This is a genomic window from Aurantiacibacter zhengii, assembly GCF_003584125.1.
Taxonomy (GTDB): domain Bacteria; phylum Pseudomonadota; class Alphaproteobacteria; order Sphingomonadales; family Sphingomonadaceae; genus Alteraurantiacibacter; species Alteraurantiacibacter zhengii.
On the sequence record NZ_QXFL01000003.1, the window covers coordinates 164,808 to 274,426 of the forward strand.

The following is a 109,619-nucleotide window of genomic DNA, read 5'->3' on the forward strand; positions in this document are numbered from 1 at the left end:
GTGCAGGTGCAGCAGTCGGGCCGTCTTCGAGAGGCACCGTCAGAAAAGGTCGAGTAATCCCTCGCGGTAGGTAGGATAGGCAGGCTCCCAACCCAGCACCCGCCTCGCCTTGCCGTTCGCGACGCGGCGGTTCTCGGCATAGAAACCGCGCGCCATGGGCGACAGACCCGCTTCCTCGATCGACTGCAGCGGTGGCGGCTCGACGCCCAACAGGTCGCAGGCATATTCGACCAGCACGTTCTGGCTGCACGGCAAGTTGTCCGCGAGGTTGTAGGCGCCCGAGGGTGCTTCGCTGGTCAGGGCGGCCATGACGCCGCTGGCGATATCGTCCACGTGCACCCGGCTGAAGACCTGCCCCGGCAGGTCGATCCGATGGGCCTTGCCGTCCTGCACCCGGTCCAGGATCGAACGTCCCGGCCCGTAGATCCCCGGCAGGCGGAAAACGCGCGCGCCGAGTTTCAGCCACAAGGCATCTGCATCGCTGCGCGCCGTGCGCCTGCCCGAACCGGTGGGCGAAGCCTCATCGACCCATGCGCCGCCTGTATCGCCGTATACCCCGGTGGAGGACAGGTAGCCGTACCACGCGCGCGGAAAGTCCCGTCCGTAGGCGTCAAGCACCGGGTCGAGGCCGCTTTCCCTGTCCGGCGGGACGGAGGACAGCACGTGGCTCGCCTTCTCCAGTGCCGCGATCACCGATTCGCGGTCGGCAAACTCCACGTCGCCGTCCGAACCGGTCGCGTTGACAGTCCATCCCGCGGCCTTTGCAGAGGCAGCAATGCGTTTTGCAGTATAACCGAGGCCGAATATGAACAGATGCGTCATCTCGTGCGTTCTACCCTCTCGACGCGCCAAAGGAAGAAATTTAGGTCAGACCCATGGATATCGCCCGCACCCCCTCGACGCCAGACGGCAACCCCGAACTCGCGGATGCCGCGCCCACCCCGCAGGATCCGCCCACCATCCGGCGCGAGGATTACAAACCGTTCGCGTGGCTGGTGCCCGAGGTTTCCCTGCAATTCGAACTCGGACTGGAGGCCACCCGCGTGGTCTCCACCCTGACGGTGGCGCGCAATGCCAAGGCCGATCCATCACCGATGATACGCCTCAATGGCGACGGGCTGGAAGTGGTGTCGGTAAAGGTTGACGGTGAGCCTTCGAATAGCTGGACGATGGACGGCGATGATCTGCTGGTGACCCTGCCGGGCGATGCGCACGAGATTACCGTGGCAACCGAGATAGACCCCTCGGCCAACACCCAGCTGATGGGTCTCTATGCCTCCGACGGGATGCTGTGCACCCAGTGCGAGGCAGAGGGTTTCCGCCGCATAACCTTCTTCCCCGACCGGCCCGATGTGCTTTCCACCTACCGCGTTCGCATGACGGGCAGTGCGGAGACATTCCCGGTCCTGCTGTGCAACGGCAACCTGGAAGCGACCGGCACGAACGATGATGGGACCCACTGGGCCGAGTGGCACGATCCCTGGCCCAAGCCGAGCTATCTGTTCGCGCTGGTGGCGGGGCAGCTGGTCGCCAACACCGACAGCTTCACCACGATGAACGGGCGCGAGGTGACGCTGAACATCTACGTGCGCGAAGGCGACCTTGGACGTACCGGCCACGCGATGGAATCGCTCAAGCGTTCGATGAAGTGGGACGAGGAGACGTTCGGGCGCGAATACGATCTCGACCTGTTCAACATTGTCGCCGTTTCCGATTTCAACATGGGCGCGATGGAGAACAAGGGCCTCAACGTGTTCAACACGAAATACGTGCTGGCCGATGAGGATACCGCGACAGATGGCGATTTCGACGGCGTCGAAGGCGTAATCGCGCACGAATACTTCCACAACTGGTCGGGCAACCGCGTGACCTGCCGCGACTGGTTCCAGCTTTCGCTGAAGGAAGGCTTCACCGTGCTGCGCGACCAGTTGTTCAGCCAAGACATGGGCAGCGAACCGGTGAAGCGGATCGAAGATGTGAGGGTGCTGCGCGGGGCGCAGTTCCCCGAGGATTCCGGCCCGCTGGCGCACCCCATCCGGCCCGACAGCTACCGCGAGATCAGCAACTTCTATACCGCCACCGTCTACAACAAGGGCGCAGAGGTCATCCGCATGATGCGCACGATGGCCGGCGAGGAAGCTTTCCGCAAAGGCACGGACCTCTATTTCGAACGGCACGATGGCGAGGCCGCGACCTGCGAGGATTTCGTCAGGGCTATCGAGGATGGTGCTGGCATGGACCTCCAGCAGTTCCGTCTCTGGTACTCGCAGGCGGGCACGCCGAAGGTTTCCGTGCAGCTGGAACATGACGGCGACACGGCCACGCTGCACCTGTCGCAGCAGGTGCCGGCAACGCCCGGCCAGCCAGACAAGCAGCCGATGCCGATCCCTCTCAAGCTTGCCCTGTTCGACCGCGAAAGCGGACGGCACAGCGGCGAGGAACTGGTGGTGCTCGACAAGGCCGAAGACACCTTCACCTTCGGCGGTTTCGCCAGCAAGCCCGTCCTCTCGATCAATCGCGGCTTTTCCGCACCCGTCACGATCGAGCGCGACATTTCCGGCGAGGAACTGGTGTTCCTGGCCGCGCAGGACGACGATCCCTTCGCCCGCTACGAGGCGTTGCAGGACCTGGTCGTCAGCCATCTCAAGCAGGCCGTGGAAGGTGAACTTGACGACGCCGCCCGCACCGAGGCGCGCAACGCAATCGCCGGAGCTTTCCGCGCAGTGCTCGTGGACGAAAACCTCGATGACCTGATGCGGGGTGAACTGCTGGTTCTGCCAAGCGAGACCTATCTGGCAGAGACCATGCGGATTGCCGATCCGGGCCGTATCCACGAGGAACGCCAGGCGTTGCGTGCTGCTATCGGTATTGCGCTGGAGGATGAGCTGGCAGCAGAGTATCAGACTGCGGCATCGGTACCGTCCGACCTGAGCGCCGAGGCGCGGGGAGCCCGCAAGGTGAAGACGCAGGCTTTGCTCTACCTCGCAGCAGGCAATCCGGAACGTGGCCGCGAGCTGGCATGGGAGCAGTATCGCAATGCCCGAAACATGACCGACCGGCAGGGCGCGCTGATGGTATTGGCGGGCATGTCCGGTATCGAGCGGACCAATGCGCTGCTCGATTTCTACAACCGCTACAAGGGCAATGCACTGGTGGTGGACAAGTGGTTCGCCCTGCAGGCAAGCTCCATGCATCCCGATGTTCTGGAGCATGTGAAGGCCCTGGCCGACCACCCGCAGTTCACCTTGCGAAACCCCAATCGTGCGCGCTCCCTTTATATGGCCTTCGCTCACAATCCGCATGGCTTCCACGCCGAGGATGGTGAAGGTTACAGGCTGATCGCAGACGTGATTCTCGCGCTCGATCCGATCAATCCGCAGACCGCCGCGCGCTTCGTGCCGCAACTGGGCCGTTGGCGCCGGATCGAGCCGAAGCGTTCGGCGATGATGAAGGCCCAGCTGGAGCGCATTGCCGAGGCCCCCAAGCTGTCGCGCGATACATACGAGCAGGTTAGTCGCAGCCTTGGGTAATCCGGCCAAGGTCATCCGAGCGGACAATATTTCGCTTCCGCACGGCTTCCTCGATGCCGCGCAGAGCGATGCCCACGCGCACGAACTGGCGGTGGGCGATGCGCCGGTCGTCTTCGTCAAGCAGGTGCATTCACCCGATGCACTCACCGTGGATACGCCGTTCGCCGCGAACGATCGGCCCGAGGCAGACGCCATGGCGACGGCAACGCCGGGACTCGCGCTGGCCATCGTCACTGCGGATTGCGCGCCCATCCTGCTCGCCGACGAAACCGCCCATGTGATCGGCGCTGCCCATGCAGGCTGGCGCGGCGCGCAAAGCGGTGTGATCGAGGCTGTGGTCGCGCAAATGGAGGCACTGGGCGCCCAGCGCAGCCGGATCGCCGCGGCCATCGGGCCATGCATTGCGCAGGAGAGTTACGAAGTCGGCGCGGATATGCGTGCGAACTTCTCCGCAGCCGAACACCGTTTCTTCGAGGCGACTGGCCCCGGCAAGTGGCATTTCGACCTGGAGGGGCTGGTTTCGGCGCGTCTTGCGGAGGCGGGTATCGCATCGATCTGCGCCATGGAACTGGATACCTACGCCGCCGCGCGCCGCTTTCATTCCTACAGGCGCGCCACCCATCGCGGCGAACAGACGACCGGCAGGCAGGTTTCGCTGATCGCCCTTCCCTGCTAGGGCTGGCACCGCGCGAAACGGCAGCCGCGACACTAGCCCGAGACATTAGCCCAAAAGGCGGGTTGGCAGCGCGACTTTGCTCGTCTATCAGCCGCGCCAAGCCGCCGCCCGGCAACGGTTCGTCGTGCGGCTTTTTTGGACGAATCTTTCGGCCGACGGGGCTTTTTGCAAGCGACCGTCGGCAGCGACAGGCAAGGCAAGGGTATGGCATCCACCACTGGCAATGCTGAAACGACTCCGGGCGTATCCGGCGGAGTCGAGGGCGACGACGGCGTTCGTCGCCGCGACTTCATCAACATCGCTGCCGTTTCTGCGGCGGGCGTAGGCGGTCTCGCCGTGGTCTATCCGCTGGTCAGCCAGATGGCGCCTTCGGCAGACGTGCTGGCGGAGAGCACGACCGAGCTGGACATTTCCAGCCTGGAGGCGGGGCAGTCGGTCAAGGCGGTATTCCGCAAGCAGCCGGTTTTCGTGCGCCACCTGACCCAGGCCGAAATCGAGCAGGCCAACGCGGTCAACGTCAGCTCGCTGCGCGATCCGCAGACGCTGGAAGAGCGCACCCAAGCGGGCCACGGTAACATCCTGGTTGTGATGGGCGTGTGCACCCACTTGGGCTGTGTGCCGCTTGGCGCGCAGGAAGGCGAGAACAAGGGCGAGTTCGGCGGTTATTTCTGCCCGTGCCACGGTTCGCACTACGACACCGCCGCCCGCATTCGCAAAGGTCCGGCGCCGTCAAACCTGGCCGTGCCCGAGTATCAATTCACGTCCGACACGACCATCGTGATCGGCTGAAGCGAGAGAGAAGAACATGAGCTTTCCCTGGGCCAAGGAATACCAGCCGCAGAACGGACTGACGAAGTTTCTCGACGAGAAACTGCCGCTGCCGCGCTTCGTGTACAACGCGGTTGGCGCGGGTTATCCCGTGCCGCGCAACCTGTCGTACTTCTGGAATTTCGGTGTTCTCGCCGGGTTCTTCCTCGTGTTGCAGATCGTCACCGGCGTGGTGCTGGCGATGCATTATGCCGCCAACACACAGGTCGCCTTCGCTTCGGTCGAGCACATCATGCGCGACGTGAACTGGGGTTGGCTGATGCGTTACACGCATGCCAACGGCGCCAGCTTCTTCTTCGTCGTCGTCTACATCCACATCTTCCGCGGCCTGTTCTACGCATCGTACAAGCCGCCGCGCGAGATGATCTGGCTGCTCGGCGTCACCATCTTCCTGCTCATGATGGCCACCGCTTTCATGGGCTACGTGCTGCCGTGGGGCCAGATGAGCTTCTGGGGCGCGCAGGTCATTACCGGCCTGTTCGAGGCCATCCCGCTGATCGGCCCGCCGCTGAAGACCTGGCTGCTGGGCGGATTCGCGCCCGATAACGCCGCGCTGAACCGCTTCTTCTCGCTGCACTTCCTGCTGCCGTTCGTGATCCTGGGCTGCGTGATCCTGCACATCTGGGCGCTGCACATTCCGGGTTCCAGCAACCCTACCGGCGTCGAAGTGAAGGGCGAGAGCGACACGCTGCCGTTCCACCCCTACTACACGGCCAAGGACGGTTTCGGGCTGGGCGTGGCACTGATCGTATTCATGACCTTCGTGTTCTTCCTGCCGAACATGCTCGGTCACCCGGACAACTACATCGAGGCGAACCCGCTTTCGACCCCGGCCCACATCGTGCCCGAATGGTATTTCTACCCGTTCTACGCGATCCTGCGCGCCTTCACCTTCGACTTCATCCTCCCGGCGAAGCTGTGGGGCGTGCTCGCCATGTTCTCGTCCATCCTGGTGTGGTTCTTCCTGCCTTGGCTGGACAAGAGCCCGGTTCGCAGCGGCCACTATCGTCCGCTGTTCCGCAAGTTCTTCTGGTTCGGCCTGATCCCGGTCATGGCGGTGCTGTTCGTCTGCGGCGGCGCACCGGCGGAAGAGCCCTATGTGATGATCAGCCAGGTCGCGACTGCGTACTACTTCCTGCACTTCCTCGTGATCCTGCCGATCATTTCCTCGATCGAGCGACCCGATCCGCTGCCGTTCTCGATCACAGAGGCGGTGCTGGGGTCCGACAAGAAGGCCGTGCTGGGCGAAAACGCCGAGCCGGTGGCTGTCTGAAGAGCCGAGATTAAGGGAAAGACAAAACAATGATCCGCCTTGTTGGTATCCTTATCGGTCTCGGCTTCACCTTCGTGGTGCTGCTCGCCTTCGTCACCGGCGCATACACCGCCGCGACCGAAGACGTGGCCGAAACCGCCGAACACGTTTTCCATGAAGAGGCCCACGGCCCCGAAGCCGGCTATTCGTTCGATGGCCCGTTCGGCAAGTGGGACCTGACCCAGCTGCAGCGCGGCTACCAGGTCTACAAGGAAGTCTGCGCCGCCTGTCACTCCCTCAACTACGTCGCCATTCGCGATCTCGAGGACCTGGGCTACTCCGAAGCGCAGGTGAAGGCAGAGGCCGCAACGTTCCAGGTGCCGGGCGTCAATCCCGATACCGGTGAAGACGAAATGCGTCAGGCCCTGCCGACCGATTACTTCCCGTCGCCCTATCCCAACGCGGTGGCCGCTTCTGCTGCCAACGGCGGCAAGATTCCGCCCGACCTGTCGTTGATGGTGAAAGCGCGTCACGACGGCAGCAATTATCTCTACAACCTTCTGACGGGCTATCAGCAGCCCCCTGCCGAACTGGCCGAGGAATTCCCGGACTTCACGATTCCCGTCGGTGGTTATTACAATCCCTACTTCTCGTCGCTGGTGATCGGCATGCCGCCGCCCATCTCGGTCGACGGGCAGGTGACCTATGCCGATGGTACGGAAGCCACGATCTCGCAGATGTCGCAGGACGTGTCCGCCTTCCTCACCTGGACTGCCGAACCCAAGCTGATCGAACGCAAGTCGACCGGCTGGCCGGTGCTGGGCTTCCTGCTCTTCGCCACGATCCTTGCATGGCTCGCCAAGAAGCAGATCTGGGCCAGCGCAAAGCCCAGGAACGCTTCGCGCCGCGAAGACTGAGCGCACTTTTGACGGATACGGATCCGGGACTGTCGCGTGATGAGCTCAAGGGGCTCATCCGCACCGTCCCGGATTTTCCGTCTGCGGGCATCCAGTTCCGCGATATCACCACGCTGCTCGCTCACGCCGAGGGGCTGGCCGCTTCCATCGACATGCTGGCCCAGCGGGCCGAGGGTCTTGATGCGACGAAAGTCGCAGGGATCGAGGCGCGCGGATTCATATTCGGCACCGCACTCGCCCTGAGGCTGGGTGTCGGCTTCGTCCCCGTGCGCAAGGCGGGCAAGCTCCCGGTCGAGTGCATCGGCGAGGACTATGCTCTCGAATACGCCGAGGCTCGTGTCGAGCTGGACCCCTCGATCATCGAAGCTGGCGACCGGGTGCTGGTGGTGGACGACCTCCTCGCCACGGGCGGTACTGCATTGGCCGCTGTGCGACTGCTGCGCCGGGCGGGGGCGCAGGTCAGTCATGCCTTGTTCGTGATCGACCTACCCGAACTGGGCGGTGCGGATGCGCTGTCCGAACAGGGCGTCGAGACCCTCTCCCTCGTGGAGTTTGCCGGGCACTGATTGCCGTTATGCGCCAACTTGGCGTAGCGGACTATCGGCCCGGTGGGAAAAATAACGCGCCTCGCGCATTGTTGCTGAGAAGACGGGGTTTCAGGAAAGCAGGAGACGGATGGAAGAACAGGCGCTCGTGATCGCGCTCGTGGGCGTTCTGGGCATAGGTGCGCAGTGGGTTGCCTGGCGCACGGGCTGGCCGGCCATCGTGCTGATGCTGGCCGCTGGTTTCCTCGCCGGGCCCGTCCTGGGCATCATGGATCCCGAAAGCGCCTTCGGCGACCTGCTGGAGCCGATGATTTCCATTGGCGTCGCGCTGATCCTGTTCGAAGGCGGACTCAGCCTCGATTTCCGGGAATTCCGCAAATACGGCGGCGGCGTGTGGCGCCTGGTCATTTTCGGCGTGCCGCTGGGCTGGCTATTCGGTTCGCTAGCCGGATATTACGTGGCCGGGCTGGTCTGGCCCGTCGCCATCCTCTTCGCAGGCATCCTGGTTGTCACTGGACCGACCGTGGTTATCCCGCTGCTGCGGCAGAGCGCGGTCCAGCAGCGTCCTGCCGCACTGTTGAAGTGGGAAGCCATCGTCAACGATCCCTTCGGGGCACTGTGCGCCGTGATCGCCTACGAATATTTCCGCAGCACCGCGGCCAGCGGTGGCACGGCCTATGACGTGGTGCCTGAAATCGCCATCGCCGCAGGCATATCCGGCCTCATCGGTTTTGCCGCAGCGTGGGTGATCGCCTGGAGCTTCCCTCGCGGGCTGGTGCCCGAATTCCTGAAAGTGCCGGTGCTGCTCGTCGCCGTGGTCGGCACTTTTGTACTGTGCAACATGATCGAGCACGAAGCAGGCCTGCTGGCGGTCACCGTCATGGGCATTGCGCTTGCCAACATGCACGTCTCGTCGCTGCGCAGCATCCATCCCTTCAAGCAGAACATCGCGGTATTGCTGGTTTCGGGCATTTTCATCCTGCTGTCGGCTGGCCTCGACATAGACCAGTTAAGGCAGTTCGAATGGCAGTTCGGCCTGTTCCTCCTCGCCCTGCTGTTCGTTGTGCGCCCCGCCACCGTGCTGCTCAGCCTCGCATTTTCCAGCGTGCCGTGGAACGAGCGACTGTTCCTCGCCTGGATCGCGCCGCGCGGTATCGTGCTGGTGGCAATCTGCGGCCTGTTCGCCCTTCGCCTGGAGGATCTCGGCTATGCCGACGGCTCTATCCTCATCGGGCTCAGCTTTGCCGTGGTGGTCACCACCATCGTCGCGCACGGCTTTACCGTCGATCTCGTCGCCCGCCTGCTGAAGGTAAAGGGTGCCTCGCGCCCCGGCATGCTGATCGTGGGCTCCACGCCGTGGACCGTTGCCCTCGCCAAACAGATGCACGACATGGATACCCCGGTCATGCTCGTCGATTCCAGCTGGCAGCGCCTCAAGCCCGCGCGCGCGGCGGGCCTGCCGACCTATCACGGCGAAATCCTAAACGAGGCGACCGAGCACAACATCGATCTCACACCCTACCAGGCCCTGATCGCGGCCACCGATAACGAGGCGTACAACACCTTGGTTTGTTCGGAATTCGCCCCGGAAATCGGCACCGACAGGGTCTACCAGCTCGGCGAGACCCAGGACGATGACGATCATCGCGCGATCCCCGCCAGCCTGCGCGGCCGGGCGCTGTTCCGCACTGGCTTCGGGGTGGACGATGTCCAGCAACGGCAGAACGAGGGATGGGTGTTCCGCCGCACGAAGTTGTCGGAAAAATTCGACGTGGACGACGCGCGCGACACCCTGCCCGAGGCCACCAGCATGCTGTTGCTGATCGAGCCCGATGGCGAGATGCGCTTCTTCACCCACGCCGCAGAACCGGAACCGCAGCCGGGTGACACGATAATTTCCTATTCGCCGCCGCGCACAAAGACGCCTGAGGAGCAGGCTGCCAAGCGCGCTGGCAAAGGCGGCTCCAAGCCGCAACCCGCATGAGGATGCAGGACATGAAACACGTAAAGACTATCGCCGCCACCGCCGCTCTCGCGCTGACCCTGTCGGCTTGCGAACTGCGCCGCGACGGCGATGCCGAAGACCCAACCACGCCTGCAGGCGAGGAAAGCGCCACCCCGGGTGCAAGCGCCAGTCCTACGCCGACGCAGAGTGCCTCTCCCGTCGCGTCCATCATCCGCGATGCGACGGAACCGGAGCCGGACGATGTCGCCCTGCCCGTGCAGCCGGTGGAGATGACTCTATCTTTCCCGGAAGGGTCGGATATCTCGGAGGCGAACGAACGCCGGCTGGCCGGCCTGATGCAGCGCGGCGCGATCGAGCAGGACTGGCCCGTCATTCTCTCCGGGCACACCGACTCAGGCGGCAACGACCAGGCAAACCTGCGCGCCTCGCGCGCTCGGGCCGAAGAGGTTGCCGCCTGGCTGGTGGAGCGCGGGGTGGACGATGACCGGATCGAGGTAATCGCCTTTGGCGAACAGAACCCGATCGAACCCAACGCTCTGCCCGATGGCTCTCCCAACGAGGAAGGCCGCCGCGCCAACCGCCGCGTCGAAATCCGCATTGCCCCTCCCGGTGAAGAGGCCGAGGGCGAAAGCGAAGAAACCGCGGGCGGCGATCAGGACGCTTGACGAATCCCCCGCTCCGGTGGCAAGCGCCTGCGCCGGAGCCCGAGCGGGTATAGCATAGTGGTAATGCTCCAGCCTTCCAAGCTGGCTAGAGGGGTTCGATTCCCCTTACCCGCTCCAACTTCTCCCGCTTTCGCCGTCCACACCTAAACCGGCTTGTTGTCGATCAGCCGCGTGCCTCCGATCCGCGCGGCGACGAACAGGCGGGCGTTGTCCAGATCTGTCGAGGTTTCGCCATCCAGAAGCGCGATGGAGTCGGCATCGCGCAACTCGGCATAATCGACGCTCGCAAAGCCCGCGCCCAGTAGCTGGTCCTCCAGCATGGCGAGCGTTGGCGCAGCCTCCTGCCCGTCGCGGATGCGGGCGATTGCTTCGTCCATCGCGCGCGGGAGGGTTGCGGCAGCGGCGCGGTGTTCGGGCGAAAGGTAGGCGTTACGGCTGCTCATCGCGAGGCCATCGGGGTCGCGTACGATCGGCACTCCGTAGATCGCATCGACATGTGGCAGCGTCAGGTCCAGGTCGCGGGACATGCGGCGGATTACGGCGAGTTGCTGCCAGTCTTTCTCGCCGAACAGCGCCATGTCCGGGCGCACTTGGTTGAACAGCTTGCACACCACCGTTGCCACGCCATCGAAGTGCCCCGGCCGGTCCGCTCCGCACAGCCCGGTACTGACGCCTGACACGCTGATATTCGTGGCGTAGCCAGCGGGATACATCGCCTCCATGTCCGGCGCCCACAGCAGGGCCACGCCCTCGGCCTCGAGTTTGGCAGAGTCCTCGGCCATCTGGCGCGGGTAGGCGTCCAGGTCTTCATTCGGGCCGAATTGGCGGGGGTTCACGAAGATGGAGACCGCCACATGGTCGGCTCGCTTCGCCGCCTCGCGCACAAGTGTCAGGTGGCCTTCGTGCAGCGCGCCCATCGTGGGGACGAGCGCTATGGTGTCCCGTTTCAGTGCACTGCCGCGCAATTCATCCACAGCTTGGCGCAGGTTGGGCAGGGTGGTCACTGTTTGCATGGGCGCATGGCTCCGGTAGACTGTCTGGAAATGGCCTAGCGCCACTCATCCACTGGAGAAAGCCCGCTCGTGACTGCCCCGCACCGCGCCCCTCACCGGATTGTCTTCGCCAACGAAAAAGGCGGAACCGGCAAGTCGACCACCGCCGTGCACGTGGCCGTGGCGCTGGCCTATCAGGGGGCGAAGGTCGCCGCGCTCGACCTCGATGTGCGGCAGCGGACGTTTTACCGCTATTGCGAAAACCGCGCCGAAACCCAGCGCCGCCGCAATGTGCAGCTGGCCGGTCCGGTTTTCGACGTGTGCCACGGCGATAGCGTGGAGGAGCTGGAGGAAGAAGCCGCGCGCATAGGCAGGGGCATGGACTTCCTGCTGTTCGATACGCCGGGACGCGACGATCCCTTCGCCCGCCACGTGGCAGCCAGTGCCGATACGCTGGTGACGCCGATGAACGACAGTTTCGTGGACTTCGACCTCATCGGCCAGGTCGATGCAGAGAGCTTCAAGGTGCGCAAACTCAGCTTCTATGCCGAACTGATCTGGGAGGCGCGCATCAAGCGCAGCCGTGCAACGATAGAGCAGCAGAAGCGTGAGATGGACTGGGTGGTGGTGCGCAACCGCACCGGATACACCGACGCGCGCAACCAGCGGCGCATCGACGAGGCGCTGACAGAACTTTCCAAGCGCGTGGGCTTTCGCGCCGTGCAGGGCCTTTCCGAGCGCGTTATCTACCGCGAACTGTTTCCCTCCGGCCTGACGCTGCTCGACAAGGGGCACCTGGGAGAACTGGGCACCAGCCACCTCGTCGCCCGGCAGGAATTGCGCAACCTAATCGCGAACCTGAATCTGCGCGTGCCGCAGCGCGAGGATGCAGATGCCACGCCTGTGACTACACCCATGGTCGAGCCGGCCTGACGGGCGATGGGCAAGTTCATCGTCATCATCGGGGCGGTGATCCTGCTCTATTATTTCATATTCAAGCGCTGGCCGTGGCAGCCGAAAACGTCGGTTCGCGACCAGGCCATGGCCAATGCGCGCGAATTGCTCGGCGTGTCGCGGTTTGCCACTCGAAATGAAATAATTGCCGCGCACAAGCGGCTGGTCGCCGTGGTGCACCCCGACCGTGGCGGCTCCGGCGCCAAGGTGCACGAGGCGAACGCGGCGCGCGACTTGTTGCTGGACCAATTGCCCGACAACACGCATTAGCCTGGGGTCGTAATTGTCAGGTCCCGAAGGAGCACAGATGACCCATACGTTCGATACCACGGTGCTGCGTGAATACGATATTCGGGGCATTATCGGTGAGACCCTGGGCGCCGACGATGCCCGTGCCATCGGTCGCGGGTTCGGCACGCTGCTGCGCCGCGATCTGGGCGAGGGTGCCCCAGCTCCGATGGTGGCTGTGGGCTACGATGGCCGCGTCAGTTCGCCGATGCTGGAACACGCGCTGGTGGAAGGGCTGACCGCCAGCGGCTGCAACGTGCGCCGCATAGGCATGGGACCGACCCCGATGCTCTATTACGCGGAAGCGTCAGCCGAAGATGTACAGGGCGGCATTCAGATAACTGGCAGCCACAATCCCGCCAATTACAATGGCTTCAAGATGGTATTTCGCGGGCGCCCGTTCTTCGGTGCCGATATCGCCAAGCTTGGGGAACTTGGCGCCGCGGGCGACTGGCTGGACGGAACCGGTTCGGTCGAGACCGTCGATATCATGGAAGAGTATGTCGAGCGTCTCCTGGCTGCACTCGCGGGGGTGGATACCGCTGCGCTCGAAACGCTGAAAGTTGGCTGGGATGCCGGTAACGGGGCTGCCGGACCGGCGCTTGAGCTCCTCGCCAAGCGGCTTCCGGGTGAGCACCACCTGCTGTTCACTGAAGTCGACGGCAACTTTCCCAATCATCATCCTGATCCCACTGTTGAGGCCAACCTTGCCGACCTGCGTGCGCTTGTCGCCGAGAAGAACCTCGACTTCGGAGTGGCATTCGACGGCGATGGCGACCGGATCGGCGCGATCGACGGCGAAGGCCGGATCATCTGGGGGGATCAACTACTGATGATTTACGCCGAGGACCTCCTAGGAAGACTACCTAACGCCACGATTATCGCCGATGTTAAGGCCAGCAGGGCGCTGTTCGACCACGTTGAAAAGCACGGCGGCAAGCCGCTGATGTGGAAGACCGGGCACTCGCTGATTAAGTCCAAAATGAAGGAAGTTTCGTCGCCATTGGCAGGCGAAATGAGCGGCCACGTGTTTTTCGCCGACGATTACTACGGTTTCGACGACGCGCTTTACGCCGGTGTGCGCCTGATCGCCGCTGCGGCCCGGCTGGGCAAGTCGGTCACCCAGTTGCGCGGCGAAATGCCCGCCATGCTCAACACGCCAGAGCTGCGCTTCCAGGTGGACGAGAGCCGCAAGTTCGCCGCCATCGGCGAGATCGCAGACCGCATCGCTGCCAGCGACGCCGTGGCGGACACGACCGACGGCGTGCGCGTCACGACCGATGATGGCTGGTGGCTGCTGCGCGCATCCAACACGCAGGACGTGCTGGTCGCGCGCGCAGAGAGCGACACCGATGACGGCCTGGAACGTCTGCTGCGCCAGATCGACGAGCAGCTCTCGCTCAGCGGCCTGGAGCGCGGCGAAAGCGTGAGTCACTGACGAAGGAAAGGGGTCCGCTAATACAGACCCTCTTTCCTCGTTTGCGCATTGCGACGCGGCCGCCCGAGATCCATGCCCGAAAGCGCTATCCCGCCTGAGATTGCTGCAAGGTTCGCCGACGGCGCATGGCCGTGGACGGCCCTGGGCCTGGCGCCCACGACCGACCGGGAGGCGATCCGTGCTGCCTACGATGCGCAGCGCAAGGTACTTGATGCGAATAGCTCCATTTCCGCCTTTGCCGATCTTTCGGCGGCACGTGACAAGGCGCTGTTCTACGCTGCCGAAATGGAGCGTGAGATTGCGCGCAGCGGGGCCGCAGGTGTTGACGCGCCTGAGCCAGACCGGCAGCGGCCCGCCGAACCCGAACCCGAACCCGAACCCGAACCCGAACCCGAACCCGAACCCGAACCCGAACCCGAACCCGAACCCGGCCCGGTTCCGGAAACCACCGCGCCCGAATACCAGCCGGGGAATCGCTACGCCGATCCGACCGACTATCTCGACTCCCTCGACGCGCAGTTCGAGCCCGCACGGTCCGACACCTATTCACACCCGCCCGGTTACTGGCGCGATCCAGACACCGGCCCCATCGACCTCTCGGCACCGGATACCCAGACCCAGCCGGGCAGCATCGACGCTGCGCTACGACGCTACGGTCTCGACCGTTACGGAGTGTTCTGGCTGGGCGGTATCCTGCTGCTGCTGAGTTTTTGCACCGCCATCGACGGGAACGACGACACGCAGGGAGACACCCGGCAGGTCGAGACAGCGCCGACACGGGCAGAATCGCCTTCGACCGTAGCGGTGGCTACACCAGGGGGCGGCGAGGTGTCGCGTGCGAGGCTGCAAACCATGGTCGATGCACTGTTCGGCAACGGTCTGCGCTTCGCCGATGTCGCAAGCCAGGATCCGCGGCTTGCACGCGCGCTCGTCGAGCGGCTTGCCCGGAATCCTGACAGCCTCGATGCGCCGCGCAAGTTCCTGCGCACCGAATTGCTGCGGGTCCAGCCCACCGTTTCGCGTGAGCAGGCGCTGTCGATTGCCCAACTGCATCTCGCATGGCTGCAAACCGCGCAGGATGGGGGAGATGCGGCCTGCCGGGAGGTGACGCGGGCCAGCTTCGATCGCTCCGTTCCGGCCATGCGCGCCGACTGGGTGCGCTTCGAGAAGAGCGTGGCCGCCCAGATCCTGCAATCGGGCGGTTTCGCCGCCCCCGGCCAGCGGCCGGAAGCCCCCGACATTCCAGCTTGGGCCTTTGTCGATGCCGCCGGGCGCAGCGACCTTGGCGAGGACGAACTGCGCGAGGCCATGCGAAGCGACGCGCATCCGTCCCGCTGCAAAGCCGAGATCGCCTTGCTCGAGGCCATGCTGGAACGGCGCGACGAGGCACCGCAGGCGGCGCTCTCCTCGCTCTGACCTCGGTTACCGCGAGCAGCCTTGGGCCATCTGCCGGCTTGACGGAACCGGGCCGCCGCGCGAACGCTTTTCCCTGCAGTGACAGAGTCCACCATCCCCCCTGAAATCGCCGAATGGTTCGCCAGCCGCGACTGGCGCGTACGGCGGCACCAGGTAGACATGCTGGCGGCAGCAGACGCGGGCAAGCACGCGATGCTGGTGGCTGATACTGGCGCTGGCAAGACGCTGGCGGGCTTCCTGCCGACGCTCGCCGATTTCTGCCCCTCGCGCATCGGTGACGGCAAGGCGCCGGATGGTCTGCACACGCTCTACGTCTCGCCGCTGAAGGCGCTGGCTCACGACGTGCAGCGCAATCTCGTTACACCCGTCGAGGAAATGGGCCTCGACATGCGCATCGAGACGCGCAGCGGCGATACCCCGTCCGACCGCAAGAAGCGCCAGCGCATGCGTCCACCCAATGTGCTGCTGACCACACCCGAAAGCCTGTCGCTGCTGCTGAGCTATGAAGACAGCTTCAATCTGTTCGCCGGTCTGAAGCGGGTGGTGGTGGACGAAATTCACGCCTTTGCCACGCAAAAACGCGGCGATCTGCTGGCACTGGCTCTCAGCCGCCTGCAGGCGATTGCGCCGGACATGCAGCGCGCCGCGCTTTCCGCGACGGTGGCCGATCCGGAAGGATACCGGGCATGGATCGCGCCGTGGGGCGACATCGACAGCGTCGAACTGGTGCAGGGCGAGAAGGGGGCAGAGCCGCAGGTGGAAATCCTGCTTCCCGAAGAGGAGCGCGTGCCGTGGGGCGGCCATGCGGCAACATGGTCCATCCCCCAGCTTTACGAGCGCATCAAGGCCAACAACACGACGCTGGTGTTCACCAACACGCGGTTCCTGGCCGAATACATCTTCCAGAACCTGTGGGACGCGAACGAGGACAACCTCCCCATCGGCATCCACCACGGCAGCTTATCGAAAGAGGCGCGTCGCAAGGTGGAAGGGGCAATGGCGCGCGGCGAATTGCGCGCGCTGGTGTGCACGGCCAGCCTCGACCTTGGCGTGGACTGGGGCGATATCGACATGGTGGTGCAGATGGGCGCGCCGAAGGGCTCGTCACGACTGTTGCAGCGCATAGGCCGCGCCAATCACCGGCTCGACCAGCCCAGCCGCGCGCTGCTGGTGCCGGGCAACCGCTTCGAATTCCTCGAGGCGACGGCGGCCATGCAGGCAGTCGACGAAGGCCAGCGCGATGGAGAAGACTTCCGTCCCGGCGGGCTCGACGTGCTAGCCCAGCACGTGATGGCCTGCGCCTGCGCCGCGCCGTTCCGCGAGGACAACTTGCTTGCCGAAGTCCGTTCGTGCTGGCCCTATGCCATGATCGACGCGGAACAGTTCGGCCGCGTCCTCGAATTCGTCGCCACCGGCGGTTATGCCCTGAAAGCCTACGACAAGTTCAAGCGCATTACGCGCGACAGAGACGGCGTGTGGCGCCTTACCCATCCCGAGCAGGCAGCGCGTCACCGCATGAACGCCGGCATCATCGTCGATTCCGAAATGCTGGAAGTGCGCTTTCGCAACGGCCGCTCGCTGGGCAAGGTAGAGGAACGCTTCGCCGCCTCGCTGCGCCCCGGGGACACATTCCAGTTCGCGGGCGTGAACGTGGAAGTGGAGCAGCTGAAAGACATGGAGCTGATCGTGCGCGGCAGTTCCAAAGCGGCGATGATTCCCAGCTACGGCGGCCTGCGCCTGCCGCTCACCACCCACCTGGCGGACCGCGTTCGCGCGCTGGTGGTGGACCGGGCGGGCTGGGCGCGCTTTCCCGACGACGTGCGCGAATGGCTGGAAGTGCAGGACTGGCGCAGCCACCTGCCGGGGCCGGACAACCTGCTGGTGGAAGGCTTCCCCCACGCCAAGCGGCACTACACGGTCTACTACACCTTCACCGGCTGGAACGCGAACCAGTCGCTGGGCATGCTGATCACCGCGCGGATGGAGGCGATGGGGCTGATGCCCGGTGGCTTCGTGGCGAACGATTATTCGCTGGCAGTCTGGGGCCTGAAACCGGTGGAAGACCCGCGCCCGCTGCTGTCTCCCGATATCCTGACAGAGGAATTCATCGACTGGGTGCAGGACTCGCACCTGCTGCGCCGCGCCTTTCGCGAGGTGGCAGTGATCGGCGGCCTGGTGGAGCGCCAGCATCCCGGTAAACGCAAGAGCGGGCGACAGGTGACCTTCAGCACCGACCTGATCTACGACGTGCTGCGCAAGTACGAGCCCGACCACGTGCTGATCGAGGCGGCCTGGGCCGACGCACGCGCCCGTATGACCGATATCGGCCGCTTGGGCGACCTGCTCGACACCGCGGCCGAGAAGCTGGACCACGTGCAGCTGGATCGCGTAAGCCCGCTGGCCGTGCCGGTGATGGTGATGATCGGCCGCGAGAGCGTGCCGCAGGGCGCGCAGGACGACGAACTGCTGCTGGAAGCCGAGACGCTGGCAGGCGCGGCCATGCGGGTGGATGAATTGCCGGAGGGGCTGGCAGGCGATCTGGACGGCTGACGGTTCAGGCGGGCAGCCAGCGTAGCGGCGCGGGCAGGTCATCCGCCGAATAGTCGACCTGCAGCACGCGGCGATGGCCCGTTGACCGCGACGCTGCAGAAGCGTGCAGGATGGGCGTCGCATAGCTCCAGACATCGCCGGCCTCTGCCGGACACGCGGCGCTGCCGCATTTCGCGACGACATCGGTTATCCGGGACTCGGGGATCAATCCCAGGCGGTGAGAACCAGGCGCGATCAGCAGCGGGGCGTTGGTCTCGTCTACGTCATCGAGGTGCAGGCGCAGCGTTACCATGCGAGAAAGGAGCACAAACGGCGGTTCGACGTGGGGAATACCCTGCTTCACGGTCCAGTGGCGAAAGCCCTCTGCATCGGCGCGATGCCGCACGGCCACGGTACGATCTTGGTGCCAAGCCAGCGACCAGTTCGCGCTAGGCGTCTTGTCGAACAGCACTGCGCGCACCGGGCGGGCAGGCATACCGAGTGCGGTACGGGCGATGCTTCCGGCAGCCCCGTGGACGAGGAAAGGAGTGAGCGGCGCCAGGTCCGAAAAACGATACCCGGCGCGCACATCGCATGTCGTGCGGAGCGTTTCGAGAAGCGACGCAAGCTCTGCCACGATCGCGCCCGGGTGGTGCTGCGCGCCGATAGCATGCCAAGATTGGGTGTCGTGCACGAGGCCGGGATGGGGTAGCGGACGGTACGCGGCAAGGCCCTTGCTGCAGCCGGTCCGCGGAAGTCCGGTTACTTCGGCTGGCTGCTAGTCCGCACCGAATTCCCGATAGCGTTCGTTGCCAACGAAGGCGAACTTGTCGAGTTTGGCATCAGCCACGGCATTGATGACGTTCACGCTTGCCTCGTAACTCGCATTGGCTTCGGGCTCGAAGCGGATCACTGGCATTTCCGGCTGCGCGGCAGCGGCTGCAAGGCGAGTGTCCAGTTCGCCATGCGACACCGCTTCGCCGTTCCACAGGACGGCACCGTTCTGCTGCACGACCAGTGCCACCGCCTCGTAATCGGTCAGCGCGCGCGGGTCGGGCCCCGGCAGGTCCACGTCCAGCCGGTGCGCGGCGATGGGGATGGAGAGGATCAGCATGACCAAGAGTACAAGCAGGACATCGATGAGAGGCGTGATGTTCAGCTCGCTCATGGGCTGGGGCACCGTGCTGTAGCTGCGGTCCAGCATGCGGGAACGAATGGCCATGGTATTCTCCTCTTCCCAGTATGTGACAGCATAACATCACGTATCGCAAACTGGGTCAAGAGGCCATGGGGTTCGGTATGGGCAAAGGCGCAGGATTGCGGGCACAAAAAAGGGGCGGATCTCTCCGCCCCTTGTTCGTTTTCTCTTGCGGGAAGGATCTATTCCTTGCCGAAAGCCCGGTATTTCTCGTTGCCGACGAAGCCGAACTTCGTGACGCCGCTGGCCTTGATGATGTTCAGCACCTTGGCCGACAGATCGTAGCTGGCGTTCGCTTCCGGCTCGAACTGCAGTTCCGGCTCCACCGCGAAGGTGAGAGACTGCTGCAGGTTGCCGACCAGTTCGCCCTGGCTGATGGCTTCGGCGTTCCAGAGGATTTCGCCATCCGGGGTCAACACGATCTTATTCTTAATCGGGTCGACATCCGGCGTATCCGGGTTGTTGGTGGGCGAAGGCAGGTCGATATTGACCGCGTGCGTCGCCACCGGGATGGTGATGATAAACATGATGAGCAGCACGAGCAGGACGTCGATCAACGGCGTCATGTTCATGTCCATCATCGGTTCGCCATCATCGCTGCCGCCTGACATTGCCATGGTAGCTTACTCCTTAAATTGTTCGTCCTGTCGATCTGGCAACTGGATCAGTTCGGATCGACGGGATTGGAAATGAACCCGACGGTGGGATAGCCAGCCGCCTGGACGTTGAAGATCGTGCCCGCGACACAGCGCCACGGGGCATTCACGTCACCGCGGATGTGCACCTGCGGGATCAGTTCCGGGTTCTGCATGATCACATCGGGGCCGCCCGCGTTGGTCACGATCGTATCGAGACGCTCGAATGCACGGTCGTACAGCTCACCGGAATCGACCAGCGTGGTGTTGTTGAGGAAGATGCGGCATTCGCCATCACGCGTCGCGCCGGTGAAGGCGGTGTTCAGCGTGCTGGGGGTGCGGCCTTCGGGGTCGGTCGTCGTCACCGTGATCAGCAGGTTCTCGACCTTGTCGTCGGATTCGGAAGAGGCGAAGACCGGAATCTCGAGCTCCTCGACCGTCTGGATGGCAACCGGAACCGCGATCAGGAAGATGATCAGCAGCACCAGCATGACGTCCACCAGCGGTGTGGTGTTGATTTCCGACATCGGCGTATCGCCGGCGCCATCTCCCATCGCTATGGCCATGTCTCTAGTCCTATCTCAGGTTACTTAATTCGGGTGGCGGGCGCTCGCATGCGAAAGCGCCCGCCAGTTCTCTTGGCGACCGTGTGCCTTACGTCCGCGGAGCGTTCGGCGAGGTCGAGGTAGCCGTTGCGCCAGCCTTGGTGGTGGCGGGCTTGGCAGTGGCAGGCTTGGCAGTCGTCTTCGAAGCCGGAGCTGCGAGGGTCGGCTTGACCTGGCCGTTCGAGGTGATGTTGGCCTGCAGATCGGTCGAGAAGCCCGAAAGCATCGCGGCGATCTTGCGGTTGCGGCTCATCAGGTAGTTGTAGGCGAACACGGCAGGCACGGCCACGAGCAGACCGATGGCGGTCATGATCAGGGCTTCACCCACAGGGCCTGCAACCTTGTCGATCGAGGCGGAGCCTTCGATACCGATGTTGATCAGAGCGCGGTAGATACCGATCACGGTGCCGAGCAGGCCGACGAAGGGAGCCGTTGCACCCACCGTGGCGAGGAAGGGCAGGCCGCCATTCAGCTTCGCCATGATGGAGCTTTCCGAACGTGCCAGCGTGCCGTGCAGCCAGTCGTGCGATTCCAGGCTGTCGTGCATCTTGGCGCTTTCGTCGCCGGCACGGATGCCGTCGTCCACCATCTGGCGCCATGCGCTGTCCTTGTCGAACTTGGTTGCGCCTTCCTTCAGCGAACCGGCACGCCAGAAAGCGGCACGGTTGGAGCGGTATTCCTTCATCACCTTGTTCTGTTCGAAGATCTTGGTGAACAGGATGTAGAACGAGCCAACCGACTGAATGACCAGCACGGTGAGAATCGACCAGGCGACGGGGCCGCCCTGTTCCATGGCTTCCATGAAACCGAACTGGGTGTTCGGCGCTTCGCCTGCGGCGGCGGCAAGAATTTCGATAAGCATGCGATTTAAGTCCTCTTCCTAGAGAAAATCTGTTCGATCAGTTGATCTGGTAAACGATGTTGGTCGCCCAGCTGCCCGTCGTCGGGCGTCCGGCGTCGTCCAGAGCCGGGTTGAACCGGGCATAGCGCGTGATGTCATCACAGGCGGCCTGATCCAGCGTCGGATCGGCTGCACGGGTGACCCGGCACGAGGACACGCGTCCATCGGGCCCGACGGTCACGCTGACACCGACCGTACCCTCGATCTCGCGGCGAAGCGCGCGGGACGGGTAGTTTTCGATGATGCGACGCGTCCAGCGGGCCTGGCCGTCCGGCGAAGCCGGGCGTGCCTGCGAAGGCGGCGGCGGCGGTGCTGGCGGCGGTGCCGGCGGTGCAGCCGGTGCCGGCGGCGGAACCCGCAGTGCCGGGGGTGCCGGCGGCGGAATGTTCGGCTGCGTACGGATCTGCGGCGGCGCTGGCGATATGTTCATCGGCGGCGGCGGCGCGACAGGCGGCGGCGGTGCGACTTCCTGTTCCGGCGGCGGGGGCGGTGGCTCCTCCTCCGGCTCCGGTGGTTCCGGCTCCTCGATATCCACGGTGGTCACCCGCTCTGCAATTTCCTTCACCGCCGAAATGGCGAGCCCGGAAATGAGCAAATAGCCAACTGCCACGTGGATGAGGGCAACGATGACAATCGAAACAATTCGACTGCCGCTCATTTCTTGGTCAGCGTAAGCCATCCAGTCCCTTCACTCCGTTTTTCGTCCGGCCGAATCGAAACGACCCGACCCGTCTGAGACTACCCGGAACACGCCCGGACGATCCCGCATGAATAGTATGCCTACCGTTTGATACCTTGTGACATCGACCCGACACAACAGAAAATGTGCCAAAAACGTCACAGCAGGAAATTTTCTATCTTTTTCCCGGACAGACTTGGGCGGCTCTTAACGGGCCTGACGGGCTGGGGCAAACCCTTTGTTGATTAAGCGCCGATTCACCGTCGCTCGTCTGTCATGCGCAAAAGTGCGGACCCGCGCGTGCGCTTCACGCATTGTCGAGATGCAAGACGGCGCGCATAAGGCCGCGCGCAAGACCGGACTTGCCGGAAGGAAAAGCATGCCGATGCCATCACCTGTCACCCCCGCCAAGACGCTGCTTGCAGGCCTGCTGGCGGTTGCCACTCCCGCCTGTGTCTCCGCAGGCCCCACCATGTCGCAGGACGCTGCCCCGGTGGAACTGCCAGCGTCGCAGGCGCCCACCTATGCCGACCTGGTGACCATGGCGACCCAATCCGATACCGTCGCGGTGGTAGCGGTGGAGGATCAGATCGCCTTCCCGCCAGAGCGCGCGCCCAACGTGGAGCCGGGCAAGGTCCGTCTGTACATAGAGGCGCTGACACGAAGCCTGCTCATCGCGCCCCAGGGTGTTGGCAGCGAACTGGTTTTCGTGGTGGACCAACGACGCGATGCCGATGGCGATGCGCCCGACCTGGAAGAGCGTAGCTTCGTTATCTTCGGCGATCTTTCGCGCAGTCAGCCGGGCGCAATCCAGCTTCTATCGTCCGATTCCATGCTGCCGGCGGGGCCGCAGATAGAGGCGCGCGTGCGGCGCGTGCTGACCCAGCTTGCCGCCGCCGACGCCCCGCCCGCCATTACCGGTGTGCGCGACGTGATTTCCGTGCCGGGCAACCTGGCGGGGGAATCCGAAACCCAGATGTTCGTGGAGACAGAGGATGGTACGCCCGTTTCGCTATCGGTAATCCGCCGGCCCGGCATGGCGCCCGAATGGGGCGTCTCGCTGGGTGAACTGGTCGATTCCTCTGCCCGCTCGCCCGAACCCGAATCGCTGCTGTGGTTCCAGTTCGCCTGCTTCCTGCCCCGCGAGCTGCCTGGCGATTCGTTCCTCCAGAACGACCGCGCCTCGCAGAGACAGGCGCGCGAGGACTACGCCTTCATCCTTGCCCAGCTCGGACCCTGCGAGCGCCGCTTTACCTGACCCAAGCAGGTCTGCTCTGGCCAAGCGGCGCGAGCATGCCTAACGCCTCGTCCCGCAACTGACACGAGCAACGGGAAAACGATGGCGGACAATCTGCGAATTGCCCTGGCGGGCCTGGGAACCGTGGGCGCCGGTGTGCTGCGCCTGCTGGCCGAGAACGGCGACTTGATCGCCGCGCGTGCAGGCCGGGCGATAGAGGTGGTGGCGGTATCTGCCCGGGACAGGGGCAAGGATCGCGGTGTCGACCTGTCGTCCTACGCTTGGGAAGACGACATGACAGCCTTCGCCGGGCGCGACGACGTGGACGTCGTCGTGGAACTGGTGGGCGGGTCCGATGGTCCGGCCCTGGCCCTGGCACGCAAGGCGCTGGCTGGCGGTAAGGGACTGGTCACCGCGAACAAGGCGATGGTCGCGCACCACGGCCTGGAACTGGCGCGCCTTGCCGAAGCGAGCGAAGCGCCGCTGCGTTACGAAGCGGCGGTGGCGGGCGGGATCCCTGTCATCAAGGGCCTCTCCGAAGGTGCGGCGGCCAATCGTATCGAGCGGATCTACGGCATCCTCAACGGCACATCGAACTACATTCTGTCGAAAATGGAGACCACCGGCCGCGACTTTGGCGACGTGCTGTCCGACGCCCAGGCGCTGGGCTATGCCGAGGCCGATCCGACATTCGACATCGAAGGGGTGGATGCGGGGCACAAGCTCGCCATCCTTGCCAGCCTGGCGTTTGGCACGCAGCTGGATTTCGCCGCGGTCGACGCCAGCGGCATCAGCCGGATTCGCGCCGCCGACATCGCTCAGGCCCGTGCGCTGGGCTACGTCATCCGCCTGATCGGCCTTGCCGATTGCGACGAGCGTGACGGGACACGGCATCTCTTCCAGCGCGTCGCACCCTACCTGGTGCCCGTGCGCCATCCGCTGGCCGCGGTCGACGGGCCGACCAATGCGGTGGTGGCAGAGGGCAACCACGTTGGCCGCCTGCTGTTCCAGGGCGCGGGTGCTGGCGATGGCCCTACCGCAAGCGCCGTGGTGGCAGACCTGGTAGACATTGCGCGCGGCAATCGCATGGCGCCGTTTTCCCAGCCGGTCGATTCGCTGGTGGCCAGCACGCCAGCCGATCCGGGTGACCGACGCAACCGCGCCTATGTGCGCTTCACCGTGGCGGACCGTGCCGGAGTGCTGGCCGAAATCACCGCCGCCATGCGCGATGCGGGGGTTTCCATCGAGAGCATGATCCAGCACGGCCACCCGGAGGATGGCGGCGAGGAGCCTGTGCTGGTGGCGATCGTCACCCACGAAGGCCCGGAAAGCGGCGTAGCCCGCGCGCTGGAACTGCTCGAAGGCTCTCCCGCGTTGGTGGACGAGCCGCTGGTGATGCGCCTCGTCGGCTAGTCCGCGGGATCATTCTCCACTTCGCTCACCCGCGCGGCATCTTCCGCGCTCAGCGGCTCCGGGAATGCAGTGGTGTCCACCAAGGGCAACGGCGGAGGCGGCCGGCCCAGCTTGGGACAAAGACTGAGCGGCGGCGCGTGGACGCAAGGCGGCAGAGTGCTGACATCCGGGGGAATGAGCAGACCCCTGTCTCCATCGATCGGCGGCGGCAAGGGCGACATGTATCGCTCGGACTGCACCCGTTCCCGGCAAACCAGGATCGTGCCATCGTCCTGCACCGTATCTTCGCACGCCTTATCCTCCAGCAGAACACGTGGGGCATCCTCGTTCACCGGTTCGGCATCGACGGGTCTGTAGACCTGCTGCGCCTGCGCTTTGGAAGCGAGGCAGGCGGCCACCAGGGCAGCGATGCCACGCACCGTCACTCAGTCATCGTCCGACAGGTCTATCGGCACTCGCTCGCCCGTGGATGCCTCGGTCTCCCGTGTGCCCTCTGTCTCGACAGCGTAAACGGCGGCCGCGTCCTCTTCGCTCAACGGTTCGGGGAAGGCGGTCATGTCGATCAGCGGCGGATAGGGCGGGACGGAGCCCAGCCGCATGCAGCCCAGCGATTCGCCCTGCGTTACCCAGCACGGCGGTTCGGTAAGGCCGGGAATGACCCTTCGGTCGGACTGCACGGGGCGCGGCAGGGGCGAGAGATAGCGATCCGCTTCCTCCAGTTCGCGGCAAACGACGATAGCCCCATCCTCGCGCACTTCCTCCTCGCATGGCTTGGCTTCCACCAGCGGCACGGGCGCGTCGTTATTGGCCTCGCTGGCGAAATCGCTGGGACCGTAGACGTCCTGCGCCATCGCCGGTGCGGTGATGGCCAGAGGCGATAAAAAGAGCGCAAGCCGCCTCGACAATGTCATCCCCCCGACCTAAGCGCCCAAGCCAATCATGGTCCGACATTCAGATGGGAGCCTGAATTACCTATGAACTCCGATAATTCCGCCAAGAGCGTGCTCGACCGCGTCCTCGTCATGGAACTGGTGCGCGTCACCGAAGCTGCTGCCATCGCCGCATCGGACCTGATCGGTCGCGGTGACGAAAAGGCCGCTGATGCCGCCGCCGTGGAGGCCATGCGCAAGAGCTTTGATACTCTCTACATCGACGGCACCGTGGTGATCGGCGAGGGGGAGCGGGACGAGGCACCCATGCTCTATATCGGCGAGAAGGTGGGCGGCGCGCCCGGCAAGGGACCGAAGATCGACATTGCGCTTGATCCGCTGGAGGGCACCACCATAACCGCCAAAGCCGGGCCGAACGCGCTGGCCGTGCTGGCGGCTGCCGAGGAAGGCTGCCTGCTGAACGCGCCCGATGTCTACATGGACAAGATAGCCGTTGGTCCCGGTTACCCCGAGGACGTGATCGACCTGGCGAAAACGCCGACCCAGAACGTCGAGGCCGTCGCCAAGGCCAAGGGCGTCGAGCCCAAGGACCTCATCGTCTGCGTGCTCGACCGTCCGCGCCATGCGGAACTGATCGCCGAACTGCGCGGCATCGGCTGCGGCGTGGTGCTGATCGGCGACGGCGACGTGGCCGGCGTGATCGCCACGACGGACCAGGACACCACCATCGACATCTACATGGGTTCCGGCGGCGCGCCCGAAGGAGTGCTGGCCGCCGCTGCCCTGCGCTGCGTGGGCGGCCAGTTCAACGGCCGCCTGCTGTTCCGCAACGACGATGAGCGCAAGCGCGCCCGCAAGTGGGGGATCGAGGACCTCGACCGCATCTACAAGCTGCACGACCTTGCCAAGGGTGACTGCATCTTCGCGGCGACCGGCGTCACCAGCGGATCGCTGCTTGACGGCGTGAAGCGCATCAAGCGTCCCAATGGCGAGCGGATCATGACCACCGAGAGCGTGGTGATGCGCGCCAGCAGCGGTACCGTGCGCTGGGTGCGGGCCGAGCACCGTATCTAGGCCAGATCAGGGTCAGCCAATGGCAGGAATAAAAGTCAGGACATTTCGCGTTTCGCCCCTTGGCCTCTCGGTCATCGGCGGGGTGGTGCTGCTGGCGATTGTCGCCGTGCCTGTCCTGCTGCTGTTCGGCGCTGCCGAGTTCAGCGTGTGGGCGCTGGGCTGGATACCCGACCTGATCGGCGCTGCGGCGCTGGTGTCCCTCGCCCTTGTCCCGCTCGCGTTCATCCCGGCAACCCGCGCACTGGCGAGCGGCCTGTTCGGATTCGCCTCGCTCCTGTTCGGGATCAGCCTCTGGCTCTATGCGCTGGCCTCGACCTATATCGAGTGGGGAATGCTCGGCGTCATCCTGGGCGTGCTGCTGGCAGGCATCGGCGTGGTGTTCACCGGGATACTGGCCGCGCTGTTCTCTGCCAGCTGGGGCGTGCTGGGCAATATCGCCGTGCTCCTTGCGCTGAGCGTGGCGACGCGTTTCGCCGCCAGCTTCCTGCGCGCCGCCGCGGCGCGCGATCTGCTGCGCAAGAGGACGCAGGAAAACCCCTCGGAAGCGATCATCGACCAGCCCGGAGCCGACGATCGTCGTTGAGGCGGTTGCATGGGCTTTGTGCCCCGCCAAAAGCGGCCAGTCTGCTAACGACCCCATAGCGGTCATTCGAGTCCGGGCTATGATCGACAACATGGACAGAAGAACGCGGAATACTTTTGTCATTGCGTTCGGCCTAATCTTGTCGGCTTGCGTGCGCCCTTCTCCCAGCGGGGACAGAGAAGGCATAACGCAGACCGAGGCAGACAATATTTCTGACAGTTGCCATGCACCGAGAGAGTGGACGAGTGTCCAAGGGTCGGACGTCTATTTCCAACCACAGGTTGGACCTGACAGCGGTTCTGCAGACTACGATGCTGCTGCATGTGTTCTCCAAAGCCTCAAGAATGCCGGTGCGACGGAATTTTGGGGCTTTGGTAACGACAAAGTGCCTAGTGGCGAAGAGATGAACTAGAGGCCAATGTCCGCTTTCCACCCCATTCCAGAAGTTCGGCAATGTCCGTTTTCTATCTTGGCCTCCTAGGTAAGCGCGGGCTCGGTCGGCGCCCAGCCGACCGCAAGGGCGAACGCGCGCCCGCAGCGGGCGCGTAGCGTAGCGGAGCGCGTCTAGCGAGGACGCTCCGACGGAGGTCGGAGCGAAAAGCAAACACTCGCGCAAAACAACGGGCCTCCACGTTGCAATTCCATGACTCTCGGCTAGGGCGGACCCGTCCGTATCGCCTGAGGGATTCGCATCCATGAAAATCATGTCCGGCAATTCCAACCTGCCGCTCGCCCGTGCCATTGCCGGCTATCTCGAAGTCCCCCTCACCGACGCCAGCGTCCGCCGCTTCGCCGACGAGGAGGTGTTCATCGAGATTCACGAAAACGTGCGCGGGGAGGACGTGTTCATCGTCCAGTCCACCAGCTTCCCGGCGAACGACAACCTGATGGAATTGCTGATCGGGATCGACGCGCTGCGCCGCGCGTCTGCCAAGCGCATCACTGCCGTCGTGCCCTACTTCGGCTATGCCCGGCAGGACCGGAAGCCCGGCCCGCGCACGCCGATCTCGGCCAAGCTGGTCGCCAACCTGATTACCGAGGCAGGGGCAGACCGCGTGCTGGCGGTGGACCTGCACGCGGGGCAGATCCAGGGCTTCTTCGATATTCCCACCGACAACCTCTACGCCGCGCCCACCATGGCTGCCGATATCCAGGCGCGTTACGGCGACGGGGACCTGATGGTCGTGTCTCCCGATGTGGGCGGCGTGGTGCGCGCCCGCGCTCTGGCCAAGCGGCTGGACAACGCCCCGCTCGCCATCGTCGACAAACGGCGCGACCGCCCGGGCGAGAGCGAGGTGATGAACATCATCGGCGATGTGAAGGGCCGCGCCTGCATCTTGATCGACGATATAGTCGATTCGGGCGGCACCCTGTGCAACGCGGCGCAGGCGCTGCTGGATCAGGGCGCGAAATCGGTGACGGCCTATATCACCCACGGCGTGCTGTCGGGCGGCGCGGTGGCCCGCGTGAACAAGTCCGCGCTGAAGGAGCTGGTGATTTCCGATTCCATCCAGCCGACCGACGCCGCGAAGGATTCCGACCGCATCCGCATCCTGCCCATCGCCCCGCTGCTGGGCGAGGCGATCCGCCGCATCGCCGACGAAAGCAGCGTTTCCAGCCTGTTCGACTGACGTGAACCTCGACGCCGAAATCGCCCTTGCCCACCGCCTTGCCGATGCGGCGCGGGCCGAGATCGTGCCGCTGTTTCGTTCGGGCGTGGATAGCGAGGCAAAGGACGATGCCTCGCCCGTGACGATTGCCGACCGCAACGCCGAGGAGGCGATGCGCAAGCTTATCGAGGCGGAGTTTTCCGGCGACGGCATCCACGGCGAGGAATTCGGCGTGAAGGACGGTGTCACGGGCCGCCAGTGGGTGCTCGACCCCATCGACGGCACTACCGCCTTCCTGGCCGGTCGCCCGATCTTCGGCACGCTGATCGCGTTGCTGGTGGACGGCTTCCCGGTGCTGGGGATGCTCGACCAGCCAATTGCGGGCGAGCGCTGGCTGGGCATTGCCGGGCAAGCCACCACGTTCAACGGCAAGCGGGTCGAAACCCGGCGCTGCCGCGAGCTCTCGGCGGCCAGCATCGCCACCACCGGGCCGCACTATTTCAGCCAGACCGAGGGCGACATTTTCATGATGCTGGCGGCCAAGACCGATCACAAGCGCATGGTGATGGGCGGCGACTGCTACAATTACGCCTGCCTTGCCTCCGGTCACCTCGACATCGTGTGCGAGGCGGGGCTCAAACTGCACGATTACGCCGCACTGGTGCCTATTGTGGAAGGCGCAGGCGGGATGATGTGCGACTGGGCGGGGGAGCCTCTGCACGCTGGCAGCGACGGCAGCGTGCTGGCGTTGGGCGATCCCGCGCGGCTGGAAGACGTGCTGGAGGCGATGGGAGGCAACTGATGCGCCTGTTCGTTTACGGCGTACTCATAAAGAAGTTGGCAAAGGGCCGCGCAGCCGAATTGGTCGCCGCCCTCGACGACGGCTTGCCTGCCACCACGCGCGGCGCGCTCTACGCCGTCCAAGGCGAGGATGGCGGCTGGTATCCGATCCTCCTGCCCGATCCCGAAGGCGGCGAGGTACATGGCGTGGTGCACGAGGCGGGGGCGGTCGAATGGCAGGCGATGGACGCGTTCGAAGACGCCCACGATGGCCCGGACGCGGAGTATCGCCGCAAGACCATTCCCGTCATGCTTCCTAATGCCCTGGTGGTGGATGCCCAAGCCTATTGCTATGCGCGCGAAGTGCCAGCGGATGCGGTGCCCATTGAAGGCGGCAGCTTTGCGCGGTGGCTGGAGGATACGGGGCGCAGGCCGATCGGGTCGCGCTAAGTCCGACTTCGCTTGCAATTCGCCGCAGAATCGCTAAATGCGCGCCCTTCACTGACACGTGATTATCTTCCGGTCTGGCTGAAAGGGCTGCCAGGGCTGGTTGGACGTGTCTCTGCAAAGGAGATGAAAATGCCCAAGCTGAAGACCAAGAGCGGCGTGAAGAAGCGCTTCAAGCTCACCGCCACCGGCAAGGTCAAGCATGGTGTCGCCGGCAAGCGCCACCGCCTGATCAGCCACAATGCCAAGTATATCCGCCAGCAGCGCGGCACCAAGGTCCTGTCCAAGGCAGACTGGAGTGCTGTGAAGAAGTGGGCGCCCTACGGTCTCGATTGAGCCGGGTTTAAAGGAGAAAAGATATGCCTCGCATTAAACGTGGTGTGACCACCCGCCAGAAGCACAAGCGTATTCTCGATCAGGCCAAGGGTTACCGCGGCCGTCGCAAGAATACGATCCGCGTCGCCCGTCAGGCCGTCGAAAAGGCCGGCCAGTACGCCTATCGCGACCGCAAGGTTAAGAAGCGCAATTTCCGCGCCCTGTGGATCCAGCGCATCAACGCCGCCGTGCGTCCCGAAGGTTTGACCTACTCGCAGTTCATGCATGGCGTGAAGCTTGCCGGTATCGAGCTGGACCGGAAGGTCATGGCCGACCTGGCGATGAACGAAGCCGAAGCTTTCGGCCTGATCATCAAGCAGGCCAAGGACGCTCTGCCCGCTTGATCGCGGACAACGGCTTTCGAACAGCAAAAGGGCGCGGTTGGCAGATGCCATCCGCGCCCTTCGCTTTTGCAGGCAGGCGTGCTCCCGCCGGGATCGCTTGAGCAGAAGCCCGCCCGCTGCGCAGATGGTCAGCGTCAGAGCAGGTCTTCGACCGATACCCAGCCACTGGTGCCGAAATTGTCGGATACCTCGATCCACAGCCCTTCGCGGCGTCCCGACGGCGTCAACTGAGTCCCCTCGCGAAGGGAGCGTATTTCTGCGCCCTCGGAACTGGGGCTGTCGCGCATGATAGTGTCGGTCGCCACGGTCGCCGCCGGTTCGGCCGCAGCAGGTGCGGGCGCCGAGGGAGCGGCTGCCAGCGCGGCACGCTGGTCTACCAGCTGATTGAAGGCGATGATGAAAGCCTCGGTGAGTTTGCGGCCGTTGCCGCTATCGGAATAGCCAACGCTGTCGGCCAGTGCGCGGTTGGCAGCACCGCCGGAGCCGCGAAAGCTCAGGCTGGAACTGCGCACGGATCCCGTGCCCGCCGCCAGCGGCTGGCCGGTGGCCGGGCTGACCACGGTCAGCGCCGCGGCAACGGTCGTCCGCCTGCCGCCAAGGCCGCCGAGCATGCCCAGAGCGGCGCCGCCGAAGGGGACGCGCGAAAGAACGGCTCCAGCAGCGCCGGATCGTACCAGCGCCTCCCGGGCAACGCCGGTCGCCACGTTGATCCCCTGATCGACCTCCTCCTGCGTGCCGGCGATCGCGGTCAGAAGGAACTGGGCCGGTGTGCCGTCGGCTCCGCTGTGCGGCGTGAAGCAACCGGATTCGGCAGCGAGCCGCGACACCAGCATTCGCGGACTGCCAAGATCCCACTGGCTCCATCCTGCGTTCGGACTGTCGACCAGGGCGATGGTGCCCAGACTCTCCTCACACCGAACAAGCTGTACCTCTTCATCGTCCGCCAGAGCGGGTGCGGGTGCCAGCGCGATGGCGGCCAGGCCTGCGCATACGGCGGCATTTCTTAAAGTAGACATTGCGTATCCCCTGCTAGACTGTTCGCGGTCGAAACGCCGCGCAAGTGGAGGACAATCGCAATCGCAGCGGTGAACAAGTGGCGCAGCGAAACCTAACAGCGCTTGTCATCTAGGTTACGGCGCTTTTCATCGTACCGGCCCCAATTGTCGGGCAAGGTGCACGCATTCAGTGGGCACAATCTCCGATCGCACCGAAAAATCTCTCGCCTTTGTCAAGGCGATGATTGTTCGAGTCGGCTTTGTTTCCCATCAATTCGCAGGGATGGCAGCGACTTGCTTGCGAAGTGAAGGAAGTGCTAGGCAGCGCGCTGTTTTCGATGCGCGGGGACTTTTTGTGGGGAAGATAAATCTCAGCAGCAACGAAGCAGGGTGACGGAATAGAGGTGCGGGTCTTCAACCTTGACTCGCGCCTGCACGACTATTTCGGGTCGCTGTACTTCTTTACGGTCGATGTCCCCGAAAAGGATCAGGTGGCGGACTGCCATTATCCCGACTGGGCAAGTATCAATTTTCTTGCCAGCGGGGAGCAGCACCGAGCGGCGCTGTGGGGTGACCCCATGCAACCGCTGGCGCGATGTTCCGCACACGGACCGACGAGCCGGGCGGTGCGTCTTCGTCTTGGCAACTCGCGGTCGTGGAGCATCGGGCTGAAACCGGCAGGCTGGGCGCGTTATGTCGAAGGCCCGGCCAGTGCCGTTGCCAACCAGTTACACGATGGAGCGACCTTGCCCGCGCTGTCGCGATTTGCCCCCATTCAGCGACTGGTCGAGGGGGGTGTGGGTGATCCCGAAGTTACTGCGAGGTCGATAGAACAGTACCTGATCGATGCGCAGCCAGCGTCCAACCCGCATGAGGAAATGGTTACGGCCCTCTACCTGGCCCTGCGCGATCCGGAGATCGGTGACGTGGATACGCTGGCACAGAAGGTGGGAGCCAGCCGCCGTACTATCGAACGTCTGGCCTCGCGCTATTTCGGTTTTTCGCCAAAGCTCCTGTTGCGGCGCCAGCGGTTCCTGCGCAGCTTGGGCAAGTTTTCCCTAGACCCGGATCGTACATGGAGCGCTTCGCTGGACGATCACTATGTCGACCAGGCGCATTTCGTGCGCGATTTTCGCGCCTTCATGGGGATGACTCCCAGTAAATACGCGAGATTGCCTCACCCCTTGCCCAATGCGATCATCGCCCATCGTCTCGAAGAGCAGGGCGCGCACCAGCGCTGAGGCGGTCGATTGCCCTCATTTAGGGCTTGGGCACGGGCGGCATGGCGGCTAACAGGCGCGGCCTGTCCGCAAAAACAAATCGAAGTATCCATGTCCGACCACGAACAAATGGCCCACGAGGCAAATGCCCGCATTGCCGGGGCCGCAGACCTGAACGCGCTGGAGGCGATGCGCGTCGAATATCTCGGTAAGCAGGGCAGCATTTCCGGCCTGCTGAAAACGCTCGGCAAGATGAGCCCGGAGGAACGGCAGGAGAAGGCGCCCGCCATCCAGTCGATGCGCCAGACGGTTGCCGATGCATTGGCCGCGCGCAAGGAAGAGCTGGAAGCGGCCGAGCTCGAAGCGCGCCTTGCTACCGAAACGATCGACCTGACACTGCCCGCGCCGACCGCACCCAAGGGCAGCGTACACCCGGTAAGCCAGGTGATGGACGAACTGGCGGAGATTTTCGCCGACCTCGGCTTCGCCGTGGCCACCGGGCCGGAGATCGAGGACGACTGGTACAACTTCACCGCGCTCAACATGCCGGAAAGCCACCCGGCCCGCGCGATGCACGACACGTTCTATTTCCCCGATACCGCGCCCAAGGGCGGCAAGATGCTGCTGCGCACGCACACCAGCCCGGTGCAGGTGCGCACGATGATGGCTGAAGGCGCTCCGCTGCGCATCATTGCGCCCGGCCGCGTCTACCGTTCCGACAGCGATGCCACGCATACGCCGATGTTCCACCAGATCGAGGGCTTGGTGATCGACCGGGACATTCACCTCGGCCACCTGAAGTGGACGCTGGAAACTTTCCTCAAGGCCTTCTTCGAGACCGAAGACATCGTCCTGCGCCTGCGACCCAGTTACTTCCCCTTCACCGAGCCGAGCGTCGAAGTCGACGTCGGTTTCGCCATCGAGAATGGCAAGCGCATCCTCGGCGGCAGCGGTGACGAGCCGGGTCACGGCTGGATGGAACTGCTGGGCAGCGGCATGGTGAACCGGCGCGTGATCGAATTTGCCGGTCTCGACCCCGACGAATGGCAGGGCTTTGCCTGGGGCCTTGGCGTGGATCGTCTTGCCATGCTGAAATACGGGATGGATGACCTGCGCGCCTTCTTCGACGGGGATTCCCGCTGGCTGGCGCACTATGGCTTCAGCCCGTTCGACCAGCCGACCCTTTCCGCCGGTGTAGGAGCGAAAGCATGAAGTTCTCGCTCGAATGGCTGACCTATTTCCTCGAGACCGAGGCTACCGTCGCCGAAATCGCCGCCAAGCTGAATGCCATCGGCATCGAAGTGGAAGATATCGAGGATCCGGCCGACAAGCTGGAAGGCTTCCGCGTGGCAGAGGTGCTGACCGCGAAGCCGCATCCCGATGCCGATAAGCTTCAGGTGCTCACCGTATCCACGGGTGAGGGCGATCCGCTGACCGTGGTCTGCGGCGCGCCCAATGCCCGCGCCGGCATGAAGGGCGTGCTGGGCGTTGCCGGGGCCGTGGTTCCGGCCAACGGCATGAAGCTGCGCAAGTCGGAGATTCGCGGCGTCGAATCAAATGGCATGATGTGCTCCGTGCGAGAGCTGGAATTGGGCGACGCCCACGAAGGCATCATCGAATTGCCGGAAGATGCGCCGGTGGGCGAAGCTTTCGCCGATTACCACGGCGCATCGCCGGTGTTCGATGTTGCGATCACGCCCAACCGTCCCGATTGCATGGGCGTATACGGCATTGCCCGCGATCTTGCCGCGGCAGGCCTTGGTACGCTGAAGTCCATCGACGCAAATAGCGTTGCTGCGACCTTCCCCTGCCCGGTGGAAATCCGCACCGACGATCCCGAGGGTTGCCCGGCGTTCTACGGCCGCGTCATCAAGGGCGTGACCAACGGGGAAAGCCCCGAATGGATGCAGAAGCGCCTTATGGCGGCTGGCCAGCGCCCGATCAGCACACTGGTGGACATCACCAATTACATGATGCTGGCCTTCGGTCGCCCGGCTCACGTCTATGACCTTGCCAAGCTCTCCGGCTCGGTGGTCGCCCGCCGCGCCGAAGACGGCGAGCAGGTGCTGGCGCTGAACGAGAAGACCTACACTCTCGATTCCACCATGACCGTGATCGCCGACGATAACGGCGTGCACGATATTGGGGGCATCATGGGCGGCGAAGAGTCTTCGGTGCAGCCCGAGACGACCGACGTATTGCTGGAAATCGCCTATTTCGATCCCGAAGCCATCGGCGTGACGGGCCGCAAGCTGGGCCTCGCCACCGATGCCCGCACCCGGTTCGAGCGCGGGGTGGACCCGGCGTGGCTGGACGAGGGGCTGGAAACTCTCACCAGCCTGATCCAGCGTTTCTGCGGCGGCGAAGCGAGCAAGATCGTTCGCGCCGGAACTCCGCCGACGGAGCCGAAGGTAATCGCTTTCGATCCGGGCCTGACTGCGCGCCTTGGCGGGGTGGACGTGCCCGAGGCCGAGCAGAAGCGCATCCTCGAAGCGCTCGATTTCGGCGTGGGCGCGGACTGGAAAGTCACCTGTCCGCCGCGTCGTCACGACATCGAAAGCGCAGCCGATCTCGTCGAGGAAGTCGTGCGTATCTACGGCCTCGATAAGGTGGCCAGTGTGGCCCTGCCGCGAGCCGAAGGCGTTGCCCGACCCACCGCCACGCCGATGCAGGCGCTGGAACGCCGCCTGCGTCGCAGCGCTGCCTCGCGCGGTCTGAACGAAGCGGTGACCTGGTCTTTCCTGCCGACCCAGCAGGCGGAGCATTTCGCCGATGGCGATGCGCTGTGGGTGCTCGACAACCCCATCAGCGAGGACATGAAGGCCATGCGCCCCTCGCTCATCCCCGGCCTGCTGAGCGCGGCGAAGCGCAATGCCGATCGCGGCGCTGCCGGTGTACGCCTGTTCGAAGTGGGTCGCCGCTACCTGCGCGCGCAGGATGGATCGAGTGACGAGCATCCCACACTTTGCGTGCTGCTCGCTGGTGAGAAGACACCGCGTGGCTGGGCCAGCGGCAAGGCGGCGAAGTTCGACGCCTTCGATGGCAAGGCCGAGGCGGAAGCGCTGCTGGCCGAAGCCGGCGCACCGGTCGACAAGCTGATGGTGATGGGAGAGGCCGGTGGCCAGTTCCACCCCGGCCAGTCCGCCACACTCCGCCTTGGTCCCAAAAACGTGCTCGCCCGCTTTGGCGCGCTGCATCCCGCAACGCTCGATGCCTTCGATATCGATGGGCCAGTGGTTGCCGTCGAGATTTACCTCGACGCTATTCCTGCCAAGAAGGGCAAGGCCGGGTTCGAGAAGCCCGATTTCGCTCCGCCTGCCCTGCAGTCGGTGGAGCGCGACTTTGCCTTCCTCGTGCCGGAAGACCTGGCGTCGGCAGACCTGCTGCGCGCTGTAAGAGGCGCGGACAAGGCCAACATCGTGGACGCGCGCGTCTTCGATGTGTTCGCCGGACAGGGCGTGCCCGAGGAGAAGAAGTCCATCGCCATCGAAGTAACGCTGCAACCGGGTGAGAAGTCGTTCAAGGACGAAGAGCTGAAAGCGATCAGCGACAAGGTCGTGGCCGCTGCTGCCAGGCAGGGCGCGGAACTGCGCGGCTGATCCATGACCTCGAACCGTAGGACCTTCGCGATCATCTCGCACCCTGACGCGGGTAAGACCACGCTGACGGAAAAGCTGCTGCTGCAGGGCGGGGCGATCCATCAGGCGGGACTGGTGAAAGCGCGCGGCGCGGCGCGTCGTGCCCGGTCCGACTGGATGAAGATCGAGCAGCAGCGCGGTATCTCCGTCACCTCGTCCGTGATGACGTTCGAGAAGGAATATGACGGTGAGACCATCACCTTCAACCTTCTCGACACGCCGGGGCACGAGGATTTCTCCGAAGACACCTACCGCACCCTGACTGCTGTCGATTCCGCCATTATGGTGATCGACGCGGCCAAGGGTATCGAGCCGCAGACGCGCAAGCTGTTCGAAGTCTGCCGCCTGCGTTCGGTTCCGATCATCACCTTCGTCAACAAGGTGGACCGAGAAGGCCGCGACCCGTTCGAAACGATGGACGAAGTGGCCGACATGCTGGCGCTGGATGTCAGCCCGCAGATGTGGCCCATCGGCATGGGCGGCCTGTTCGAAGGCCTGCTGGATTTCCGCACACAGGAAGTCGCACGCGTGGAAGGCGGATCGAACGAGTACCTGGGCATGCGCGACCCGCTGGATCAGGCGGCAATCTCCGGCAACTTCGAGGAAGAGTACCAGCTGGCGCAGGCGGGGTATCCGGAATTCGACCTGGAAGCCTATCGCAACGGTGATCTGACGCCGGTCTATTTCGGATCGGCGCTGAAGAACCTCGGCGTCGAGGAACTGATCGATGCGATCGCCCGAATCGCGCCGCCGCCGCGCCCGCAACCCGCAGGCGAAGAGAAGATCGGTCCGGAACACGATGAGGTCTCCGGCTTCATCTTCAAGGTGCAGGCCAACATGGACCCCAACCACCGCGACCGCATCGCCTTCATGCGGCAGGTGTCGGGGACTTTCAAACGCGGCATGAAGCTGACCCCCAGCGGCCTGGGCAAGCCCATCGCCGTCCACTCGCCAATCCTGTTTTTTGCGCAGGACCGCGAGATTGCCGATACGGCGGAGCCGGGCGACATCATCGGCATTCCCAACCACGGCACCTTGCGTGTGGGCGATACGCTGAGCGAGAAGAACGAAATCCGCTTCACCGGCCTGCCCAACTTCGCGCCGGAAATCCTGCGCCGCGTGCAGTTGAAGGATCCGACCAAGACAAAGCAGTTGCGCAAGGCGCTGGATGACCTTTCAGAAGAAGGCGTGATCCAGGTCTTCTACCCCGAGATCGGCGGCAGCAGCATCGTGGGCGTCGTTGGCCAGTTGCAGCTCGACGTGCTGATTTCGCGGCTGGGTGCGGAATACAAGGTCGATGCCGCGCTCGAGGCTTCCCCTTTCGCCACGGCGCGATGGCTGAAGGGCACCGACGCGGCGCTGCGCGATTTCGAAAAGTTCAACCAGGGCAACCTTGCGCGCGACCGCGATGGCGACCTCGTCTTCATGGCCAAGAGCGCGTGGGACGTGGGCTACCAGGAAGAGAAGAATCCCGACCTCGCATTTTCTGCCACCAAGGAGCGGTGACACGGCGGCGCCTTGCGCGTAGTCTTTGCCCATGGCCGACTTTTTCGAAGCACTGAACGAGAAACATATCGCGATGATCGAGGCCCAGCCGGTCTTTTTCGTCGCCACCTCTGCACCAGGCGCACGCATCAATCTCTCGCCCAAGGGATACGACGCCTTTCGGGTGCTCTCGCCAACGCGTGTCGGCTATCTCGACCTTGCCGGTTCGGGAAACGAGACCAACGCGCACCTGCTGGCCGATGGCCGGATCACGCTGATGTTCTGCAATTTCCAGCAGCCAGCGCTCATCCTGCAGATCTACGGTGCGGGAAAACCGGTGTTGCCGTCGGACAGTGGCTGGGATGCCATCGCAAGGCATTTCACCCTGCTTCCCGGCACCCGTCAGATCTTCGATATCGAAATCGAAAGCGTGCAGACGTCCTGCGGATGGGGCGTGCCGTTCATGGAGTTCGAGCGCGAGCGGCAGACGCTGCTGAAAGCGCATACCGGTGTCGATCCGCAGAAATGGGCGACCAAACACTCAAACCGCCGCGAAAGCATCGATGGGCTGCCAACGCGCCCCACCGACCGTTACATCGCCGGGAACCTGCCGCAGGAGGGCTGATGCAGCTCACCTTCGCCAGCTACAATATTCACAAGGGCGTGGGACTGGACCGGCGCCGCGACCCGGATCGCATCCTGTCGGTGATCGAGGAACTGCAGGCGGATGTCATCGCGCTGCAGGAAGTCGACGAGCGATTCGGCACCCGGCGGGCGGTGCTCAATCGCCAGGAACTGGAAAGTGCGGGCTACCAAGTAGCCTCCCATTCGACAAAGCCCGCCAGCATGGGCTGGCACGGCAATGCGCTGCTCGTGCGCGACGGCCTGGAGGTGATTGAGGTCGAATCCGAGACATTGCCCCGGCTGGAACCGCGCGGCGCGGTGCGGGCGCAGTTGCGTGTCGATGGCCAGCAGATCTGCGTGACCTGCATGCATCTCGATCTGTCGGGCCTGCGACGCAAACGCCAGTTCGCCCATCTTTGCAACAACAGCCGCGCGCCCGGCCTGCCCGCCGTGATGCTGGGCGACTGCAATGAATGGATCAGGCCCATCGGCGGCGTGCGGGGACTGGCCGCGCACTGGGAAATGGTGGAGCCCGGCAGGAGCTTTCCCGCCCGCAGGCCGCTGCTGGCGTTGGACCGCCTGATGCATACGCCGCATTGGTCGCTGGATCACGCACAGGTCCACACGAGCCCGCTGGCCCGGCAGGCATCGGACCACCTTCCCATAAAGGTCGCGCTGACGCTTTGACGCGAAAGGCAGTGCCCAAAAAATAGGCGCGGTGCCTGTGTTTTGGGCTTCGGGCGGGGGCTGCAACCCTCATCGCCGCGCCAAGTTCCCGTAAATTATCACCTCCCTGCTTCTGGCACGGCTGTTGCATTGCAGCATCTGCGGCCGGGAGCGACCCGGCAAGTCATAGGGGTCAGGGATGAAATTCGTCATCGCCATCATCAAACCATTCAAGCTCGACGAGGTGCGCGAGGCACTCGCCGGTCTGGGCGTCGCCGGCATGACCGTGTCGGAAGTGAAGGGGTTCGGCCGCCAGAAGGGGCAAACCGAGATCTACCGCGGTGCCGAGTACTCGGTGAACATGCTTCCCAAGGTGAAGCTGGAAATCGCGGTTAGCGATGAGCTCATGCCGAAGGTCGTCGAGACCATCCAGGAAACCGCCAGCACGCAGAGCATCGGCGACGGCAAGATCTTCGTGCTCGAACTCGCTTCGACCATGCGGATCCGCACCGGCGAAACCGACGAAACCGCGTTGTGATCAGGGGGTCAGACAAAATGAAATCAGCAATTCTCAAGACCGGCGCCGTCGCTGCGACCGCGCTGCTTGCATCCAGCCCGGCCTTCGCGGCCCCGGCTGCCGATGCCGCCGCCACAGTGGCGGCTGACGCCGTAGGCGGGGGCACCGCCTATATCTTCAACACGCTGCTGTTCCTTATCGGCGGCTTCCTGGTGATGTGGATGGCGGCAGGCTTCGCCATGCTCGAGGCGGGCCTCGTGCGCGCCAAGAACACCTCGACCCAGTGTCTCAAGAACATCGGCCTCTACGCTATCGCCGGCCTGATGTTCTGGATCATCGGCTACAACATTGCCTATCCCGGCTTCGGCGAGGATAGCATGGGCCTGTTCGGCATGGCTGGCACCGTCTACGGCATGCAGGACGTTGGCTCCGCCGATCTCGATACCGGCTATTCGGTGGCATCCGACTGGTTCTTCCAGATGGTCTTCTGCGCCACCACCGCCTCTATCGTTTCGGGCACGCTGGCCGAACGCATCAAGATCGTGCCGTTCTTCATCTTCGTGACCATCCTTACCGCCGTGATCTATCCGGTCGTGGTGAGCTGGGAATGGGGTGGCGGCTACCTCGACAGCGTCTGGGGCTTCTCCGACTTCGCCGGTTCCACCCTGGTTCACTCCACCGGCGGCTGGGCTGCCCTGGTCGGCGCGCTGATCCTCGGCCCGCGCCTCGGTCGCTACGGCGCCAATGGCATGGTCAATGTGTTCCCAGGCACCAACATCCCGCTGGCAACGCTCGGCACCTTCATCCTCTGGCTCGGCTGGTTCGGCTTCAACGGCGCATCGCAGCTGGCGATGGGCACCGTGGGTGACGTATCCGACGTGTCGAAGATTTTCGTGAATACCAACATGGCGGCCTGCGGCGGCGTGGTGATCGCGATCATCCTGACACAGCTGCGTTACAAGAAGGCCGACGTGACCATGGCCATGAACGGTGCGCTGGCCGGCCTCGTGTCGATCACCGCAGAGCCGTTGGCTCCCACCGTCGGGCAGTCGATCCTGATCGGCATGATCGGGGGTGCCATCGTGGTCTTCACCGTGCCGCTGCTCGACAAGTTCAAGATCGACGACGTCGTCGGCGCTATCCCGGTTCACCTTGTTGCCGGTATCTGGGGCACGCTGATCGTGGCCTGGACGGGTGACGCAACCTTTGTCGGCCAGCTCGTGGGCGTGCTGCTCACCATGGTCTGGGTCAGTGTCGCTTCCGGTGTCATCTGGCTGGTTCTCAAGACCACCATCGGCCTGCGTCCCTCCGAAGAGATCGAACTTGCCGGTCTCGACATCCACGAAACCGGCGTGGAAGCCTATCCGGGTCTCGCCAACCAGGGCTGACCCTTCACCGAATTGGCGGGGGCGGGAACCACCTCTCTCCTCTCCCTCCCGACCCCGCCAACACTCGTTCCTCCTGCGAACGTACAACTCACAATGGGCCGGAGCTTCGCTGCTCCGGCCCTTTTTTTGTTGCGCGCGGGGGCGGGTGTCCGGTTACAAGGAGGTTACAACCCGCTCACGATAGCGAGCTCGGGATCTTACAGGGAATTCGCGCATGAAAATGATCGTCGCCATCATCAAGCCGTTCAAGCTGGAAGAAGTGCGCGAGGCGCTGGCGGACATTGGGGTGGCAGGCATGACGGTCTGCGAGGCTAAGGGCTTCGGTCGGCAGAAGGGCCAGACGGAAATCTATCGCGGTGCCGAGTATGCGGTGAACATGCTGCCCAAGGTGCGCCTGGAAATCGTGGCAAGCGACGATATCGCGCCCAAGATCGTGGAAACCATCCGCGAGGCCGCGAACACCGGATCGATCGGCGATGGGAAGATCTTCGTCCTCGAGGTGGGCGGCGTCACCCGCATCCGCACAGGGGAAACCGGCGAACTGGCTATCTGACCGGTCGATCGCGGCTGTTTGGCTCGGGCGTTCGCGACTTCCATCGCCGGCGAATCATCTCTGACGTTTCGCGGCTGTCATCGTGGCTCCAGCCCGGTTCGCGCCACAGGTATGCCAGCTTGTGACGCCAGGGCGCGCGCCACACGTCACGGGCGATGCCGATCCATTCATGGAACACGACGTAGAAGAGGTTGAAGCTGCCCAGCTGGCCGACAAGGCCGTAGCGGATGCGATCCTCGGTATCCTCCGGGGCGAATGTCCCGAACATCCGGTCCCATATGATGAAAACCCCGGCATAGTTACGATCTAGGTAGCGGGCGTTCACGGCATGGTGCACGCGGTGGTGCGAAGGCGTGTTCATTACCGCTTCGAACCAGCGCGGCATACGCTCCACCGCTTCCGTGTGTATCCAGAACTGGTAGATCAAGTTGATACCAGCGCAGGCCAGTATCATTCCCGGCTCGAACCCTGCCAGCGCCAGCGGCAGGCGGAAAACGAACGACGCGGCGACGAAACCCGTCCAGCTCTGCCGCAGGGCGGTCGAAAGGTTGTAGTGCTGGCTCGAATGATGGTTGACGTGGCTGGCCCAGAACCAGCGCACGCGGTGGGCGCTGCGGTGAAAGACGTAATAGGCCAGGTCGTCCAGCACGAAGCAAAGTGGCCAGGCCCACCACACCCAGCCGATGGAGAGCGGCGCGAAACCATGCACCCAAACCAGCAGCGCGGCGGTGAGTCCGCCTGTCAGCGCGCCGGCAATTGTGCTGCCGAGACCGACGGCGAGCGACGTTCCAGTGTCGCGCCATTCATAGGCCTGGTGCGAACCGCGCAGCCGCGACCACAGTAACTCGCCCAGTATCAGCGCAACGAAAACGGGAATCGCATAGGCAACAGGATCGAACGGCATCAGCCGCTATTATCACTGCTGTCAGTATTGGCCCAGACCCGCGCGTCGCCCTCTGGTTCGATTTTCACAGCGGGCAGTGCGCGGATCGCTAGCACGCCGCCCTCGGCCGAGATCGGGGAGCCAGGTGCGAGCAGGCGAAAAACGAACTGGTTGCCGTGAGGCACGAGCACCGCCACGCGGCCCTGCCGGTCGCGCGCGATGGCCGCGCGCCCTTGCCTGTCGAGCTCTATCGCCACTGGCTCGAAACCGCCGGGCGCAAGGCTGAACAGCTCTCGCGCCTCGTCGTGCGATTCGATTCGGGCCGCCCGCCGGAATCCCAGTGCCCATGTCACCGCGACAATGGCCACAACGGCCACCAGCGATCCAAGCAGCTGCGGCAGCGCACCCGGCATGGCGTCAGTCGCGCGCCTTTGCGGACAGCATTTCGAGCATCGGCACGATGGCGGTGATGTCGTACCCGGCGGCAAGCGCAGCTTCGGTTAGCGCGGACGGATCTTCGCCCCGGTGCGCCTGGGCCAGCGCCCACAGAAAAGTCGAGCGGGTTCCGGACCGGCAGTACGCCAACACCTTGTCATCGGCCTGGTCCAGCGCTTCGACCATGGCATCCACCTGCGGTTGACTGAAGCCCGCATGGTCGATGGGAATGGCGACATAGGCCAGCCCGTTCGCGGTTGCCGTTTGTTCTATCTGCGCCCCGGACGGCTGGCCATCCTGCTCCGCATCGGGCCGGTTGTTCACGATCATGGTGAAACCCTGTTGCGCAGCATCCGCGACATCGTCCGCATCGATCTGCGGGCTGGCCCATACTGTGTCGCTGAGGCGCTTGAAATCCGACATGAAACCTCCCTGAGAGGCAGGGCGGCGAAGATGCGGTCCTGCGGGCAATCCGAATGGAACAAGCGACAGGCAAGGGCAAGCCCGGCCGCGTTGCAGGTCTGTCACAGACCCGTAATCTTAAAACATTCGCGTCTCGCCTGATTCTTCGTTATAAACGTCCGTCGGAGCGACTGGGCAGGTCCGTCGGTCCCGGTTGTTGACCATTTCGCTCGTGTCATCAGCTGCAACTTTGACAAGGGCGAGATTGAAGGTTTTGCGTATACATGGGTTATGATCGAGGGCGTCGCGGTCGGGGGCGCGACAAGCGGGACAACATCGGCGAAGAGGGGTTCGATCCCTTCATGGACGGACCTCCGCCCATGGAAAGCGGCGGTTGGCGCGATGGCGGTAACGATCGCTTCGGCGGCGGTGGTGGCGGCGGTGGCCGCTTCAACGACGATCGTGGCGGTGGCGGTTTCGGCGGTGGTAACCGCGGCGGCGGCTTCGGCGGCGGCGGTGCCGGTCGTGGTGGTCCGCGCGGCGGCGGCGGTGGTGGTGGCGGCATGCCCGCCCAGGTCGTCGGCACCGGTCAGGGCAAGGTCAAGTTCTTCAATACCCAGAAGGGTTTCGGCTTCATCCAGCGTGATGAAGGCGGCGAAGACGTGTTTGTCCACATCAGCCAGGTCGAACGTGCCGGTCTGGAAGGGCTGGCCGAAGGTCAGGAACTGCAGTTCAACCTCGTGGATCGCGGCGGAAAGATCTCTGCTGCCGACCTGCAGGTGGTTGGCGACGTCATCGAGGTGCAGTCGGCACCAAAGAGCCCGCAGCGTGAACTGACCGGCGAGAAAGCCGTAGGCACCGTCAAGTTCTTCAACACCATGAAGGGTTTCGGCTTCATCACGCGCGATGATGGCAAGGAAGATGCCTTCGTCCACATCAGCGCTGTCGAACGTTCGGGCCTCCAGGGCATCGCCGAGGGCGACCGATTCGAATTCGACCTCGAAGTCGATCGACGAGGCAAGTACTCGGCCGTCAACCTGGTGCCAGCGCAGGGCTAAGCCCGCGGGGATCCAGCCAAGGTAGTGGCGGCCGTGTATGTTTGACCGGCCGCCACCACCCTCCTAGATGAGAGCGTATTGGCGGTCCGGAGAGGCCGCTTTTTTTGATTTCACGCTTTCTCTAAGGACACATCCAAAATGTCTATCACTCCGTTGATGCCCGTTTATCCGCGGTGCGGGGTCCGGCCCGTCGAGGGCGACAATTGCCACCTCATCGACGAGGACGGCACCCGTTATCTCGATTTTGCCGCCGGTATCGCGGTGAACCTGCTCGGCCATTCGCACCCCGGCCTGATCGGCGCGATCCAGGAGCAGGCGGCCAAACTCATGCACGTCTCGAACCTCTACGGCAGCCCGCAGGGAGAGGAACTGGCGCAAAAGCTGGTCGACACCACCTTTGCCGACACCGTGTTCTTCACCAACTCCGGTGCCGAGGCGGTGGAATGCGCGATAAAGACCGCGCGCGCCTATCATCAGCATGCAGGCGACGAGAACAAGTTCGAGCTGATCACCTTCAACAACGCGTTTCACGGGCGCACGATGGCCACAATCAGCGCATCGAATCAGGAGAAGATGCACAAGGGTTTCAACCCGCTGCTGCCCGGCTTCAAATACGTCGATTTCAACGACCTCGAGGGCGCCAAGGCGGCCATCGGTCCGAACACGGCAGGCTTCCTGGTGGAACCGATCCAGGGCGAAGGCGGTATCCGGCCGGCAACGCCGGAGTTCCTGCAGGGACTTCGCCAGCTGTGCGATGAGCACGACCTGATGCTGGTGCTGGACGAAGTGCAATGCGGCGTAGCGCGCACCGGCACGTTCTATGCCTACGAACAGTACGGGATCGAGCCGGACATTGTTGCCTCGGCCAAGGGCATCGGCGGTGGTTTCCCGCTGGGCGCCTGCCTCGCTACTGAAAAGGCTGCCCGCGGCATGGTGATTGGTACCCACGGTTCCACCTACGGTGGCAATCCTCTGGCAATGGCTGCGGGAATGGCCGTGATGAATACCGTGGCGAACGACGAATTCCTTGGCCAGGTGCGCGCCAAGGGCGAGCGCCTGCGCGCCCGGCTGGAACAGTTCATCGGCAACTATCCCGACCTGTTCGAGAGCGTTCGTGGTGCGGGCTTGATGCTTGGCATCAAGATGAAGGTCGAGCCGAGACCGTTCATGGTCCACCTGCGCGACAATCACCAGTTGCTCACCGTGGCGGCGGGGGATTCGACGCTGCGCCTGTTGCCGCCATTGGTGATCGAGGACGCCGAGATGGACGAATTCATCGAGAAGCTGTCGGCAGGCGCTGCCGATTTCGAGGTCCCGACCGGATCATGACCGACCAGCCCCCGCTCGACGTTGCGCCGGTCGTGCGCAACTTCCTGGACCTGTCGGATGCCGGTGGTCACGCCATTGCGGCCATGATCAACGACGCCCAGGATCGCAAGCGCGCCCGTCGCGGCTGGCCCAAGGGTCGGCCTGACGCGGACCAGCCGCTGGCCGGCCACGTGCTGGCGATGGTGTTCGAGAAGGCTTCGACCCGCACCCGGATCAGCTTCGACATCGCCATGCGCCAGCTGGGCGGTACGGCGCTGATCCTCGATTCGGGGACGACGCAACTCGGGCGGGGGGAATCGATCGCGGATACAGCGCGCGTGCTCAGCCGCATGGCCGATGCCATCATGGTGCGCACCGACGATCACGCAAAGATCGAGGAGATGGCGCACTATGCGCATGTCCCGGTGATCAACGGCCTGACCGATCGCTCGCACCCGTGCCAGATCGTGGCGGACCTGCTGACGGTGATCGAACACCGCAAGGCGCTGCCAGGGCTGGAAGTCGCCTGGTTGGGGGACGGCAACAACGTGCTGCACTCCATCCTGGAGGCAGCGGCACTGATGAAGTTCAACGTGCGCGTGGCGACACCGGCGGGCTATGAGCCTGCCGCTGAGTTCGTTCACCATGCACGTTCGGCCGGGTCGTCAGTAACGCTGACTCAAGATGCCGCAGAGGCCGCGTCGGGTGCGGATGTGATCGTCACGGACACGTGGATATCCATGGGCCAGGCCCATGCGCAGGAAAAGCTGGCGGCGATGGAGCCTTACCGCGTCGATGCCAATCTCATGGCGCACGCGAAGCCCGATGCTATCTTCCTGCACTGCCTCCCGGCGCATGTCGGCGAGGAAGTGAGCGGAGACGTTTTCGAAGGGCCGCAGTCGGTCGTTTTCGACGAAGCCGAAAACCGCATACACGCGCAGAAGTCGATCCTCCTGTGGTGTTTCGGCAAGCTGGGATAGCTGCGCTTCACAATGGCCGCGCGCGCCCCATATGGTGCGCATGAGCGATACCCGAACCGAAACCTACTCCGACGAACTGCTTGGCTTCTCCATCCCGTCGCATGATTCGCGCGGTCGTGCGGTGCGTCTGGGCCCCGTGCTAGAAGACGTGCTGTCCGCGCACGACTATCCGCCCGCGCTGAAGCATTGCCTGGCCGAAGCGCTGGTTCTGGTGTCGCTAATGGGCAGTTTGCTGAAGGATGACGGCGACCAGCTCACCATGCAGGCGCAGGGCGAAGGCGGTATCGTCAGTCTGCTGGTATGCGATTACCGCGACGGAGAGATCCGCGGTTACGTCGAACATGACGAGGTGCAGATGCAGGCTGGAGGGGTAAACCCTTCGCTCGAGGCGCTGTTCGGCAAGGCGCACTTGGCGATCACTTTTGACATCGCGAAAACCGGGAAGCGCTACCAGGGCATCGTGCCGCTTGAGGGCAATTCGCTTTCCGCTGCGGTAGAAAGTTATTTCGCGCAGAGCGAGCAAATCCCGACGTCAATTCGTACCGCGGTAAAGTCCGGCTCTGGCCGTACCGTGGCGGCCGGGCTGCTGGTCCAGCACCTGCCCGAAGGTGAGGAAGGGCGCGAGCGGCTGCACGTGCGGCTGGACGACCCGGAGTGGGAGCATGTCGCGGTCCTCGCCGAAAGCCTGCGGCACGAGGAACTGGTCGAGCCAGGTCTGTCGCTGGAAGAGATCGTATGGCGCCTCTACCATGAAGAGGACAAGATACTGGTCTCCCCCGGCGCACGACTTGCGAAGGGATGTCGCTGCACGATGGCGCATTTCGAGGACGTCCTTTCACGTTTCCCGAGGGAAGAGCGGCGCGACATGGCGAACGAGGAAGGGATCATACTTGTCGATTGCGCATTCTGCTCGAAAGTCTTCCCGATTCAGGACTAACGGTTCGTCGCTCGCCCGGGGCAATTGGTCGTTCAGGCAAACCGTGCTATAGGGATGGACGAAGGAGCGAATTGAGCGTGTTTGGCATCAGATCCAGAGTGGGAATTGCAAGCGCGACGGCAGCAGCCATGCTCGCGCTGACCCCGGCGTCTGCGCGGGCGCCTGAACTGGCCATGCTCGAGACGCTCAATGATGGAGCGTGGACCCTGCGACTGCGCTCGGAGGGGACGAGCCAGCGCATCTGTGTGCGTACCGGTCGCGAACTCATCCAGATTCGCCACCGGCAACCCAATTGCGACCGGTTTGTCGTGCAGGATGAGGCGGATGTCGTAACCGTCCAGTACACGTGCAGGGGGAATGGATATGGGCGCACCACCATACGGCGGGAAGGGCCGGACGTGGTGCAGGTCCGAAGCCAGGGCATTTACGGCGGCGCGCCGTTTTCGATAGAGGGGGAAGCGCGGCATTCCGGTTCGTGCTGATCGTCCGGTTAGTGTTGATCGGATTGTCTGTCTTGCCTGGCGCGTCCCGAGTGCCTAGCCCCCACCCATGACAGAAACTGCAAAGATCGCCGTTGTCCTGCTGTCGGGCGGACTGGATTCCATGGTAACGGGCGCTCTCGCCCGAGAGCAGGGTTTTCGCCTGCATGCCTTGTCCATCGATTACGGCCAGCGCCATCGCCGTGAATTGCAGTCTGCGCGGGCGATCGCCGAAAAACTCGAGGTGGAAAGGCACGTCCAGTTGCCGCTCGACCTGCGGCAATTCGGCGCGTCGGCGCTTACCGCCGATATCGACGTTCCGAAGGACGGTGTGGGTGACGACATACCGGTTACATACGTTCCGGCACGCAATCTGCTGTTCCTCGCGCTTACCACGGCCTTCGCCGAAAGCGCGGGTGCCAGCGACATCTTCATCGGGGTGAACGCGCTGGACTACTCCGGTTATCCCGATTGCCGACCTGAATTCATTGCCAGCTTTGCCGAAACCGCGCGGCTGGGAACAAGGCAGGGAGTGGAAGGGCGCCCGTTCGACATCCATGCCCCCTTACAGCACATGACGAAAGCGGACATCGCGCGCCAATGTCACCGGCTTGGCCTCGACCCTGCCTGGAGCTGGTCGTGCTACGATCCAACTCCGGAAGGGCTTGCCTGCGGCCTCTGCGATAGCTGCCGCTTGCGGCTGAAAGGCTTCGCGGAAGCGGGGGTGGAAGACACAACCCGCTATGCAAGCAAGCCCTCCTGACAGCCTCAGCTGCGGGAGAAAACTCCGCAGGCTACCCGGCTGCCGGCGGCTCCTGCCGGATCGGTCATGTAGTCGTCCGCACCCTCGTGCACGACCAGGGCCGTGCCATCGGCATCGAAGATCTGCGAGATCACTGTGGCACTGTTTCCGCGCAAGATGGTGCTGGACGAGCCAATACCGGCAGTGGAAACCTCGACATTGGGAAGATCGCCCAGATGCGCGCCTTGCGGGTTCATCGTGCCGTGTTCGTTACCCATGGGATTGAGGTGCCCCCCGGCAGACGTAAAGTCGGCGGCGCTGCAATCGCCTGTCGTGTGCAGGTGAACCGCGTGCGTACCCTGCGAGACACCGTTGAGCGAAACCGACACGGTTACTTCACCGTCCTGCGCATAGAGCATCGCCGTGCCCACGCTATTGCCCGAACGATCGGAAATCGTGGCGCTTCCCACTTCGGTTGCCGGGTCTTCATAGGTTGTGGCGCAACCGCTTATGGCGAGGGCGACAAGAGCAGCGAGGGGAAGTTTAGCGCGATGCATGTGGTGAGCTCCTTTAACGGGTTTCATCCTTCACTACGCATGTTCGAGACATTAGGTCCTCATGACGCGGGCAGGATGCCGAGAGAAATCAGATTGGCGACAAGCTCGCCGAGAGTAGCGCGCGCTTCGACGTCTATCACCTCGCCGCCAGCCGGCACCGCCACACTCGCACCCCTCACCCATCCATCTCTGAAGCGGACCAGCTGCTTGGTAGACCTGTCGTAGACTGTCATGCCCTCAATGGGGGCGGCGAACAGCCAGTTGCCGCTCTGTCGGCAGGCTAGCCGCCCTGAATGTCCGGCCCAGTCTCCGCTCGGACCAATTCCGACGAGCCAGCATTCGCCTTCGCCGGGGTCGGAAGGCGGCGCGTCGGCCTCGCCTTCGACCGCCGCATGCAGCAGAGAGTCGATGAGGGCAAAAGCCTCGTTCACGGTGAATTCTTTCTGCGCCTGCGCGGTGAACAGGTTGGGCAGGCCAAGGCGCGGGGTGGTCGATGCAAAAGAGAAGATGTCGGTCATGATGGCCTCAGCTAATGGTGGTCAGGAACAGGGCTTCGGAGCGGTCGTGCGTGCCGATCTGGCGCACCCACAGGGAGGTGCCGGGGAATTCGGCGGCGAGTTGGCTGCGGTTGGCGGCGTCGAGGAGAAACGCAGGTTCTGCGGTTTCCCAGCTGGCGCTGGGTTTGTCCGGATCTCCCAGACCGACTTCGTACCGTTCGAACTGCTCGTTCAAGGGTACGTCGACCGCACCATCCCAGGTCCAGCTGCCGCGAGAGCGACGACGCCACGAAAGCGTCAGGCCCACGCCCTCGCGCGTTTCGACACGGGAATGGACCGGCATCAGCGGCTTGCGGCTACGGCCTGATGCAATGATCGGGGCAATCACGGGTTCGCTGTCGGCAAGCCCGATGGCAGCGATTGCCGGGCTATCGCCAATTTCGCCCGCCGCCATGGCGAGGGGCCTTTGATCGAGCAAGACGAAGTCCGCCCCCTGCGGCGTTCCTGCCATTGCGACAGGTTCGGTTCCCCCGCGACCGCGCAGTAGGCCGCCAATTCGCCAGTGTCCGCCGCCGAGGTCTTCGGCCTTGCAGAACTGAATGACCTCATTGCCGACCAGAGCCCGGTTGGCACCGTTGGCCACATTCTCCAGCGAGGCCGTGGCCAGCAGAAAGTCTGCCGAATCGAGCTTCACTTCGAGAGTGGCCAGCCGATCGACGAGACATGCCTGGCTGGGTGCAAGCGGCGAAGCCGTTACGCCGGTCACGCTGCGCCGCGTGCCGGTTCCGCCGATGGGGACGAGGCTGTCGTTGCGCTCTGCATAAAGCGTGGCCCCCGTCCAGCCGTCACTGGCGGAACTGGGAGCCGCGAAAATTTGTCGTTGGTCAGCCGAACCCTGGCCGTCCCACGGCAGTTCGAAAGCACGAAGCGTGGTGGGGGTAGCGACCTTGTCCCTCGGCGTTGCGGACACACCTGCATCGGTGGTCACATGCGCGCCGCGAAGGTAGGGCAGGCGCAACAATTCCAGTTCGAGGCCGTTCTCGCGCCATTCCCACGCCTCGATCCGCCAGGTCCCGCTTCGACCCGGCACCGAAACGATCTTTCCGGGCCCGATGGCAGGATCCAGTTGCGCGACGCGGTACGCGAGGCGCTCCTGCGACCAACCGGCGCGCTCTGCCGCGTCGTCGGCCAGCTTGCGCGCCTTTGCCGCGACAAGCGCTCCGGGAAATTCCAGTATCCTGTTGCGGCCTGCCTGCGCCTTGCCCCCGGCACGCTGCAGACCGGCCTGATAGTCGCGCTCCACGTCGTAATAGCGCAGGCCGGACGGGATTTCCGCCCCATCGGCGCGGGTCTGCCGGGCCCGGCCCGATGTGGCACCAAAGCCTTCGCGCGATAGGTCTACCGCGGCTTCGGGCAGCTGGATAACCGGCTGGGCCGAAGGGTGGCCATCGAAGAAAGCCAGCCGCGCTCCGCTGGCATCGCAGGCCAGCGGATAGAGCCAACCGACCGAATCGAGCACGGACTGGAGCGGCCCGCCGGTGTCCGAATAGCCCTGAAGGTCGGCAAGTGGACGGTCCACGCTGCTCTCGTCATCGGCAGGAGCCAGAATTGCCTGTAGCGACACCTCTCCGTCGTCCGCCACGATCTCAAACGTAAGGGCTGAAATGCGATTGCCGAAGTCGCCCAGTTGCAGGTCCTCGAACACGCAATAGGCGAGCCCCCGGAAAGCCGGGCATTGTGCGCCCCTGTCAGCGGCAATCAGCGGATCGGGCTGTTGGTCGCCATGCCCGGAATGGAAACGGAACGTGCCGCCCACTTTCAGGTCTCCCGCCGCACCGCGAAGCAGGTTGCCATCGGCCCAGATACGCCGGACCATGGTGATAGGCCTGCTCGCCAGGGCAACGGCAAACGAGGTGGAATAACTGTAGGTCGTGACCGAGGGACTGCCTTTGCCGCCGCCAGCTTCTTCGCTGCTTTCGACAAGGTCGGTTGCCCAGATGATCGAGCCGGGCGCGCGCATGGTGCCGAAATGGCGCGGAACCGCCGTGCCGTAGCTGGACGTAGTGACGCTGAGTTCCTGCAGGCGCGGGCCCTCGCGACCGGGCGAGCCGAACAGCGCGCCGTCGATCTGGCTGCCGAGCAGCGAGCCCAGCGCGCCGCCGAGCGGCCCGCCGATGGCGGTGCCGACGGCGGTAAGTACGAGAGTAGCCATGGGGTTTCCTTCAGTTCTCGATCAGGTTCCAGCGGGCCTGGACGGGCCAAGGCAACGGTGCAGGGCTTTCAACGACGCGGCCAAGGCCGGCATGGGCGTGCACGAGCAGGCCGGAGGGGCCGATGATCGCAAGGTGGTATTGCGCGGCAGATGGGCGCAGCAGGACGACGTCTCCGGGCGCTGGGTCGGCTCGGCTGGGTACGAGACCAACCTGGGGAAGCAATTCCAGGAAGCGGGCGCAGCTTGCATTGCGCATCGCGTAATGCGGCAGTGTCGGCGGAGTGCGACCGGCGCGGGCGAGTGCAGAAGCCACTAGGCCGATGCAGTCGAGCCCCGTTTGCGGATCGCGCCCGCGCAGCCGGAAAGGCGCGCCGACAAGTTCGCTGGCCGCGCGGGCCAGCGCCTGCGCCGCAGTCACGATGCGCTGGTGGGATAGCGGGTCAACAGGTCGTTGCCCGGCAGGAACGGCTCCCCCTGGAAATTGGCAGCATTGCCGAAGCGGCTGGCGCAGGTGCTCACCGTATGGTCGCACCCCTCCCGCAGGTACGCGCGCTGCCCGCTTTCCAGCAGGTTGGCAGCGATGGACTGGTCGAGGACCAGCGCGCCGCCCTGAACGTCGACCACGCGCATGGTGATGCCGGCATGGGCCCCGTCGATCCAGCGCACCTGTCCGTGGAGGAAAGCGGCTGCCGCGGCGCCAGCATCGAAGGTTATACTGTTGGCATCGGCATTCACGGCGGAGATCTTCGCGATGCGGGTGAATGACGCCGGGTTCAGCCTGCAGGCCGCATCGCAGAAGGCGGCGCGGCAGGTGGGGCTGGTGCGCGGTACGAAGTCCTGTTCCAGCGCGGCCTTGGCGGAGCGCAATTCAGCGGTGAAGCCGTGATCTTCGGCAGAGACATTGCCAAGCGTGCCCTGGAACAGGCTGGAATAGGAAAGGCTTTCCCAGTCGACCAGGCCAATCGTCACGCGGGCCTCGGCATAGCGGCCGTCCTCGAGATCTGACTCCGCGATTGCGTCATGAGCGAGGATGCCCTGCACCTCGACGCTGTCACGCTCCAGCCGCGCCGTGCGGCGAATGGCGGAAGGGAGCATGCCGGGTGCCGCAAGATGGGTGATTCCCTCGAACGTCAGGGGGCGATTGTGGCTGGTAAAGGCCAGCGTCACCCCGTCGCGGCGCATGATGCGCCAATATGTGGCAACGCCTTCCAGCTCGCTGGCGAAGAAGACCGCGCTCATATGTCCTCGCGCACTTCGATCAGCGGTACCGAGGGCGCTTCGCCCGCGGCAAAGGTCGAGCCGGAAATGTCCAGCCTGTCCTGCGCGAACCGCACGGGAACATCGAAGAGGAAGCCTGCCCGCACTTCGGCCCCTTCGGGTGGGGCATCGGTCAGCACCACGCGCCCGCCGGGTTGCAAAGTCCAGTCCGTCGTCTCGGCACCGTCCACGCTGACGCGGATTGTTTCGGCGCGGGGGCGGGTGATCGGGCGCACCTGCGGATCGTCGCCCGCACCATAGGATTTCGACAGGCGGAACGTCGCGGCAAGGCCATCGCCTATACCGATAAGCTGGTCAGTCGGCGTGGGGTTGCCAGTGAGGCCGTTGGAACTGAAGTCGAACGGGTCTGCCAGGCGGAAGCCGCGTGCTGGGCCGCGCCGGGCGCGGAAGAATTGCAGCAACACTCCCAACTCTGCTTCGGACCTGAGACCGGGCCCGACATCGTAATGCATGCGCGCATCGCCCCACTGGCTGTTGCGCCGCTCGAAACCGGATGCGGTGAGTGAAATCGAGGTGGAAAATTCGGGGCTGGCGGCCGTGTCGCGCCCTAGCGCCAGCGGATAGAGTACATCGTCGAAAGCTTGCAATTGGTCCTCCTGTGACTTGGGCAGGCGCACGTAACCGTCGCGCAGTACCTGGGGCATGGCCCACACGAACTGGCGCGCGACGCCGCGGGCGGCGGCTTCATCCACGCCGTCGTCGATCAGCTGCCAGAAACGCTCGGCATCGGCGGGGTCGAGCACGAAGCCGGAAAGGTAGTCCTGCAATTGGGTCGGGTAATTCAGGCGCTGCTGCACTTCGGCGTAGGCCTTCAGCCGCCGCGCTTCTGCACGGCCTGTCAGCCAGTCGTAGTCCTCGAGTTGAAGCCGGTCATAGGCGGGGTAGGCCCAATCGGTTGGCATGTTGGCGCGGCGCAACTCGGGCCATTTCGGATCGAGCACGGTGGGCGTGAACACCAGCAGGTAGACCTGCGCATCGCCGCCCGCAGCCCCTTGCACGGTATCGCGTAGCGTCCTTGTGGCCGAAGCCAGGCGCCCTCCCGCCCAGTCGAGGTGGGCGAGCTGCTCTGCGCTCAGCGGCACGGTCAGGTCCGGGATCTCGGGTGCATCGGGGAAGAACCGCCGCACGTTTTCGTCGTAGACACACAACTTGCCGTCGGGCGTCACCCACCACCACGGCTCGCCAATCTGGAAATGCACCGGCAAGCCTGCTGCCATGACTTGCTCGACCAGAGTCGCCGCAGTCCGGCGCAGGAAATACATGGCGCTTCCCGACAGCGGAGATAGCAGCGTCGAAGGCGGATCCCATCCGGTCAATGCCAGTTCGCCCTCGTAGGTGCGTTGGCCCCACTCGGGAGGGCAATGCGCGGCGAACAGTTCGAACGAGAGAGAGACGATAGGCTGGAAGCCAAATTCCACGCAGCGGGCGAAGAAATCCTCGTGCCAGGCAATGCACGGCTGGCAAAGTTCGCCGCCGGGCTCGGCCTGCAGGCCCCCCGGTTTGCGGGCGAGCCGGTAGTAGTGGCTCATGCCTACATAATGGACCAGCGCATCGCGGTAGCCCATCTGCATGATTGCGCGCATCATCCGCGCCGGAGTCAGGTTGTAGCTGTCGTCGTAGGCCGTACACATGCCCAGGCCATGCGGTGGCACGATCACATCGCCTATCGTCAGCATGGCGCGGTCGCCGTCGCAGTGTATCTGCGTCAGTTCGACCCAGCCGTTGGCGCGCGCCGGCAGCAGGCCCGTGGCCTCCGGGTCAAATGCGGGAGCGACCAGCGAGATGAACATCCGGTCGATCCCCGCAGGCTGCACTGCCGCTCCGTCAGCCTGCCAGCCTTCCCGCAATTCCGAGAATGGCAGCGTGACCGTTGCATCCTGTGCGGTGCCGACAGCATAGTTCCACAGCCGCACATACCAGCTGCGCGCGTTGCCCGAAGCGTCGCGGCCCTCGATTGTAAGGGTAGGGCCATGCACCGCATCCAGCGGCAGCACCCCTTCGCTGCGCCAGCGAAACGACAGCGTCGTGCGCGAATAATCCCGGTCGGTATCGTAGGACAGAAGCGGGTGGTCGAACCGGTCCTCGCTTTCCCAGATCAGCCCCACCAACCCATTGCCAAGTTGCAGTTCGAGGTCGACACGTAGCGAGTCCGGCCCGGTCGTGACGACCGAGGCCATGTCCCCGCGCGGGAAGTCGATGGTCCAGAAACGCGGATCGAAACGCTGGACATAATCGGTGTCCTGCCCGGTGCGTGTCCGGGCGAGCCAGTAGGCCATCTCGGGTCTCCCTCAACCTTCCCGCATCGCGCGGGCGACCGCGCTGGCAACCTGGCGGGATGAACGCTGCAACATCACCGGCGCGTCGGTGCCGCGCGGCGCAGAAAGGTTGATCGATACGCGCACATCTCTCGATCCACCGGGCTGCGAGAGCCCCGCTTCGACCCGGCCCGCGCTGGTAGGCACGAATAGTTCCGGCCCACGCTCGCCCACAAGGTAAGCGCTGCCGGGTGCCACAGGTCCGCCGGTGGCACGCCCCGGCAAACCGAAGACCGAACCGATCACGCCGTTGAGCAGCGAGCCGAGGCCGCTGGCTCCGCCTTCCCTGCCGTTGCCGAACAGATGCGCGATGCCCGACTGCACGGCCTGTGCGGCAATCTGGTTCAGCGCATCGAAGGCCACGTCCTTCAGTTCGTCGAAGCCCAGCTTGCCGCGCCGGATGGCGGACAGCAGCCCGCGCTCCAGCACGTTGCCTGCACGGGAAAAGCCATCGAGTAGCGAGGTGTCGAGGCTGGTGCGCATCGATTCCACATCGGCGCGAAAGCCGCTGGTGCTGGCGCGCACGTCGACCATCAGGGTTTCCACGGTGTCATCCATTGCTGTCTTGCTCCAGGAGACGGTCGAGGTCGGCGCGGCTCATGCCGTCCGCCTGGCCATCGGGGGTTTCGAAAATGCTGGCGAACTCGCGCGGCGTGGTTTGCCAGAACCAGTGCGGCGGCCAGCCGAAGAGGCGTGCGGCCACACCAGCAAGGCGGCGGGCATGGTCGCCAAAGCGCTTCCGCTCGTCCTGAGCCTGTCGAAGGGTCATGTCCGGCCTTGCAGGATTTGCTTTAGCAGTTCGCGTAAAGGTGCAGACGCGCCGGCGAGGCCCAGGGCCATCACCGCTTCGCCCACTGCCTCGCGCGGCACGCGCTCGCGCTCTGCGCAGCAATGCCAGAACAGACCGGCGATTTCCGCCAGCCGAAGCTGCCCTTCGCTGGCCCGTTCGACCAGGGCGAACAGCGGGCCGAGTTCCTCTTCTGCGGCAACAAGCGCGCTGAAAGTGGGGCGCAGCACACGCACCTGCCCAGCGACGACCAGCGCGGTCTCGCCGCGTTCGGGATTGGCTGGATCGATCATGCCGGGACCACGGCCCCCGAGCTTTCCAGCTGCAGCGTGTAATTGCGCTCGCCGTTGAAATCGCCGGCGTAATCGAGCCGCTGGACCAGGAAGCGACCGCGCAGCTTTGCACCGTCCTCGAAGGACAGTTCGAAATCCTCGATCGTACCGGCCAGGGCATGGGCGCGGATGGCCGCCTCTGCATCGCTGCCAAGGAATATGCCTGCCGCGCTGACCGAAACGGAGCGCGTGCCAGCGCCCGAGAGCAAGTCGCGCCAGCCGCCGGACTGCTTGTGAGTCACCACCACGGCATCCCCGTTGATGGACATTTGCGTGGTGCGAAGACCGGCGACGGTTTCGTAGGTGGGGGGCTGGGCGCCGTCTCCGATCTTGAGGAGGAAGGCGCTGCCTTTCTGTGCTGTCATGGATGGTTCTCCGGTATGGGGGTCAGGCTTCGAGGATGCGGAAGCGGTATTCGATCAGCACCGCGCGCGTGTTGCGCGGACGCTGTTCGGCGCGGGCGCGCAGGAAGGTGGTGCTGGCGATCGAGAGGCCTGGATACTGACACGGCAGGCTCTCGATCCGCTCCTCCACCTGCGCTGCAATGGCGGATGTTTCCGCCGCGCCATCGCCGCGCGTCTGCAATTCCAGCGCCACGCGAACCTCGCGCCCGCGCCGGGTCTTCGTGCTCCAGTCGGTGCTGGCGCTGGCGGCGATGCCCAGCCACGGCAGGCTTGCGCGCGAGGGCGCTTCCTCGGCCACATCGTTCAGCGTGGTGGAGAGCGCCGGGTCGCTGGCCAGCCAGTCCAGCAGGATCGTGCGAAACAGGCTTTCCATCTATCGGGGCTCCTGTGTGGTGTCGGGCCAGAGCAGGCGCGCATCGCGCCAGCGCCACGGATCGCGTCGCTTCTCTCGCAGGGTGTTTTCTGCGCGCGCCTCGGCAGCGATGTGGGCGCGATTGGCCAGTCGGCGGGCGAGGGCGGCAAAACCGCTCGTGGTTGCCTCGATCATGCCAGCCGCATCCGTCGCCAGGGTTGCCAGAGCGCAGCGACAGCGCGCGGAGGGGCGTGGTTCGCCTCGCCGGAATCGCGATCCCTGTACTGGTGCGCGGCCAGGCGGATAATGCCGTGGCGCAGGCCTTCGGGCAGGCTTGCCCAGTCCGGCGAAAGCCCGGCATCGAAGCGCACGATGATGCGGCTTTCGGCAATCGTTCGCGTCAGCCGAACGCGGCCGCATCCCTCTGCCGTGATGTCGATAAGGCATCCGTCCACCGGCAGCGCGCTGAGCGTTCCGTTGGCGGTCAGCCGTTCGACGCCGGTGATGGCAATGACCGGAGAGGCGGCGATGCCCTGCCAGTCATGGGTGGCGCGCAGCACTTCCTCGCATCCTGCTTCCAGCGGCATCAGCCCTGTAAAGGCCTCGCAAGTGTCGAGAGCCGCGCGCAGCAAGGCGGTGAGTGATGCATCGTCGCGATTGGTGGTTATCGCGAGCCAGTCTTTCAGCTCGGCAAGCGCCGCGTCCGCCAGAACGGGCGGCACGATCATAGCTCGCTTCATGTGTATTGATCCTTTTTGTGTTTCGATTGCGCCTCCGCGCAATCGTCCTCGCTAGATGCGCTTCCCCCGGATCAAGTCCGGGGTGCGCGCCCGCTGCGGGCGGCCGTTCGGCCTTGCGGCCTGCTAGTCGCAGACCGGGCAATTTCCGGCTTTGGCGGATCGTGCGGGACACGGGCGCGAAGCGGCCGCAAGCGCGAACGCGCGCCCGAGCCAATGCGAGGAAAGCCAAGGGGCGCGGAGGCGCCCCGCCCGGCGCTTGAGGGACTAAAGCAAGAATGCCCGCCCGCCGGAGGGGGAAGGGAGTATCTCAACGGCGAGCGGGCATGAAACGGGCGGCGGCATGTTCCTCGCCGCCCGCTGGTCGAAGCGTCAGATGGCGCGCGCTTACGCTTCGATTTTCAGCAGCTTGATGGCCGAGCTGTCCAGCACCTGCCCGCCGACGCGCTTCGTCGCGTAGAAGTGGACGAAGGGCTTGTTGGTGAACGGATCGCGCAGGATCTGCGTGGCGCTGCGTTCGGCGATGATATAGCCGGCCTTGAAGTTGCCGAAGGCGATGGGGAAGGTGCCGCCTGCCACGTCCGGCATGTCCTCGGCCTCGATCACCGGATAGCCCAACAGGCGATCCGGCTGGCCTTCCACTAGGCCCGGCTGCCACAGGAACGCGCCGTCGGTGGTCTTCAGCTTGCGCACGTGGGAGAGCGTGGCCGAGTTCATCACCCAGCTTGCGCCCTGGCGGTGCCCGGCTTTCATCGTGTGAACGAGGTCGATCAGGCGGCCTTCGGGGTTGGCGTCGAAGCCGTCCGCATCGCCCGAGCCGATGTACTGCACCGAGCCGAACGGACGCACCGCGTCACCCGCCATGCTGGTGGGCGAGGCGAGGAAGCCGCGCGGCTGGTCCACGCCCGAGCCATTGACGAAAGCAGCACCCTCGGCGCGAGCGAATTCCATCGCCACTTCGCTGGCGAGCCAGCCTTCAAGGTCGAACGCGGCATCGTCCAGCATGGACTGGCTGGCGGCGGGATTGGCGTAGAGCTCACCCGTGGGCGGCGCGATCTCGGCAAAGTTCGGCGCATCGGTTTCCGGACGCGGCGCGGTTTCTCCGACCCAGCCCGAGGCGGTGCCGCCGGTGGTGACGAGCTTGCGATAACCGGCAGAGCCGACCTGCACCACCTGCGCGATCTGGCGGATGGGGGAGATTTCCTTGAGCTCGCTGGCAATCATCGCGTCGATCTCACGCGGGACGGCATAGCCGCCATCCGCCGGGCTGGAGCCGGACATCGACTTCACTTCGGTTTCCCGGCCACGGCGCAGGTAGCCATCGACGAAGCCTTTCACTTCGGCGCTGGGTTCCTGTCCTGCGGCAGAGCCGATGGCGGGACGCACAGCAGCCTTTCCGATCTTGTCGATGCGGGCCTTCACTTCGTCGACATCAGAACGCAGCACCTTGATCGCCTCGTCCGCCTTGTCCTGGCGGGCGACGATGTCGAAGCTGTCGTTGAGAGTGTCGGTGTTGAGAGGGGTTTCGATCTGGATATCCATGTATTTCCTTTCGGTGGGGGGAGGGTTTGGCGGCGTCCGGGCGCGAAGCGACCGCAAGCGCGGATGCGCGCCTGCAGCCGCCCCGGAGCGGAGGGGAGAGGTTCAGGCGAGGAAAGCCTAAGGGCCCCGATGGGCCTGCCGGCGCTCGAGGCTAAACAAACAGATGCACTCGTGCATTGGGTTGCAGGGGGTGGGTGACGAGGCTGACTTCGAACAGGTCGATGTCCTCCAGCACGCGTCCGGCTGGCCCGCGGCGGTATCCACGGGCGCGGTAGCCGAAGCTGAGCCCGTTGGTGCGGCGAGCGAGCAGCTCCTGACTTGCCCGGCTGGCGGGATTGTCGATGCGGGCGATCACCCTGAGGCCGCGATCGTCTTCCTGCGCCAGTTCGACCGTGCCGATCGGCTGGTCCGAATTGTGCTGCCAGTACAGCGGCAAAGGCTCCTTCCGCGCAGCCAGCGTGCGGGCGAAAGCGCCTTTGACGATGGTGTCCCTCGCGCTGTCGGCAATGTCGAACAGGGCGGCGTACCCTGCGATACGCGTCACCGCAGCAGCTCCGGCACGCCGATGCGCACGGCAATGCCAATCAGCAGCAGCGCCATCAGGCCGCGCACGCACCACTCGATCACCGCCTTTGAAGCGCTGGCCTTCGCCGCGCGCCAGGCGCTCAGCAGGTCACGCAGTTCGTCGAGATCGTCGTGCGCGCCCTCGTCATCGAGGCCGAGCTTGTCGAGCACGCGTTCCGCGCCCAGTTCGCTCGACTCTTCCACGATGGCGCGCAGCGTCACCAGGTCCGCGCCGGTATCGATTGCCTGGGCTACCAGCCCGGCGAGCATGTCTTGTCGGTTCATGTGTTGTCTCCTGATGGAGCGAGGCCCAGCATCGCGCGCTTCTCGTCAGCGGTAAGGAAATCGGCGCCGCTCACCTGCGCCCACAGCTTCTCACGGTCTTCCGCAAGCGCAGGCACACGGTCGAGATCGACCGAGAGCGACAGGTCTGGGAACCACGGCGAGAGGCCTTGCGAGAGGCCATCGAGGATCTTGCCAGCAAGCGGCAGCAGGGTGAGCCGCCACAGCGCGCGGTTGGCCTCGCGGTAATTGGAATAGGTGTTGTCGCCCGGCAGGCCGAGCAGCATGGGCGGCACGCCAAACGCGAGCGCAATGTCGCGCGCGGCGGCCGCTTTCAGCTCGGCAAAGTCCATGTCGGCGGGCGAGAGCGAGAGGCTCTGCCACCTCAGCCCGCCCTCCAGCAGCATCGGTCGCCCGGCATTGCCGCCACCCTGGTAGGCGCTGGAAAGCTCTGCCTTCAGCCTGTCGAACTGGTCGGAGGTGAGGCCCGCGGTGTCGCTGCCGTTGTCATAGACCAGCGCGCCACTGGGCCGCGCCGCGTTTTCCAGCAGGGCAAGGTTCCAGCGCGCGGCCTCGTTGTGGATCGCCACCGCCTGCTCCGCCGCCGAGAGGCAGCCCGCGCCGTAATGATCGTCCGCCGGATGAAAGGCTTTCAGGTGGATGAGGCAGGGCCAGCCATCCTCGTCCTCTAGCGGAATGTCGCGAACCGCATCGCCCACGCGGTAGCGATAGGCGACGGGCCAGCCATCCTCGCCCTGCACGACCGAAACCCGCTCGGGCCGCAAGGCGAACAGCGAGGCGGGGCGATTGCCCGCGCCTTTGCCGATCTGCACGAAGGCATTGCCGTGAAGCAGCAGGTGCGCTGCGAGCGTTTCCATCAGCGATCCGCCATCCTGTGCGGCGCGCAGCATCGCGGCGATCTGCGGAGCAGTGTCGGAGAGGGGCGCATTGCCCACCCCCTCCGCCACGATCCGCACGGCCCGCTGGGCGACGGGATTGTCGAGGAAGGCATGGCGCACGGCGGAGCGGTATTCGAACGGCTGGCGGGCACCGCCGCGCTCGTGCGTCCACCCCCAGGCGGAATGAAACCCGCGCCCGATAGGCACGGCTGTTGCTCCGCCGCCGCCCTTGAAGGCGGCGCGGAGGCTGTGGATGAAAGACATGGGTTTTCCTTCGTCTTGCCGTCTTGCGGTCGGGCGGCCACAAGAGCGGGATGGGAATTTTCGAGTATTTCAAAGGCCGCAGGATTCGACTTGAGTCGCCCCTAAGTCCGGACGAAGTTGCGAAAAGGATAAACCGGGCAAGCGGCTCGCGCTTCAACCTCTTCAGCAGAGGGATTAAGGGCGGGGTCCTTAGACATCACATGAACCTGTTCGATCAGGGCACATGGCCTTTCAGCTATAATGCGAGCCCGGTTTTGGTCGGAAGGCTTATGGACAAGGATGGCGGGTGCGCGATCGACGCGAAATTCAGGGCCCCGGTCTGGGTCTATGGGTTCTATATCATGTGGTATTTGATCGTGACGCTGTTCGTTTTGATCGCCGTTGCGCTGGTTCTTGAAGGCAGAATGACCACAGAAGGGTGGATCATATTTCCTGCCATGGCCTTCTTCTCCATTGCTCCCGTAGGGTTGCATTATCTCTTCGTTAGAGGTGAGCAATCGCTGGAAGGCATTTTGCAGATGCTTACAGATGAGGGCTCGTTAATTCGGATCGAGTAACTTTATAGCGCCCGAACAGCAGGCTCACCCCTTCTTCCCAGCATCAGCTCGGTCATCGCCCACACCAGCGCGTCCGCCCTGTCCGGCGATCTCCCCGGTCCTTGGTAGCCGCCGCCGGCCATTACGCAGCACAGTTCGTCTTCCAGCAGCGGGAAGGTGCCGATGTGGTTCACGCGGCCTGCTTCGTAGAGCGCGGCGACGGGTTCGGCCCGCGCGCTCTTGCCGGTGCTGGCGTGGACCAGTTTCAGCGGCATCTGGCAGTCGGCGGCGCGCAGCACGCTTTCCACCATCGCGCCGCCCTGGTTGGCTTCGGCCACCACGCGGTCGGCCTTCCACACCATTGCGGCAGAGGCGACCGCGCGGGCCCAGCGTTCGGGGCTGGGGCGCTCCACGCTGGCATCGGCCAGCACCTTGGCCTGTCCGCTCTCGGTTAAAGCGCAAACCACTATCCCGCAGGCATCGCCGCGCGCGCTGGCGGGCGGGTCGACGCCGATCACGGTGCGCATGCGCTGCTCAAGGCACAAATCCTGGCGGCACCTCTCCAGCATGGAGCGGGACCACAATGCGCCCTCGACATCGGCCAGCAGTTCGCCGTTCAGCTCCTGGCGCCCCAGGGCGGTGGAGCCGTATTGCCGCTTCATCGCGCGGATGAAGTCGGCGGGCAGGTGCTCCGCATTGTGATAGGTGCTGCCGCGCGTCACCGCGACATCGGGGTCGGTCCCGTCGCCCACCAGCCTACGCATCAGCGGCACGGCGCGCGGGGTGGTGGTGGCGAGCACTTGCGGGCGCTCTCCCAACCGCAGACCCATCTGCAGATTATCCCAGCAAGTCATGGCGCGTTCCGAAGAATTATCCCATTTGGCGATTTCATCGCACCAGGCGTGGCTGTGCTGCGGCCCTCGCAATGATTCGGGTTCAAGCGCCGAATATAGCGTCGCCTGCGCGCCATTCGGCCAGGTCAGCCGCCGCAGGGACGGTTCGAAAACTGGCCCGTCGTCACCCGTGTGGCAAGCGAGCAGGCCGCTCTCGCCTTCCACCATCACGCTGCGCGCCTCTCCGATGGATCGGGCGACCAGTGCGATGCGGGCGAAGGGGTCCTCCTCCGCGATGTGGCGCACCCATTCCGCCCCGGCGCGCGTCTTGCCGAAACCGCGCCCGGCGCAGATCAGCCAGACGCGCCAATTGCTTTCTGGCGGCAGCTGTTCGCTGCGGGCCCAGAACGGCCAGTAAGCCTCCAGCGTTTCCTTCTCGTCTTCCGGCAAGTGCCGCAGCAGCCTGTGCCGGTCACTGTCTTCCATATTGAAGACGAAGCGGCCCCGCTCAATCGCGTCCATCGGGCAACGGCAGGGTCATGCCGTCCTCCGCCAGCAGCTTCTCCGCCGCCGCCTTGCGTTCTCGCATCAGGTCGATCTTGGCATTGAGGCGCGCCAGCACGTCGCCCCTGTTCTGCTTGCTGCGCCGGGCCTTTTCGCGCGCGGCACTTTCCTTGTGCGCGGCCAGCAGGCGCAGGGCGTTGGCCACGTCCATCTTGTAGCCCGGATCGGGATCGCGCAGGTAACCCAGCACTTCCATTTCCAGGTTGGTGTAGCCTTCATACAGCGCGGCTTCCCACTTCGCGGCAAAAGCAGTGTCGCTGGCGCGCTTGGAATAAACCGTGGAGAGGGGCACGTTCGCCTGCGATGCGGACAGGCGAATGTTGGACGTTTCGGCAAGCAGTTCGAGGAAGTGGCGCTGCCACTTGCCATCGTTGCTGTTCGTGGCGGGCACTTCATCCACCCGCACCACGCCTTCGTGCAGGGCGGTTTTCCATGCTTGCGCGAAGATGTGGTTGCGGTCTTTCTGCGTATAGACCGCCCGTTTGGAAACACCGCTGGCGGCGACTGCCGACGTGATGGTGCGCGTTTCGGCCAGCGTTTCCAGAAACGCCGGTATCCATTTCGGTCCGGGTATGGCGATATCGCTCACATGCCCCTCCGTTGGTTCTGCCTGTTGAATCCTGCGCGATGCCGGGCCCGGCCACGAAAAAGGGCGGCTCCCGTAACGGGACCGCCCTCGAAGTGCCTCAGCCCGGTGGTGCGGGCCGACTCGGTTTATCGCGATGTTCCGTTTCTCTAACCAAACAGCGTGACGATGTCAATGCAAAAGTGCCAAATAGGTTAGTTTGTTGGACTTGGTGGGAGGCTTGGCAAACCCTCCTGCCTGCCGTAGATGCCGCAAAACCTCTCGGGATCTTCCATGCTTCGCGGACTTTACAACTGGACGATGGCCAAGGCCGCGCATCCCCACGCGCAGTGGTGGCTGGCCTTTTTCGCCTTCATCGAATCGAGCTTTTTCCCCATCCCGCCGCACCCTCTGCTGGGGCTGATGTGCCTGGCAGAGCCGAAGAAGGCGATCCGTTTCGCGCTGATCTGCACCGGCTTTTCCGTGCTGGGCGGGCTGTTCGGTTACCTGATCGGTTACTTCCTTTACGACCTCGTTGGCGAATGGCTGATCGGGGTGCTGGGCCTGACGGACAGCTTTCCCAAGGCCGCCTGCTACATCCGCGAACAGGGCGCGGCAGCGGTATTCCTGGCGGCGGGCACGCCGATCCCGTTCAAGCTGATGACCATCACCGCCGGCTTCATCGAGATGAACCTCGTCACTTTCCTGCTGGCCGCGATCGCGGGCAGGGCGCTGATCTTCATGGTGGTGGGCGTACTGTTCCAGTTCTTCGGGGCACCGATCAAGGCGATTATCGACAAGTACCTGGGCATGGTGACCACCGCCTTTGTCATTCTGGTCGTGGGCGGCTTCGTGGCCATCACCCAACTGGGCGGCCACGATGATGAAAGCGATTCGAGCGATCCGTGCGCCCAGGTCACCTCGATGGAGGATCTCCAGCGCTAGGGAGGAGGCAAGTGCGATGCGCAACGTACTGTTCCTGTGCACGGCCAATTCGGCACGCTCAATTCTGGCCGAGGTGATCCTGCGCGACGCTGCGCCGGGACGCTTCGCCGCTTATTCCGCGGGTAGCACCCCGCGCGGGGTGCCCAACCCGCTGGCGCTGCAACTGCTGGCGGCGAAAGGGCATGTGATCGACGATCTCTCGTCCAAGAGTTGGGAGGTCTTCGCGCGCGGCGCGCCAACGATGCACGCCGTCATCACGGTATGCGACAATGCCAGAGGCGAAAGCTGTCCGATCTGGCCAATGAACGCCGCGTTCGGCAGGCCGGTGCAGGCGCATTGGGGCGTGCCAGACCCCGCCGGCGTGACGCCTGACGGCACGCATGTCGATGGCGACATGTCCAGCTTCGAAACAGCCTATGCGCGCCTGTCGGACAGGGTGGCCAGGATGCTCGCGCTGGATGAAGATGCCATGACGCCGCGCGAATGGGGCGACGCCCTGATTGCCATCGGGCGCGAAGCAGAGGGGGCGACGGGGCATGGCTGAATACACATTGCCGCGCCGCTTGACGGCAGAGGCGCTGGGCAGCTTCTTCCTGTTCGCAGGCGTGCTGGGATCAGGTGTGATGGCGGAAAACCTGGCGGACGGGAATGTCGCCATTGCCCTGCTCGGCAACACTCTTGCCACGGGCGCGATCCTCTTCGTGATCATAGCGATGCTCGGCCCGGTCTCGGGTGCGCATTTCAATCCGGCGGTTACGCTGGCCTTCGCGATTCGCCGGGAGATCGGCTGGAGAGAGGGCGCGGCTTATGTGCTGGTTCAACTTGCCGCAGGGGCGATGGGCGCCTGGGCGGTGCACCTGATGTTCGACCTGCCGATCATGCAGCTGAGCACCAAGGCACGTGAAGGGATAGGTCAGTGGACCGGCGAGGGCATCGCCACCTTTGGCCTCGTGTTCACGATTCTCGCGCTGGTGCGGGTGCGGCGGGATGCGATACCAATGGCGGTGGCTCTCTACATCGTGGCTGCTTACTGGTTCACCAGTTCAACCAGTTTTGCCAATCCGGCAATCACCGTGGTGCGAAGCCTCTCCAACACCTTCGCCGGGATCGCGCCAGGCGACGTGCCCGGCTTTATCGCTGCGCAAATTGCAGGCACGATCCTGGCAGTGGTGCTGGCGGGGTGGATGTTCGAAGGCGGGATCAGCCCTCGAACTTCGTCTCCAGAGTGATCTCGGTGTCGAGCAGGCGGGAGATCGGGCAGCCTTCCTTGGCTTCCTTGGCCAGTTCCTCGAACTTCGCCTGATCGAGGCCGGGCACCTTTGCTTTTGTCTTGAGCGCTGACTTCGTCACCTTGAAACCGGCGTCGTCCTTTTCCAGCGTCACCTCGGCATGGGTGACAACCGAGCCGTCGGTGTGCCCCGCATCGGCCAGCTTGAAGCTGAGCGCCATCGTGAAACAGCTGGCGTGGGCCGCCGCGATCAGTTCTTCGGGGTTGGTGCCGGGCGCATCCTCGAACCGCGTCTGGAAACCATAGGGCTGCGCAGCCAGCGCGCCCGAGCCGGTGGACACGTGGCCCTTGCCGCCTTTACCGAGGCCTTCGTAAGTTGCGCTGCCTGTGTTGGTAGTCTTCATAGGGAATCTCCTTCCCTATGAAGACGTGCAGGCTGCGGCGCTGTTCCGGACCTAGATGATCCCGACCATTTTGCCCGCGCGCTCGAACATGCCGAGGATCGTCTCGACTTCCTCGTCCGAATGCAGGGCGCACAGCGAACAGCGCAGCAGGGTCATGTTGGCGGGCGTGGCCGGCGGACGGGCAAGGTTTACATAGAGCCCCTCCGTCAGCAGCGCGCTCCACATGGCGGCGCCTTTTTCCAGGTCCGGCATGATGACGGCGACGATGGCGCTCTGCGGTTCGTCCGTGCCCAGCTTGAACCCCATCTCGGTAAGGCCCGAGTGAAGCCGCCGCGAATTCTTCCAGAGATGCTCGCGCTTGTCCTTGGCGGTCATCAGCTTGCGAATGGAGGCGGCGGCCGTTGCCACCACGCTGGGCGGCAGGCTGGCGGTAAAGACGTAGGGGCGGCACACCAGCCGCATGATCTCGAACTTGGGGTGGTTGGACACGCAGAAGCCGCCAACCGTGCCCACGCTCTTGGAGAAGGTGCCGATGATGAAATCGACATCGTCCATGACCCCTGCGTCTTCCACCACGCCGCGGCCATTTTCGCCGATGAAGCCCATGGAGTGCGCCTCGTCCACCAGCACCATTGCGCCGTTGTCCTTGGCGACCTTCACCATTTCGGCAAGCGGGGCGACGTCGCCCAGCATCGAATAGACGCCTTCCAGCACGACCAGTTTGCCCGCACCTTCGGGAATGCGCTTCAGGCGCTTTTCCATGGCGACGATATCGTTGTGCTTGAACGGCACGATCTCGGCATTGCCCATCGCGCAGCCATCCCAGATGGAGGCGTGGCTATCGATGTCGAGCACCACATAATCGCCCTTGCCCGCGATGGTCGAAATGATGCCGAGGTTCGCCTGGTAGCCGGTCGAGAACACCATGGCATGTTCCATGCCGTAGAACTCGCGCAGCGCGTCCTCGCATTCCCGGTGGCCCTGGTAGGTGCCGTTGAGCACGCGGCTGCCGGTGGTACCGCTGCCGAAATCGGCCAGCGCCCTCTGCCCGGCATCGATCACGTCCGGGTCGAACGTCATGCCCATGTAGTTGTAGGTGCCCAGCAGGATCGTGTCGCGCCCGTTGCATATGGCGCGGGTGGGGGAGAGGACTTTCTCCATCACCAGGCTGAACGGGTCTTCCACCCCGCTGGCGAGAAGGTTCTCGCGCAGCTTGATGGTATCGTCGAACTTGCTGAAAAGGTCGGACGTATTGCCGGCCAGCTCGGGCGGCTGGTCCGCCTGCATGATTCCTTCGCTCATGGGTGCCTCAGCTGCTGACCAGGTCGTGCACGGCATCGACGAGCTGGCCGTATTTCTCGATCTCGGCCTGCTGGTTCATCGAAATGATGACGTCGAACTCGTCCTCGATCTCGGCAACGAAATCCATCACTGTCAGGCTGTCGAATTCCAGGTCACCGGCAAAGGTGGTGTCTTCGGTAATGGCAACGCCCTTCTTGTTGAAGGGCTCGATGATCGAGCGGATACGGGTATCGACTTCGGCGCGGTCCATCTAGGAAATTTCCTCAAGGCTGATAAGGCTGCCCCCTATAGGGCAGCACGGCCCGCGCGGCAAAGCTTTCGCGCGGTTGCTTGTCAAGCAGCCCGGCTATGGGGCTGTAGAATCGGCCTGATACTTGCGCGCGTCCTAGCTGGCGACCGCTGTCGGTGCGTCTTCGACAAGGCCCTTCACCGCCGCCATGAAAGGGCCGATCGAAACCGGTTTGGCGAGGTAACCTTCCGCACCGGAATCACGAATACGCTGTTCGTCGCCCTTTCCGGCATAGGCGGTTACGGCCAGCACCGGCACATCGGCCAGGTCGGCATCGTGTTTCAGGATGGCGATGAGATCGAGGCCGGAGACGTCCTGCAACTGGATGTCCATCACCACCAGATTGGGCGTAAAGGCACGGGCAGCTTCGATAGCGAGGTTGCCGTCGGCAACAGGCTCGACAGAAAAACCACCTGCCTGAAGCACGTCGCAGAAAAGTTTCCGGTTTAGATCGTTGTCCTCGACAACGAGGATACGCTTCTTCATTTAGCCCCCGAATTCCTCCGACCCGATGGAGGGATATCCAAACGTCTATCTTTATAACGGACTGCTGACAATTATTAACACAGGTGAAGATTCCGTAAAGGATGCCTCTGCACTGGCCCTTGCCGCCCTTGGTTGGGTGCTGGCGGACGAACGCAGGGCGCACAGGTTCCTCGATCTGACGGGCCTTTCGCCCGATGGGCTTCGCGAATCGATTGGCGAGGTTTCGACGCATCGCGCCGTGCTCGATTTCCTCAGCCAGCACGAACCGGACCTGCTGGGCGCGGCGCAGGCGCTGGACGTGGCGCCGGAAACGCTTGTCGCTGCCCGAAAGGATCTCATTCGATGAAACGCCCTCTGGTTGTCACTGACTGTGACGAAGTGCTGCTGCACATGGTCCGCCATTTTCGCGACTGGCTGGATACGGAGCACGACATCGATTTTGCGCTGAACGGCGATCCCTTCGTGCAGTCCATGCGCCGCCGCGGCAGCGATGCGGAGGTCGCCAAGGAGGAGGTCTGGAGCCTGCTGGGCGGCTTCTTCGACACGCAGATGGACCGGCAGGAGCCGATCGAGGGCGCGATAGAAGCAATCCGCGACCTGCAGCGCGAAGCCGATGTGGTGGTGCTGACCAACCTGGTAGACGAACGCAACGCGGCGCGCCGCCGCCAGCTCGAAGCACTGGGCATCGCAGCGCCGGTCTTTACCAACCAGGGCCCCAAGGGCGATGCACTGTCGCGCATCGTCGAGGAGCACGGGGCGGAGCGGATCGTATTCATCGACGACATCGCCCAGCATCACAGGTCCGCGATGGAGGTGGCGCCGCAGGTTCATCGCCTGCACTTCTGCGGCGAGCCGTCGATCTCCCCGTACGTGCCCTGCGCACTCGAGGCGGGTCACGCCCATGCGCGGATAGACAATTGGGCAGAGGCTCTGCCATGGATCAGGGAAACCCTTCACGGAGAGAAAGCATGAGCATCGAGGCACGCCTGAAAGAACTCGGAATCGCCCTTCCCGAAGTATCGCCCCCGCTGGCAAGCTATGTGCCGGTGATGGTGCATGGCGACCTGGCTTTCGTGTCCGGTCAGCTGCCGTTCGTCGATGGCGAGGTGGTTACCGGAACACTGGGCAAGGATGTGGAGCTTGACCGCGCGATCGCCGCGGCGCGGGCCTGCGGCATGATGATCCTGGCGCAGCTGAAGGCAGAGATCGGCTCGCTCGACAGGGTGGAGCGGATCGTGAAGCTGGGCGGGTTCGTTGCCTGCACACCGGACTTCACCGACCAGCACAAGGTGATCAACGGCGCGTCCGACCTGATGGCCGAGGTGTTCGGCGACAAGGGTCGCCACGCCCGCGCGGCGGTGGGTGTGCCGAGCCTGCCCGTCGGCGCGGCGGTGGAAGTGGACGCGGTGATCGCCCTTGGATCGGCCTGAACCGGATCGGCCCGTTTCTGATCGGGCCACAAGTATAGCCGCGCTGCAATCGTGCGCCTACGCCCACCGCGGGCTGCACGATGCGGGCGTGCCGGAGAACTCGCTCGCTGCTTTCCGCGCCGCGATAGGAGCCGGGCTCGGCATCGAATGCGATGTGCGCAAGAGCAGCGACGGGCGCGCTGTGGTGTTCCACGATGCGGACCTGGAGCGGCTGACGGACCAGGCAGGAGCCATGGGGGTACGCCCGGTGGGAGAACTCACGGCCCTCGCGCTGACCGGCAGCGAAGAGAAGATTCCTACCCTGCGCGATACTCTCGACTTGATCGCGGGCCAGGTGCCGGTTCTGCTGGAACTGAAAAGCGACGATCGTCGTCCCATCGATGCGCTGTGCCGCGCGGTGCGCCGCGATTTGGATGGTTACCGGGGTGCGGTCGCGATCATGAGCTTCGATCCCCGGATCCCGCGCTGGTTTGCCGAGCGGGAGCCTGACGTGCCGGGCGGACTGGTGGTGACGGAGCAGAATTCCCGCACCCTGGCCGCCGCGATCAAACGCAGACTGGCCGTATCGCATTCGCGCGCCGATTTCCTCGCCCTCGACATTCGCGACCTGCCCAGCAGCCTTTCGCGCAGGCAGGTGCGTAAAGGGCAGCCGCTCTTCAGCTGGACCGTGCGCAGCGCGGCTCAGGTCGAAACGGCGCTGAAGGCGGGCGCCATCCCCATAGTCGAAGGGCCAGGGGTAGCGGCGTGGGAGGCGGGTGCCTAGATTGGCACCGATGGCCGAATCTTCCCTCACTGCCAGGATCGCTCCGGGCGTCGGCACGATCGACGCCGCCGAATGGGACGCGCTGGCAGGCCCTGACAATCCGTTTACCAGCCACGCCTTCCTCACCCTGCTGGAGGATTCGGGCAGCGTGGGTCCCGGCACCGGCTGGCAGGCTGCGCCGCTGCTGCTGGAAGACGGTGCCGGAAAGCTTCTGGGAGCGCTGCCGGGCTACCTGAAGGGGCATAGTCAGGGCGAATACGTGTTCGACTACGCATGGGCGGACGCCTGGCACCGCGCCGGCGGCGAGTATTACCCCAAGTACCAGATCAGCGTACCGTTCACCCCCGCCACCGGCCCGCGGCTGTTGCTGGCCGACGATGCTCATGCCCTGCCTTTGCTGCGTTCTGCCGAACAACTGGTGCGGCAGAACGGCTGGTCCAGCGCCCATGCCACCTTCATCGAGCCCGTTCAGCAGCAACTGTTTGCCAACGCTGGCTGGCTGCGGCGCGAGGATATCCAGTTCCACTGGTACAACCGCGATTACGCCAGTTTCGACGCATTTCTGGAAGATCTGACCAGTCGCAAGCGCAAGGACCTGCGCAAGGAACGGCGTGCCGCGAACGAGGGGCTGGAGATAAAGGTGCTGACCGGCGAAGATATCCGGCCCGAGCACTGGGATGCCTTCTGGCTTTTCTACCAGGACACCGGCGCGCGCAAATGGGGCACCCCCTACCTTACGCGCGAAGCTTTCGACCTGATGGGGGAGCGCATGGCCGACCGCCTGCTGCTGCTGCTAGCTTACGAGGATGGCCACCCGATCGCAGGCGCGCTCAACTTTATTGGCGGACAAGCGCTCTACGGGCGCTATTGGGGATGCCTTGCCGACAGGCGCTTCCTGCATTTCGAGCTATGCTATTACCGCGCCATCGATGCGGCGATCGACCTGGGCCTTGCCCGCGTGGAGGCGGGGGCGCAGGGTGGGCACAAGCTGGCCCGCGGTTATGAGCCGGTGGCGACGGTGTCGATGCACTACCTCGCCGATCCGGGCTTTCGCGATGCGGTGGAGGACTTTCTCTCCCGCGAACGCATGGGCGTAGGCATGGACAGGCTTCACCTGGCCGAACGCACGCCCTTCAAGAAGGGCTAAACCCTAGTCCGGACCGTGCCACGGTCCGGTTCGAGCGCTGTTCAGGCGGCGGCGGCTTCACCGCGCAGCCATTCGCGCGCACGGCGCTGCGCTTCGGCAATTTCCCGCGCCGTCATCTCGTCCGACACATCGGCCCGGCACCAGCTGGCAGCCTCATGCCCCTGCGAGGCGGCGAGGTTAAACCACTTGTGCGCTTCGATAAGGTCGCAGCCTACGCCGTGGCTGCCGGTCGAATAGGCGACGCCCAGGTCGTAAAAAGCATTGGTGTCGCCGTCCGATGCCGCTGCCAGGCAGCGTGCCACCAGCATGTCCGCGCCCGAAACGTCGGCCGGTTCGATCTTTGCAAATGTCTCGATCTTGGCAAGTTCCATGATCGTTGGTCCCCTGTTGCTGTCCCGGTCGGATTGCTTCCGGGTGAAGCGATGTTTTGATGAACGTGGTCAAGAAATGGTTAACGGGGCTGGAGATTTATGCATTTCGCGCGTGTCGGGGGGCTTCTCGCGATTGCTGCTTGTGCCGACTTTGCCCTCGCCCTATAGGCGCGCCTCACGACGGCTTCAGCAGCCGGGGGGATAGATCCCGATTTCAATCGGGGCGGTCGCCGGGTGCAGCAGGGGAAGCCTTCACCGATCGGTTTTCGGAGTGACTGAATGGCCACCGCCACCCATGACGATATCGACATTCTCGCGAAGGCGAAGCGCGCCCTGCCCGCTGACTATTCGCCGGGCGAGGATGAAGAGTACATGTCGGAAAAGCAGCTCAACTATTTCCGCGTCCTGTTGCTGGAATGGAAGCGCAGCATCGTGCAGGCATCGGAGGGGACACTGCAGAACTTGCAGGATGGCCCCATCCGCGAGCCCGACCTGAACGACCGCGCCTCCAGCGAAACCGACTGGGGTATCGAGCTGCGCACGCGCGACCGGCAGCGCAAACTCATCTCCAAGATCGATGCCGCCCTGCGCCGCATCGACGAGGGTGAATACGGCTGGTGCGACAAGACCGGCGAACCCATCGGCATCAACCGCCTTATCGCACGCCCCATCGCCACCATGACCGTGGAAGCCCAGCAGGCGCACGAGCGGCGCGAGAAGATCTCCCGCGACGACTGATTTTCAACTGGCCCGCAATGGGACAGGTTGGATCCGCAGCCGATAAATTAGCAAACGGTTAGTCATTTGCGCTGCATGCCGCTGGCGTCATTTCAACGGCCCGCCGCGTTTCGCCCTTTCGTGGCGCTTCGTGGCTGGGTGACGAGCGAGACGCAACACAGACGAAGAGCCCGCCGCCATGAGCAATGTGGATACCCGCCAGGTCGATCGCGACAGCCTGTTCCTGCTGGCACAGTTGCGCGTGGACGGGCGCGACGAAGTCTTTCGCGTGAAGGTCCGCAACCTGTCCGCCGGCGGGATGATGGCCGAAGGCGATGTGAAAGTGATCCGCGGTGCGCTAGTCGAGGTCGAGCTTCGCAATATCGGCTGGGTCGAAGGCACCGTGGCATGGAAGCAGGAAAGCCGCTTCGGCATCGCCTTCGTCGACGAGATTGACCCCAAGCAGGCCCGCGCAAATGTCAGCGGTTCCACGGTGAACCATGGCGCCGCGACCAGGCAGGTCTTCGGCGCTGACGGTAAGCGTATTCTCAAGCTCTAGGCTCTTGGGCCAAAGCCCAAAGCTGGGTTGAAGCCGCCTTCGCCCGGGCCTATCGCTGCGGGCATGAACGCCCGCCATCTCCTGATCCTCGCCGCCTTTGGACTGGGCCTCGCAGCTTGCGATTCGAGCAGCGATGGCGCGGTGGACGTCGCGCTGATCGGCACGCCGGAAAGCGTCCTCACCACCAGCCTGCGGCTGTCCGAACCGGCGCAGCACGTGCGCGCGGCCACGCAATCGGGTCTCGTCGCGCTCAATGCGCAGGGTGAGACCGTACCCGCCCTGGCCGAACGCTGGATCGTCACCGATGACGGGCGCAGCTTCATCTTCCGCCTGCGTGAAGGGACCTGGCCCGATGGCAGCGAACTCACTGCTGCGAGTGTTCGCGATGCACTGGTGGACGCGATAGACGGCCTGGAAGGCACGTCGCTGGCGCAGGATCTCGCCCCGGTAGACGAGGTGCGCGCCATGGCCGGCCGGGTGATCGAACTGCGCCTGTCGACGCCCGAACCCTACCTGCTGCAACTGCTCGCCCAGCCGGAACTGGCGCTGCGCCAGCCGGGCGCAGAAACCGGGCCGATGACGATGCAGCGCGACGGGGAGGAAATTACTCTCAACTTCAAGCCGCCGCTGGAGCGCGGGCTGCCAGAGGACGAGCAGTGGCAGGAGACCGTGCGCGAGATCCGTCTTCACGTTCTCGCTGCCGATGACGCGATCGCCCTGTTCGACAGCGGCGAGGCCGAGGCCGTGATCGGCGGGACCCTCGGCGATTTTCCTTTGGTCGAAACAGGGCCGCTGTCGTCGGGCACCTTGCGGCTCGATTCCACCTTCGGCCTGTTCGGTATCCAGGTGCGCGCAGAAAGCGGGCTGCTGTCGAACACCGGGGTGCGAGAGGGGCTGGCCATGGCCATCGACCGCCCGGCACTGATGGCGCGATACAATATCGGCGGCTGGGTAGCGACCACCCGGCCTGTCTCCCCCGGCCTGCCCGGAGATCCCGGCCTGTTGCGCGAGCGATGGGCGGATCAGCCCATCGAGGAACGCCGTGCAGAGGCCGCCTCGCGCATTTCCGCATGGCGGCGCCAGTTCGATGAGGGCGACCTTGCGCAGCCCGCCACAGTTACCATCGCTTTGGGAGAGGGGCCGGGCTGGGACCTGCTGTTTCGCGATCTGGCCGGGCAACTGGCCAATGTCGGCCTTCGCCTGGAACGTGCCGAGGATGCGCGCGGTGCCGATCTGCTGCTGATCGACCGGGTCGCTCGCTATCCCGCTCCGCGCTGGTTCCTCAACCAGTTCCATTGCAGCCTTAACCGCGGGCTGTGTGACGAGAATGTCGATGCCCTGGTAGAGGCTGCACTGGCCGAACTGGACCCGACCCTGCGCGCCCGTGCCATGGCGCAGGCAGAGGCGGAACTGACGCTGGCCAACGTCTACATACCCATAGGCGCACCGCTGCGCTGGTCACTGGTGCGCGGCAGCGTGGATGCCTTCCTGCCTAATCCCTACGCCTTCCATCCCTTGCCCGAACTGGCGCAGATACCCAGATAGAGGCGGAGGAGATAACGCTTCATGGCCGATACGCCGGAATCGAAACTGACAGTGATGGAGCCCGAGCCGGCGCGCGGCGAAGGGCGCGCACGGCGCATGAACACCGTTCGGGACCTGCCGCTGGGCAAGGATGCCGCCTCGATCCGACGCCGCATAGAGGCGATGGAAATGGTGCTGGAGCGCAGCTTTACCGTCCCTGGCATCAATCGCCCCGTGGGTCTCGATGCGATCATCGGTCTGGTGCCGGTGGTGGGTGACATCATCGCCATGGGCATGGGCGGCTGGATCGTGTGGGAAGCCCGCAATCTGGGCATGCCCAAATGGAAACTGGCGCGCATGGCGGGCAATGTCGCTTTCGACACCGCAGTAGGCGCGGTGCCGATGGTGGGCGACGTGTTCGACTTCATGTTCCGCTCCAACACCCGCAACCTCCGCATCGTGAAGAAGCATCTCGACAAGCATCACCCGCATACGAAAGTGATCGACCAGTAGTTTCTTTCGAGACCGGTTTGCCTTAGGCGAGAGACCATGGCCAAGCGCGACGTTACCTATTCATCCTACCTCGACCTGGACCGCATCCTGTCGGCGCAGCATCCGGCATCCGATGCGCATGACGAGTTCCTGTTCATCATCGTCCACCAGGCCAGCGAGCTGTGGCTGAAATTGTGCCTGCATGAATTGGAGGCCGCGCGCGAGCTGATCGTGGCGGATACGCTAGGCCCTGCCTTCAAGATGCTGGCCCGCGTGGCGCAGGCGCAGCGGCAGCTGATTTCCAGCTGGGACGTGCTTTCCACCATGACCCCGCATGACTATTCGCTGGTGAGGCCGCACCTGGGCAATTCCAGCGGCTTCCAGTCGGCGCAATACCGGCTGATGGAATTCATCCTGGGCGGTCGCAATCCGGACATGGTGACCATGCACGAGGCAACGCCAGAGGTGGCAGCAAAGCTGAAGGCCGAACTGGCGCGCCCCAGTCTTTACGGCGAGGTGCTGCGCTTGTTGCAGCGGCGGGCTTTCGATTTGCCGGACGAAATCTTCGACCGCGACCTGAAAGCGCCGCACGAACCACTGGGCGTGGTGACCGAAGCATGGGCGAGGGTCTATCGCGAACCGCAGAAATACTGGGATCTCTACGAACTGGCCGAAAAGCTGGTGGACCTAGAATACCATTTCCAGCGCTGGCGGTTCGGACACCTCAAGACGGTGGAGCGGGTGATCGGCTTCAAGCGCGGCACCGGCGGCACGGCGGGCGTCCCCTATCTGGAAAGCGTGCTGAAGCTGGGCTTCTTCCCCGAACTGCTGGCCGTGAGGACGGAGATTTGACCGACTGGCAAGCCGAAGCCGCGCGGTTGGACGCCGCCGATCCCCTGGCGGCGCACCGCAGCGATTTCATTATCGATGAAGACCTCGCCTACCTCGATGGCAATTCGCTGGGCGCCTTGCCAAGTGCTACGCCGGACCGAGTTGCCGAAGTCGTGCGCGATGAGTGGGGTGAGGGGCTGATTTCCAGCTGGAATACGGCGAACTGGATTGACCTGCCGCAACGCATTGGTGCAAAGATCGCTCCACTGGTTGGCGCGCAGCCGCACGAGGTGGTGGTGGCCGACAGCGTTTCGGTAAACCTGTTCAAGCTGATCAGCGCGGCGCTCGCGATGCAGCAGGGCCGCAAGGTCGTGCTGTCCGAGCCGGGCAATTTCCCCACCGATCTCTACATGATCGACGGGCTGGAGAAGCAGAGACTGGCCGAGCGGCGACTGGCCGACCGCGCCGATATCGAAAGCGCGCTGAATGATGATGTGGCGCTGCTGCTGCTCACCCACGTGCATTACAAGACCGGCGCAATGTTCGACATGGCGCGGCTGACGAAGGCCGCCCACGATGCTGGCGCGCTGGTGCTGTGGGACCTGTCGCACTCTGTCGGCGCGGTGCCGGTGGACCTGAATGGCGCGGGCGCGGATTTCGCGGTTGGCTGCGGCTACAAGTACCTGAACGGCGGCCCCGGCGCCCCGGCCTTCGCCTGGGTGGCGGAGCGGCATCATGCAGACTTGCAGCAACCGCTCAGCGGCTGGATGGGTCATGCAAAGCCGTTCAAATTTGCCGACGACTACACGCCTGCGCCAGGCGTAGACCAGCTACTGTGCGGCACGCCGCCGATCGTTTCGATGAGCGCGCTGGAAGTGGGCGTAGACCTGATGGCGGGCATCGGGATCGAGGCGCTGGTGGCAAAATCGCGCCAGCTATCCGAATTTACGCGCGCAGCGACGGCAGCGGTCGTGCCTGAACTGCCGTGCATTTCACCAGAAGACCCCGAGCGGCGCGGAAGCCAGCTCTCCTTCCGGCACGAGCACGCCTACGAACTGTGCCAGGCCCTGATCGCGCGCAGGGTGGTGGGCGATTTCCGCGCGCCCGATGTGCTGCGCCTCGGCTTTGCCCCTGCCTACGTGCGCTTCGCCGATTGCTGGAGAGCGGTGAGCGAGTTGCGGGACATTCTCGACAGCGGCGAATGGCGGAAGGCGAAATATGCGGAGCGGGGCCAAGTGACCTGAGTGCGGTCCATTGAATGAAAGCCGGCTATTGCGCCTACGAACCACCGGGGCATATTGCGAAAGCGTTACGGCGACCGGCAAAGGCAACAGGCTCATGAAGAAGAATTTTTTTTCAATCGCGGCTGGAGTTATAGCATCCAGCGTCCCTGTCTCCATGAACGCTGCCGAACCCCCCGTCGTCGAAATGTGGCGGCTCGATTGTGGCACTATCGAGATCGGGAACTTGGACGATTACTCGGACAGTTTCCTGTATCCGGGCCGCAGCATGGAATTCACCGACAGTTGTTACCTGATCCGCAATGGCGAACGGTTTATTCTCTGGGACACAGGCCTGCCAAAGGCGCTGGAGGGCACAAAGGAAGAAAGCGGTACCGACCGTATGAGCCTTAATCGAAGTGTCATCGGGCAACTTGCCGAACTGGGAATAACGCCCGACCAGATCGATTTCGTCGGGATCAGCCATTATCACTACGACCATACCGGGCAGGCAGCCGACTTTGGTAGCTCGACACTGTTGATTGACCGGCGAGATTGGGATGTCGTCAACGCGCGGCAGGATCTGTCGGCCAGTTTCACACCGTGGATTTCCGGGGGCAGCACTGTGCAGACGGTCACGTATGATCACGACGTATTCGGCGACGGGTCGGTCATCATGCTCAAGACACCCGGCCACACCCCAGGGCACCGGTCACTGCTGGTCCGGTTGGCAGATCGCGGGCCAATTTTGCTTTCTGGTGATGCGGTCCACTTTCGTGAAAACTGGAGCCGCAGGGGAGTGCCTGGTTTCAACACAAGTCGAGCAGAGTCGTTGGCATCGATGGACAGGATCAGGGATGTCGCAGACCAGCTCGGCGCGACTTTGGTCATTCAGCACGAACCTGAAGACATTGCGAAACTGGCGCTATTCCCGGAAGCGTCGCATTAGCTGGGAAGTCTGAAGCAGAAGGTCTCGCGAAACACCTCTTTCGGCGTTCCACGTTCGCGCCCTATTCCTCCAGCTCGATGTCCCAGTAGAGCCAGTCGCGCCAGGTTTCGTGCAGGTAGTTGGGCGGGAAGGCCTTGCCGTGCTGCTGCAATTGCCAGCTGGTCGGGCGGATCGGCCTCACGAGGTGCATCCCGGCTTGCTTTGGCGTGCGTCCGCCCTTCTTCATGTTGCACGGCGCGCAGGCGGTGGCGATGTTCTCCCACGTCGTCTTGCCACCTTGTCGGCGCGGGATCACGTGATCGTAGGTCAGGTGCTGCTGGCTGCCACAGTACTGGCAGCTGAACTTGTCGCGCAGGAACAGGTTGAAGCGGGTGAAGGCGGGAAACTCGCTGGTCTTCACGTACTGCCGCAGGGCGATCACGCTGGGCACTTTCATGTCCAGCGATTGGGAGTGGACCGCCCGGTCATAGCTGGCGACGATGTCCACCCTCTCGAGGAAAACCGCCTTGATCGCGGTCTGCCAAGGCCAGAGGCTGAGGGGGTAATAGGAGAGCGGCGTGTAGTCGGCATTGAGCACGAGCGCCGGGCAGCTTTCCAGCGTCCGGGTCGGGTCATCCGCCGCGCTCCGGAATTTCGCGGCCCGTTCGATCAGTTCGGCTTTGAACACGTTGGTGTCCTCCCTGATGCGTTTGAAAATGCACTTGCACGCCGATGCGTCAACCCTGTTACAGACAGTCTATCCACAGTGATATTCACAAGGGCGCGGCTAATGTCCTATGCGAGACGCGCATGATCGTTACCCGTTTCGCCCCCAGCCCCAACGGCCCGCTGCACCTTGGCCATGCCTACTCGGCAGTGGTGGCGCACGATCTGGCGCGCGAGGCGGGCGGGCGATTCCTGCTGCGGATCGAGGATATCGATGGTGCCCGTTCCCGCCCCGAACTGGTGGATGACTTTCGCCGCGATCTCGAATGGCTGGGTCTGGAATGGGAAGAGGTGGCCGCCCAGTCGGCGCGGCTGGGCAGTTACGAGGTGGCCGCCCGGCGGCTGATGGCCGATGGGCTGCTCTACCGCTGCACCTGCACCCGCGCGGAAATCCAGGCGCTGGAGCCGCGCATGGGCCCCGAAGGTCTGGTCTATCCCGGCACCTGCAAGCACAAGCATGTCGACCTGTCGCGCCCGTCCGCCCTGCGGCTGGACATGGACGCTGCCCTGGCGCGTACTGGGGAGCTGTTCTGGGAGGACGAGACCGCCGGCTGCATCGCCGCCGACCCGCGCGAACTGGGCGACGTGGTGCTGGTGCGCAAGGATGCACCCGCCGGCTACCACCTTGCCGCCACGCTGGACGATGCCGCCGACGGGGTGACGCTGGTAACGCGCGGGGCGGACCTGTTTTTCGCCAGCCACATCCACCGCGTGCTGCAGGAACTGCTCGGCCTGCCGGTACCGATGTGGCACCACCATGCGCTGATGCTGGAGGGCGACGGACGCAAGCTCGCCAAAAGCCGCCAGTCCGGTGAACGCGGGTCGGGCTGGGGGCTGACGGCAATGCGGGAAGCGGGCGAAGATGGCCGCGCGCTTGCGGAGCGGCTGCGCATAGGCCAAATGCCGTGTGGCATTACCCTTTCACGCTTCCCACATGGTAGTTCATGAATACATTCCTCATTATCCTCCTCGCCATTTTCGCCATCATGGCCGTTGTCTCGCTGGTGCGCGGCATCGTCGCCTTTTTGCAGACGACGAAAGTCGACCTCGAGAGCGGCGGCGAGAACTCCAAGGAACTGATGGAACGGCAGAACGCCGCCATGTTCTCGCGTATCAAGTATCAGGCGCTGGCGATCGTCGTCGTAGCCGTGTTGCTGATGGTGAACAGTTAGGGTGGTCAAGCTCAACAAGATCTACACGCGCACCGGTGACGACGGCACGACCGGCCTCGTCGATGGATCGCGCCTGCCAAAGCACGCTGCGCGATTGCAGGCGGTTGGCGATGTGGACGAGGCGAATGCCGCGCTCGGCTTTGCCGCCGTTGTCGCCGATGGCGAGCTGAAGGCCGACCTGTTCCGCTTCCAGAATGCCCTGTTCGATCTGGGTGCAGACCTTGCAACCCCTCTCGGAGAGATCGGCGGCGACGATTTCGAGCCGTCCGAAATGGTGCTGCGCATCGTCGGCTCGCAGGTCGAGCATGTCGAGAGCCGTATCGACGCGTTGAACGAGTCGCTGGAGCCGCTCACCAGCTTCGTGCTGCCCGGTGGCAGCGAGCTTTCCGCGCGGCTGCACCATGCCCGCACCGTTGCCCGCCGGGCCGAACGCAGCATGACGGCCCTTGCCGAGGCCGAGCCGGTAAACCCTGCCGCGCTTTCCTATATCAATCGCCTGTCCGACTGGCTGTTCGTCGCTGCCCGCGTTGCCAACGATGGCGGCAAGGAAGATGTGAAGTGGGTGCCGGGCGCCAACCGCTAGTCCGGTCTTCCGATCCGGAACCTGTCCCCTTTGCCGCCCGTTGATGGGGCAAAGGAGATTTCCATGACCGACAAGAACGCCGAATCCAAGGAACAGCGCATGGCTGGCCTCGCGCCGGAAATGCACAACGACGAGCAGGACGATCACCGCATGCAGGCGCAGGAAGTGTCCGAAGAAGCGCGCCGCACCACCGTGACCACGCAAATGCCGACAGAGAGCGAGCGCGGGCCCAACGGCACCGGCATTTTCGGCAATTCGACGCAGGACACCGTCGATCGCATGCGCGACATGGAAAGTTCCGGCCGGATCGACATGAACGCCTACGCGGGTGAGCCCAACCACGACGACAATGTCGACAAGCTCGGCAAGGATGCCAAGCCCGACGGTCTTCGTGGCGATGGCACCTAAACGGTAGAAATCGTCCCGTCGTTCAGCACCCACAGTGCCGCGATCAGGGTGGCAGCGCCGGCAGAGATCGACCACGCGAGCAACCGGATATTCGGCATTTTGGGCGAGTCGACGGCGTGCGATGACAGGCGGTTGAACGCCTTGCACGCGCGCCGCTCTGCACTCAGTGCGATCAGGATGGCGAGTGCGATGAACGCCGTGGCAATGGCCTTGGCCAGCCACGGCGGATCGAACTCACCGAAAAGGGCTCTGAAGCCCACGCCAATGGCAATCGCGGCGAAGGCAGTTCGCATCCATCCCGCAAAGGTACGCTCCAGCGCCATGATGGTGCGGTCCTCGGCCCAGTCGGTCCGGCTCTCCGCCCACTGGGTGGAAGAGTCTTCTTCTCGTTCGGGATCGCTCACGGCCATCGTGGCACGCTAATACGAAAGCGGGCGATTGCAACTGCCTAGCTGGAATCCGCCTCGCGCTTGAGCTCGTAAAGCAGGTCGAGCGCATCACGCGGGGACAGGGCATCGACATCGGTTTCGCGCAGCTTTTCGCGCAGGGTGTCGCACTTCTCCTCTTCCGCCGCCAGGCTGGCCGCGAACAGCGGCAGGTCGCCAAGCCCAGCCGCTAGGCCGCCGGTTTCCGCGCGCCCTTTTTCCAGTTTGTCGAGAACGCTGCGCGCCCGCTTCACTACGGGCGCAGGTACGCCTGCCAGTTTGGCAACGGCGAGGCCGTAGGACCGATCGGCAGCCCCCTCGGCAAGTTCGTGGAGAAGAACCAGGTCGCCCTTCCATTCCTTCGCCCGCACATGGTGGAGGGAGAGCGCCTCGCACGTCTCGGCCAGTCGCGCCAGTTCGTGATAGTGCGTGGCGAACAGGCAGCGGCTCTGGTTCGTCTCGTGGATCGCCTCAGCCACGGCCCAGGCCAGTGCAAGCCCGTCGTAAGTGCTGGTGCCCCGGCCCACCTCGTCCAGGATCACGAAGCTGCGCTGTCCGGCCTGCGAGAGGATTGCCGCCGTCTCCACCATCTCGACCATGAACGTGGAGCGCCCGCGGGCAAGGTTGTCTGACGCGCCGACGCGGCTGAACAACTGGTCGACCAGCCCGATCTGAGCGCTGCTGGCCGGTACGAACCCGCCAGCCTGCGCCATCAGCACGATCAGCGCATTCTGGCGCAGGAAGGTTGACTTGCCGCCCATGTTCGGGCCGCCGACAAGCCACAGCCGGTCCTGGTCGGAAAGCGAACAATCGTTGGCGACGAACCGCTCGCCATTGGCCGCCAGCGCCGCTTCCACCACCGGGTGGCGTCCAGCCTCGATCGCCAGCAGCGGTTCTTCCGAAATCGTCGGGCGGCACCACTCGCCATCGCTGGCGCGCTCGGCCTGGCCGGCCGCCACGTCAAGCCGCGCCAGCGCCGCGGCGGTCCGGGCAATAGCTTTGCGCCGGGCTGCGACGCGTTCGTTCAATTCCTCGAAATGCGCCTCTTCGGCGGCAAGCGCGCGCCCGCCCGCCTCCGCAATCCGGTTGGCCTCCTCGTGCAGGGTCAGCGAGTTGAAGCGCACGGCATTGGCCATCGTCTGGCGATGGGTAAAGCCGCTGTCGGGCGACATCAGCTTGTCGGCATGCTTGCTGGGCACCTCGATGAAATAGCCCAGCACCCCGTTGTGCCTGATCTTCAGCGAGGGCGTATCGGTTTCGGCGCGGTAGCGCGCCTCCATCGCCGCGATGGCGCGCCTGGCATTGCCCGATACTTCGCGCAGATCGTCAAGCGCGGCATCATACCCTTCCGCGATATAACCGCCCGATTGGCGCTCGGTCGGCGGAGAGGGCACCAGTGCGCGGGCAAGCAGATCGGTCAGTTCGCCGTGGCCGGCAAGATCGGGCAGCAGCGCATCCAGCAGGGCGGGGCGATCGGGCTTACCCTGCAGGACATCGTGGATACGGCGCGCTTCGGAAAGGCCGTCGCGAATCTGCCCAAGATCGCGCGGAGAGCCGCGCCCGGCGACAAGGCGGCCCAGGGCCCGGCCAATGTCCGGCAGGCTGCGCAGCATGGTTCGCAGATCCCCGCGCAGCAGGGGGTCGCGAAGCATGTAATCGACCAGCGCCAAGCGTGCCTCGATTGCGCCGCGGTCGGCGAGAGGCGCGGAAAGGTCTTCGGCCAGTTGGCGCGCTCCCGCGCCGGTTACGCAGCGATCGATGGCCGCGATCAGGCTGCCGGCCCGGCCGCCCTGCTGGCTGGCAAGGATTTCCAGCGAGGCACGCGTTGCCTCGTCCATCGCCATATGTTCGCCGCTGGTGCGCGCGGTGGGCGGCAGCAGCAGCGGCAGGGATCCGCGGCCTGCATGTTCGAGGTAGGCCACCAGTCCGCCGGCCGCTGCCAGCATCGCGCGGCTGAACTGGCCGAAGCCATCCAGCGTCGCGACGCCGTGAACCTTTTTCAACCGCGCTTCGCCGGGATCGCTGGCGAAGTCCGCGCGCGGACGCACCACGGCATCGAAGGGCGCCTCGCTCCAGTCTTCGGGTGCCACCACCTCGCTCGCGCCGATCCGCGCCAATACGCCGGGCAGGCGTTCGGGAGCACATTCTTCCAGTTGCATCGCGCCGGTCGAGATATCGCACGCGGCCACGCCGCAGGCCCCGCGCACCTCGCATACGGCGGCCAGCATGTTGGCCCGGCGCGGTTCCAGCAGCGCTTCTTCGGTCAGCGTGCCGGCAGTGACGAAACGCACGATATCGCGTTTCACCAGCGCCTTCGACGAGGGGGTGCCTTCACGCTTCGCACGTTCCTTCGCCTCGTCGGGCGTCTCGACCTGCTCGGCGATCGCCACCCGGCATCCGGCGCGGATCAGGCGGGCCAGATAGTTCTCCGCCGAATGGACCGGCACGCCGCACATCGGGACGGGGTTGCCGTCATGTTCGCCGCGCGTGGTCAGCGCGATGTCGAGCACGCCCGCCGCCGTCTTCGCATCGTCGAAGAACAGTTCGAAGAAGTCGCCCATGCGGTAGAACAGAAGGCTGTCTCCGGCCTCTGCCTTGAGGTCGAAATACTGCTGCATCATAGGGGTTGCGGTGCCGGCCATACGGCTACCCGGTTACAGGGCAGCGCGCCGATTCGGAAAGAGCGCCACCCTGGCTTTCCCCTATCGCGGAAGGCATTTGGCCTCTATGGCGGGCAGCATCACTTGGAGAAGCAGTTTGGCAGAAGAAAAGAATTCCAGTTTCACCGAACGTGAGGCGCTATTCTATCACGAGACGATCCGGCCCGGTAAGATCGAGATCATCGCTTCCAAGCCAATGACGTCGCAGCGCGACCTGAGCCTGGCCTATTCTCCCGGCGTGGCCGTTCCGGTCCAGGCGATTGCCGACGATCCGGCCAATGCCGCACGCTACACCGCCCGGTCCAATCTCGTCGCCGTAATTTCCAACGGCACGGCAATCCTTGGCATGGGGAACCTTGGCGCGCTGGCATCCAAGCCCGTGATGGAAGGCAAGGCGGTACTGTTCAAGCGGTTCGCGGACGTCGATTCCATCGATATCGAGCTCGACACGGAAGACCCCGAGAAGTTCATCGAGGCAGTGGCCCTGATGGAGCCGACCTTCGGCGGCATCAATCTGGAAGATATCAAGGCGCCAGAGTGCTTTATCATCGAGCAGGCGCTGCGCGAACGCATGAAGATCCCGATCATGCACGACGACCAGCACGGCACCGCCATCATCGCCGTGGCCGGCCTTATCAATGCCGCGCACCTGACGGGCCGCGAGCTTAAGGACTGCAAGGTCGTGGTGAACGGTGCGGGCGCCTCCGCCCTCGCTTGCACCGCGCTTATCAAGTCCGTTGGTGTGCCCCACGAGAACGTCATCGTCTGCGACCGCTCCGGCCCGATCTATCCGGGGCGCGCGGATGTGGACCAGTGGAAGAGCGCCCATGCCGTGCCCACCGATGCACGCACCCTGGAAGAGGCGCTGGTAGGCGCGGATATCTTCCTGGGACTGTCCGCCGCCGGTGCGCTGAAGCCCGAATGGGTGACGAAGATGGCCGACCAGCCGATCATCTTCGCCATGGCCAATCCCACCCCCGAAATCATGCCGGACGAGGCCAAGGCCGTGCGTCCCGATGCCATTATCGCGACGGGCCGCAGCGACTTTCCCAACCAGGTCAACAACGTGCTCGGCTTCCCCTTCATCTTCCGCGGTGCGTTGGATGTCCGCGCGACGGCCATCAACGAGGAAATGAAGGTTGCCGCTGCCCGTGCGATTGCAGAGCTCGCCCGCGAGCGCGTGCCCGAGGAAGTCGCAGCGGCCTATGGCATGAACCAGCAGTTCGGCCGCGAATACATCATTCCCGCCCCGTTCGATCCGCGCCTGATGGAGAGGGTTTCCTGCGCCGTCGCCAAGGCGGCGATGGATTCCGGCGTGGCGCAGGCACCGATCGAGGATTTCGACGAATATACCCTGCGTCTCCGCAGCCGTCTGAACCCCACCACCGCGGCGCTGACCCGCGTCTATGAAGACGCCAAGGCCAATCCGAAGCGCATGGTATTCGCCGAGGGCGAGGAAGACGTTTCGCTGCGCGCGGCGATCCAGTTCCGCGATTTCGGTTATGGCACACCTATCCTCGTTGGCAGGACGGAGCGCGTGCTGGAGAAGCTGCGCGAGCTCAAGGTGGACGACCCGGAAAGCTACGAGATCGCCAACTCGGCCAACTACGACGAGATCGAACCGATGGTGGACTATCTCTACCAGCGGCTACAGCGGCGCGGCTATACCGAGCGGGACGTGCGCCGCATGGTCAACCAGGAACGCAACGTGTTCGCCGCCCTGCTGGTGGCGCTCGGCAAGGGTGATGGCATGATCACCGGCCTGACCCGTCCGTTCAGCCAGTCTGCCCGCGATATCGGCAAGGTGCTGGATGCCAAGGAAGGTGCAACGCCTTTCGGCATCCACATGGTGCTGGGCAAGAACCACACCACGTTCCTCGCCGACACGACGATCAACGAACGACCGACCTCCGCGCAGCTCGCCCATATCGCAATAGAGACCGCTGCCGTCGCCCGCCGCATGGGGCACGAACCCCGCGTGGCCTTCCTTTCGTACTCCACGTTCGGCAACCCGTCGGGCCAGTGGCTGGGCAACATCCGCGAGGCCGTGGCGATACTGGACGCCGATGAAAACGTGAATTTCGAATACGAGGGCGAGATGGCCCCGGATGCGGCGCTCAATCCAAAGGTCATGGCGCTCTATCCGTTCAGCCGCCTGTCGGGCCCCGCCAACGTGCTGATCATGCCGGGCCTGCAGTCGGCGAACCTCTCTGCCAAGCTGCTGCGCGAACTTTCGGGCGATGCGGTTATCGGGCCGATGATGATCGGCTCCGAAAAGCCGGTTCAGATCGCGCCGATGACATCCATCGCGCCCGACGTGCTGACGCTGGCCGTGCTGGCGAGCGCAGGCATCGTGGGTTAGGAACAGATCGCCATTGCCGGCCTGCTAGTACAGGCTGGCGATGGCGATACACACGGCGGCGCCGACAGCCAGGTTCATCGGCACTCCGATCTTCACGAAATCCATGAAGCGGTAGTTCGCAGCGCCATAAACCAGCGTATTGGTCTGGTAGCCGATAGGCGTCGCGAAGCTTGCGCTGGCCCCGAACATGACAGCGACCACCAATGGACGCGGATCGATGCCGGCTGCCTGTGCAAGGCCGATGGCGATAGGCGTCATGATGACGGCCACGGCATTGTTCGTGACCGTTTCGGTCAACAGGCTGGTAACGGCGTAGACGAGAACCAGCAGGGCCAGCGGAGACCCTGTGGCCATCAGCGGTTGCAGCCAGTCTACCACCAGCTCTACCGTGCCGGCGTTCTCCAGCCCGGCCCCGAAGGCAAGCATGCCGAAAATCAGCACGAGGGTGCTGCCGTCGAGATGGGTCCATGCCTCGTCGGGCTCCAGGCAACGAGTTACCAGCACGGTCGCCACGCCCATGATCGCCATGGCCTCTATCGGAAAGCCGAACACGGCTGCCCCCACCACCACGGCCGCCAGCGTCGCCAGGGCCAGTGGCGCTTTCTCGCGGCGGAAGGCCCGGATCGAACTTTCGGTCACGTTGGTCAGCTGGACATTGGCCTGCAACTGCTGCGCCGCGTCGCCTGCGGCCGCGATCAGCAACCGGTCACCGGCGCGAACGCGCACATCGGCCAGCGTCGGCCCTGCCAGGTGGCGCGGGCGCGAAATGCCCAGAACGCGGATCTGCAGCCGGGACAGCATGGGAATTTCCGCGAGCCGCCGTCCTACCACAGGGTGCGAGCTGGAGACGACGGCTTCCACCACGCGCAGGTCCTTCGGTCGCCGGTCGCGCCGCGTCAGCACTCCGCCGCCCACGCCTGTAAGGCCGGTGTGGAAGTCGATGGCTTCGGCCAGCGAAGCGAGTTCCTCTGGCGAGGCGGACACCACGAACTGGTCGCCCGCCGCCAGGGTGCCGCTATCGAAATTGCGCCGCTCCAGCCCCGTACCGCTGACCTTGGCGAGGAATTTCAACCCACCGCGGCGGGCAAATCCCGAGTCCGACAATTGTCGCCCGACGAGACTGCTTTCCTCTGCCAGCGTGAGGTGCGAGAGGTAGAGATCGCTTTCGCGCCGCTCGTCCAGCGCGCGGGGTCCGCGGTCGGGCAGCAAGAGCGGCCCCAGGACGGCGATCACCGCCAGGCCCGCTGCCGCTCCGACCAGTCCGACCCCGGTGATCTCGAAAATGCCGAAGGGTTCCAGCCCGCGCTCCTGCGCGACGCCGTCGACCAGCAGGTTGGTGGAGGTGCCGATCAGCGTCAGCGTGCCGCCGAGGATGGCGAGATAGCTGACGGGGATCAGCAGGCGGGTGGCGGCAATGCCCAGAACCCGGCCCAGCCGCCGCATTATGGGGATCATCACGATCACCACCGGCGTGTTGTTCATGAAGGCGGATGCGAGCATGGTCCCGCCCACGATCTCACCCAGGGCCAGCCTTGGCTTTCGCAGGGTGCGGCGAATGACCCAGCCCGATACCGCTTCCAGCGCACCGGTACGCAAGAGTGCGCCCGACAGGATGAACATCGCGGCGATGGTTACCGGCGCCGGGTTGGCGAACACGTCGAGCATCTGGCCGCTGGGCAGGTATCCCAGCAGCATCATCGCGGCCGCCCCTGAAACAGCGACGACCACGGGGGGACGCCGTTCAAGGATGAACGCGGCGAACAGCGCGATGAGCAGGAACAGCCCGATCTGGGCCGAATAGGTTTCGATCATTCAGGTGACATTCCCGGCGGCCATCAGAACAATCCCCAAGAGGAGCCCAACCGCGCTAGCCGAATGATTCGCGCAGCGCATTTTCGTCGCTCCGCGCTTTTCTGTCCACCGGAATGGTGGTTATCACCTGAAGCAGGTCAGTCTGCTGTGCGCGGTTTCGATCCTACCAGCGCGTACCAGCTGATATAGACCTCGCAGGCGACGGTAAGCCAGAAGCTGTTCTGCAACCCGTAGAGGTCGGCCAGCCAGCCTTGCACCACCACCAGTGCCCCGCCCGCGATGGCGGTGATCAGCAGGCCGGAGGCTTCCTCGGTCAGCGGACCCAGCCCCTTGATCCCCATGGCGAAGATGGCGGGGAACATGATCGAGTGGCCCAGTCCGACGAGGATCAGGCACCACATTGCGACCGGTCCCTCCAGCGTCGCGGCGCCGACCATCACGACAAGCGCGAAAAGGGCGAATGCGGCCAGCGTCTTGTCGGCAGGGAAGGAGCGCATGATGAAGGCACCGGCAAAGCGCCCGACCATCATCCCGCCCCATAGCAGCACGAGGTAGTTCGCAGCCTGCGCAGGGGTGATACCGGCGATTTCGGGCAGGATGGCGAAGTTGATGAACAGGTTCGCAACGCCGATCTCGGCAATCAGGTAGATGAAGATCGCGGGCACACCCCAGACGAGATTGCGGTGTTTCCAGAGCGACAGCTTCTTGCGCTCCTCTCGCGCCACGCGGCTGGTCGCGCTGCCGAGTTTGGGCAGGTTGGAACGCCAGATCACGATCGCAATCAGCAGCAGCACCACCGCGACCATGATATAGGGCAGTTCTGTCGCACGCGCGTCGGCCAGCCGCTGCGCCGCGCTGATCTCGGTCCCTTCCAGCGAAGTGCCGCCAACCGTGCGGCTGAGGATCAGGTAACCGCCGAAATAGGGCGCGAGGAACGTGCCGAAGCTGTTGAAGGCCTGCACCAGCGTCAATCGCGATTCGCTGCTTTCCGCAGGTCCGATCACCGCCACATAGGGATTCGCCGCGACCTGCAGCAGCGTGATGCCGCTGGCGATCACGAACAGCGCGAACAGGGTGACGCCGTAGGAGGGGATCTGCGCCGCTGGCACCATGCCCAACGCGCCTGCCGCCATCACGACCAGTCCGATGATGATCGCCTTCTTGTATCCGGTCCGCTCGATCAGGAAGGCAGAGGGCATTCCCATCACCCCGTAGGCGATGAACCACACGCTCTCGATCAGGGTAGTCTGGGTGTAGTTCAGATCGAACACGCTGCGCAGGTGCGGCAGCAGCGTGTTGTTGATGACCGTTATGAAGCCCCACATGAAAAACAGCGAGGCGAGCAGCGCCAGCGCAGGCTTGTAGTTGAAGCTGCCTGCGGCAACCTGACCGCTTGCCGTTTGCTCTGGCGTACCCACCATTTTCGTTCCCTCCCGGATGCGGCGCTTGTCATCCGCTTATTTGTCGGAGTAATGCGGGGCAAGATCGCGTCGGTCAAGCATTCACGCGGAGGAAAACGATAATGACACGCAAGCTTCGCAGCCGGGCCTGGTTCGACAACCCGGACAATATCGACATGACGGCGCTCTACCTGGAACGCTATCTGAACTTCGGGCTGAGCCTGGCCGAACTGCAATCGGGCAAGCCGATCATCGGCATCGCGCAGACCGGAAGCGACCTTTCGCCCTGCAACCGTCACCACTTGGTGCTGGCCGAACGGATTCGCGAAGGCGTGCGCGAGGCGGGCGGCATCGTCTTGGAATTTCCCGTCCACCCCATTCAGGAAACCGGCAAGCGGCCCACCGCCGCGCTGGATCGCAACCTTGCCTATATCGCTTTGGTCGAACTGATCTACGGCTACCCGCTCGATGGCGTGGTGCTGACCACGGGCTGCGACAAGACCACGCCTGCGTGCCTTTCTGCCGCAGCGACGGTGAACATCCCGTCCATCGCGCTGTCCGTGGGCCCGATGCTGAACGGCTGGCACAAGGGTGAGCGCACCGGATCGGGCACCATCGTGTGGAAAGCGCGCGAATTGCTGGCAGCAGGCGAGATCGACGACGCAGGCTTCGTAAAGCTGGTGGCGAGCAGTGCGCCCTCCACTGGCTATTGCAACACGATGGGCACCGCGACGACGATGAACTCGCTGGCAGAGGCGCTGGGCATGATGCTGCCGGGCAGCGCGGCGATCCCCGCGCCCTATCGTGACCGGCAGGAAGTCGCCTACCTCACCGGCAAGCGCATCGTGGAAATGGTGGCAGAAGATCTGAAGCCGTCCGACATTATGACGCGCGACAGCTTCCTGAACGCCATCGCCGTCAATTCGGCCATTGGCGGCTCCACAAATGCGCCCATTCACCTCGCTGCGCTGGCCCGGCACCTGGGCGTAGAGCTGGAGCTGAAGGACTGGCAGACCCACGGCCACAAGGTGCCGCTGCTGGTCAACATGCAGCCTGCCGGGGAGTTTCTTGGAGAGGATTACTACCGTGCGGGCGGTGTTCCCGCAGTGGTCGCCCAGCTGATGGCACAGGGCCTGATCCGTGAGGACGCGGCCACCGTGAACGGCAAGACCATCGGCGAGAACTGCCGGGGCGCCGCGATCGAGGATAACAGGGTGATCCGCACCTTCGACAACCCCATTCGCAAGGATGCGGGCTTTGTCGTGCTGAGCGGCAACCTGTTCGACGCGGCAATCATGAAGACGAGCGTGATCGGCGACGAGTTTCGCCAGCGCTATCTCTCCGACCCCGACGACCCCGACGCTTTCGAAGGTCCGGTGATCGTGTTCGACGGTCCGGAAGACTATCACAGGCGCATCGACGATCCGTCGCTCGGTATCACCGATCGGCACATGCTGATCATGCGCGGCGCGGGGCCCATCGGCTATCCGGGCGCTGCCGAAGTGGTGAACATGCGGCCGCCCTCCTACCTGCTGACGGAGGGCGTGCATTCGCTTCCCTGCATCGGCGATGGCAGGCAGTCCGGCACCTCGGCCAGCCCGTCCATCCTGAACGCCTCGCCAGAGGCCGCGGCTAATGGCGGGCTGGCACTTGTGGAAACGGGAGACCGCCTGCGGATCGACCTGCGACGCGGCGAGGTGAACCTGCTGGTGGACGAGGGCGAACTGCAGCGCCGCCGCGATGCGCTGGAGGCGAGGGGTGGCTTTCCCTATCCCGCCGCGCAGACGCCGTGGCAGGAAATCCAGCGGAGCCTCGTCGGCCAGCTCGACAAGGGCGCGATCCTCGAAGGGTCGGAGAAATACCAGCGCATCGACCAGACCATGGGCCTGCCGCGCGACAACCACTAAGCGTCAAGGCGAAGATGCGTAGTCCGACAGCGCGTCCTGCGTATCGGCCTGCGCCAGTCGCAGCAGTTCGCGCATGGCCGATTCGGCAGCGGTCTGGTCGCTCGCCTCAATGGCTTCGAGGACGCTGGCGTGATCGGGCACCGGATCGCGCGGGAAACCGCCCGATCGCTGCTTGAACAGCGTGGTATAGGCGACGGCGGCCCCGATGCTGGCGCCCAGCGTATTCATCACTTCGTTGGCGCAGGCGTCGAGCATGACCTCGTGAAACTCGCGGTCTGCCAACCGCCCTTCCTCTGTATCAAGGCTTTTCTCCCGCATTTGTCCCAGCGCCTGGCGCATCGCCGTTAGCTGGTCGGGGGTTCGGCGAATGGCAGCCAGGCCCGCGATGGCCGGCTCCACGACAATTCGCATTTCGAACAAGTCCCTGACTAGGCAGGCGTCCGGACGTCCGGCGAAAGCCCAGCGCAGGACATCGGGATCGAGCAGGTTCCAGCGCGCCCGCTCAAGCACCCTGGTGCCGGTCTTGGGGCGGCTTTCGACAAGTCCCTTGGCCGCCAGCATCTTCACGGCTTCACGGTAGGTGCCGCGTGAAATGTCCAGCCGCTCGGCCGTCTCGATCTCGCCGGGCAGGGTCTCACCCACCCCGATTTCACCGGTAACGATGCGTTCGCCAAGGTGATCGACCACGGCGCCGCGTACCCTCCGGCCCGAACCGCGCGGCGCATCCGCAATGCCAAGGCCGCCACGGCGGGTCGCCCGCGTTGCATTGCCTGATCCATCCCGCGTCATGGCAAAGGGCTATCCCGCTTTACGCGCGGAAAATCAATGCAGCGGAAGGCTGCGCCGTTTGACAAGTCTATTTGTCGGAGTAATGCACTGCGAAGACAAAGGAGCGCGCGTGAAACGAATTCTGGGCAGCTTGCTTTTGATGGCCGGCGTTGCGGGCTGCACGACCGGTGCCTTAACGCCTGATGGTGATAGCTTCGTCTATCAGGGCAATCCCCTGATCCGCGACAGGCACACCGCCGACCCCGCCCCGCTGGTGGTGGGAGACACGCTGTACCTCTACGTCGGACACGACGAGGCGCGCGGCGACGAGATGTTCAACATCACCGAATGGCTCGCCTATTCGACGCGCGACATGCGCAAGTGGACGTTCCACGGCCCGATCATGCAGCCGACCGACTTCGCCTGGGCCTCGCGCGATGCCTGGGCCAGCCAGGTCCACGAGAAGGATGGCCGATACTGGTTCTATACCGCGGTCGAGCATGACGAGGCGCAAGGCAGCCACGGCAAGGCCATTGGCGTCGCCGTGGCCGACAACCCGCTCGGCCCGTTCGAGGATGCCCTGGGCCGTGCCCTGGTAAGGAATGAAGACACCGACGGACCCCACCACTGGGATGATATCGACCCCACCGTGTGGACCGAGGACGATGGCACCAGCTACCTGTTCTGGGGCAACGCCAATCTCTACACCGCACAGCTGAACGACGACATGGTCAGCTTTGCAGAGTCCATCCGCCAGATCGAGATGCCCGACTTCGTTGAAGGCCCGTGGATATTCCGCCGCGGCGACATCTACTACCTCGCCTATGCCTCCATGAACGAGGACCTGGGGCCCGACGAACGGATATCCTACGCCACCGCGCCCAGCATTCGGGGCCCGTGGACCTGGCGTGGAGAGATTACCGGAAGCGCGGCCAACAGCTTCACCATTCATCCCGGCATCGCCCGCTTCAACGGCGAGTGGTACCTGTTCTATCACGTCGGAACGCTCACCGTGGGTGACCAGCCGGGCGGGCTGGGCCGGCGCGCGGTGGCGGTAGAGCGGCTGCACTTCGGCGATGACGGCCTGATCCTCCCGGTCGAGCAGACCGAGGCAGGCCTGTTCTCGAACTGACACGCGAAGCCAGAAGAAAGTGAGTGAACAGATGGCTATGATCCTCATGCAGCGGCGTGCTCCGGATGGTGCGCGGCAGGTGCTCGCCACGATAGACGGCAAGACGCGCGTCGTATCGGGCATGGAAAGCACGCGAGAACTGGCGGAAAATGCGATTGCCAAGGGCTGCGGCTTGCGAGAGGCCGTCGAAGCGGCCGGATTCGGCGACACGGTGGATCCCGAGGATGAGCTTGCGCAGGGGCGGCTGCTTTCGCCGATTGACCATCCCGATCCCGCTCACCTTACGCTGGCCGGAACCGGCCTCACCCATCTGGGCAGCGCGGAGGGGAGGGACCGCATGCACAAGGCGGCTGCGACAGGCGATGCGACAGATTCCATGCGCATGTTCCTCGAAGGGCTGGAAGGCGGCAAGCCCGCAGCCGGTGCAATCGGGCAGCAGCCCGAATGGTTCTGGAAAGGCGATGGCCAGCACCTCGCCGCCCCGGATGCGCCCCTCGCCCGGCCTGCCTATGCCCGCGATGGCGGGGAGGAGCCGGAGATCGCCGGAATTTACATGATCGACCGCGAGGGTACTCCGCAACGCCTCGGGTATGCGCTGGCGAACGAATATTCCGATCACGTGACGGAAAAGCACAATTACCTTTGGCTTGCCCATTCGAAGCTGCGGCAGGCTTCGCTCGGGCCGGAACTGCTCGTGGGTGACCTGCCGGAGGATATCCGCGGCACCGCGAGAATCCGCCGCTCCGGCGAAGTGGCATGGGAGAAGCCGTTCCTGACTGGCGAAGCGAACATGGCGCACAGCATCGCCAACCTCGAGCACCATCATTTCAAATACGCGCTGTTCCGTCGTCCGGGCGACATCCATGTCCATTTCTTCGGAACCTCGACCGCCAGCTTCGCCGACGGTTTCGCAACGCAGGACGGAGACGTTTTCGAGATAGAGGCGCCGCCCTTTGCCTTGCCGCTGCGCAATGCGCTGTCTGGTGAAACGGAGACCGAGCGGAGGGTGGGGGTAAAGGCCCTGTGACCACCCGGCTGGCCATCGTCGGTCTGGGCAAGATCGCCCGCGACCAGCACCTGCCCGCAATCGGGCAGTGCGATGCTTTCGCGCTGGCGGCCACGGTCGATCCGGTTGGCACCGGCCTGGACGGGGCCGCGCATTTTCCCGATCTCTCCGCCCTTCTCGACAGCGATACATCGGTCGATGCCGTGGCTGTCTGCTCGCCGCCGCAATTGCGGTACGGGCTGGCAAAGCAGGCGCTCGAGGCGGGCAAGCACGTCCTGCTCGAAAAGCCGCCCTGTGCCACCCTTTCCGAAGCACGGACGCTGATCGACATCGCCGAAGATCGCGGTTGCACGCTGTTTGCGGCGTGGCATTCGCGCTTCGCTGCAGGTGTCGCTCCGGCGCGGAATTGGCTGCAGGGCAAGGCCATCACCTCGGTCTCTATCGACTGGCGCGAAGACGTGCGCGTCTGGCACCCGGGGCAGGCATGGATTTTCGAAGCCGGCGGTTTCGGCGTGTTCGATCCGGCGATCAACGCCCTGTCCATCGCCACCGCCATCCTGCCGCGCCCGCTGATGGTGCTGGGCGGCGAACTGGAAGTCCCCAGCAACCGCGCCGCACCCATCGCGGGGCACCTCGACATGCAAGACAGCGCGGGCGTGCCGGTCCGCATGGTCATGGATTTCCTGAAGGAAGGCCCGCAATCGTGGGATATCGTCGTCAACACCGATGCCGGAAAGCTCGTGCTATCCGAAGGTGGCCGGGTGCTCGAGACCCCTGCCGGTCGCCAAGAGGGTGAGGATCGCGAGTACGCCGGTATTTACGCCGCCTTTGCCGATGCCATCGCGGCCAGCCGCAGCGACACCGATCTGGCACCGCTGCGGCTGGTTGCCGACGCTTTCATGCGGGCGGGAAGCACGCCCGCTGCGGAATTCCACGAATAAACGAGGCGGCTAGTCCGCCCGGTCTGCCTCCAGGTTCTCGGGCGTTATCGCGACGCGGTAGATCATGTGGTGACGATAGGTCTCGCCCGGCTCGAGCCGGGCGCTGGGAAAGTTCGCCTGGTTCGGCGCGTCGGGAAAGGTCTGCGGCTCCAGCGCGATCCCGTCTCCCATGCGGTAGACCGTGTCGTTCTTGCCCACGAGAGTCCCGTCGAGGAAATTGCCCGAATAGAACTGGATTCCCGGCTCGGTGGTCAACACGTCCAGCACCCGGCCAGACGCGGGATGGACCAGCCGCGCGGCCAGTTCCGGCTGCGCTGTGCGTCCCTTGTCGAGCGCGAAGTTGTGATCGTAGCCGCGGCCGATAACGATTTGCGGATTGCTGCCATCGCGCAGGCCATCCTCCACCCGGCGGGGCTGGCGGAAATCGAAGACCGTCCCTGCGACCGGAGCAAGTTCACCGGTCGGGATGAGTGTCTCGTCCACCGGTGTGAAGCTTTCGGCGGGGATCATCAGCCAGTGATCCATCGCGCCTTGCGGCGCTCCCACCCCGGCGAGATTGAAGATCGCGTGATTGGTCATGTTGACGATGGTCGGCGCATCGCTCGTCGCCTCGAACAGGATGCCGAGATCGCCGCCGTCGTCTAGGGTGTAAGTCACGCGGGCGGTCAGGTTGCCGGGATAGCCCTGGTCGCCATCCGGGCTTTGCAGTTCCATCACCACGCGCGAGACGGGGCCGCTCTCGACCTCCACTATTCGCCATACCCGCTTGTCGAACCCGTCCGCGCCGCCATGCAGCGAATTGGCGCTGTCGTTCTGTGAAAGCTGGTAGGATTGCCCGTCCAGCGCAAAGCGGCCCCCCGCGATGCGGTTGGCATAGCGGCCCACGGTCACGCCAAAGTAGTTCGGGTGTGTCTCGTAATCCGCGGTCTCGTCATAGCCCAGCGTGATGTCCACGGGCCTGCCATCGCGGTCCGGCGCGGTGAACGATTGCAGGGTCGCGCCATAGGTCAGCACCCTGGCAGACACCCCCGCAGCATTGGACAGGGTCACTGCCTCCACCTTCGTCCCGTCGCGAAGCTCGCCAGCCTCGCTCCGCTCCGCATCCGCGGCCTGGCCCGGCACCGCCGCCGTCAATCCTACTATCATCGTCATCAGCCCGATTGCGCCTCTCTTCATCGTTTTTTCCTCCCGGATGTGTCCATCTCCTTTTGTCGGACAAATTACCGCTTGCCTAGCCCGTCAGGGCGGTGGCAGGGTCCGGGCAATGAAAAAAGATAGGTAGGGGGTGCCGGTGAAGGCAGCAATCTGTTCGCTTCTTGGGGTGCTCTCGCTCGGCATCATGGCTACGCCTGCCAGTGCGCAAACCGTTGTTTCCATTGAGCGAGAGGCGGAGATCGGCACGATCGAGCCGGAGGTCTACAGCCAGTTCCTGGAGCATCTGGGCGGGCAGGTCTATGGCGGCTTGTGGGTGGGCGAGGATAGCGACATCGCCAACACCCACGGCGTGCGCGACGACGTGTTTGCCGCGCTCCAGGCCTTGCAGGTTCCTGCCATTCGCTGGCCGGGCGGCTGCTACGCCGACCTTTACCACTGGCGCGACGGCGTGGGGGAGCGAACCCCGCGCGAGAACATGGCCTGGGGCGGCACCGAGGAGCCCAATACGTTCGGCACGCACGAGTTCTTCAACCTGGCCGAGCGGCTGGGAGCCAAGACCTATCTTAACGTCAACCTCGGCAGCGGCACGGTGGAGGAAGCGGCCGACTGGCTCGAATACATCACCGGCACGGGCGAGACCGCGCTGGCGCAGGAAAGGCGCGCCAACGGTCGCAGTGAGCCATGGACGATCGATTACCTGTCGATCGGCAACGAGACCTGGGGCTGCGGCGGACGGATGCGGCCGGATTATTACGCCGATCTCTACACGCATTGGGCAAGCTTCATGTTCGCCGACGAACAGAAGCCGGTGATGATCGTCGCCGGCCCGCATGACGGCAATATCGAATTCGCCGACGAAGTGCTGGATCACCCGATGATCGGCGACGTTTCCAGCGGCATCTCGCTGCACTTCTACACCCTGCCGACCAGCGACTGGTCAGCGAAGGGCGCAGCCATCGGCTTTCCCGAAAGCGAATGGGCTTCGGCCCTTGAACGCACGCTGCGGATGGACGGACTGATCGAGCAGACCCTGGGCGTCATCGACGCGCACGACCACCTGGGTGAAGACTACGGCCTTTACGTCGACGAATGGGGAATGTGGGTCGACGAGACCGAGGGCAAGTCCTCCCTATGGCAGCAGAACACAATGCGCGATGCGGTGGTCGCCGCGCTCAACCTCAACATCTTTCACAAGCATGCCGACCGGGTGCCGATGACCAACATCGCGCAGATGGTGAATGTCCTGCAGGCGATGATCCTTACAGAAGGCGAGGACATGGTGCTGACACCGACATACCACGTCTACGAGATGTTCACGCCGTTCCACGGAGCTACCTCGCTGCCCGTGGAACTGGACGGTCCGGACTACCGATACGGTGACATCGCCTTTCCTGCCCTGTCGGCTTCGGCTGCGCGCATGGCGGATGGAAGCCTGGCCGTGGCCTTGGTCAACGCCGATCCAAACAGCGATCACGCTGTAACCCTCGAACGTGCCGGTGCCCGCAGCGTCTCTGGCAGAGTGCTGACGGGGGACGCGATGGATGCCCACAACACGGTGGCACAGCCCGGCCGCGTCGCTCCGCAGCCAGCGGAGATCCGGGTCGATGGCGACCGCCTCACCGCAAGCCTGCCGGCGAGGTCGGTTTCAGTCTGGATCATCAAGTAAGAATTGCCCTCACGGAGAATATGTCATGAAAGACACGATCCTTGCCATGTCCTGTTTCTGTCTCGCGGGTTTTGCGCCGCTTCCCGCTGCGGCGCAGGATGGCACGATGTACCCGATGGAAGCTCCTGCGGAGCCCGAGGCCATACCGCTCGGGACCGGCGGCGTAGACGGCCAGCACGCGCAGGAAAGCTGGTTTCGCCAGTGGGGCGATCCGATGGCGCGCAACATCATCACCGCTACCCTCACACCCTTCCTGCCCGATCCTGCCATTGCCAACGGCGCAGCCGTGATCGTTGCGCCCGGCGGAGGGTTCCGCTGGCTCTCCATGGGTAACGAGGGGTGGGAAGTGGCCGAGGCCCTGAACGAGAGAGGTATTGCGGCTTTCGTGCTCAAATACCGCCTCTACCCCACCGCCACGACGCTCGAGGGTTTCGAGCAGGAAATGAATCGCAGTTTCGAAGCTGCCTCGGATGGCGACGCGCCCGATCCCCGGGCGGACCGGGATCTGTCCGACCAGCTCGCCGATGCCGAAGCGGCCTATCGGCTGATTGTCTCGCGCGCGGCAGAATGGAACATCGATACCGATCGCCTGGGCATGATGGGCTTCTCCGCCGGGGCGGGCCTGACGATGCACGCCACGCTTCATTCCGACACGATGGACCTCCATTTCATTGCGCCGATCTATGGCGGAATGGGAGCTGTGGAGGTGCCGGAGGATGCCCCGCCGATGTTCGTGGCGATTGCCGCGGACGATTTCCTCTATGGCGGCAAGGCCGACCTGATCACCTCGTGGTACGAAGCGGGCAAGCCGGTGGAATTTCACCTGTACCAGAACGGCGGCCACGGCTTTGGCCTGGGCAACCCCGACAGGACGAGCAATCGCTGGTTCGACGCGTTCCTGTACTGGCTCGAGGTGAACGGGTTCACTGGATAAAGGGCAAAAAAATGGCGGAGGATCGCACTACGATCCCCCGCCATTGGCAATCAATTCAATTGCGGGTCAGGCGCGATAGTCCCCATCGACGCGCACCAGATAGCCGGGATTCTCGCTCCGCAGGGCCGAAGGCAGCAGGCTTTCGGGCATGTCCTGATAGGAGACCGGGCGCAGGAAACGCTCGATAGCAAGGGTGCCGACAGAGGTGCTGCGACCGTCGGACGTGGCCGGGAACGGTCCGCCGTGCACCATGGCATGGGTGACATCGACGCCAGTCGGCCAGCTATTGGCGATGATGCGTCCGGCAAGCTGTTCGAGGACCGGCATGAGCATGGCGGCGTCTTCGTGATCCGCCTCGTTCATGTGCAGCGTGGTGGTCAGCTGCCCTTCCAGGCCAGAAAGGACCTGCTTCACCTGGGCCAGATCCTCGCACTGGATGACGATGGACGAGGGGCCGAAGACTTCTTCCTCGAAACCCTTGTCGGCCAGGAATGCGTCGGCAGAAACCGTAAAGACCTGCGCCTGGCCGCAAGTGCCCGGTGCCTCCTCGCCCATGCCGAGCAATTCTGCGCCGGTGCGCTGGGCAAGGCGTGATGCGCCTTCCGTATAGGCCTTGTGAATGCCGGTGGTCAGCATTGTCTGTCCGCCCACCGATTTCAGCTCTTCCTTAGCAGCCGCAAGGAAGCGGTCGAGAGCGTCGCCTTTCACGGCCAGGACGATACCGGGATTGGTACAGAACTGGCCTGCACCCAGGGAAAGCGAACCGACATAGGCCTTCGCGAGGTCTTCGGCAGCGTCAGCCAGCCGCGCGGGCATCAGGGTGACGGGATTGATACTGCTCATTTCGGCATAGACCGGGATCGGCACGTCGCGGGCGGCGGCGTGCTGCATCAGGGCGAGCCCGCCTCCGCGCGAGCCGGTGAAGCCGACCGCTGCGATGCGCGGATCGGTGACCAGCGCCTCGCCCAGCGAATTCTCGGTGCCGTTGAGAAGCGAGAAGGTGCCGGCAGGCAATCCCGCTTCGGCCACCGCTTCAGTGATCGCCTGCGCCACCAGCTCGCTGGTACCGGGATGGGCCGGATGGCCCTTCACGACAACGCAGCATCCTGCGGCAAAGGCGGACGCGGTGTCGCCGCCCGCAACCGAGAAGGCGAGCGGAAAGTTCGACGCCCCGAACACGGCGACCGGGCCGAGCGGGATCATACGCAGCCGCAGGTCGGGCTTGGGCGGGGTGCGGTCGGCATCGGCGTGATCGATGCGCAGCTGTTGCCAGCCGCCGTTCTCGACCTCTGCCGCGAACAGGCGCAACTGGCCAACCGTACGGCCGCGCTCCCCGTTCAGCCGCGCCTCCGGCAATCCGCTTTCCTTCATGGCGCGCTGCGTCAGCGTGTCGCCCAGCGCATCGATCTTGTCGGCGACCAGACGCAGAAATGCGGCGCGCTCGGCCAGGGGGCGGGATGAAAAATCGTTCTGCGCATCGGCAGCGGCGGCGCAGGCGTCGGACACGTCCTGCGCGCTGGCTGCGGCAAACGATTCGCCGAACGCCTCTCCGCTCTGGGCATCGCGGGCCTGGAAGGTACTGGTGCCCTTACGCCGCTCTCCTGCGATGAAATTTTCGCCAGTGATGGTCATTCGTTCTCTCCTGTGAATATCTGGGCTGCCCCTTTGTAAGGGCAATGCAAACGCCGCTTGCACGAAGCAGCTTTTCCGTCTTAGGTAGCGCTACCATAAATAACCGGTGTTGCAACCGGATGGCAGGGAGCGGAAATTTGGACAATGCACGCAACGGCACCAATATGGGGCTTATATCGGCGATTGTCGCGGTGGCGACGATCGGGGGGTTGCTGTTCGGTTACGACAGCGGCGCGGTAAACGGAACGCAGCAAGGGCTCATCACGGGCTTCGGCCTTGACGAGACGGCACTGGGCTTCACGGTCGGCTCACTTTTGATCGGCTGTTTCATCGGCGCATTCTTCGCCGGCACCCTGGCCGATGCCATGGGTCGCCGCAACGTGATGCGAATCGCAGCGGTGATGTTCCTTGTCGCCGCGCTGGCGCAGGGTCTTACGGCCGACCACACGATCTTCGTGATCGCCAGGATCATGGGCGGCATGGCGGTGGGCGCTGCCAGCGTGCTCTCGCCAGCCTACATCTCGGAAGTCGCTCCGGCGAATATCCGCGGCCGGATGACCACCGTGCAGCAGATCATGATCATCACCGGTCTGACCGCGGCGTTCCTGGTCAATTACGTCCTCGCCGCTGCGGCGGGCGAATCGACCAACGAATTCTGGCTGGGAATCGTCGCCTGGCGCTGGATGTATCTTGCCCAGGCCGTGCCGGCCGCGGTATTCCTGGTTGCGCTGTTCTTCATCCCCGAAAGCCCGCGCTACCTCGTCGCAAAAAAGCGCGACGAAGAGGCCAGCGGTGTCCTGACCAGCCTCTTTGGCGAGACGGTGGCCAAGGCAAAGTTGCAGGAAATCCGTGCCAGCTTCGTCGGCGACCACCGGCCCAGCCTGCGTGATGTTCTCGCGCCCGCGGGGACCAAGGGCTTCCTTGGAATGCGCAAGATCGTCTGGGTTGGCATCATGCTGGCCGTGTTCCAGCAGCTGGTGGGGATCAACGTGATCTTCTACTACGGTTCGACCCTGTGGCAGCTGGCCGGCTTTACCGAGCAGGATTCGCTGCTGATCAACGTAGTCTCGGGCGCTGTCTCGATCGCCGCCTGTTTCGTCACCATTGCCGTGATCGACAAGATCGGTCGCAAGCCGCTGCTTCTGATCGGTTCGGCCGGGATGGCGGTCACCCTGTTCGTGATGGTCTATGCCTTCAGCCAGGGCGGTCTCGATGCCGAAGGCAACCTGGTGCTGACCGAACAGCTGGGCATCCTCGCCGTTGTCGCGGCGAACCTCTACGTGATTTTCTTCAACGTCAGCTGGGGCCCGGTCATGTGGGTGATGCTGGGCGAGATGTTCCCCAACCAGATCCGCGGTTCGGCGCTGGCAGTGGCGGGCTTTTTCCAGTGGTTTGCAAACTACCTGATCGCGCAGACCTTCCCGGTGATGGCTGTCGGCATCGGCCTTGCGGCAAGCTACAGCTTCTATGCGGTATGCGCCGTCATCAGCTTCTTCCTGGTCCAGGCCTTCATTACGGAGACCAAGGGCAAGGAACTGGAGGAGATGGAGGGCTGAACGGCTTTGCTGTTCGGCTCACCATATCCTAGGCTAGAGCGATGATCGGTTCCGGTGCGAAACCTGTGCGCGTGGTCGTCCTTGGCGGCGGAACTGCCGGCTGGATGACTGCCGCCGGGCTCGCCCGGATGCTGGGCGAGCGCGTGACGGTCGACCTGGTGGAAAGCGAGGACATCGGCATCGTCGGAGTGGGCGAGGCGACGCTGCCGCATATCCGCGGCTTCGTCGAGAAGCTCGGCATCTCCGAGGCCGAGTTCATGCGCGCCACCCATGCCACCTACAAGCTGGGTATCGATTTTCGCGATTTCGGCAGGATCGGCGAAAGCTATATCCACCCCTTCGGCTCCTTCGGCGAGGAACTGGGAGGGGTGGGTTTCCACCATTACTGGCTGGAGCTGCAGCGGCGCGGACTGGCGGGGCCGCTGGGCGATTATTCGTTCTGCGTTGCGGCGGCGCTGGCCAACAAGTTCGCGCCGCCCGCCGACGACATGTCGCTGGCATCCTCCTATGGCTATGCCTACCAGTTCGATGCCACGCTGTTCGGCCCCTTCATGCGCGAGTTCGGACTTTCCATCGGCGTAACCCGGCACGAGGGCCTGGTAACCCAGGTCGAACGCGACGGCGAAAGCGGCAATGTCACCGCGCTGACGCTGGAGGACGGCCGCCAGCTCGAAGGCGATCTGTTCGTCGACTGCTCGGGCTTTCGCTCGCGGATACTGGGGCAGGAACTTGGCGAGGAGTGGGAGGACTGGACCCACTGGCTGCCGTGCGACCGGGCGGCCGCCATGCCGTGCAAGCACGCCACCGACGAAATCCGGCCCTACACTACCGCCACCGCCATGCCCGCAGGCTGGCGCTGGCAGATCCCGCTGCAGCATCGCATGGGCAACGGATACGTCTTTTCCAGCGCCTTCATCGACGAGGACGAGGCCTGCGAGACCATTCGGAAGGCCAGCGAGGGCGAGCCGCTGGCGGACCCCCGCATCCTGCGCTTCCGCCCCGGGCGGCGGCGCCAGAGCTGGAGCCACAACGTCATCGCCGTGGGCCTTGCCAGCGGGTTCCTCGAACCGCTCGAATCGACGTCGATCTATCTCGCCCAGATGGCGATCACCTACCTCATCGAACTATTTCCGGATGGTGCAATCGATCCTGCCGACCGTGACGAATTCAACCGGCTGGTCGACATGGAATACGACCGCGTCCGCGACTTCCTGATCCTGCACTATCACGCCACCACGCGCGACGATTCCGAGTTCTGGAACCACGTGCGCACCATGACCGTGCCCGACAGCCTAGCCGGAAAGATGGAGCTGTGGCGCCAGGCGGGGCGTATCGAGAAATATTCCGATGGCCTGTTCTACGATGCCAGCTGGATCGCGGTTTACCTGGGCCAGGGCCTGATGCCGGAGCGGCACGATCCACGCACCGGGCTGGTCGATCCCGAGCGCCTCAAATCGGCGACCGACCGCCTGCGCAGCGAAATTGCTTCGTCGGTCTCGCAGATGCCTGACCACGCCGAATACCTGCGCCGCAACAACGCCCGGCTGGCAGAACCGGCGTGAGCGAGCCGCGCCAGCCGCCGAGCAGGATCGTCGTCGCCGGGGGAGGGCAGGTCGGCGTGCTTGCGGCAATCGGCCTGCGCCGCGCCCTGCCGACGTGTGAAGTTGTCGTGATCGGTCTTGCACCCGGCCCTTCCGCTTTTGCGGACCGTGCCTCATCTTCCCTCCCGTTCACCAACAAGCTGCATGATCGGCTTGGCATCGAAGAGGCGCAGCTCGTCCTCGCTGCCGGGGGCAGTTACCGGCTGGCAACGCGCTACGCCGGATGGGGCGGAGAGGACCAGCATGGCCTCGTGCCCTATGGCGGCGCGGTCGATCCCGCCTTGCAGACGCGCTTTGCCCAGCAATGGGGCGGCGGACCGCAGAATATCACCGGGGATCGGCCGGCAGGCTCTATCGCAGAAGTGCTGGTGAACGCGGGCCGCTTTGCCCCGCCGCCGCCCGATGCCGACACGCCCATATCCGAAGTCGAATATGCGCTGCGCTGGAATCAGCCCGCCTACCACGGCGTGCTGGTCGAACATGCCCAGCGCGCCGGTGTGGCGCATGTCAGCGGTATGATCTCGGCGATCCAGCTGGACGCCAAAGGGGGTATCGCCAGCATCGCCATCGACGGCCACGGCAATATCGAGGCGGACCTGTTCATCGATTGCACCGGTCCGGGCGCCGTGCTCGCCTCGGCCTTGCCGGAATTCGACGTGATCGATTGGCAGGACGCCTCGCCGATCCGCCGCGTGCTGGTGGCTCCTCCCGGCCAGCCAATGCTCCATCTGGAGGACAGGATTTCCCTGCTTCCCGAAGGCTGGCTGTGCGAACTGGCCGGGCGCGACGGCCTGCAGACCATGCTGGCCGTGGGAGAGGCCGTCGGCGATGATGCCGCGCGCGCGGCCTTGCAGACAGAGCCCGCGGCGTCGCTGCCGGTGTCGCCCGGATGCGCGCGCAAGGCGTGGGTCGGCAATGTGATTGCGCTCGGCGATGCCGCAGCGCGCTGCGAACCGCTGGGGTTCCTGCCGCTCGATCTGGCGCACCGCCAGCTTGACCTGCTGCTGGAAATGCTGCCCGGCAAGGAGGTCGTTCCCAGCGAGAGGGCCGAGTACAACCGCCGCGCCGGCCTGATGTTCGATGCCGTGCGCGATCTGCTGGCGATGCACTATGCCGCGCCGCGCGCGCGCAAGGTCTTCCCGAACGCGCAAACTCCGGCCGCCGTGCAGGTCATGCTGGACCAGTTCGAAAGACGGGGACGCCTGCCTTTCCAGGAGGAAGCGGCGCTGCTGAAGCAGGAGCAGGCTTCGCTGCTGGCGGCACTGGGCTTCCCGCAGGGGCTATCGACCCGCGAACAGCACCTTGCCCAACAGGATATAACCGCTGCCCAGGCCGATTTCGCGGCAAAGTCGCAGGCAGCGCTCGCTTTCGCGCCGCCATACGGCCAGTGGCTCGCTTCGGTCCTTCGGACTAGCCAAGCGCAGAGCGGATAATCGACCTGATTCGCGCGAACAGGTCCGGCCCGGGCGGACCGAGCACGCCCTTGGCGTGGTCGGGCAGATGGGCCGCAGGATCGCCGCTTTCCTCGAACACGTAATAATCCAGCATCTGCCGCCAGACCTCGCGCTGCTCGGGCGGCAGGTGGCGATAGGCGAGGATCGCATGGAGCAGTGCATCGTAGGGACTGCCGTTTCCCTGTGATTGCCCGTCGTTCCACCAGTAATTGGCCAGGATGCTGACCGGCTCGAGCGACTCGACGCCGTGCCACCAGCAATAGGGAATATAGATGGCGTCGCCCGGCTCCAGCGTGGCCTGCTCGGCATGTGACCATGCCTCGGCAAAGCGCGGGTGGGCATCAAGGTCCGGCGCGGCGAGATCGACCATGCTGACGGGAGTACCGGCCGGCGTCAATTCAAGCGGGCCGGGATAGAGATTGGGTGTCTGGTCGGGCGGGAAAAGCGTGAAACGCCGCCTGCCAGCGACGCAGCACGCGATATTTTCCTTGTTATCGAAATGCGGCGCGACGCGGATGCGGTTGCCGATCCAGATACGCGGGTCGACAGCGGGCAGCAGGTCCAGCCGGTTTTCGCGGTGGAATCCCGGCAGGAGTTCGCTGATGGTTTCCGCCTGCACCGCCATCGCATGCGGCTCGGCCTCGTCGCTCTCTGTCAGCAGGTCGGCAAGAAAGGCGTCGAGCCTGCCCTGACCCTGCATGAAATTGAGGCCGGTCATTTGCGGATTATAGAAGAACCTGCCTTGCGCGGCGGGCGGCGCGGCGATCGCTTTCACTGGCCGCGTGACGCCGGAGGCAAGAATGTATCGGACGATCGCCTCGTCGCCCTGCCTTGCCGCGTGGACGGCGGGCCAATCTGCCACCAGCCCGCTTAGAACGACCGGCCTGCCTGCAGCCCTGATCGCCGCCAGCTCTTCACTATCGCGCGGCCGTGCGCGCTCCTCCATGGGCCGGGCCGGTTTCATGCCGATGCGCGTTCGCCGACGGGGATTGCGCTGCCCTGCTGTTGCAGGAAATCTTCCTGCGTCGGCATCTGGGATACGGCTTGGGCAATGACTTGCCGGATATGTTCGAGCCGCTTCTTCGTTTCTGCCTCGTCGAGCATCCCCGCCACGGGGTGATACCCTTTCGGCGTGATGCCCTGGCCTGCCATCACCGCAAGCCAGCTTGGTTCGGTGAAGAACTCGTCGTGCTCGCGAACCACGCGTCCCGAGCCTTCGAAGATCGCCATTTTTTCGGCCAGTCCGTCGGGCGGTGGCAGGTTGCGGCAATAGCGCCAGAACTCGCTGTCATCCCGCTCGGTAGACTTGTAATGCAGGACGAGAAAATCGCGGATATCGACATATTCGCGGCGCGTATCGCGGTTGAAGCGCAGCCTTTCCTGCTCCCCGAAAGCGGTGGTGGGGAAGAAGGCCATGAACCTTGCGATCGACGACTGCACGAGGTGGATTGCGGTCGATTCTAGCGGCTCGAGGAAGCCGCCGGCCAGTCCCAACGCGACCACGTTCTTTTCCCAGAACTGCGCGCGGTGGCCGGCAGTGAAGCGCAGGTGATTAGGCTCGGCAAGAGGTTCGCCGTCGAGATTGGCGAGCAGCAGGTCGGTCGCCTTGTCCTGCTCCATATGGGCCGAGGAATAGACGTGTCCGTTGCCGATGCGATGCTGCAAGGGGATGCGCCACTGCCATCCGGCAGGGCGGGCCGTGGACCGGGTAAGCGGCTGGCGATCGCCGCCCAGCGTGCAGGGCACTGCCACCGCGCGGTCGCAGGGCAGCCACTTGCTCCAGTCCTCGAACGGCACCTGCAGGGCCTGGCCCAGCAGCAGCGAGCGAAAGCCCGAACAGTCGATGAAAAGCTCGCCCTCGATCCGGCTGCCGTCTTCCAGCTCAACCGATTCGACGAAGCCGGTCTCGCCGTCCTGGTGGACCTGGATGACCTTGCCCTCGAGGCGAATCACGCCATGCGCCTCGGCACGGCGACGCAGGAAAGCGGCGTATAGTCTCGCGTCGAACTGGAATGCATAGGCAAGCTTGGACAACGGGGAACGCGGATTGTTCAGTTGCGGCCAGAAGAACTTGCCCGCACGGCCTGCGGCGGCACCGATCGAATAGGGATCGAGAGGCACCGTTTCTCCCGCCTCCTGCCCGCGCAGCCAGAAATGGTGGAATTCGATACCCAGCATGTCGAGGCCATAGGTGCCGAACGGGTGGACGTAGGAATGGCCGGGCCGCAGCCAGTCGACGAATTCGATACCCAGCTTGTAGGTGGCGTGGGTTTCCCGCACGAATTCGTTCTCGTCGATTTCCAGCAGCTTGTGGAAAGAGAGGATCTGCGGGATCGTGGCCTCTCCGACCCCGACCGTGCCGATGGCGTCGCTTTCCACCAGTTGGATGGAAAGGCCGGGAAATTCGCCGAGGATTTTGGCAATCGCGGCGGCGGCCATCCATCCCGCCGTGCCCCCGCCGACGATCACGATCTTGCGGATGGGTTCTCCGTTCAAGATTGGCCCCCGAAGGCAAATTGCGCAGCTGGTTGCTCCAGGTGCCATGCGCCCGCACGCCGGAGGAAATCCTCCTGGCTGGGAAGCTGCTGGGCGGTGCTGCGGTAGGTTTCGCGCATCTGTTTCATGGCCTCGGCCACCTTGCGCTCGTCCAGCGTGTCGGCGATCGGATCGTGGCTCTCAGGGGCGATGTTCTGGCCAAGCATTACCGCGATCCAGCTAGGCTGGGCGAACAGTTCCGCATTCTCCCGGAAGACCCGGCCATGAAGTCTCCACAGTTCCATCTTGCGCGTTAGCGAATCGGGCACGGCCATGTCGCGGACGTAGCGCCAGAAATCCGTGTCGCCGCGCTGCGTGGCCTTGTAGTGCAGGATAATGAAGTCGCGCACGTCCTCATATACGTCGCGCATGCCGCGGTTGTACTCGTCACGTTCAAGGGAGCTGATCGGCTTGTCGGGGAACAGCGCGAACAGCCTGGCGATGCCGTTCTGGATCATGTGAATGCTGGTGGATTCCAGCGGCTCGATGAAACCCGACGACAGGCCGAGCGAGACGACATTGTGGCTCCACGCCTTGCGCCGCATGCCGGT

117 protein-coding genes and 1 tRNA gene (2 of these 118 cut by a window edge) are annotated in these 109,619 nt (G+C 64.2%); 69 read left to right on the forward strand and 49 right to left on the reverse strand.

Annotated features, from left to right (window positions below; all coding sequences use genetic code 11):
• On the forward strand, positions 1-57 hold the final stretch of the coding sequence (locus tag D2V07_RS07920) for a DMT family transporter (RefSeq protein ID WP_119586442.1). Its footprint begins 900 nt before the window's first position; the window shows 57 of its 957 coding nt (coding positions 901-957); its start codon lies off the left edge, out of view; the stop codon is at positions 55-57.
• Here the strand turns inward: D2V07_RS07920 and D2V07_RS07925 are convergent.
• The gene (locus tag D2V07_RS07925) at positions 40-822 is read right to left on the reverse strand and encodes a Rossmann-fold NAD(P)-binding domain-containing protein (RefSeq protein WP_119586443.1); all 783 of its coding nucleotides are present in this window, start codon (positions 820-822) and stop codon (positions 40-42) included. The two genes, D2V07_RS07920 and D2V07_RS07925, sit on opposite strands and share 18 nt — an antisense overlap.
• A 53-nt stretch (positions 823-875) precedes the next feature.
• On the opposite strand from D2V07_RS07925, the gene pepN reads away from it, so the two are divergent.
• The 9 genes from pepN (at position 876) to D2V07_RS07970 (ending at position 10,496) form a co-directional block, all read left to right on the forward strand.
• Positions 876-3,530 carry an aminopeptidase N gene (gene pepN / locus D2V07_RS07930; RefSeq protein WP_119586444.1) on the forward strand — a complete coding sequence of 885 codons (2,655 nt, stop codon included), beginning with the start codon at positions 876-878 and terminating at the stop codon, positions 3,528-3,530.
• Positions 3,523-4,206: a peptidoglycan editing factor PgeF gene (gene pgeF, locus D2V07_RS07935; protein ID WP_119586445.1), complete on the forward strand. Its 684-nt coding sequence runs from the start codon at positions 3,523-3,525 to the stop codon at positions 4,204-4,206. The genes pepN and pgeF overlap by 8 nt, the downstream gene beginning before the upstream one ends.
• A gap of 204 nt (positions 4,207-4,410) precedes the next feature.
• Positions 4,411-4,995 (forward strand): ubiquinol-cytochrome c reductase iron-sulfur subunit, encoded by a 585-nt coding sequence (gene petA / locus D2V07_RS07940; protein ID WP_119586728.1) that lies wholly within the window; start codon positions 4,411-4,413, stop codon positions 4,993-4,995.
• Between the two features lie 16 nt (positions 4,996-5,011).
• Complete coding sequence (locus D2V07_RS07945; protein WP_119586446.1) at positions 5,012-6,307, forward strand: cytochrome b; 1,296 nt, start codon at positions 5,012-5,014, stop codon at positions 6,305-6,307.
• 29 nt (positions 6,308-6,336) lie between these two features.
• Complete coding sequence (locus tag D2V07_RS07950; protein ID WP_119586447.1) at positions 6,337-7,203, forward strand: cytochrome c1; 867 nt, start codon at positions 6,337-6,339, stop codon at positions 7,201-7,203.
• A gap of 29 nt (positions 7,204-7,232) precedes the next feature.
• Positions 7,233-7,769, forward strand: coding sequence for an adenine phosphoribosyltransferase (locus D2V07_RS07955; protein ID WP_119586729.1), 537 nt, complete (start codon positions 7,233-7,235; stop codon positions 7,767-7,769).
• A gap of 109 nt (positions 7,770-7,878) precedes the next feature.
• Positions 7,879-9,732 (forward strand): cation:proton antiporter, encoded by a 1,854-nt coding sequence (locus D2V07_RS07960; protein WP_119586448.1) that lies wholly within the window; start codon positions 7,879-7,881, stop codon positions 9,730-9,732.
• Between the two features lie 11 nt (positions 9,733-9,743).
• On the forward strand, positions 9,744-10,379 hold the full coding sequence (locus tag D2V07_RS07965) for an OmpA family protein (protein WP_158586783.1): 636 nt from the start codon (positions 9,744-9,746) through the stop codon (positions 10,377-10,379).
• Between the two features lie 43 nt (positions 10,380-10,422).
• Positions 10,423-10,496 (forward strand) — tRNA-Gly (locus D2V07_RS07970).
• Between the two features lie 26 nt (positions 10,497-10,522).
• Here D2V07_RS07970 and panC read toward each other — a convergent pair.
• Positions 10,523-11,392, reverse strand: a complete 870-nt coding sequence (gene panC, locus D2V07_RS07975) for a pantoate--beta-alanine ligase (protein ID WP_119586450.1) — start codon at positions 11,390-11,392, stop codon at positions 10,523-10,525.
• A 69-nt stretch (positions 11,393-11,461) separates the two neighbouring features.
• On the opposite strand from panC, the gene D2V07_RS07980 reads away from it, so the two are divergent.
• The 5 genes from D2V07_RS07980 (at position 11,462) to D2V07_RS08000 (ending at position 18,017) form a co-directional block, all read left to right on the forward strand.
• A complete protein-coding gene (locus D2V07_RS07980; RefSeq protein WP_119586451.1) occupies positions 11,462-12,304 on the forward strand; it encodes a division plane positioning ATPase MipZ in 843 nt (280 codons plus the stop codon).
• A gap of 6 nt (positions 12,305-12,310) precedes the next feature.
• The gene (locus D2V07_RS07985; protein ID WP_119586452.1) at positions 12,311-12,595 is read left to right on the forward strand and encodes a J domain-containing protein; all 285 of its coding nucleotides are present in this window, start codon (positions 12,311-12,313) and stop codon (positions 12,593-12,595) included.
• 37 nt (positions 12,596-12,632) lie between these two features.
• Entirely contained in the window at positions 12,633-14,051 is a 1,419-nt protein-coding gene (pgmG, locus tag D2V07_RS07990; protein WP_119586453.1) for a phosphoglucomutase/phosphomannomutase PgmG, read from the forward strand.
• A gap of 72 nt (positions 14,052-14,123) precedes the next feature.
• The gene (locus tag D2V07_RS07995; protein ID WP_119586454.1) at positions 14,124-15,467 is read left to right on the forward strand and encodes a hypothetical protein; all 1,344 of its coding nucleotides are present in this window, start codon (positions 14,124-14,126) and stop codon (positions 15,465-15,467) included.
• A gap of 78 nt (positions 15,468-15,545) precedes the next feature.
• Complete coding sequence (locus tag D2V07_RS08000) at positions 15,546-18,017, forward strand: ligase-associated DNA damage response DEXH box helicase (protein ID WP_119586455.1); 2,472 nt, start codon at positions 15,546-15,548, stop codon at positions 18,015-18,017.
• A 4-nt stretch (positions 18,018-18,021) separates the two neighbouring features.
• Here the strand turns inward: D2V07_RS08000 and D2V07_RS08005 are convergent, their stop codons facing one another.
• From D2V07_RS08005 to D2V07_RS08030, 6 genes are all read right to left on the reverse strand, one after another.
• A complete protein-coding gene (locus D2V07_RS08005) occupies positions 18,022-18,690 on the reverse strand; it encodes a phytanoyl-CoA dioxygenase family protein (RefSeq protein ID WP_233548304.1) in 669 nt (222 codons plus the stop codon).
• 84 nt (positions 18,691-18,774) lie between these two features.
• Entirely contained in the window at positions 18,775-19,218 is a 444-nt protein-coding gene (locus D2V07_RS08010) for an ExbD/TolR family protein (protein ID WP_233548305.1), read from the reverse strand.
• Between the two features lie 158 nt (positions 19,219-19,376).
• A complete protein-coding gene (locus tag D2V07_RS08015; RefSeq protein WP_119586456.1) occupies positions 19,377-19,811 on the reverse strand; it encodes an ExbD/TolR family protein in 435 nt (144 codons plus the stop codon).
• A gap of 47 nt (positions 19,812-19,858) precedes the next feature.
• A complete protein-coding gene (locus D2V07_RS08020) occupies positions 19,859-20,395 on the reverse strand; it encodes an ExbD/TolR family protein (RefSeq protein WP_199698752.1) in 537 nt (178 codons plus the stop codon).
• An 88-nt stretch (positions 20,396-20,483) separates the two neighbouring features.
• Complete coding sequence (locus D2V07_RS08025) at positions 20,484-21,296, reverse strand: MotA/TolQ/ExbB proton channel family protein (RefSeq protein ID WP_119586457.1); 813 nt, start codon at positions 21,294-21,296, stop codon at positions 20,484-20,486.
• A 37-nt stretch (positions 21,297-21,333) separates the two neighbouring features.
• The gene (locus tag D2V07_RS08030; protein WP_119586733.1) at positions 21,334-21,993 is read right to left on the reverse strand and encodes an energy transducer TonB; all 660 of its coding nucleotides are present in this window, start codon (positions 21,991-21,993) and stop codon (positions 21,334-21,336) included.
• A gap of 400 nt (positions 21,994-22,393) precedes the next feature.
• Between D2V07_RS08030 and D2V07_RS08035 the strand changes: the two genes are divergently transcribed.
• Positions 22,394-23,272, forward strand: coding sequence for a hypothetical protein (locus D2V07_RS08035; protein WP_147366919.1), 879 nt, complete (start codon positions 22,394-22,396; stop codon positions 23,270-23,272).
• Positions 23,273-23,353: 81 nt separating this feature from the next.
• Positions 23,354-24,664, forward strand: a complete 1,311-nt coding sequence (locus D2V07_RS08040) for a homoserine dehydrogenase (protein ID WP_119586459.1) — start codon at positions 23,354-23,356, stop codon at positions 24,662-24,664.
• Here D2V07_RS08040 and D2V07_RS08045 read toward each other — a convergent pair.
• The gene (locus D2V07_RS08045) at positions 24,661-25,083 is read right to left on the reverse strand and encodes a hypothetical protein (RefSeq protein WP_147366920.1); all 423 of its coding nucleotides are present in this window, start codon (positions 25,081-25,083) and stop codon (positions 24,661-24,663) included. The two genes, D2V07_RS08040 and D2V07_RS08045, sit on opposite strands and share 4 nt — an antisense overlap.
• A 6-nt stretch (positions 25,084-25,089) precedes the next feature.
• The gene (locus D2V07_RS08050; protein ID WP_119586461.1) at positions 25,090-25,515 is read right to left on the reverse strand and encodes a hypothetical protein; all 426 of its coding nucleotides are present in this window, start codon (positions 25,513-25,515) and stop codon (positions 25,090-25,092) included.
• Between the two features lie 123 nt (positions 25,516-25,638).
• Here D2V07_RS08050 and glpX point away from each other — a divergent pair, with 123 nt between their 5' ends.
• From glpX to rplT, 7 genes are all read left to right on the forward strand, one after another.
• Complete coding sequence (gene glpX, locus D2V07_RS08055; protein ID WP_119586462.1) at positions 25,639-26,628, forward strand: class II fructose-bisphosphatase; 990 nt, start codon at positions 25,639-25,641, stop codon at positions 26,626-26,628.
• 19 nt (positions 26,629-26,647) lie between these two features.
• On the forward strand, positions 26,648-27,211 hold the full coding sequence (locus tag D2V07_RS08060; protein WP_147366921.1) for a hypothetical protein: 564 nt from the start codon (positions 26,648-26,650) through the stop codon (positions 27,209-27,211).
• A gap of 695 nt (positions 27,212-27,906) precedes the next feature.
• Entirely contained in the window at positions 27,907-28,842 is a 936-nt protein-coding gene (locus tag D2V07_RS08065; protein ID WP_119586464.1) for a ribose-phosphate pyrophosphokinase, read from the forward strand.
• Position 28,843: 1 nt separating this feature from the next.
• Positions 28,844-29,623, forward strand: a complete 780-nt coding sequence (locus D2V07_RS08070; protein WP_119586465.1) for an inositol monophosphatase family protein — start codon at positions 28,844-28,846, stop codon at positions 29,621-29,623.
• Positions 29,623-30,051, forward strand: a complete 429-nt coding sequence (locus D2V07_RS08075; RefSeq protein WP_119586466.1) for a gamma-glutamylcyclotransferase family protein — start codon at positions 29,623-29,625, stop codon at positions 30,049-30,051. The genes D2V07_RS08070 and D2V07_RS08075 overlap by 1 nt, the downstream gene beginning before the upstream one ends.
• A 129-nt stretch (positions 30,052-30,180) precedes the next feature.
• A complete protein-coding gene (gene rpmI, locus D2V07_RS08080; RefSeq protein WP_119586734.1) occupies positions 30,181-30,384 on the forward strand; it encodes a 50S ribosomal protein L35 in 204 nt (67 codons plus the stop codon).
• 23 nt (positions 30,385-30,407) lie between these two features.
• Positions 30,408-30,767, forward strand: coding sequence for a 50S ribosomal protein L20 (gene rplT / locus D2V07_RS08085; RefSeq protein WP_119586467.1), 360 nt, complete (start codon positions 30,408-30,410; stop codon positions 30,765-30,767).
• 134 nt (positions 30,768-30,901) lie between these two features.
• On the opposite strand, the gene D2V07_RS08090 is transcribed toward rplT, so the two are convergent.
• A complete protein-coding gene (locus D2V07_RS08090; RefSeq protein WP_119586468.1) occupies positions 30,902-31,783 on the reverse strand; it encodes an SH3 domain-containing protein in 882 nt (293 codons plus the stop codon).
• A 383-nt stretch (positions 31,784-32,166) separates the two neighbouring features.
• Here D2V07_RS08090 and D2V07_RS08095 point away from each other — a divergent pair, with 383 nt between their 5' ends.
• The 9 genes from D2V07_RS08095 to D2V07_RS08135 all read left to right on the forward strand — a co-directional run bounded on the left by D2V07_RS08095 (position 32,167) and on the right by D2V07_RS08135 (position 41,853).
• Positions 32,167-33,003 carry a helix-turn-helix domain-containing protein gene (locus tag D2V07_RS08095; RefSeq protein WP_119586469.1) on the forward strand — a complete coding sequence of 279 codons (837 nt, stop codon included), beginning with the start codon at positions 32,167-32,169 and terminating at the stop codon, positions 33,001-33,003.
• 90 nt (positions 33,004-33,093) lie between these two features.
• Positions 33,094-34,194, forward strand: coding sequence for a phenylalanine--tRNA ligase subunit alpha (gene pheS / locus D2V07_RS08100; protein WP_119586470.1), 1,101 nt, complete (start codon positions 33,094-33,096; stop codon positions 34,192-34,194).
• A complete protein-coding gene (pheT, locus tag D2V07_RS08105) occupies positions 34,191-36,581 on the forward strand; it encodes a phenylalanine--tRNA ligase subunit beta (RefSeq protein ID WP_119586471.1) in 2,391 nt (796 codons plus the stop codon). Before pheS ends, pheT begins: the two co-directional genes overlap by 4 nt.
• Positions 36,582-36,584: 3 nt before the next feature.
• Positions 36,585-38,126, forward strand: coding sequence for a peptide chain release factor 3 (locus D2V07_RS08110; protein WP_119586472.1), 1,542 nt, complete (start codon positions 36,585-36,587; stop codon positions 38,124-38,126).
• Positions 38,127-38,157: 31 nt separating this feature from the next.
• Entirely contained in the window at positions 38,158-38,730 is a 573-nt protein-coding gene (locus tag D2V07_RS08115) for a pyridoxamine 5'-phosphate oxidase family protein (protein ID WP_119586473.1), read from the forward strand.
• Positions 38,730-39,416, forward strand: coding sequence for an endonuclease/exonuclease/phosphatase family protein (locus D2V07_RS08120; RefSeq protein WP_119586474.1), 687 nt, complete (start codon positions 38,730-38,732; stop codon positions 39,414-39,416). Before D2V07_RS08115 ends, D2V07_RS08120 begins: the two co-directional genes overlap by 1 nt.
• Before the next feature lie 178 nt (positions 39,417-39,594).
• Positions 39,595-39,933, forward strand: coding sequence for a P-II family nitrogen regulator (locus tag D2V07_RS08125; protein WP_119586475.1), 339 nt, complete (start codon positions 39,595-39,597; stop codon positions 39,931-39,933).
• A gap of 17 nt (positions 39,934-39,950) precedes the next feature.
• Positions 39,951-41,300 carry an ammonium transporter family protein gene (locus D2V07_RS08130; protein WP_119586476.1) on the forward strand — a complete coding sequence of 450 codons (1,350 nt, stop codon included), beginning with the start codon at positions 39,951-39,953 and terminating at the stop codon, positions 41,298-41,300.
• 214 nt (positions 41,301-41,514) lie between these two features.
• Entirely contained in the window at positions 41,515-41,853 is a 339-nt protein-coding gene (locus D2V07_RS08135; RefSeq protein WP_119586477.1) for a P-II family nitrogen regulator, read from the forward strand.
• Here the strand turns inward: D2V07_RS08135 and D2V07_RS08140 are convergent.
• The 3 genes from D2V07_RS08140 to D2V07_RS08150 are packed head-to-tail and all read right to left on the reverse strand — an operon-like array spanning position 41,846 to position 43,594.
• Positions 41,846-42,757, reverse strand: a complete 912-nt coding sequence (locus D2V07_RS08140) for a sterol desaturase family protein (protein WP_119586478.1) — start codon at positions 42,755-42,757, stop codon at positions 41,846-41,848. The genes D2V07_RS08135 and D2V07_RS08140 overlap by 8 nt on opposite strands.
• Complete coding sequence (locus tag D2V07_RS08145) at positions 42,757-43,149, reverse strand: hypothetical protein (RefSeq protein ID WP_119586479.1); 393 nt, start codon at positions 43,147-43,149, stop codon at positions 42,757-42,759. Before D2V07_RS08145 ends, D2V07_RS08140 begins: the two co-directional genes overlap by 1 nt.
• A gap of 4 nt (positions 43,150-43,153) precedes the next feature.
• Positions 43,154-43,594 (reverse strand): TIGR01244 family sulfur transferase, encoded by a 441-nt coding sequence (locus D2V07_RS08150; RefSeq protein ID WP_119586480.1) that lies wholly within the window; start codon positions 43,592-43,594, stop codon positions 43,154-43,156.
• Between the two features lie 263 nt (positions 43,595-43,857).
• On the opposite strand from D2V07_RS08150, the gene D2V07_RS19050 reads away from it, so the two are divergent.
• The 6 genes from D2V07_RS19050 to queC all read left to right on the forward strand — a co-directional run bounded on the left by D2V07_RS19050 (position 43,858) and on the right by queC (position 49,098).
• Entirely contained in the window at positions 43,858-44,631 is a 774-nt protein-coding gene (locus D2V07_RS19050; RefSeq protein WP_119586481.1) for a cold-shock protein, read from the forward strand.
• Between the two features lie 138 nt (positions 44,632-44,769).
• Positions 44,770-45,960, forward strand: a complete 1,191-nt coding sequence (locus D2V07_RS08160) for an aspartate aminotransferase family protein (RefSeq protein ID WP_119586482.1) — start codon at positions 44,770-44,772, stop codon at positions 45,958-45,960.
• On the forward strand, positions 45,957-46,919 hold the full coding sequence (argF, locus tag D2V07_RS08165) for an ornithine carbamoyltransferase (RefSeq protein WP_119586483.1): 963 nt from the start codon (positions 45,957-45,959) through the stop codon (positions 46,917-46,919). The genes D2V07_RS08160 and argF overlap by 4 nt, the downstream gene beginning before the upstream one ends.
• 40 nt (positions 46,920-46,959) lie before the next feature.
• Positions 46,960-47,856 (forward strand): Hsp33 family molecular chaperone HslO, encoded by an 897-nt coding sequence (gene hslO, locus D2V07_RS08170; RefSeq protein WP_119586735.1) that lies wholly within the window; start codon positions 46,960-46,962, stop codon positions 47,854-47,856.
• A gap of 98 nt (positions 47,857-47,954) precedes the next feature.
• Positions 47,955-48,338, forward strand: a complete 384-nt coding sequence (locus D2V07_RS08175; protein ID WP_233548306.1) for a hypothetical protein — start codon at positions 47,955-47,957, stop codon at positions 48,336-48,338.
• A 67-nt stretch (positions 48,339-48,405) separates the two neighbouring features.
• Positions 48,406-49,098 carry a 7-cyano-7-deazaguanine synthase QueC gene (gene queC, locus D2V07_RS08180; RefSeq protein WP_119586484.1) on the forward strand — a complete coding sequence of 231 codons (693 nt, stop codon included), beginning with the start codon at positions 48,406-48,408 and terminating at the stop codon, positions 49,096-49,098.
• A 5-nt stretch (positions 49,099-49,103) separates the two neighbouring features.
• Here queC and D2V07_RS08185 read toward each other — a convergent pair whose 3' ends face one another.
• The 17 genes from D2V07_RS08185 to D2V07_RS08260 form a co-directional block, all read right to left on the reverse strand.
• Complete coding sequence (locus D2V07_RS08185; RefSeq protein ID WP_119586485.1) at positions 49,104-49,634, reverse strand: superoxide dismutase family protein; 531 nt, start codon at positions 49,632-49,634, stop codon at positions 49,104-49,106.
• Between the two features lie 59 nt (positions 49,635-49,693).
• On the reverse strand, positions 49,694-50,152 hold the full coding sequence (locus D2V07_RS08190; protein ID WP_119586486.1) for a DUF2793 domain-containing protein: 459 nt from the start codon (positions 50,150-50,152) through the stop codon (positions 49,694-49,696).
• A 7-nt stretch (positions 50,153-50,159) separates the two neighbouring features.
• Complete coding sequence (locus D2V07_RS08195; RefSeq protein WP_119586487.1) at positions 50,160-52,343, reverse strand: phage tail protein; 2,184 nt, start codon at positions 52,341-52,343, stop codon at positions 50,160-50,162.
• Positions 52,344-52,353: 10 nt separating this feature from the next.
• Entirely contained in the window at positions 52,354-52,761 is a 408-nt protein-coding gene (locus tag D2V07_RS08200) for an NlpC/P60 family protein (protein WP_199698754.1), read from the reverse strand.
• The gene (locus tag D2V07_RS08205) at positions 52,758-53,582 is read right to left on the reverse strand and encodes a DUF2163 domain-containing protein (protein ID WP_119586488.1); all 825 of its coding nucleotides are present in this window, start codon (positions 53,580-53,582) and stop codon (positions 52,758-52,760) included. The genes D2V07_RS08200 and D2V07_RS08205 overlap by 4 nt, the downstream gene beginning before the upstream one ends.
• Positions 53,579-55,897 (reverse strand): DUF2460 domain-containing protein, encoded by a 2,319-nt coding sequence (locus tag D2V07_RS08210; protein WP_119586489.1) that lies wholly within the window; start codon positions 55,895-55,897, stop codon positions 53,579-53,581. Before D2V07_RS08210 ends, D2V07_RS08205 begins: the two co-directional genes overlap by 4 nt.
• A gap of 12 nt (positions 55,898-55,909) precedes the next feature.
• On the reverse strand, positions 55,910-56,494 hold the full coding sequence (locus tag D2V07_RS08215; RefSeq protein ID WP_119586490.1) for a tail tape measure protein: 585 nt from the start codon (positions 56,492-56,494) through the stop codon (positions 55,910-55,912).
• Positions 56,487-56,705, reverse strand: a complete 219-nt coding sequence (locus D2V07_RS08220) for a phage tail assembly chaperone (RefSeq protein WP_119586491.1) — start codon at positions 56,703-56,705, stop codon at positions 56,487-56,489. The genes D2V07_RS08215 and D2V07_RS08220 overlap by 8 nt, the downstream gene beginning before the upstream one ends.
• Positions 56,702-57,016 carry a gene transfer agent family protein gene (locus D2V07_RS08225; protein ID WP_119586492.1) on the reverse strand — a complete coding sequence of 105 codons (315 nt, stop codon included), beginning with the start codon at positions 57,014-57,016 and terminating at the stop codon, positions 56,702-56,704. Before D2V07_RS08225 ends, D2V07_RS08220 begins: the two co-directional genes overlap by 4 nt.
• Positions 57,013-57,420 carry a phage major tail protein, TP901-1 family gene (locus tag D2V07_RS08230; RefSeq protein ID WP_119586493.1) on the reverse strand — a complete coding sequence of 136 codons (408 nt, stop codon included), beginning with the start codon at positions 57,418-57,420 and terminating at the stop codon, positions 57,013-57,015. The genes D2V07_RS08225 and D2V07_RS08230 overlap by 4 nt, the downstream gene beginning before the upstream one ends.
• A gap of 22 nt (positions 57,421-57,442) precedes the next feature.
• On the reverse strand, positions 57,443-57,832 hold the full coding sequence (locus D2V07_RS08235; RefSeq protein WP_119586494.1) for a DUF3168 domain-containing protein: 390 nt from the start codon (positions 57,830-57,832) through the stop codon (positions 57,443-57,445).
• The gene (locus tag D2V07_RS18550) at positions 57,833-58,006 is read right to left on the reverse strand and encodes a hypothetical protein (RefSeq protein WP_158586784.1); all 174 of its coding nucleotides are present in this window, start codon (positions 58,004-58,006) and stop codon (positions 57,833-57,835) included.
• Positions 58,003-58,551 (reverse strand): head-tail connector protein, encoded by a 549-nt coding sequence (locus tag D2V07_RS08240; protein ID WP_119586495.1) that lies wholly within the window; start codon positions 58,549-58,551, stop codon positions 58,003-58,005. The genes D2V07_RS18550 and D2V07_RS08240 overlap by 4 nt, the downstream gene beginning before the upstream one ends.
• A 384-nt stretch (positions 58,552-58,935) precedes the next feature.
• Positions 58,936-60,090 carry a phage major capsid protein gene (locus tag D2V07_RS08245; RefSeq protein ID WP_119586496.1) on the reverse strand — a complete coding sequence of 385 codons (1,155 nt, stop codon included), beginning with the start codon at positions 60,088-60,090 and terminating at the stop codon, positions 58,936-58,938.
• Positions 60,091-60,241: 151 nt separating this feature from the next.
• Positions 60,242-60,634, reverse strand: coding sequence for an HK97 family phage prohead protease (locus D2V07_RS08250; RefSeq protein ID WP_119586497.1), 393 nt, complete (start codon positions 60,632-60,634; stop codon positions 60,242-60,244).
• The gene (locus D2V07_RS08255; protein ID WP_119586498.1) at positions 60,631-60,939 is read right to left on the reverse strand and encodes a DUF6127 family protein; all 309 of its coding nucleotides are present in this window, start codon (positions 60,937-60,939) and stop codon (positions 60,631-60,633) included. The genes D2V07_RS08250 and D2V07_RS08255 overlap by 4 nt, the downstream gene beginning before the upstream one ends.
• Complete coding sequence (locus D2V07_RS08260) at positions 60,936-62,099, reverse strand: phage portal protein (RefSeq protein WP_119586499.1); 1,164 nt, start codon at positions 62,097-62,099, stop codon at positions 60,936-60,938. The genes D2V07_RS08255 and D2V07_RS08260 overlap by 4 nt, the downstream gene beginning before the upstream one ends.
• A gap of 50 nt (positions 62,100-62,149) precedes the next feature.
• On the opposite strand from D2V07_RS08260, the gene D2V07_RS08265 reads away from it, so the two are divergent.
• A complete protein-coding gene (locus D2V07_RS08265; protein ID WP_119586500.1) occupies positions 62,150-62,656 on the forward strand; it encodes a hypothetical protein in 507 nt (168 codons plus the stop codon).
• 2 nt (positions 62,657-62,658) lie between these two features.
• On the opposite strand, the gene D2V07_RS08270 is transcribed toward D2V07_RS08265, so the two are convergent.
• Together D2V07_RS08270 and D2V07_RS08275 are read right to left on the reverse strand one after the other, a co-directional pair.
• Complete coding sequence (locus D2V07_RS08270) at positions 62,659-63,990, reverse strand: DNA-packaging protein (RefSeq protein WP_119586501.1); 1,332 nt, start codon at positions 63,988-63,990, stop codon at positions 62,659-62,661.
• Positions 63,977-64,621, reverse strand: coding sequence for a hypothetical protein (locus D2V07_RS08275; RefSeq protein WP_119586502.1), 645 nt, complete (start codon positions 64,619-64,621; stop codon positions 63,977-63,979). The genes D2V07_RS08270 and D2V07_RS08275 overlap by 14 nt, the downstream gene beginning before the upstream one ends.
• A gap of 270 nt (positions 64,622-64,891) precedes the next feature.
• Here D2V07_RS08275 and D2V07_RS08280 point away from each other — a divergent pair, with 270 nt between their 5' ends.
• From D2V07_RS08280 to D2V07_RS08290, 3 genes are read left to right on the forward strand one after another with little or no spacing between them, the layout of a single operon-like run.
• A complete protein-coding gene (locus D2V07_RS08280) occupies positions 64,892-65,542 on the forward strand; it encodes a YqaA family protein (protein ID WP_119586503.1) in 651 nt (216 codons plus the stop codon).
• A 16-nt stretch (positions 65,543-65,558) separates the two neighbouring features.
• On the forward strand, positions 65,559-66,086 hold the full coding sequence (locus tag D2V07_RS08285) for an arsenate reductase ArsC (protein WP_119586504.1): 528 nt from the start codon (positions 65,559-65,561) through the stop codon (positions 66,084-66,086).
• Positions 66,079-66,771, forward strand: coding sequence for an aquaporin (locus D2V07_RS08290; RefSeq protein WP_199698755.1), 693 nt, complete (start codon positions 66,079-66,081; stop codon positions 66,769-66,771). Before D2V07_RS08285 ends, D2V07_RS08290 begins: the two co-directional genes overlap by 8 nt.
• On the opposite strand, the gene D2V07_RS08295 is transcribed toward D2V07_RS08290, so the two are convergent.
• The 4 genes from D2V07_RS08295 to D2V07_RS08310 all read right to left on the reverse strand — a co-directional run bounded on the left by D2V07_RS08295 (position 66,743) and on the right by D2V07_RS08310 (position 69,251).
• Positions 66,743-67,174 carry an OsmC family protein gene (locus D2V07_RS08295; protein WP_119586505.1) on the reverse strand — a complete coding sequence of 144 codons (432 nt, stop codon included), beginning with the start codon at positions 67,172-67,174 and terminating at the stop codon, positions 66,743-66,745. The two genes, D2V07_RS08290 and D2V07_RS08295, sit on opposite strands and share 29 nt — an antisense overlap.
• A 51-nt stretch (positions 67,175-67,225) precedes the next feature.
• The gene (spt, locus tag D2V07_RS08300) at positions 67,226-68,476 is read right to left on the reverse strand and encodes a serine palmitoyltransferase (protein WP_119586506.1); all 1,251 of its coding nucleotides are present in this window, start codon (positions 68,474-68,476) and stop codon (positions 67,226-67,228) included.
• A gap of 7 nt (positions 68,477-68,483) precedes the next feature.
• Entirely contained in the window at positions 68,484-68,726 is a 243-nt protein-coding gene (locus tag D2V07_RS08305) for an acyl carrier protein (RefSeq protein ID WP_119586507.1), read from the reverse strand.
• A gap of 135 nt (positions 68,727-68,861) precedes the next feature.
• The gene (locus D2V07_RS08310) at positions 68,862-69,251 is read right to left on the reverse strand and encodes a response regulator (protein WP_119586508.1); all 390 of its coding nucleotides are present in this window, start codon (positions 69,249-69,251) and stop codon (positions 68,862-68,864) included.
• 25 nt (positions 69,252-69,276) lie between these two features.
• Here D2V07_RS08310 and D2V07_RS08315 point away from each other — a divergent pair, with 25 nt between their 5' ends.
• From D2V07_RS08315 to D2V07_RS08335, 5 genes are read left to right on the forward strand one after another with little or no spacing between them, the layout of a single operon-like run.
• A complete protein-coding gene (locus D2V07_RS08315) occupies positions 69,277-69,597 on the forward strand; it encodes a DUF3572 family protein (protein WP_119586509.1) in 321 nt (106 codons plus the stop codon).
• Positions 69,594-70,223 (forward strand): HAD family hydrolase, encoded by a 630-nt coding sequence (locus tag D2V07_RS08320; RefSeq protein ID WP_119586510.1) that lies wholly within the window; start codon positions 69,594-69,596, stop codon positions 70,221-70,223. The genes D2V07_RS08315 and D2V07_RS08320 overlap by 4 nt, the downstream gene beginning before the upstream one ends.
• Positions 70,220-70,681 carry a RidA family protein gene (locus D2V07_RS08325; RefSeq protein WP_119586511.1) on the forward strand — a complete coding sequence of 154 codons (462 nt, stop codon included), beginning with the start codon at positions 70,220-70,222 and terminating at the stop codon, positions 70,679-70,681. Before D2V07_RS08320 ends, D2V07_RS08325 begins: the two co-directional genes overlap by 4 nt.
• Positions 70,668-71,444 carry a glycerophosphodiester phosphodiesterase family protein gene (locus D2V07_RS08330; protein WP_119586512.1) on the forward strand — a complete coding sequence of 259 codons (777 nt, stop codon included), beginning with the start codon at positions 70,668-70,670 and terminating at the stop codon, positions 71,442-71,444. The genes D2V07_RS08325 and D2V07_RS08330 overlap by 14 nt, the downstream gene beginning before the upstream one ends.
• A 10-nt stretch (positions 71,445-71,454) precedes the next feature.
• Positions 71,455-72,591, forward strand: coding sequence for a GNAT family N-acetyltransferase (locus D2V07_RS08335; protein WP_119586513.1), 1,137 nt, complete (start codon positions 71,455-71,457; stop codon positions 72,589-72,591).
• A gap of 41 nt (positions 72,592-72,632) precedes the next feature.
• Here the strand turns inward: D2V07_RS08335 and D2V07_RS08340 are convergent, their stop codons facing one another.
• Complete coding sequence (locus tag D2V07_RS08340) at positions 72,633-72,962, reverse strand: SEL1-like repeat protein (RefSeq protein WP_119586514.1); 330 nt, start codon at positions 72,960-72,962, stop codon at positions 72,633-72,635.
• A gap of 279 nt (positions 72,963-73,241) precedes the next feature.
• Between D2V07_RS08340 and dksA the strand changes: the two genes are divergently transcribed.
• The 7 genes from dksA to D2V07_RS08375 all read left to right on the forward strand — a co-directional run bounded on the left by dksA (position 73,242) and on the right by D2V07_RS08375 (position 79,254).
• Positions 73,242-73,700 (forward strand): RNA polymerase-binding protein DksA, encoded by a 459-nt coding sequence (gene dksA, locus D2V07_RS08345; protein WP_119586515.1) that lies wholly within the window; start codon positions 73,242-73,244, stop codon positions 73,698-73,700.
• A gap of 178 nt (positions 73,701-73,878) precedes the next feature.
• Positions 73,879-74,238, forward strand: a complete 360-nt coding sequence (locus D2V07_RS08350; RefSeq protein WP_119586516.1) for a PilZ domain-containing protein — start codon at positions 73,879-73,881, stop codon at positions 74,236-74,238.
• Positions 74,239-74,301: 63 nt separating this feature from the next.
• Positions 74,302-75,783, forward strand: a complete 1,482-nt coding sequence (locus D2V07_RS08355) for an ABC transporter substrate-binding protein (RefSeq protein ID WP_119586517.1) — start codon at positions 74,302-74,304, stop codon at positions 75,781-75,783.
• A gap of 96 nt (positions 75,784-75,879) precedes the next feature.
• Positions 75,880-76,275, forward strand: coding sequence for a DUF4112 domain-containing protein (locus D2V07_RS08360; protein ID WP_119586739.1), 396 nt, complete (start codon positions 75,880-75,882; stop codon positions 76,273-76,275).
• Between the two features lie 36 nt (positions 76,276-76,311).
• Positions 76,312-77,106: a tryptophan 2,3-dioxygenase gene (locus tag D2V07_RS08365; protein ID WP_119586518.1), complete on the forward strand. Its 795-nt coding sequence runs from the start codon at positions 76,312-76,314 to the stop codon at positions 77,104-77,106.
• Positions 77,103-78,329: a kynureninase gene (gene kynU / locus D2V07_RS08370; protein WP_119586519.1), complete on the forward strand. Its 1,227-nt coding sequence runs from the start codon at positions 77,103-77,105 to the stop codon at positions 78,327-78,329. The genes D2V07_RS08365 and kynU overlap by 4 nt, the downstream gene beginning before the upstream one ends.
• 94 nt (positions 78,330-78,423) lie before the next feature.
• A complete protein-coding gene (locus D2V07_RS08375; RefSeq protein WP_119586520.1) occupies positions 78,424-79,254 on the forward strand; it encodes an N-acyl homoserine lactonase family protein in 831 nt (276 codons plus the stop codon).
• Between the two features lie 61 nt (positions 79,255-79,315).
• Here the strand turns inward: D2V07_RS08375 and D2V07_RS08380 are convergent, their stop codons facing one another.
• Positions 79,316-79,921 (reverse strand): HNH endonuclease, encoded by a 606-nt coding sequence (locus D2V07_RS08380; protein ID WP_119586521.1) that lies wholly within the window; start codon positions 79,919-79,921, stop codon positions 79,316-79,318.
• Positions 79,922-80,043: 122 nt separating this feature from the next.
• Between D2V07_RS08380 and gluQRS the strand changes: the two genes are divergently transcribed.
• From gluQRS to D2V07_RS08400, 4 genes are all read left to right on the forward strand, one after another.
• Complete coding sequence (gene gluQRS, locus D2V07_RS08385; protein ID WP_119586522.1) at positions 80,044-80,907, forward strand: tRNA glutamyl-Q(34) synthetase GluQRS; 864 nt, start codon at positions 80,044-80,046, stop codon at positions 80,905-80,907.
• On the forward strand, positions 80,904-81,131 hold the full coding sequence (locus tag D2V07_RS08390) for a hypothetical protein (protein WP_119586523.1): 228 nt from the start codon (positions 80,904-80,906) through the stop codon (positions 81,129-81,131). The genes gluQRS and D2V07_RS08390 overlap by 4 nt, the downstream gene beginning before the upstream one ends.
• 1 nt (position 81,132) lies before the next feature.
• Positions 81,133-81,714: a cob(I)yrinic acid a,c-diamide adenosyltransferase gene (locus tag D2V07_RS08395; protein ID WP_119586524.1), complete on the forward strand. Its 582-nt coding sequence runs from the start codon at positions 81,133-81,135 to the stop codon at positions 81,712-81,714.
• 63 nt (positions 81,715-81,777) lie between these two features.
• Entirely contained in the window at positions 81,778-82,122 is a 345-nt protein-coding gene (locus D2V07_RS08400; RefSeq protein ID WP_233548307.1) for a hypothetical protein, read from the forward strand.
• Here D2V07_RS08400 and D2V07_RS08405 read toward each other — a convergent pair.
• Together D2V07_RS08405 and mutS are read right to left on the reverse strand one after the other, a co-directional pair.
• The gene (locus D2V07_RS08405; RefSeq protein ID WP_119586525.1) at positions 82,119-82,532 is read right to left on the reverse strand and encodes a YidH family protein; all 414 of its coding nucleotides are present in this window, start codon (positions 82,530-82,532) and stop codon (positions 82,119-82,121) included. The two genes, D2V07_RS08400 and D2V07_RS08405, sit on opposite strands and share 4 nt — an antisense overlap.
• 38 nt (positions 82,533-82,570) lie before the next feature.
• A complete protein-coding gene (mutS, locus tag D2V07_RS08410; protein ID WP_119586526.1) occupies positions 82,571-85,189 on the reverse strand; it encodes a DNA mismatch repair protein MutS in 2,619 nt (872 codons plus the stop codon).
• Positions 85,190-85,274: 85 nt separating this feature from the next.
• Between mutS and D2V07_RS08415 the strand changes: the two genes are divergently transcribed.
• On the forward strand, positions 85,275-87,569 hold the full coding sequence (locus D2V07_RS08415) for an NADP-dependent malic enzyme (protein ID WP_407641590.1): 2,295 nt from the start codon (positions 85,275-85,277) through the stop codon (positions 87,567-87,569).
• Between the two features lie 24 nt (positions 87,570-87,593).
• Here the strand turns inward: D2V07_RS08415 and D2V07_RS08420 are convergent, their stop codons facing one another.
• Together D2V07_RS08420 and D2V07_RS08425 are read right to left on the reverse strand one after the other, a co-directional pair.
• On the reverse strand, positions 87,594-89,381 hold the full coding sequence (locus tag D2V07_RS08420; protein ID WP_119586527.1) for an SLC13 family permease: 1,788 nt from the start codon (positions 89,379-89,381) through the stop codon (positions 87,594-87,596).
• A 137-nt stretch (positions 89,382-89,518) separates the two neighbouring features.
• A complete protein-coding gene (locus D2V07_RS08425; RefSeq protein WP_119586528.1) occupies positions 89,519-90,802 on the reverse strand; it encodes a sugar MFS transporter in 1,284 nt (427 codons plus the stop codon).
• A gap of 101 nt (positions 90,803-90,903) precedes the next feature.
• Here D2V07_RS08425 and D2V07_RS08430 point away from each other — a divergent pair, with 101 nt between their 5' ends.
• Positions 90,904-92,688, forward strand: coding sequence for an IlvD/Edd family dehydratase (locus D2V07_RS08430; RefSeq protein ID WP_119586529.1), 1,785 nt, complete (start codon positions 90,904-90,906; stop codon positions 92,686-92,688).
• Between the two features lie 3 nt (positions 92,689-92,691).
• Here the strand turns inward: D2V07_RS08430 and D2V07_RS08435 are convergent, their stop codons facing one another.
• The gene (locus D2V07_RS08435) at positions 92,692-93,477 is read right to left on the reverse strand and encodes a FadR/GntR family transcriptional regulator (RefSeq protein ID WP_119586530.1); all 786 of its coding nucleotides are present in this window, start codon (positions 93,475-93,477) and stop codon (positions 92,692-92,694) included.
• A 109-nt stretch (positions 93,478-93,586) separates the two neighbouring features.
• On the opposite strand from D2V07_RS08435, the gene D2V07_RS08440 reads away from it, so the two are divergent.
• The 3 genes from D2V07_RS08440 to D2V07_RS08450 are packed head-to-tail and all read left to right on the forward strand — an operon-like array spanning position 93,587 to position 96,535.
• Positions 93,587-94,588, forward strand: a complete 1,002-nt coding sequence (locus tag D2V07_RS08440) for a family 43 glycosylhydrolase (protein WP_233548309.1) — start codon at positions 93,587-93,589, stop codon at positions 94,586-94,588.
• Between the two features lie 31 nt (positions 94,589-94,619).
• Complete coding sequence (gene araD1 / locus D2V07_RS08445; protein ID WP_119586531.1) at positions 94,620-95,615, forward strand: AraD1 family protein; 996 nt, start codon at positions 94,620-94,622, stop codon at positions 95,613-95,615.
• Entirely contained in the window at positions 95,612-96,535 is a 924-nt protein-coding gene (locus D2V07_RS08450; RefSeq protein WP_119586532.1) for a Gfo/Idh/MocA family protein, read from the forward strand. Before araD1 ends, D2V07_RS08450 begins: the two co-directional genes overlap by 4 nt.
• Positions 96,536-96,544: 9 nt before the next feature.
• Here D2V07_RS08450 and D2V07_RS08455 read toward each other — a convergent pair whose 3' ends face one another.
• Positions 96,545-97,687 (reverse strand): aldose epimerase family protein, encoded by a 1,143-nt coding sequence (locus D2V07_RS08455; protein WP_233548332.1) that lies wholly within the window; start codon positions 97,685-97,687, stop codon positions 96,545-96,547.
• A 139-nt stretch (positions 97,688-97,826) separates the two neighbouring features.
• On the opposite strand from D2V07_RS08455, the gene D2V07_RS08460 reads away from it, so the two are divergent.
• Positions 97,827-99,356, forward strand: a complete 1,530-nt coding sequence (locus D2V07_RS08460; protein ID WP_199698756.1) for an alpha-N-arabinofuranosidase — start codon at positions 97,827-97,829, stop codon at positions 99,354-99,356.
• A gap of 25 nt (positions 99,357-99,381) precedes the next feature.
• Complete coding sequence (locus tag D2V07_RS08465) at positions 99,382-100,290, forward strand: alpha/beta hydrolase (RefSeq protein WP_119586534.1); 909 nt, start codon at positions 99,382-99,384, stop codon at positions 100,288-100,290.
• 66 nt (positions 100,291-100,356) lie between these two features.
• Here the strand turns inward: D2V07_RS08465 and D2V07_RS08470 are convergent, their stop codons facing one another.
• Positions 100,357-101,922: an aldehyde dehydrogenase (NADP(+)) gene (locus tag D2V07_RS08470; RefSeq protein ID WP_119586535.1), complete on the reverse strand. Its 1,566-nt coding sequence runs from the start codon at positions 101,920-101,922 to the stop codon at positions 100,357-100,359.
• Positions 101,923-102,041: 119 nt separating this feature from the next.
• Here D2V07_RS08470 and D2V07_RS08475 point away from each other — a divergent pair, with 119 nt between their 5' ends.
• The 3 genes from D2V07_RS08475 to D2V07_RS08485 are packed head-to-tail and all read left to right on the forward strand — an operon-like array spanning position 102,042 to position 106,512.
• Positions 102,042-103,478 carry a sugar porter family MFS transporter gene (locus tag D2V07_RS08475; RefSeq protein ID WP_119586536.1) on the forward strand — a complete coding sequence of 479 codons (1,437 nt, stop codon included), beginning with the start codon at positions 102,042-102,044 and terminating at the stop codon, positions 103,476-103,478.
• Positions 103,479-103,519: 41 nt separating this feature from the next.
• Positions 103,520-105,040, forward strand: coding sequence for a tryptophan halogenase family protein (locus tag D2V07_RS08480; RefSeq protein WP_119586537.1), 1,521 nt, complete (start codon positions 103,520-103,522; stop codon positions 105,038-105,040).
• Entirely contained in the window at positions 105,037-106,512 is a 1,476-nt protein-coding gene (locus tag D2V07_RS08485) for a tryptophan 7-halogenase (protein WP_158586785.1), read from the forward strand. The genes D2V07_RS08480 and D2V07_RS08485 overlap by 4 nt, the downstream gene beginning before the upstream one ends.
• On the opposite strand, the gene D2V07_RS08490 is transcribed toward D2V07_RS08485, so the two are convergent.
• The 3 genes in view from D2V07_RS08490 to D2V07_RS08500 are tightly spaced (each overlapping or abutting the next) and all read right to left on the reverse strand, a layout consistent with a single transcriptional unit that may run on beyond the window.
• Complete coding sequence (locus tag D2V07_RS08490; protein ID WP_119586539.1) at positions 106,490-107,497, reverse strand: cupin-like domain-containing protein; 1,008 nt, start codon at positions 107,495-107,497, stop codon at positions 106,490-106,492. The genes D2V07_RS08485 and D2V07_RS08490 overlap by 23 nt on opposite strands.
• Entirely contained in the window at positions 107,494-109,029 is a 1,536-nt protein-coding gene (locus tag D2V07_RS08495) for a tryptophan halogenase family protein (RefSeq protein ID WP_119586540.1), read from the reverse strand. The genes D2V07_RS08490 and D2V07_RS08495 overlap by 4 nt, the downstream gene beginning before the upstream one ends.
• Positions 109,026-109,619, reverse strand: the 3' end of a protein-coding gene (locus D2V07_RS08500) for a tryptophan halogenase family protein (RefSeq protein WP_119586541.1). It continues 981 nt past the right edge of the window; 594 of the gene's 1,575 nt are visible here — the last part of the coding sequence; its start codon lies beyond the right edge, outside the window — the gene reads right to left on this strand; the stop codon is at positions 109,026-109,028. The genes D2V07_RS08495 and D2V07_RS08500 overlap by 4 nt, the downstream gene beginning before the upstream one ends.

What these genes read in the sequence shown, in the direction of transcription:
- D2V07_RS08235 (WP_119586494.1), bottom strand. Translation starts at nt 57,832, where the DNA reads ATGGAAAGCCTGTTTCGCACGATCCTGCTGGACTGGCTGGCCAGCGAC.
- D2V07_RS08490 (WP_119586539.1), bottom strand. Translation starts at nt 107,497, where the DNA reads ATGAAACCGGCCCGGCCCATGGAGGAGCGCGCACGGCCGCGCGATAGT.
- D2V07_RS08435 (WP_119586530.1), bottom strand. Translation starts at nt 93,477, where the DNA reads ATGACGCGGGATGGATCAGGCAATGCAACGCGGGCGACCCGCCGTGGC.
- D2V07_RS08335 (WP_119586513.1), top strand. Translation starts at nt 71,455, where the DNA reads ATGGCCGAATCTTCCCTCACTGCCAGGATCGCTCCGGGCGTCGGCACG.
- gluQRS (WP_119586522.1), top strand. Translation starts at nt 80,044, where the DNA reads ATGATCGTTACCCGTTTCGCCCCCAGCCCCAACGGCCCGCTGCACCTT.
- D2V07_RS08230 (WP_119586493.1), bottom strand. Translation starts at nt 57,420, where the DNA reads ATGACAGCACAGAAAGGCAGCGCCTTCCTCCTCAAGATCGGAGACGGC.
- D2V07_RS08210 (WP_119586489.1), bottom strand. Translation starts at nt 55,897, where the DNA reads ATGGCCTACTGGCTCGCCCGGACACGCACCGGGCAGGACACCGATTAT.
- D2V07_RS08075 (WP_119586466.1), top strand. Translation starts at nt 29,623, where the DNA reads ATGCGCCTGTTCGTTTACGGCGTACTCATAAAGAAGTTGGCAAAGGGC.
- D2V07_RS07950 (WP_119586447.1), top strand. Translation starts at nt 6,337, where the DNA reads ATGATCCGCCTTGTTGGTATCCTTATCGGTCTCGGCTTCACCTTCGTG.
- rplT (WP_119586467.1), top strand. Translation starts at nt 30,408, where the DNA reads ATGCCTCGCATTAAACGTGGTGTGACCACCCGCCAGAAGCACAAGCGT.
- D2V07_RS08350 (WP_119586516.1), top strand. Translation starts at nt 73,879, where the DNA reads ATGAGCAATGTGGATACCCGCCAGGTCGATCGCGACAGCCTGTTCCTG.
- D2V07_RS08225 (WP_119586492.1), bottom strand. Translation starts at nt 57,016, where the DNA reads ATGATCGATCCAGCCAATCCCGAACGCGGCGAGACCGCGCTGGTCGTC.
- D2V07_RS08195 (WP_119586487.1), bottom strand. Translation starts at nt 52,343, where the DNA reads ATGGCTACTCTCGTACTTACCGCCGTCGGCACCGCCATCGGCGGGCCG.
- D2V07_RS08465 (WP_119586534.1), top strand. Translation starts at nt 99,382, where the DNA reads ATGAAAGACACGATCCTTGCCATGTCCTGTTTCTGTCTCGCGGGTTTT.
- D2V07_RS08265 (WP_119586500.1), top strand. Translation starts at nt 62,150, where the DNA reads ATGGGAATTTTCGAGTATTTCAAAGGCCGCAGGATTCGACTTGAGTCG.
- queC (WP_119586484.1), top strand. Translation starts at nt 48,406, where the DNA reads ATGACAGAAACTGCAAAGATCGCCGTTGTCCTGCTGTCGGGCGGACTG.
- dksA (WP_119586515.1), top strand. Translation starts at nt 73,242, where the DNA reads ATGGCCACCGCCACCCATGACGATATCGACATTCTCGCGAAGGCGAAG.
- D2V07_RS08280 (WP_119586503.1), top strand. Translation starts at nt 64,892, where the DNA reads ATGCTTCGCGGACTTTACAACTGGACGATGGCCAAGGCCGCGCATCCC.
- D2V07_RS18550 (WP_158586784.1), bottom strand. Translation starts at nt 58,006, where the DNA reads ATGATCGAGGCAACCACGAGCGGTTTTGCCGCCCTCGCCCGCCGACTG.
- D2V07_RS08065 (WP_119586464.1), top strand. Translation starts at nt 27,907, where the DNA reads ATGAAAATCATGTCCGGCAATTCCAACCTGCCGCTCGCCCGTGCCATT.
- D2V07_RS08425 (WP_119586528.1), bottom strand. Translation starts at nt 90,802, where the DNA reads ATGGTGGGTACGCCAGAGCAAACGGCAAGCGGTCAGGTTGCCGCAGGC.
- D2V07_RS08160 (WP_119586482.1), top strand. Translation starts at nt 44,770, where the DNA reads ATGTCTATCACTCCGTTGATGCCCGTTTATCCGCGGTGCGGGGTCCGG.
- glpX (WP_119586462.1), top strand. Translation starts at nt 25,639, where the DNA reads ATGAACTCCGATAATTCCGCCAAGAGCGTGCTCGACCGCGTCCTCGTC.
- D2V07_RS08015 (WP_119586456.1), bottom strand. Translation starts at nt 19,811, where the DNA reads ATGGCAATGTCAGGCGGCAGCGATGATGGCGAACCGATGATGGACATG.
- D2V07_RS08255 (WP_119586498.1), bottom strand. Translation starts at nt 60,939, where the DNA reads ATGAACCGACAAGACATGCTCGCCGGGCTGGTAGCCCAGGCAATCGAT.
- D2V07_RS08150 (WP_119586480.1), bottom strand. Translation starts at nt 43,594, where the DNA reads ATGTCGGATTTCAAGCGCCTCAGCGACACAGTATGGGCCAGCCCGCAG.
- D2V07_RS07985 (WP_119586452.1), top strand. Translation starts at nt 12,311, where the DNA reads ATGGGCAAGTTCATCGTCATCATCGGGGCGGTGATCCTGCTCTATTAT.
- D2V07_RS08205 (WP_119586488.1), bottom strand. Translation starts at nt 53,582, where the DNA reads ATGAGCGCGGTCTTCTTCGCCAGCGAGCTGGAAGGCGTTGCCACATAT.
- D2V07_RS08475 (WP_119586536.1), top strand. Translation starts at nt 102,042, where the DNA reads ATGGCAGGGAGCGGAAATTTGGACAATGCACGCAACGGCACCAATATG.
- petA (WP_119586728.1), top strand. Translation starts at nt 4,411, where the DNA reads ATGGCATCCACCACTGGCAATGCTGAAACGACTCCGGGCGTATCCGGC.
- D2V07_RS08415 (WP_407641590.1), top strand. Translation starts at nt 85,275, where the DNA reads ATGGCGGGCAGCATCACTTGGAGAAGCAGTTTGGCAGAAGAAAAGAAT.
- D2V07_RS08190 (WP_119586486.1), bottom strand. Translation starts at nt 50,152, where the DNA reads ATGACCGACATCTTCTCTTTTGCATCGACCACCCCGCGCCTTGGCCTG.
- D2V07_RS08295 (WP_119586505.1), bottom strand. Translation starts at nt 67,174, where the DNA reads ATGAAGACTACCAACACAGGCAGCGCAACTTACGAAGGCCTCGGTAAA.
- rpmI (WP_119586734.1), top strand. Translation starts at nt 30,181, where the DNA reads ATGCCCAAGCTGAAGACCAAGAGCGGCGTGAAGAAGCGCTTCAAGCTC.
- D2V07_RS08365 (WP_119586518.1), top strand. Translation starts at nt 76,312, where the DNA reads ATGGCCAAGCGCGACGTTACCTATTCATCCTACCTCGACCTGGACCGC.
- D2V07_RS08185 (WP_119586485.1), bottom strand. Translation starts at nt 49,634, where the DNA reads ATGCATCGCGCTAAACTTCCCCTCGCTGCTCTTGTCGCCCTCGCCATA.
- pgmG (WP_119586453.1), top strand. Translation starts at nt 12,633, where the DNA reads ATGACCCATACGTTCGATACCACGGTGCTGCGTGAATACGATATTCGG.
- D2V07_RS08125 (WP_119586475.1), top strand. Translation starts at nt 39,595, where the DNA reads ATGAAATTCGTCATCGCCATCATCAAACCATTCAAGCTCGACGAGGTG.
- D2V07_RS08220 (WP_119586491.1), bottom strand. Translation starts at nt 56,705, where the DNA reads ATGACCCTTCGACAGGCTCAGGACGAGCGGAAGCGCTTTGGCGACCAT.
- D2V07_RS08050 (WP_119586461.1), bottom strand. Translation starts at nt 25,515, where the DNA reads ATGGCGCAGGACGTCTACGGTCCCAGCGATTTCGCCAGCGAGGCCAAT.
- D2V07_RS08260 (WP_119586499.1), bottom strand. Translation starts at nt 62,099, where the DNA reads ATGTCTTTCATCCACAGCCTCCGCGCCGCCTTCAAGGGCGGCGGCGGA.
- D2V07_RS08325 (WP_119586511.1), top strand. Translation starts at nt 70,220, where the DNA reads ATGAGCATCGAGGCACGCCTGAAAGAACTCGGAATCGCCCTTCCCGAA.
- pheT (WP_119586471.1), top strand. Translation starts at nt 34,191, where the DNA reads ATGAAGTTCTCGCTCGAATGGCTGACCTATTTCCTCGAGACCGAGGCT.
- D2V07_RS08110 (WP_119586472.1), top strand. Translation starts at nt 36,585, where the DNA reads ATGACCTCGAACCGTAGGACCTTCGCGATCATCTCGCACCCTGACGCG.
- D2V07_RS08320 (WP_119586510.1), top strand. Translation starts at nt 69,594, where the DNA reads ATGAAACGCCCTCTGGTTGTCACTGACTGTGACGAAGTGCTGCTGCAC.
- D2V07_RS07925 (WP_119586443.1), bottom strand. Translation starts at nt 822, where the DNA reads ATGACGCATCTGTTCATATTCGGCCTCGGTTATACTGCAAAACGCATT.
- D2V07_RS08145 (WP_119586479.1), bottom strand. Translation starts at nt 43,149, where the DNA reads ATGCCGGGTGCGCTGCCGCAGCTGCTTGGATCGCTGGTGGCCGTTGTG.
- hslO (WP_119586735.1), top strand. Translation starts at nt 46,960, where the DNA reads ATGAGCGATACCCGAACCGAAACCTACTCCGACGAACTGCTTGGCTTC.
- D2V07_RS08240 (WP_119586495.1), bottom strand. Translation starts at nt 58,551, where the DNA reads ATGAAGCGAGCTATGATCGTGCCGCCCGTTCTGGCGGACGCGGCGCTT.
- D2V07_RS08310 (WP_119586508.1), bottom strand. Translation starts at nt 69,251, where the DNA reads ATGAAGAAGCGTATCCTCGTTGTCGAGGACAACGATCTAAACCGGAAA.
- D2V07_RS07960 (WP_119586448.1), top strand. Translation starts at nt 7,879, where the DNA reads ATGGAAGAACAGGCGCTCGTGATCGCGCTCGTGGGCGTTCTGGGCATA.
- D2V07_RS08375 (WP_119586520.1), top strand. Translation starts at nt 78,424, where the DNA reads ATGAAGAAGAATTTTTTTTCAATCGCGGCTGGAGTTATAGCATCCAGC.
- D2V07_RS08480 (WP_119586537.1), top strand. Translation starts at nt 103,520, where the DNA reads ATGATCGGTTCCGGTGCGAAACCTGTGCGCGTGGTCGTCCTTGGCGGC.
- D2V07_RS08135 (WP_119586477.1), top strand. Translation starts at nt 41,515, where the DNA reads ATGAAAATGATCGTCGCCATCATCAAGCCGTTCAAGCTGGAAGAAGTG.
- araD1 (WP_119586531.1), top strand. Translation starts at nt 94,620, where the DNA reads ATGGCTATGATCCTCATGCAGCGGCGTGCTCCGGATGGTGCGCGGCAG.
- D2V07_RS07995 (WP_119586454.1), top strand. Translation starts at nt 14,124, where the DNA reads ATGCCCGAAAGCGCTATCCCGCCTGAGATTGCTGCAAGGTTCGCCGAC.
- D2V07_RS08305 (WP_119586507.1), bottom strand. Translation starts at nt 68,726, where the DNA reads ATGGACCGCGCCGAAGTCGATACCCGTATCCGCTCGATCATCGAGCCC.
- D2V07_RS08120 (WP_119586474.1), top strand. Translation starts at nt 38,730, where the DNA reads ATGCAGCTCACCTTCGCCAGCTACAATATTCACAAGGGCGTGGGACTG.
- D2V07_RS08060 (WP_147366921.1), top strand. Translation starts at nt 26,648, where the DNA reads ATGGCAGGAATAAAAGTCAGGACATTTCGCGTTTCGCCCCTTGGCCTC.
- D2V07_RS08130 (WP_119586476.1), top strand. Translation starts at nt 39,951, where the DNA reads ATGAAATCAGCAATTCTCAAGACCGGCGCCGTCGCTGCGACCGCGCTG.
- panC (WP_119586450.1), bottom strand. Translation starts at nt 11,392, where the DNA reads ATGCAAACAGTGACCACCCTGCCCAACCTGCGCCAAGCTGTGGATGAA.
- D2V07_RS08455 (WP_233548332.1), bottom strand. Translation starts at nt 97,687, where the DNA reads ATGACGATGATAGTAGGATTGACGGCGGCGGTGCCGGGCCAGGCCGCG.
- D2V07_RS07965 (WP_158586783.1), top strand. Translation starts at nt 9,744, where the DNA reads ATGAAACACGTAAAGACTATCGCCGCCACCGCCGCTCTCGCGCTGACC.
- pheS (WP_119586470.1), top strand. Translation starts at nt 33,094, where the DNA reads ATGTCCGACCACGAACAAATGGCCCACGAGGCAAATGCCCGCATTGCC.
- D2V07_RS08420 (WP_119586527.1), bottom strand. Translation starts at nt 89,381, where the DNA reads ATGATCGAAACCTATTCGGCCCAGATCGGGCTGTTCCTGCTCATCGCG.
- D2V07_RS08355 (WP_119586517.1), top strand. Translation starts at nt 74,302, where the DNA reads ATGAACGCCCGCCATCTCCTGATCCTCGCCGCCTTTGGACTGGGCCTC.
- pepN (WP_119586444.1), top strand. Translation starts at nt 876, where the DNA reads ATGGATATCGCCCGCACCCCCTCGACGCCAGACGGCAACCCCGAACTC.
- spt (WP_119586506.1), bottom strand. Translation starts at nt 68,476, where the DNA reads ATGAGCGAAGGAATCATGCAGGCGGACCAGCCGCCCGAGCTGGCCGGC.
- D2V07_RS08035 (WP_147366919.1), top strand. Translation starts at nt 22,394, where the DNA reads ATGCCGATGCCATCACCTGTCACCCCCGCCAAGACGCTGCTTGCAGGC.
- D2V07_RS08390 (WP_119586523.1), top strand. Translation starts at nt 80,904, where the DNA reads ATGAATACATTCCTCATTATCCTCCTCGCCATTTTCGCCATCATGGCC.
- D2V07_RS08340 (WP_119586514.1), bottom strand. Translation starts at nt 72,962, where the DNA reads ATGGAACTTGCCAAGATCGAGACATTTGCAAAGATCGAACCGGCCGAC.
- D2V07_RS08405 (WP_119586525.1), bottom strand. Translation starts at nt 82,532, where the DNA reads ATGGCCGTGAGCGATCCCGAACGAGAAGAAGACTCTTCCACCCAGTGG.
- D2V07_RS08315 (WP_119586509.1), top strand. Translation starts at nt 69,277, where the DNA reads ATGGAGGGATATCCAAACGTCTATCTTTATAACGGACTGCTGACAATT.
- D2V07_RS08020 (WP_199698752.1), bottom strand. Translation starts at nt 20,395, where the DNA reads ATGGCCATAGCGATGGGAGATGGCGCCGGCGATACGCCGATGTCGGAA.
- D2V07_RS08025 (WP_119586457.1), bottom strand. Translation starts at nt 21,296, where the DNA reads ATGCTTATCGAAATTCTTGCCGCCGCCGCAGGCGAAGCGCCGAACACC.
- D2V07_RS08215 (WP_119586490.1), bottom strand. Translation starts at nt 56,494, where the DNA reads ATGGATGACACCGTGGAAACCCTGATGGTCGACGTGCGCGCCAGCACC.
- D2V07_RS08030 (WP_119586733.1), bottom strand. Translation starts at nt 21,993, where the DNA reads ATGAGCGGCAGTCGAATTGTTTCGATTGTCATCGTTGCCCTCATCCAC.
- D2V07_RS08010 (WP_233548305.1), bottom strand. Translation starts at nt 19,218, where the DNA reads ATGGCCATTCGTTCCCGCATGCTGGACCGCAGCTACAGCACGGTGCCC.
- D2V07_RS07945 (WP_119586446.1), top strand. Translation starts at nt 5,012, where the DNA reads ATGAGCTTTCCCTGGGCCAAGGAATACCAGCCGCAGAACGGACTGACG.
- D2V07_RS08090 (WP_119586468.1), bottom strand. Translation starts at nt 31,783, where the DNA reads ATGTCTACTTTAAGAAATGCCGCCGTATGCGCAGGCCTGGCCGCCATC.
- mutS (WP_119586526.1), bottom strand. Translation starts at nt 85,189, where the DNA reads ATGGCCGGCACCGCAACCCCTATGATGCAGCAGTATTTCGACCTCAAG.
- D2V07_RS19050 (WP_119586481.1), top strand. Translation starts at nt 43,858, where the DNA reads ATGGGTTATGATCGAGGGCGTCGCGGTCGGGGGCGCGACAAGCGGGAC.
- D2V07_RS08115 (WP_119586473.1), top strand. Translation starts at nt 38,158, where the DNA reads ATGGCCGACTTTTTCGAAGCACTGAACGAGAAACATATCGCGATGATC.
- D2V07_RS08470 (WP_119586535.1), bottom strand. Translation starts at nt 101,922, where the DNA reads ATGACCATCACTGGCGAAAATTTCATCGCAGGAGAGCGGCGTAAGGGC.
- argF (WP_119586483.1), top strand. Translation starts at nt 45,957, where the DNA reads ATGACCGACCAGCCCCCGCTCGACGTTGCGCCGGTCGTGCGCAACTTC.
- D2V07_RS08245 (WP_119586496.1), bottom strand. Translation starts at nt 60,090, where the DNA reads ATGGATATCCAGATCGAAACCCCTCTCAACACCGACACTCTCAACGAC.
- D2V07_RS08400 (WP_233548307.1), top strand. Translation starts at nt 81,778, where the DNA reads ATGACCGACAAGAACGCCGAATCCAAGGAACAGCGCATGGCTGGCCTC.
- D2V07_RS08140 (WP_119586478.1), bottom strand. Translation starts at nt 42,757, where the DNA reads ATGCCGTTCGATCCTGTTGCCTATGCGATTCCCGTTTTCGTTGCGCTG.
- D2V07_RS08270 (WP_119586501.1), bottom strand. Translation starts at nt 63,990, where the DNA reads ATGGACGCGATTGAGCGGGGCCGCTTCGTCTTCAATATGGAAGACAGT.
- D2V07_RS08040 (WP_119586459.1), top strand. Translation starts at nt 23,354, where the DNA reads ATGGCGGACAATCTGCGAATTGCCCTGGCGGGCCTGGGAACCGTGGGC.
- D2V07_RS08285 (WP_119586504.1), top strand. Translation starts at nt 65,559, where the DNA reads ATGCGCAACGTACTGTTCCTGTGCACGGCCAATTCGGCACGCTCAATT.
- D2V07_RS08430 (WP_119586529.1), top strand. Translation starts at nt 90,904, where the DNA reads ATGACACGCAAGCTTCGCAGCCGGGCCTGGTTCGACAACCCGGACAAT.
- D2V07_RS08290 (WP_199698755.1), top strand. Translation starts at nt 66,079, where the DNA reads ATGGCTGAATACACATTGCCGCGCCGCTTGACGGCAGAGGCGCTGGGC.
- D2V07_RS08360 (WP_119586739.1), top strand. Translation starts at nt 75,880, where the DNA reads ATGAACACCGTTCGGGACCTGCCGCTGGGCAAGGATGCCGCCTCGATC.